Annotated in this window: 99 protein-coding genes, 4 tRNA genes and 8 pseudogenes (2 of these 111 only partly in view); 53 read left to right on the top strand and 58 right to left on the bottom strand. The window is 59.6% G+C overall.

All coding sequences use genetic code 11. The features are described from left to right. A protein-coding gene (locus tag AB4O11_RS27270) for an FAD-dependent oxidoreductase (RefSeq protein ID WP_460129425.1) crosses the window boundary here: on the bottom strand, positions 1–330 show its beginning. It extends 1,206 nt beyond the left edge of the window; 330 of the gene's 1,536 nt are visible here — the first part of the coding sequence; the start codon lies at positions 328–330; its stop codon lies off the left edge, out of view. A 396-nt stretch (positions 331–726) separates the two neighbouring features. Next, entirely contained in the window at positions 727–2,931 is a 2,205-nt protein-coding gene (locus AB4O11_RS27265) for a TonB-dependent receptor (RefSeq protein WP_460129424.1), read from the bottom strand. A 221-nt stretch (positions 2,932–3,152) separates the two neighbouring features. Here AB4O11_RS27265 and AB4O11_RS27260 point away from each other — a divergent pair, with 221 nt between their 5' ends. Continuing rightward, the gene (locus AB4O11_RS27260) at positions 3,153–4,244 is read left to right on the top strand and encodes a DUF1615 domain-containing protein (RefSeq protein ID WP_427120309.1); all 1,092 of its coding nucleotides are present in this window, start codon (positions 3,153–3,155) and stop codon (positions 4,242–4,244) included. Positions 4,245–4,314: 70 nt separating this feature from the next. Here the strand turns inward: AB4O11_RS27260 and AB4O11_RS27255 are convergent, their stop codons facing one another. The 12 genes and pseudogenes from AB4O11_RS27255 to AB4O11_RS27200 form a co-directional block, all read right to left on the bottom strand. Continuing rightward, on the bottom strand, positions 4,315–4,755 hold the full coding sequence (locus AB4O11_RS27255; protein ID WP_116256008.1) for a phage infection protein: 441 nt from the start codon (positions 4,753–4,755) through the stop codon (positions 4,315–4,317). A gap of 132 nt (positions 4,756–4,887) precedes the next feature. Beyond that, entirely contained in the window at positions 4,888–5,580 is a 693-nt protein-coding gene (locus tag AB4O11_RS27250; RefSeq protein ID WP_460129422.1) for an anti-sigma factor, read from the bottom strand. Further along, complete coding sequence (locus AB4O11_RS27245; RefSeq protein WP_093433913.1) at positions 5,577–6,110, bottom strand: sigma-70 family RNA polymerase sigma factor; 534 nt, start codon at positions 6,108–6,110, stop codon at positions 5,577–5,579. Before AB4O11_RS27245 ends, AB4O11_RS27250 begins: the two co-directional genes overlap by 4 nt. Positions 6,111–6,272: 162 nt before the next feature. After that, complete coding sequence (locus tag AB4O11_RS27240; protein WP_093433916.1) at positions 6,273–6,794, bottom strand: DUF3455 domain-containing protein; 522 nt, start codon at positions 6,792–6,794, stop codon at positions 6,273–6,275. A 168-nt stretch (positions 6,795–6,962) separates the two neighbouring features. Then, entirely contained in the window at positions 6,963–8,597 is a 1,635-nt protein-coding gene (locus AB4O11_RS27235) for an ABC transporter ATP-binding protein (protein WP_460129421.1), read from the bottom strand. Position 8,598: 1 nt separating this feature from the next. Then, positions 8,599–9,621, bottom strand: coding sequence for an ABC transporter permease (locus AB4O11_RS27230; RefSeq protein WP_460129420.1), 1,023 nt, complete (start codon positions 9,619–9,621; stop codon positions 8,599–8,601). Further along, positions 9,621–10,685, bottom strand: coding sequence for a microcin C ABC transporter permease YejB (locus AB4O11_RS27225; protein ID WP_460129419.1), 1,065 nt, complete (start codon positions 10,683–10,685; stop codon positions 9,621–9,623). Before AB4O11_RS27225 ends, AB4O11_RS27230 begins: the two co-directional genes overlap by 1 nt. A gap of 1 nt (position 10,686) precedes the next feature. Further along, positions 10,687–12,552 (bottom strand): extracellular solute-binding protein, encoded by a 1,866-nt coding sequence (locus AB4O11_RS27220; RefSeq protein WP_460129418.1) that lies wholly within the window; start codon positions 12,550–12,552, stop codon positions 10,687–10,689. Between the two features lie 152 nt (positions 12,553–12,704). Further along, positions 12,705–15,416 (bottom strand): TonB-dependent receptor, encoded by a 2,712-nt coding sequence (locus AB4O11_RS27215; RefSeq protein ID WP_460129416.1) that lies wholly within the window; start codon positions 15,414–15,416, stop codon positions 12,705–12,707. Between the two features lie 207 nt (positions 15,417–15,623). Continuing rightward, positions 15,624–16,024: pseudogene (locus tag AB4O11_RS27210) on the bottom strand (ExbD/TolR family protein). Beyond that, positions 16,024–16,710: a MotA/TolQ/ExbB proton channel family protein gene (locus AB4O11_RS27205; protein ID WP_371748312.1), complete on the bottom strand. Its 687-nt coding sequence runs from the start codon at positions 16,708–16,710 to the stop codon at positions 16,024–16,026. Before AB4O11_RS27205 ends, AB4O11_RS27210 begins: the two are co-directional and overlap by 1 nt. 67 nt (positions 16,711–16,777) lie before the next feature. Continuing rightward, a complete protein-coding gene (locus AB4O11_RS27200; protein ID WP_460129414.1) occupies positions 16,778–17,602 on the bottom strand; it encodes an energy transducer TonB in 825 nt (274 codons plus the stop codon). 1,113 nt (positions 17,603–18,715) lie between these two features. On the opposite strand from AB4O11_RS27200, the gene AB4O11_RS27195 reads away from it, so the two are divergent. Beyond that, the gene (locus tag AB4O11_RS27195) at positions 18,716–19,339 is read left to right on the top strand and encodes a glutathione S-transferase (protein WP_093433937.1); all 624 of its coding nucleotides are present in this window, start codon (positions 18,716–18,718) and stop codon (positions 19,337–19,339) included. 127 nt (positions 19,340–19,466) lie between these two features. On the opposite strand, the gene AB4O11_RS27190 is transcribed toward AB4O11_RS27195, so the two are convergent. After that, entirely contained in the window at positions 19,467–19,907 is a 441-nt protein-coding gene (locus tag AB4O11_RS27190; RefSeq protein ID WP_460129412.1) for a CBS domain-containing protein, read from the bottom strand. A gap of 198 nt (positions 19,908–20,105) precedes the next feature. On the opposite strand from AB4O11_RS27190, the gene AB4O11_RS27185 reads away from it, so the two are divergent. Beyond that, a complete protein-coding gene (locus AB4O11_RS27185) occupies positions 20,106–22,466 on the top strand; it encodes a DNA polymerase II (protein ID WP_460129410.1) in 2,361 nt (786 codons plus the stop codon). Here AB4O11_RS27185 and AB4O11_RS27180 read toward each other — a convergent pair. The 3 genes from AB4O11_RS27180 to AB4O11_RS27170 all read right to left on the bottom strand — a co-directional run bounded on the left by AB4O11_RS27180 (position 22,431) and on the right by AB4O11_RS27170 (position 25,081). Continuing rightward, the gene (locus tag AB4O11_RS27180; protein WP_460091517.1) at positions 22,431–22,901 is read right to left on the bottom strand and encodes a DUF1810 domain-containing protein; all 471 of its coding nucleotides are present in this window, start codon (positions 22,899–22,901) and stop codon (positions 22,431–22,433) included. The genes AB4O11_RS27185 and AB4O11_RS27180 overlap by 36 nt on opposite strands. Before the next feature lie 25 nt (positions 22,902–22,926). Further along, on the bottom strand, positions 22,927–23,748 hold the full coding sequence (locus AB4O11_RS27175; protein ID WP_460091515.1) for an aldo/keto reductase: 822 nt from the start codon (positions 23,746–23,748) through the stop codon (positions 22,927–22,929). A 184-nt stretch (positions 23,749–23,932) separates the two neighbouring features. Further along, a complete protein-coding gene (locus AB4O11_RS27170; RefSeq protein ID WP_460129407.1) occupies positions 23,933–25,081 on the bottom strand; it encodes an aldose epimerase family protein in 1,149 nt (382 codons plus the stop codon). A gap of 278 nt (positions 25,082–25,359) precedes the next feature. Here AB4O11_RS27170 and AB4O11_RS27165 point away from each other — a divergent pair, with 278 nt between their 5' ends. The 3 genes from AB4O11_RS27165 to AB4O11_RS27155 all read left to right on the top strand — a co-directional run bounded on the left by AB4O11_RS27165 (position 25,360) and on the right by AB4O11_RS27155 (position 28,537). Next, positions 25,360–26,109 (top strand): hypothetical protein, encoded by a 750-nt coding sequence (locus AB4O11_RS27165; RefSeq protein WP_099756712.1) that lies wholly within the window; start codon positions 25,360–25,362, stop codon positions 26,107–26,109. Positions 26,110–26,305: 196 nt separating this feature from the next. Then, positions 26,306–27,520, top strand: coding sequence for an MFS transporter (locus AB4O11_RS27160; RefSeq protein WP_460129404.1), 1,215 nt, complete (start codon positions 26,306–26,308; stop codon positions 27,518–27,520). Between the two features lie 231 nt (positions 27,521–27,751). Continuing rightward, positions 27,752–28,537: a sulfite exporter TauE/SafE family protein gene (locus tag AB4O11_RS27155; RefSeq protein ID WP_034154648.1), complete on the top strand. Its 786-nt coding sequence runs from the start codon at positions 27,752–27,754 to the stop codon at positions 28,535–28,537. A 111-nt stretch (positions 28,538–28,648) separates the two neighbouring features. On the opposite strand, the gene AB4O11_RS27150 is transcribed toward AB4O11_RS27155, so the two are convergent. After that, positions 28,649–29,113, bottom strand: a complete 465-nt coding sequence (locus AB4O11_RS27150; RefSeq protein WP_460129402.1) for a GNAT family N-acetyltransferase — start codon at positions 29,111–29,113, stop codon at positions 28,649–28,651. Positions 29,114–29,321: 208 nt separating this feature from the next. Between AB4O11_RS27150 and AB4O11_RS27145 the strand changes: the two genes are divergently transcribed. After that, positions 29,322–29,885 carry a DUF4174 domain-containing protein gene (locus AB4O11_RS27145; protein WP_460129400.1) on the top strand — a complete coding sequence of 188 codons (564 nt, stop codon included), beginning with the start codon at positions 29,322–29,324 and terminating at the stop codon, positions 29,883–29,885. Between the two features lie 155 nt (positions 29,886–30,040). Here AB4O11_RS27145 and AB4O11_RS27140 read toward each other — a convergent pair whose 3' ends face one another. Continuing rightward, entirely contained in the window at positions 30,041–31,174 is a 1,134-nt protein-coding gene (locus tag AB4O11_RS27140; RefSeq protein WP_460129398.1) for an AAA family ATPase, read from the bottom strand. A 507-nt stretch (positions 31,175–31,681) separates the two neighbouring features. On the opposite strand from AB4O11_RS27140, the gene AB4O11_RS27135 reads away from it, so the two are divergent. After that, positions 31,682–31,972, top strand: a complete 291-nt coding sequence (locus AB4O11_RS27135) for a DUF6124 family protein (RefSeq protein ID WP_460129396.1) — start codon at positions 31,682–31,684, stop codon at positions 31,970–31,972. A 16-nt stretch (positions 31,973–31,988) separates the two neighbouring features. Beyond that, complete coding sequence (locus AB4O11_RS27130; RefSeq protein WP_194935582.1) at positions 31,989–32,255, top strand: hypothetical protein; 267 nt, start codon at positions 31,989–31,991, stop codon at positions 32,253–32,255. A gap of 63 nt (positions 32,256–32,318) precedes the next feature. On the opposite strand, the gene ampC is transcribed toward AB4O11_RS27130, so the two are convergent. Next, positions 32,319–33,485 (bottom strand): class C beta-lactamase, encoded by a 1,167-nt coding sequence (gene ampC / locus AB4O11_RS27125; protein ID WP_460129394.1) that lies wholly within the window; start codon positions 33,483–33,485, stop codon positions 32,319–32,321. A gap of 160 nt (positions 33,486–33,645) precedes the next feature. On the opposite strand from ampC, the gene AB4O11_RS27120 reads away from it, so the two are divergent. Next, the gene (locus AB4O11_RS27120) at positions 33,646–34,518 is read left to right on the top strand and encodes a LysR family transcriptional regulator (protein ID WP_093433987.1); all 873 of its coding nucleotides are present in this window, start codon (positions 33,646–33,648) and stop codon (positions 34,516–34,518) included. Positions 34,519–34,642: 124 nt separating this feature from the next. On the opposite strand, the gene gudD is transcribed toward AB4O11_RS27120, so the two are convergent. Continuing rightward, entirely contained in the window at positions 34,643–35,986 is a 1,344-nt protein-coding gene (gudD, locus tag AB4O11_RS27115) for a glucarate dehydratase (RefSeq protein ID WP_122597342.1), read from the bottom strand. 39 nt (positions 35,987–36,025) lie between these two features. Then, positions 36,026–37,372, bottom strand: a complete 1,347-nt coding sequence (locus AB4O11_RS27110) for an MFS transporter (RefSeq protein ID WP_186624143.1) — start codon at positions 37,370–37,372, stop codon at positions 36,026–36,028. Between the two features lie 346 nt (positions 37,373–37,718). Here AB4O11_RS27110 and AB4O11_RS27105 point away from each other — a divergent pair, with 346 nt between their 5' ends. Both AB4O11_RS27105 and AB4O11_RS27100 read left to right on the top strand, forming a co-directional pair. Beyond that, the gene (locus AB4O11_RS27105; protein WP_093433993.1) at positions 37,719–38,432 is read left to right on the top strand and encodes a FadR/GntR family transcriptional regulator; all 714 of its coding nucleotides are present in this window, start codon (positions 37,719–37,721) and stop codon (positions 38,430–38,432) included. A 92-nt stretch (positions 38,433–38,524) separates the two neighbouring features. Beyond that, positions 38,525–38,758: a hypothetical protein gene (locus AB4O11_RS27100; RefSeq protein WP_099756701.1), complete on the top strand. Its 234-nt coding sequence runs from the start codon at positions 38,525–38,527 to the stop codon at positions 38,756–38,758. 334 nt (positions 38,759–39,092) lie between these two features. Here AB4O11_RS27100 and trhP read toward each other — a convergent pair whose 3' ends face one another. Then, positions 39,093–40,424: a prephenate-dependent tRNA uridine(34) hydroxylase TrhP gene (gene trhP, locus AB4O11_RS27095; protein WP_093433999.1), complete on the bottom strand. Its 1,332-nt coding sequence runs from the start codon at positions 40,422–40,424 to the stop codon at positions 39,093–39,095. Between the two features lie 155 nt (positions 40,425–40,579). Between trhP and AB4O11_RS27090 the strand changes: the two genes are divergently transcribed. Then, positions 40,580–41,641, top strand: a complete 1,062-nt coding sequence (locus AB4O11_RS27090) for an AI-2E family transporter (protein ID WP_093434002.1) — start codon at positions 40,580–40,582, stop codon at positions 41,639–41,641. On the opposite strand, the gene AB4O11_RS27085 is transcribed toward AB4O11_RS27090, so the two are convergent. From AB4O11_RS27085 to AB4O11_RS27075, 3 genes are all read right to left on the bottom strand, one after another. Next, positions 41,638–41,820, bottom strand: coding sequence for a hypothetical protein (locus tag AB4O11_RS27085; protein WP_093434005.1), 183 nt, complete (start codon positions 41,818–41,820; stop codon positions 41,638–41,640). The two genes, AB4O11_RS27090 and AB4O11_RS27085, sit on opposite strands and share 4 nt — an antisense overlap. Positions 41,821–41,918: 98 nt before the next feature. Further along, entirely contained in the window at positions 41,919–42,113 is a 195-nt protein-coding gene (locus tag AB4O11_RS27080; protein WP_016984641.1) for a hypothetical protein, read from the bottom strand. Positions 42,114–42,343: 230 nt separating this feature from the next. Next, positions 42,344–42,694, bottom strand: a complete 351-nt coding sequence (locus AB4O11_RS27075; protein WP_093434008.1) for a hypothetical protein — start codon at positions 42,692–42,694, stop codon at positions 42,344–42,346. Positions 42,695–42,950: 256 nt separating this feature from the next. Between AB4O11_RS27075 and AB4O11_RS27070 the strand changes: the two genes are divergently transcribed. After that, positions 42,951–43,769, top strand: a complete 819-nt coding sequence (locus tag AB4O11_RS27070) for a shikimate 5-dehydrogenase (protein ID WP_460091501.1) — start codon at positions 42,951–42,953, stop codon at positions 43,767–43,769. A gap of 218 nt (positions 43,770–43,987) precedes the next feature. Further along, on the top strand, positions 43,988–44,506 hold the full coding sequence (locus tag AB4O11_RS27065) for a cupin domain-containing protein (protein WP_186625642.1): 519 nt from the start codon (positions 43,988–43,990) through the stop codon (positions 44,504–44,506). Between the two features lie 135 nt (positions 44,507–44,641). On the opposite strand, the gene AB4O11_RS27060 is transcribed toward AB4O11_RS27065, so the two are convergent. Next, positions 44,642–45,289, bottom strand: coding sequence for a YceH family protein (locus AB4O11_RS27060; protein ID WP_093434017.1), 648 nt, complete (start codon positions 45,287–45,289; stop codon positions 44,642–44,644). Positions 45,290–45,413: 124 nt separating this feature from the next. Between AB4O11_RS27060 and AB4O11_RS27055 the strand changes: the two genes are divergently transcribed. Further along, the gene (locus AB4O11_RS27055) at positions 45,414–45,923 is read left to right on the top strand and encodes a DUF1993 domain-containing protein (protein ID WP_034154670.1); all 510 of its coding nucleotides are present in this window, start codon (positions 45,414–45,416) and stop codon (positions 45,921–45,923) included. Between the two features lie 254 nt (positions 45,924–46,177). Here AB4O11_RS27055 and sstT read toward each other — a convergent pair whose 3' ends face one another. Beyond that, a complete protein-coding gene (gene sstT / locus AB4O11_RS27050) occupies positions 46,178–47,410 on the bottom strand; it encodes a serine/threonine transporter SstT (protein ID WP_460091499.1) in 1,233 nt (410 codons plus the stop codon). A gap of 336 nt (positions 47,411–47,746) precedes the next feature. Between sstT and AB4O11_RS27045 the strand changes: the two genes are divergently transcribed. Continuing rightward, a complete protein-coding gene (locus AB4O11_RS27045; protein ID WP_460091498.1) occupies positions 47,747–48,910 on the top strand; it encodes an MFS transporter in 1,164 nt (387 codons plus the stop codon). On the opposite strand, the gene nhaR is transcribed toward AB4O11_RS27045, so the two are convergent. Further along, the gene (nhaR, locus tag AB4O11_RS27040) at positions 48,905–49,804 is read right to left on the bottom strand and encodes a transcriptional activator NhaR (protein WP_460129389.1); all 900 of its coding nucleotides are present in this window, start codon (positions 49,802–49,804) and stop codon (positions 48,905–48,907) included. The genes AB4O11_RS27045 and nhaR overlap by 6 nt on opposite strands. Positions 49,805–49,937: 133 nt before the next feature. On the opposite strand from nhaR, the gene AB4O11_RS27035 reads away from it, so the two are divergent. Next, positions 49,938–50,180, top strand: coding sequence for a hypothetical protein (locus tag AB4O11_RS27035; RefSeq protein WP_007965379.1), 243 nt, complete (start codon positions 49,938–49,940; stop codon positions 50,178–50,180). A gap of 29 nt (positions 50,181–50,209) precedes the next feature. Beyond that, positions 50,210–50,959 carry a TerC family protein gene (locus AB4O11_RS27030; protein ID WP_016986876.1) on the top strand — a complete coding sequence of 250 codons (750 nt, stop codon included), beginning with the start codon at positions 50,210–50,212 and terminating at the stop codon, positions 50,957–50,959. A 271-nt stretch (positions 50,960–51,230) separates the two neighbouring features. Here the strand turns inward: AB4O11_RS27030 and AB4O11_RS27025 are convergent, their stop codons facing one another. Further along, on the bottom strand, positions 51,231–51,401 hold the full coding sequence (locus AB4O11_RS27025) for a hypothetical protein (RefSeq protein ID WP_186625636.1): 171 nt from the start codon (positions 51,399–51,401) through the stop codon (positions 51,231–51,233). 233 nt (positions 51,402–51,634) lie between these two features. On the opposite strand from AB4O11_RS27025, the gene AB4O11_RS27020 reads away from it, so the two are divergent. From AB4O11_RS27020 to AB4O11_RS27010, 3 genes are all read left to right on the top strand, one after another. Then, complete coding sequence (locus AB4O11_RS27020; protein ID WP_093434034.1) at positions 51,635–52,306, top strand: peptidase C39 family protein; 672 nt, start codon at positions 51,635–51,637, stop codon at positions 52,304–52,306. 89 nt (positions 52,307–52,395) lie between these two features. Continuing rightward, on the top strand, positions 52,396–52,602 hold the full coding sequence (locus tag AB4O11_RS27015; RefSeq protein WP_093434037.1) for a DUF6021 family protein: 207 nt from the start codon (positions 52,396–52,398) through the stop codon (positions 52,600–52,602). Positions 52,603–52,614: 12 nt separating this feature from the next. After that, positions 52,615–52,821, top strand: coding sequence for a hypothetical protein (locus AB4O11_RS27010; protein WP_093434040.1), 207 nt, complete (start codon positions 52,615–52,617; stop codon positions 52,819–52,821). Between the two features lie 62 nt (positions 52,822–52,883). Here the strand turns inward: AB4O11_RS27010 and pbpG are convergent, their stop codons facing one another. Continuing rightward, positions 52,884–53,822: a D-alanyl-D-alanine endopeptidase gene (gene pbpG, locus AB4O11_RS27005; protein WP_093434043.1), complete on the bottom strand. Its 939-nt coding sequence runs from the start codon at positions 53,820–53,822 to the stop codon at positions 52,884–52,886. Between the two features lie 230 nt (positions 53,823–54,052). After that, positions 54,053–54,907 carry a bifunctional methylenetetrahydrofolate dehydrogenase/methenyltetrahydrofolate cyclohydrolase FolD gene (gene folD, locus AB4O11_RS27000; protein ID WP_038362797.1) on the bottom strand — a complete coding sequence of 285 codons (855 nt, stop codon included), beginning with the start codon at positions 54,905–54,907 and terminating at the stop codon, positions 54,053–54,055. 275 nt (positions 54,908–55,182) lie between these two features. Here folD and AB4O11_RS26995 point away from each other — a divergent pair. The 4 genes from AB4O11_RS26995 (at position 55,183) to AB4O11_RS26980 (ending at position 55,661) form a co-directional block, all read left to right on the top strand. Continuing rightward, positions 55,183–55,259 (top strand) — tRNA-Arg (locus tag AB4O11_RS26995). Between the two features lie 32 nt (positions 55,260–55,291). Next, positions 55,292–55,367, top strand: a tRNA-His gene (locus AB4O11_RS26990). A gap of 56 nt (positions 55,368–55,423) precedes the next feature. Beyond that, a tRNA-Leu gene (locus AB4O11_RS26985) sits at positions 55,424–55,508 on the top strand. A gap of 77 nt (positions 55,509–55,585) precedes the next feature. Further along, positions 55,586–55,661 (top strand) — tRNA-His (locus AB4O11_RS26980). 45 nt (positions 55,662–55,706) lie between these two features. On the opposite strand, the gene AB4O11_RS26975 is transcribed toward AB4O11_RS26980, so the two are convergent. Then, positions 55,707–55,919, bottom strand: a complete 213-nt coding sequence (locus AB4O11_RS26975) for a hypothetical protein (protein ID WP_460129386.1) — start codon at positions 55,917–55,919, stop codon at positions 55,707–55,709. Positions 55,920–56,063: 144 nt separating this feature from the next. On the opposite strand from AB4O11_RS26975, the gene tig reads away from it, so the two are divergent. From tig to AB4O11_RS26935, 8 genes and pseudogenes are all read left to right on the top strand, one after another. Then, a complete protein-coding gene (tig, locus tag AB4O11_RS26970; RefSeq protein WP_460129384.1) occupies positions 56,064–57,374 on the top strand; it encodes a trigger factor in 1,311 nt (436 codons plus the stop codon). Between the two features lie 93 nt (positions 57,375–57,467). After that, positions 57,468–58,103, top strand: coding sequence for an ATP-dependent Clp endopeptidase proteolytic subunit ClpP (clpP, locus tag AB4O11_RS26965; RefSeq protein WP_460129382.1), 636 nt, complete (start codon positions 57,468–57,470; stop codon positions 58,101–58,103). A gap of 112 nt (positions 58,104–58,215) precedes the next feature. Continuing rightward, entirely contained in the window at positions 58,216–59,499 is a 1,284-nt protein-coding gene (clpX, locus tag AB4O11_RS26960) for an ATP-dependent Clp protease ATP-binding subunit ClpX (RefSeq protein ID WP_003223632.1), read from the top strand. 162 nt (positions 59,500–59,661) lie between these two features. Then, positions 59,662–62,058 (top strand): endopeptidase La, encoded by a 2,397-nt coding sequence (lon, locus tag AB4O11_RS26955; RefSeq protein ID WP_016986884.1) that lies wholly within the window; start codon positions 59,662–59,664, stop codon positions 62,056–62,058. A gap of 148 nt (positions 62,059–62,206) precedes the next feature. Beyond that, positions 62,207–62,479: an HU family DNA-binding protein gene (locus AB4O11_RS26950; RefSeq protein ID WP_003183171.1), complete on the top strand. Its 273-nt coding sequence runs from the start codon at positions 62,207–62,209 to the stop codon at positions 62,477–62,479. Between the two features lie 228 nt (positions 62,480–62,707). Then, on the top strand, positions 62,708–64,579 hold the full coding sequence (locus AB4O11_RS26945) for a SurA N-terminal domain-containing protein (protein ID WP_186622648.1): 1,872 nt from the start codon (positions 62,708–62,710) through the stop codon (positions 64,577–64,579). Positions 64,580–65,195: 616 nt separating this feature from the next. Further along, a pseudogene (locus AB4O11_RS26940) lies at positions 65,196–65,381 on the top strand (hypothetical protein); the annotation flags it as partial. Between the two features lie 67 nt (positions 65,382–65,448). After that, the gene (locus tag AB4O11_RS26935) at positions 65,449–66,303 is read left to right on the top strand and encodes a DUF2242 domain-containing protein (RefSeq protein WP_099756694.1); all 855 of its coding nucleotides are present in this window, start codon (positions 65,449–65,451) and stop codon (positions 66,301–66,303) included. A 418-nt stretch (positions 66,304–66,721) separates the two neighbouring features. Here the strand turns inward: AB4O11_RS26935 and AB4O11_RS26930 are convergent, their stop codons facing one another. Together AB4O11_RS26930 and AB4O11_RS26925 are read right to left on the bottom strand one after the other, a co-directional pair. Beyond that, positions 66,722–67,762 (bottom strand): AraC family transcriptional regulator, encoded by a 1,041-nt coding sequence (locus AB4O11_RS26930; protein WP_093434058.1) that lies wholly within the window; start codon positions 67,760–67,762, stop codon positions 66,722–66,724. Between the two features lie 3 nt (positions 67,763–67,765). After that, positions 67,766–68,896 (bottom strand): carbon-nitrogen hydrolase family protein, encoded by a 1,131-nt coding sequence (locus AB4O11_RS26925; RefSeq protein ID WP_460100728.1) that lies wholly within the window; start codon positions 68,894–68,896, stop codon positions 67,766–67,768. 208 nt (positions 68,897–69,104) lie between these two features. Between AB4O11_RS26925 and AB4O11_RS26920 the strand changes: the two genes are divergently transcribed. Together AB4O11_RS26920 and AB4O11_RS26915 are read left to right on the top strand one after the other, a co-directional pair. Continuing rightward, positions 69,105–71,144 (top strand): NADPH-dependent 2,4-dienoyl-CoA reductase, encoded by a 2,040-nt coding sequence (locus AB4O11_RS26920; protein WP_093434064.1) that lies wholly within the window; start codon positions 69,105–69,107, stop codon positions 71,142–71,144. A gap of 200 nt (positions 71,145–71,344) precedes the next feature. After that, positions 71,345–72,270, top strand: a pseudogene (locus AB4O11_RS26915) (1-aminocyclopropane-1-carboxylate deaminase/D-cysteine desulfhydrase). Between the two features lie 3 nt (positions 72,271–72,273). Here the strand turns inward: AB4O11_RS26915 and AB4O11_RS26910 are convergent. From AB4O11_RS26910 to AB4O11_RS26900, 3 genes are all read right to left on the bottom strand, one after another. Next, positions 72,274–72,822, bottom strand: coding sequence for a cytochrome b (locus tag AB4O11_RS26910; RefSeq protein WP_093434069.1), 549 nt, complete (start codon positions 72,820–72,822; stop codon positions 72,274–72,276). A gap of 190 nt (positions 72,823–73,012) precedes the next feature. Further along, positions 73,013–73,840 carry a phosphonoacetaldehyde hydrolase gene (gene phnX, locus AB4O11_RS26905; RefSeq protein ID WP_093434071.1) on the bottom strand — a complete coding sequence of 276 codons (828 nt, stop codon included), beginning with the start codon at positions 73,838–73,840 and terminating at the stop codon, positions 73,013–73,015. A gap of 144 nt (positions 73,841–73,984) precedes the next feature. Further along, positions 73,985–75,094: a 2-aminoethylphosphonate--pyruvate transaminase gene (locus AB4O11_RS26900; RefSeq protein WP_460129379.1), complete on the bottom strand. Its 1,110-nt coding sequence runs from the start codon at positions 75,092–75,094 to the stop codon at positions 73,985–73,987. A 112-nt stretch (positions 75,095–75,206) separates the two neighbouring features. Between AB4O11_RS26900 and AB4O11_RS26895 the strand changes: the two genes are divergently transcribed. After that, on the top strand, positions 75,207–76,067 hold the full coding sequence (locus AB4O11_RS26895; RefSeq protein ID WP_186622642.1) for a LysR substrate-binding domain-containing protein: 861 nt from the start codon (positions 75,207–75,209) through the stop codon (positions 76,065–76,067). Between the two features lie 97 nt (positions 76,068–76,164). On the opposite strand, the gene AB4O11_RS26890 is transcribed toward AB4O11_RS26895, so the two are convergent. Further along, positions 76,165–77,037, bottom strand: a complete 873-nt coding sequence (locus AB4O11_RS26890) for a LysR family transcriptional regulator (protein WP_460129377.1) — start codon at positions 77,035–77,037, stop codon at positions 76,165–76,167. Positions 77,038–77,318: 281 nt separating this feature from the next. Between AB4O11_RS26890 and AB4O11_RS26885 the strand changes: the two genes are divergently transcribed. Continuing rightward, positions 77,319–78,644 carry an MFS transporter gene (locus AB4O11_RS26885; protein WP_460129375.1) on the top strand — a complete coding sequence of 442 codons (1,326 nt, stop codon included), beginning with the start codon at positions 77,319–77,321 and terminating at the stop codon, positions 78,642–78,644. 72 nt (positions 78,645–78,716) lie between these two features. After that, the gene (locus tag AB4O11_RS26880) at positions 78,717–80,108 is read left to right on the top strand and encodes an FAD-dependent oxidoreductase (protein WP_460129373.1); all 1,392 of its coding nucleotides are present in this window, start codon (positions 78,717–78,719) and stop codon (positions 80,106–80,108) included. A gap of 106 nt (positions 80,109–80,214) precedes the next feature. On the opposite strand, the pseudogene AB4O11_RS26875 reads toward AB4O11_RS26880, so the two are convergent. Further along, positions 80,215–81,605 (bottom strand): annotated as a pseudogene (locus AB4O11_RS26875) (type VI secretion system Vgr family protein). 221 nt (positions 81,606–81,826) lie between these two features. Between AB4O11_RS26875 and AB4O11_RS26870 the strand changes: the two are divergent. After that, positions 81,827–82,532: pseudogene (locus tag AB4O11_RS26870) on the top strand (YebC/PmpR family DNA-binding transcriptional regulator). Positions 82,533–82,658: 126 nt separating this feature from the next. Here AB4O11_RS26870 and AB4O11_RS26865 read toward each other — a convergent pair. Continuing rightward, positions 82,659–83,973: pseudogene (locus AB4O11_RS26865) on the bottom strand (leucine-rich repeat-containing protein kinase family protein). Positions 83,974–84,187: 214 nt separating this feature from the next. Then, positions 84,188–85,319, bottom strand: a pseudogene (gene zapE / locus AB4O11_RS26860) (cell division protein ZapE). 305 nt (positions 85,320–85,624) lie between these two features. Here zapE and AB4O11_RS26855 point away from each other — a divergent pair. From AB4O11_RS26855 to AB4O11_RS26825, 7 genes are all read left to right on the top strand, one after another. Beyond that, positions 85,625–86,128: a Csu type fimbrial protein gene (locus AB4O11_RS26855; protein ID WP_460131163.1), complete on the top strand. Its 504-nt coding sequence runs from the start codon at positions 85,625–85,627 to the stop codon at positions 86,126–86,128. A 99-nt stretch (positions 86,129–86,227) separates the two neighbouring features. Then, positions 86,228–86,761, top strand: a complete 534-nt coding sequence (locus AB4O11_RS26850; RefSeq protein ID WP_093434107.1) for a Csu type fimbrial protein — start codon at positions 86,228–86,230, stop codon at positions 86,759–86,761. Between the two features lie 20 nt (positions 86,762–86,781). Next, positions 86,782–87,315 carry a Csu type fimbrial protein gene (locus AB4O11_RS26845; protein WP_460129371.1) on the top strand — a complete coding sequence of 178 codons (534 nt, stop codon included), beginning with the start codon at positions 86,782–86,784 and terminating at the stop codon, positions 87,313–87,315. A gap of 4 nt (positions 87,316–87,319) precedes the next feature. Next, on the top strand, positions 87,320–87,820 hold the full coding sequence (locus AB4O11_RS26840; protein ID WP_460129369.1) for a Csu type fimbrial protein: 501 nt from the start codon (positions 87,320–87,322) through the stop codon (positions 87,818–87,820). 33 nt (positions 87,821–87,853) lie between these two features. After that, positions 87,854–88,642, top strand: a complete 789-nt coding sequence (locus AB4O11_RS26835) for a fimbrial biogenesis chaperone (protein WP_460129367.1) — start codon at positions 87,854–87,856, stop codon at positions 88,640–88,642. A gap of 80 nt (positions 88,643–88,722) precedes the next feature. After that, a complete protein-coding gene (locus AB4O11_RS26830; protein WP_116256045.1) occupies positions 88,723–91,080 on the top strand; it encodes a fimbria/pilus outer membrane usher protein in 2,358 nt (785 codons plus the stop codon). Beyond that, positions 91,077–92,048, top strand: a complete 972-nt coding sequence (locus AB4O11_RS26825) for a Csu type fimbrial protein (protein WP_460129365.1) — start codon at positions 91,077–91,079, stop codon at positions 92,046–92,048. The genes AB4O11_RS26830 and AB4O11_RS26825 overlap by 4 nt, the downstream gene beginning before the upstream one ends. 137 nt (positions 92,049–92,185) lie before the next feature. Here the strand turns inward: AB4O11_RS26825 and AB4O11_RS26820 are convergent, their stop codons facing one another. Together AB4O11_RS26820 and AB4O11_RS26815 are read right to left on the bottom strand one after the other, a co-directional pair. Continuing rightward, positions 92,186–92,941, bottom strand: coding sequence for an anti-sigma factor family protein (locus tag AB4O11_RS26820; protein ID WP_460129363.1), 756 nt, complete (start codon positions 92,939–92,941; stop codon positions 92,186–92,188). Beyond that, positions 92,938–93,444 (bottom strand): sigma-70 family RNA polymerase sigma factor, encoded by a 507-nt coding sequence (locus AB4O11_RS26815; protein WP_007917263.1) that lies wholly within the window; start codon positions 93,442–93,444, stop codon positions 92,938–92,940. Before AB4O11_RS26815 ends, AB4O11_RS26820 begins: the two co-directional genes overlap by 4 nt. A gap of 157 nt (positions 93,445–93,601) precedes the next feature. Here AB4O11_RS26815 and AB4O11_RS26810 point away from each other — a divergent pair, with 157 nt between their 5' ends. Together AB4O11_RS26810 and AB4O11_RS26805 are read left to right on the top strand one after the other, a co-directional pair. Beyond that, complete coding sequence (locus AB4O11_RS26810; RefSeq protein WP_460129361.1) at positions 93,602–94,708, top strand: catalase family peroxidase; 1,107 nt, start codon at positions 93,602–93,604, stop codon at positions 94,706–94,708. Continuing rightward, the gene (locus AB4O11_RS26805) at positions 94,705–95,250 is read left to right on the top strand and encodes a cytochrome b (protein WP_093434126.1); all 546 of its coding nucleotides are present in this window, start codon (positions 94,705–94,707) and stop codon (positions 95,248–95,250) included. Before AB4O11_RS26810 ends, AB4O11_RS26805 begins: the two co-directional genes overlap by 4 nt. On the opposite strand, the gene AB4O11_RS26800 is transcribed toward AB4O11_RS26805, so the two are convergent. Both AB4O11_RS26800 and AB4O11_RS26795 read right to left on the bottom strand, forming a co-directional pair. After that, entirely contained in the window at positions 95,247–96,440 is a 1,194-nt protein-coding gene (locus AB4O11_RS26800; protein WP_099756677.1) for an MFS transporter, read from the bottom strand. The two genes, AB4O11_RS26805 and AB4O11_RS26800, sit on opposite strands and share 4 nt — an antisense overlap. A 148-nt stretch (positions 96,441–96,588) precedes the next feature. Continuing rightward, positions 96,589–97,740: a M14 family metallopeptidase gene (locus AB4O11_RS26795; RefSeq protein ID WP_093434131.1), complete on the bottom strand. Its 1,152-nt coding sequence runs from the start codon at positions 97,738–97,740 to the stop codon at positions 96,589–96,591. Positions 97,741–97,836: 96 nt separating this feature from the next. On the opposite strand from AB4O11_RS26795, the gene AB4O11_RS26790 reads away from it, so the two are divergent. Beyond that, the gene (locus tag AB4O11_RS26790) at positions 97,837–98,001 is read left to right on the top strand and encodes a hypothetical protein (protein WP_156685516.1); all 165 of its coding nucleotides are present in this window, start codon (positions 97,837–97,839) and stop codon (positions 97,999–98,001) included. A gap of 219 nt (positions 98,002–98,220) precedes the next feature. On the opposite strand, the gene AB4O11_RS26785 is transcribed toward AB4O11_RS26790, so the two are convergent. Further along, positions 98,221–98,559 carry a DUF6124 family protein gene (locus tag AB4O11_RS26785; RefSeq protein WP_460129359.1) on the bottom strand — a complete coding sequence of 113 codons (339 nt, stop codon included), beginning with the start codon at positions 98,557–98,559 and terminating at the stop codon, positions 98,221–98,223. A gap of 130 nt (positions 98,560–98,689) precedes the next feature. Here AB4O11_RS26785 and AB4O11_RS26780 point away from each other — a divergent pair, with 130 nt between their 5' ends. Beyond that, entirely contained in the window at positions 98,690–99,349 is a 660-nt protein-coding gene (locus AB4O11_RS26780; RefSeq protein WP_093434139.1) for a LexA family protein, read from the top strand. Between the two features lie 40 nt (positions 99,350–99,389). Here the strand turns inward: AB4O11_RS26780 and AB4O11_RS26775 are convergent, their stop codons facing one another. The 4 genes from AB4O11_RS26775 to AB4O11_RS26760 all read right to left on the bottom strand — a co-directional run bounded on the left by AB4O11_RS26775 (position 99,390) and on the right by AB4O11_RS26760 (position 105,055). Then, a complete protein-coding gene (locus tag AB4O11_RS26775; RefSeq protein ID WP_460129356.1) occupies positions 99,390–101,339 on the bottom strand; it encodes an acetyl/propionyl/methylcrotonyl-CoA carboxylase subunit alpha in 1,950 nt (649 codons plus the stop codon). Further along, positions 101,339–102,154: a gamma-carboxygeranoyl-CoA hydratase gene (locus tag AB4O11_RS26770; RefSeq protein ID WP_186622592.1), complete on the bottom strand. Its 816-nt coding sequence runs from the start codon at positions 102,152–102,154 to the stop codon at positions 101,339–101,341. Before AB4O11_RS26770 ends, AB4O11_RS26775 begins: the two co-directional genes overlap by 1 nt. A gap of 117 nt (positions 102,155–102,271) precedes the next feature. Beyond that, positions 102,272–103,879 carry a carboxyl transferase domain-containing protein gene (locus tag AB4O11_RS26765; protein WP_460129354.1) on the bottom strand — a complete coding sequence of 536 codons (1,608 nt, stop codon included), beginning with the start codon at positions 103,877–103,879 and terminating at the stop codon, positions 102,272–102,274. A 12-nt stretch (positions 103,880–103,891) separates the two neighbouring features. After that, positions 103,892–105,055 (bottom strand): isovaleryl-CoA dehydrogenase, encoded by a 1,164-nt coding sequence (locus AB4O11_RS26760; protein WP_460129352.1) that lies wholly within the window; start codon positions 105,053–105,055, stop codon positions 103,892–103,894. Between the two features lie 297 nt (positions 105,056–105,352). Here AB4O11_RS26760 and AB4O11_RS26755 point away from each other — a divergent pair, with 297 nt between their 5' ends. After that, positions 105,353–107,050, top strand: a complete 1,698-nt coding sequence (locus AB4O11_RS26755; RefSeq protein ID WP_460129350.1) for an AMP-binding protein — start codon at positions 105,353–105,355, stop codon at positions 107,048–107,050. Positions 107,051–107,718: 668 nt separating this feature from the next. Here AB4O11_RS26755 and AB4O11_RS26750 read toward each other — a convergent pair. From AB4O11_RS26750 to AB4O11_RS26735, 4 genes and pseudogenes are all read right to left on the bottom strand, one after another. Continuing rightward, positions 107,719–108,120, bottom strand: a complete 402-nt coding sequence (locus AB4O11_RS26750) for a beta/alpha barrel domain-containing protein (protein ID WP_460129348.1) — start codon at positions 108,118–108,120, stop codon at positions 107,719–107,721. After that, positions 108,071–108,619: pseudogene (locus AB4O11_RS26745) on the bottom strand (hydroxymethylglutaryl-CoA lyase); the annotation flags it as partial. The pseudogene AB4O11_RS26745 and the gene AB4O11_RS26750, both read right to left, overlap by 50 nt. Before the next feature lie 139 nt (positions 108,620–108,758). Next, positions 108,759–109,160 carry a MerR family transcriptional regulator gene (locus tag AB4O11_RS26740; RefSeq protein ID WP_093434160.1) on the bottom strand — a complete coding sequence of 134 codons (402 nt, stop codon included), beginning with the start codon at positions 109,158–109,160 and terminating at the stop codon, positions 108,759–108,761. Between the two features lie 213 nt (positions 109,161–109,373). Next, positions 109,374–110,303 (bottom strand): LysR family transcriptional regulator, encoded by a 930-nt coding sequence (locus AB4O11_RS26735; protein ID WP_016986544.1) that lies wholly within the window; start codon positions 110,301–110,303, stop codon positions 109,374–109,376. 171 nt (positions 110,304–110,474) lie between these two features. Here AB4O11_RS26735 and AB4O11_RS26730 point away from each other — a divergent pair, with 171 nt between their 5' ends. Continuing rightward, positions 110,475–111,704: an acyl-CoA dehydrogenase gene (locus AB4O11_RS26730; protein WP_134178261.1), complete on the top strand. Its 1,230-nt coding sequence runs from the start codon at positions 110,475–110,477 to the stop codon at positions 111,702–111,704. 119 nt (positions 111,705–111,823) lie between these two features. Here the strand turns inward: AB4O11_RS26730 and AB4O11_RS26725 are convergent, their stop codons facing one another. Further along, positions 111,824–113,158 carry a substrate-binding domain-containing protein gene (locus tag AB4O11_RS26725; protein WP_460091464.1) on the bottom strand — a complete coding sequence of 445 codons (1,335 nt, stop codon included), beginning with the start codon at positions 113,156–113,158 and terminating at the stop codon, positions 111,824–111,826. Between the two features lie 188 nt (positions 113,159–113,346). Then, positions 113,347–113,573, bottom strand: partial view of an exodeoxyribonuclease III gene (gene xthA, locus AB4O11_RS26720; RefSeq protein ID WP_064389273.1) — the end only. It continues 586 nt past the right edge of the window; the window shows 227 of its 813 coding nt (coding positions 587–813); its start codon lies beyond the right edge, outside the window; its stop codon occupies positions 113,347–113,349.

Here is a 113,573-nt window from a genome sequence, read left to right as displayed (position 1 = left end):
TTCGTGTTGATCCTGCGGGAAGATTTCGACGAATGCGTAGGGCGTCAGGCCTTCGCCGATGCGATTCAGTGGCAACTGCGCGATCGGTTTGCCGTTGACCCAGAAATTCGCCGCCGCCACTCGATGGCCGTTGCGCACCACGGTGTCGGCGAGGTCCAGTTGCCGGTACAACTCGAGGGTGCGCGCCTGCACCGCCAGCGCTCGCGACGTGGTGCCGGGCGCGGAGGTTTTATCGATGATGCGCACGCGCACGCCCAGTTTGCTCAGCCACAGGGCCAGCACCAGTCCGGTCGGGCCGGCGCCGATGATCAGAACGTCGCTGCGGTTCATGGGCCTGTCCTCCGATTGCTGTGCAGCAAGTATGGATCAGAAGGAGAGGCTGGCCAGTTGATCGGCCAGACGGGGAGGTTTTGATGGTGTTCGGAAGGGGTGCTGTTGTGTGACGTAAATACGGGCCCCTCACCCCAGCCCTCTCCCGAGGGAGAGGGAGCCGATTTGGGGTCCGTTCAAAACCTGAGTTCGACTCGATATTTCAGGTCGGTGTAGCTCGAAAGAACACCACGGTCAGTCCCCTTTCCTCTAAAAGGCGAGGGGAAGGGGAGCCGATTTGCGTGTTTTTTAAGACTTGAGTTCGACTCGATATTTCAGGTCGGTGTAGCTCGAAAGAACAGCACGGTCAGTCCCCTCTCCCTCTGGGAGAGGGCTAGGGTGAGGGGCTTTTCAGCTTTAAAAATCAATAGTGCCGGACAACTTCGCCACCCGCGGCTCACCCTGAGTCAGATACCCACCCTGAGCCGATTCCCAGTACTTCTTGTTCGCCAGATTCTCCACGCCCAGACGCACGGTCACGTCCTTCTCCGACATCTTGAACGCATAACGCGCCCCCGCATCGAAGCGGTTCCAGGTCGGCAGGCTCAGATTGTTCGCCGCATCCGCGTATTGACCGCCAGTGCGCAGCATCCGCGCATTCAGCGCTACACCTTGCAGACCCGGCACGTCCCAATCCGCACCAGCGTTGAACTGGAAGGTCGGCACACCGATCGCACGGTTGCCGTCATTGGCGCCGTTGAGGGTGTTCTTCAGTTCGGTGTCCATCAGGGTCAGACCGCTGATCAGGCGCAGGCCCTGGATCGGCTCGCCGAACACGTTCATTTCCACGCCTTTGTTGATCTGCTCGCCTTCACGTACGTAGGTGCAGGTAGTCGCACTGTCGATTTCGCAGTAACCATCGCTCGGCTGCTCGATGCGATAAACACCGAGGCTGGCGCCGTAAGTGCCCATGTCGACTTTCACCCCGACTTCGGTCTGCTTGGAACGCGCGGGTGCATAGACTTCGTTGCCGTTGGTCACACGGAAACCACCGGAACTGGTCGGCGAGGTCGGGCCCTGGGCCAGGCCTTCGATGTGGTTGGCATAGAACGACACATGGTCCCACGGCTTGAACACCACGCCGTAGACGGGTGTGGTGATCGATTCGTCGTAGCTCGACTTGCGACCGCCGCTGCCCCAACTGGCGTAGTTGTAGCCTTGCACCACCAGTTGCTGACGACGCAGGCCGGCGGTGACCAGCAGGCGATCATCGAAGAAACCGAGGGTGTCGGAGAGTGCGATGCTGCGGTTGAAGGTCTTGCCGACGATGCCCGGATCATTCAAGTCGCCGCCGGCAAAATTGCCCACTGGCGACGGCGTCTGTACCGGGTGGTAGATGTTGTTGGCGTACTTGGTCAGGTCGAAATCATAGGCGCTGCGTTGTTCGGCCCAGATTCCGGTCAGGCCGAAGTTGAGCTTGTGGCTGACCGCGCCGGTATCGAATTTGCCGTTGAGGCCGGCCATGACGCTGGTGTTGTCTTCATCGTGCGGAATGAACGAGCCAGTGGTGAACGAAGCACCGTTGTTGCCGACCAGGGTGGTCGAGTTGTAGCGCCCGACTTCGCGGGTGTGCTTGGCGCCGCCGGCCGCGTAGGCGGTCCAGTTGTCATTCAGGTCGTATTCGGCGCGGAGCATGCCGAAGGTGTCTTCGATGTCGGTGTAACCCCACTTCGGCGCGTAGTTGGTGTCGGCCGACGGCGCATCCGGAATGTGCGTGGCAGTGCCGAGGTTGACCGAGTTGCGGCCACCGTTGACGCGTTCTTTTTGATACGCGAAATCGCCGGAAATGCGCAGGGCATCACCGCGATAATCGAGGCCAATGGCAAACAGTTTCGAGCGCTGGTTTTCGTGATCGATGCCGGTGTCGCCTTCACGCTGCGACAGGTTGATCCGTGCACCGAAGCGGTTGTCTTCACCGAAGCGCTGGCCAATGTCGAAGTGATGACCGATGCGACCTTCGCTGTTGATGTCGGTGGTGTAACGCCGCAGCGGCACGTCGCCGGCGCGTTTCGGTTGCAGGTTGACGCCGCCGCCGATGCCGGAACCGGTCGGCGTTACGCCATTGATAAAGGCGTTCGGGCCTTTGAACACTTCCACGCGCTCCAGCGCGTCGGTGGAAATGATCTGCCGTGGTAACACGCCGTAGAGGCCGTTATAGGAAATGTCGTCGCCGGTCAGCGGCAGGCCGCGGATCATGAAAATCTGCGCCTGGTTAGAGAAACCCGAGGCCTGACGCACCGACGAATCGTTGAGCAATACGTCGGCGACGTCTTCGGCCTGCTGATCCTGAATCAATTGTTCGGTGTAGGACGCGGCGCTGAACGGCACGTCCATCATGTCCTGATTACCCAGCACGCCGAGCTGGCCGCCACGGGCGATCTGACCACCCGTGTAAACCGGGGGCAGGGCGTTGGGCGTCGGGGCTTGGGCGTTGACGTTGACGTCGTCCAGCACCAGCGCTTTGGTATCGCCTTCAGCGGCGTGGGCGGTGACAGTCAGGGAGCACAGCAGGGCGAGAAGCGTCGGGCGAAACGGGACGGCGAGTCGAGCTGGAACGGGCATGTAGGGACCTGGAGGCGCACGGCCAGTGAGAAAAATAAGGGCGGCGCGGGAACTCCTTGCGCAAATGCGACTCCAGGTGCAAATGATAGGTTTTCTCAGTAACGATTTGCAATCAGTTTGTCATCACCCCTTCAATACCCGAATTCCTGTGTAGGAGCCTGCGGCAGCTCCTACACGGATTGTGTATGGTGGTTTGGGCTTAACGGACTGGATAAAGCTTCATGCACAACTTTCAATTACCGATCACCCTCGCCGCACTGCTGGTGCTCGCCGGTTGCGCCGGGCAACGCAGCCAGGAACCGGTGCCCCGTGCGCCTGCTGAAGTGAAGGCCGAGATCGTGCGGCTGATGCCGGCCAAGACTGCCGATCGGCAAGGCTGGGCCACCGATATCTACGCCGCGTTTGCCGCGCAGAACATCAGCCCGACCACGCAGAATCTGTGTTCGGTGCTGGCCGTTGCCGAACAGGAATCTACCTTTCAGGCCGACCCCACGGTGCCCGGCCTAGGCAAGATCGCCCGCGACGAAATCGATCGCCGCGCCGCCAAAGTGCACATCCCCAGCCTGTTGGTCAGCGGCGCGTTGCAAGTGCGCTCAACCAACGGCAAGACCTACAGCGAACGCTTGAACGCCGCACGCAGTGAGAAAGAACTCAGCGGTATTTTCGACGACTTCATCGGCCGGGTGCCGATGGGTCGCACGCTGTTCGGTGGCTTCAACCCGGTGCACACCGGCGGGCCGATGCAGGTCAGCATCGAATTTGCCGAGCAACACGCCAAGGATTATCCGTACCCGGTAGACGGCACGATCCGCCACGAGGTGTTCAGCCGCCGTGGTGGCATGTATTTCGGTATTGCCCACTTGCTCGGTTACCCGGTGAGTTATCGCGAGCCGCTTTATCGCTTCGCCGATTTCAACGCCGGGTGGTACGCCAGTCGTAATGCCGCATTTCAAAACGCGGTGAGCCGCGCCTCGGGCATCCCGCTGGCGCTGGATGGCGACCTGATCCGCTACGACTCGATCATGCCCGGCGGCACGGAACTGGCGGTGCGCACCCTCGGCAAGTCATTGGGCATGCGCAACCCGACGATTCGCGACCAATTGGAGAAGGGCAAAACCCTGGAATTCGAAGAGACCAAACTCTATCAGCGGGTGTTCGAACTGGCGGAGCAAGCGGAGGGGAAAAAGCTGCCGCGCGCGGTGTTGCCGGGGATCGTGCTGCAGAGCCCGAAGATCACCCGCAAACTCACCACAGCGTGGTTCGCCAAGCGCGTGGACGAGCGCTACAAGCGCTGCATGGCCAAGGCCGGATAAATCAGACAGACATAAAAAACCCGGCCAAGGGAGCCGGGTTTCTCTGGGTTGTTGCGCTTACAGCCAATCATCAGGCAACGCGACGTTCGATCAGACGATCCGAGCCACCTTCAGCAACGCGACGTTCGAGCAGACGATCAGCGCCACCTTCGGCAACGCGGCGTTCGATCAGACGATCAGAACCACCTTCGGCAACGCGGCGTTCGAGCAGACGATCAGAACCACCTTCAGCAACACGGCGTTCGATCAGACGATCCGAGCCACCTTCAGCAACGCGACGTTCAAGCAGACGATCAGCGCCACCTTCGGCAACGCGGCGTTCGAGCAGACGATCAGAACCACCTTCAGCAACGCGACGTTCAAGCAGACGATCCGAACCGCCTTCAGCCAAACGACTTTCGATCAGTTTGTCCGAGCCGCCTTCGGCGATCATGGTGTGGGCCGGGGTAGCGGCGAAAGCGTTGATAGCGAAGACCGAGAAAGCGATACCGAGAAGAGTTTGGCGTTTCATGATGGTGTGCTCCGGGGTGTTGTTGGTTGGTATGGAGCAGATGTTACGCCCGGGATTTTTTATGAGAACTTCATTGCCGTGATGGTGAACATCGATGCCGATGATGGTAGCCAGGAGCCGCAGAGCAGAGCCTCACAGCACCTTCACAGCGCGCCCGATCGCCTGAATCGGCCCGGTCGGTTTGCCGATCGGCGAGCCATTGGCGCCCTCAAGTGTCAGCTCGAATAGCTGATTGGGTTGCAGCGGCGGCAACTTGTCCAACGGCACCGACAACGCCTGTCCAGGCTTGACCAACCCCAGCGAAACCGGCCCTTGCCAGCCATCAGCCTTGGTCCAGAATTCCAGCGCCTTGTCCGTCGGCACCTCAACCACACCGAGCGGAATCAACTGAATTTCCCGCGAGTTGCTCGCCTGAATCACCCAGCCCGGGGCCTTGTCCTGCGGCGCAACCAGCACCACCAGATAGCTGGGTTTCGGCGTGGTCTGGGTCAGCAGGATCGAACCCAGAATCAACGTGGCAGCCAAGCCGGCTGCGCTCAACCCACGCCAGAGCGGCAGCAGGTTCCACCATGAAGTTGAAGGTGCTTGCCGCGCCAGTCGCCCGACACTGCGCTCGATGCGTTGCCACAACTGCGCCGAGGGTTGCTGCGGTTCGGCCAGATCCGTCAGCTCCAGCAGACGCCGTTCCCAGGCGTCTACCGCTGCGCGCAATTGCGGATCATTCGGCAAGCGCCGTTGCACCTCGCTGCGCTGTTCGAACGACAGCGTGCCGAGCACATATTCGCCGGCCAGTTCATCTCGTTCCTGCGCTGATTCGCTGGTCATCCCATGCACTCCCGCAAGGCATTGAGGCTGCGCTTGATCCACGCTTTGACGGTGCCCAGCGGCGTGTCGAGGCGCGCGGCAATCTGCGCGTGGCTGTAGCCGTCGACGTAAGCATGCAGGACGCAACTGCGCCGTTGTGGCTCCAGCTGTTCAAGGCAATGGTGGATGCGCGCCGAGTGCGCGTGGGCGTCGAAGCTGGCATCGTCCGCAGCGGTTTCGTGGGCCTCGCTGAACGGCGTTTCCCGGCCGTGATCACGCAGCAGATTCAGCGCCAGATGCCGGGTCACGCTGAACATCCAGCCACGCGCCGAACCGCGCGCCGGATCAAACCCCGCCGCGCCGTTCCAGATTTTGATGAAGGCCTCATGAACGATGTCCTCCGCCAGCGCCGTATCGCGCACCAAGCGCTTGGCCACGCCGAGCAGACGCGGACCTTCCTGCACATACAAATCGCGCAGGGCCGAACGCTCGCCACGGGCACAGGCAGCGAGGCGGGCTTCGTAATCGAAAACGGATTCGGCTAAAGGCATGTCGTGCAATCTAGCTCACATTCCGTAAACATCCAGAACCCATTGACCACTGTGGGAGCGAGCTTGCTCGCGAAGGCGGCCGGTCAGAGAAGACTGTGTTGACTGACACTCCGCCTTCGCGAGCAAGCTCGCTCCCACAGGGTTTATCAGTGGTGCCAGAAGTCAGTTCGCCGCCCAGAAGATGTAATCGGCCTGGTACTTCACCACTTCCTGCTTGCCCTTGTTCGCCGTTGTGCATTCGCTGCCCGGCGCCACGCCGCCCTTGAGCGCGACACGCTGGATGTAACTCACGCCGCTCATCGCGCCTTTACCCTCGGCCGGGTTGGCCTTGACCAGTTGATAGGGCAGGTTGCCGGGAGTCGACGGCGCCACGGCCAGTTGTGTGCCGGTGACTTTCGAACCGTCCTTGGCCTGCCAGGTCGCTGGCGGGCCGAAGTAGGTGCCGACCTGCTTGCCGCTGCGATCATTGAGCACCGCTTTCGGACCGACAAACGTCCACTCGGTCTGCCCGGCCGCGTTAGGCTTGTCGCGGCACTCGTAGGTGATCTCGCCGACGCCGGTGGTTTCCATGGCGATCTTGTGGCCGTCCGGCACTTTGATCGCGTCGGGGTAACTGCTTTGGGCGAAGGTCGTCGAGGACAGGGCGAGCAAACCGGTGAGGCCAATCAGTTGAGTGATGTTCATCAGTGTTATCTCCAAAAAAGGGTAAACCGCTGACAGCCGAAGAGGGCTGTTACAGGGACTACCCGTGACGGAGGCGTTTGGATGCAGTGGCGGAAAATAAATTTCAATGACTCACCACCATCCCTGTAGGAGTGAGCCTGCTCGCGATGGCGGTGGGTCAGGCAGCACTCATGTCACTGGAATACCGCTATCGCGAGCAGGCTCACTCCCACAGGGTTTTGAGTCGGGCTTGAGGCCGGAGGCTTTCAGGAGTTCCCGGGTATAAGGGTGTTTGGGCGCGGCAAAAATCTCCCGCGACGAACCCTGCTCCACCACCTTGCCATCCTTGATCACCATCAAGTCATGCGCCAGCGCATGTACCACCGCCAGATCATGGCTGATGAACAAATAGGTCAGCCCATGCCTGATCTGCAATTGCCGCAACAACTCCACCACCTGTTTCTGCACCGTGCGATCCAGCGCCGATGTCGGCTCATCGAGCAGAATCAGCGCCGGCTCCAGCACCAGTGCGCGGGCGATGGAAATGCGCTGGCGCTGGCCGCCGGAAAACTCGTGGGGATAACGATGGCGGCTCTGCGGGTCGAGACCGACTTCCTCCAGCACCCGGATCACCGCCGCTTCCCGCTCGGACTCGGTGCCGATACCGTGAGTCAGCAAGCCTTCGGCAATAATCTGCTGCACTGACATCCGTGGGCTGAGGCTGCCGAACGGGTCCTGGAACACCACTTGAATCTGCCGCCGCAACGGCCGCATCAAACGTTGATTGAGCAAGCTCAGTTGCTTGTTACCAAAACGGATATTGCCCTCGGACTCGACTAACCGCAGGATCGCCTGACCCAGCGTCGATTTACCCGAACCCGACTCACCGACAATCCCCAAAGTCTTGCCCCGTTGCAGGGTGAAACTCACGCCGTCCACCGCTTTGATGTAATCCTGCTGGCGACTGAACAACGCCTTGGGCAATGGAAACCACACCTTCAAATCATCGACTTCGAGCAGGTTGTGGTCGTACTCACTGGGCACCGGCGCACCGCTCGGTTCGGCCTCGATCAGCAAGCGACTGTAAGGATGCTGCGGCGCGCGAAACAGCGTTTCGCAATCGGCCTGCTCAACGATCACGCCTTTACGCATCACGCACACGCGCTGAGCGATACGCCGGACCAGATTGAGGTCATGGCTGATCAGCAACAGCGACATGCCCAACCGTTGCTGCAACTCGATCAACAGTTCGAGAATCTTCTGCTGCACCGTGACATCCAGCGCCGTGGTCGGCTCATCGGCGATCAACAGTTCCGGCTCGTTGGCCAGCGCCATGGCGATCATCACCCGTTGCCGTTGTCCGCCGGAAAGCTGATGTGGATAGGCTTTCAAACGCTGCAACGGCTGGCGAATGCCGACCAGTTCCAGCAGCTCCAGAGTCCGTTCGCGGGCAGCGCGGCCCTTGAGGCCTTTGTGAATTTCCAGTACTTCGCTGACTTGCTTTTCCACGGTGTGCAGCGGGTTCAGCGAGGTCATCGGCTCCTGGAAAATCATCGCAATGCGGTTGCCGCGCAGGCCGCGCATCTGCTGCTCGCTGGCGTGCAACAAGTCCACGCCGTTGTAGCGGATCGCGCCGCTGCTGCTGACGTTCTTGCCCGGCAACAAACGCAGAATCGAATGCGCCGTCACCGACTTGCCCGAGCCGGATTCACCGACCAGTGCCAGACACTCGCCGCGGCGAATATCGAGGTTCAAACCGTGCACCACTTCCTGCCCGGCGAAGGCCACGCGCAGATCGCGGATCTCGATCAAATTGTCGTTCATCTCAGCTCCTTGGATCAAACGCATCACGGCAAGCCTCACCGATGAAAACCAACAAAGACAAAATCAGCGCCAAGGCGAAAAACGCCGTCAGCCCCAGCCACGGCGCTTGCAGATTGCGCTTGGCCTGACCGATCAATTCGCCCAGCGACGCAGTGCCGGCCGGCATGCCAAAGCCGAGAAAATCCAACGCGGTCAGCGTGGCGATGGCGCCGGTCAGGATGAACGGCAGGTAGGTGAGGGTGGAGGTCATGGCGTTGGGCAGGATGTGCCGGCACATCAGTTCGTTGTCGCTCAGGCCCAGCGCTCGCGCAGCTTTGACGTATTCCAGATTGCGCCCACGGAGGAACTCGGCGCGCACCACATCGACCAGCGCCAGCCAGGAAAACAGCGCCATGATCCCCAGCAACCACCAGAAACTCGGCGAGACGAAACCGGACAAAATGATCAGCAAATACAGCACCGGCAACCCCGACCAGATCTCCAGCAGCCGTTGTCCGAGCAAGTCGACCCAGCCACCGTAATAACCCTGCAACGCCCCGGCAACGATGCCAATCAACGCACTGATGCCAGTGAGGATCAGCGCAAACAGAATCGAAATCCGCGTGCCGAAAATCACCCGCGCCAACACGTCGCGCGCCTGATCATCGGTGCCCAGCCAATTGCTCGATGACGGCGGACTCGGTGCCGGTTCGCTGAGGTCGTAATTGACCGTGTCGTAACTGAACGGGATCGGCGGAAACAGCATCCAGCCGCCCTGATCCTCAATCAGCTTGTGTACGTAACTGCTGGCGTAATCCGGTTGAAACGGCAGCTCGCCGCCGAAATCGGTTTCCAGGTAATCGCTGAGGATCGGGAAGTAGAAAGCGTCGTGGTAACGGATCACCAGCGGCTTGTCATTGGCGATCAGCTCACCGCCCAGACAAATCAGGCACAGACCGATAAACAGCCACAACGACCAGCGTCCGCGCCGATTGGCTTTGAATTGCGCAACGCGACGCTGACCGAGAGGAGAAAGAGTGAACATCAGGCAGTCCTCGCCGAGAAGTCGATGCGCGGGTCGAGCAGGGTGTAGCAGAGGTCGCCGATCAGCTTGATCAACAGGCCGAACAGGGTGAACAGAAACAGCGCGCCGAACACCACCGGGTAGTCGCGCGATACCGCCGCTTCGTAGCTCATGCGCCCGAGGCCGTCGAGGTTGAAGATGGTTTCGATCAGCAGGGAACCGGCGAAAAACACCTCGATCAGTGCCGACGGCACACCGGCCACCACCAACAGCATTGCGTTGCGAAACACATGGCCGTAGAGCACGCGCCTCTCGGTCAAACCCTTGGCCCGTGCGGTGATCACGTACTGACGGCTGATCTCGTTGAGGAAGCTGTTCTTGGTCAGGATCGTCAGGGTGGCGAAGCCGCCGATCACCAACGCCGTCACTGGCAATACCAGGTGCCAGAGGTAGTCGCCGACCTTGCCCAATGTGCTGAGGCTGTCGAAGTTGTCCGAGACCAGCCCTTGCACCGGAAACCAGTTGACGTAGCTGCCACCGGCAAACACCACGATCAACAGAATCGCGAACAGGAACGCCGGCAACGCATAGCCGATGATGATCGCCGTGCTGCTCCAGACATCAAACGCGCTGCCGTTCCTGATCGCTTTGCGAATGCCCAGCGGGATCGAAATCAGGTAGGTGATCAGCGTCGCCCATAAACCCAGCGACAGCGACACCGGTAACTTCTGCACGATCAGATCAGTGACCTTGGCGCCGCGAAAAAAACTGCTGCCCAGATCCAGCTGCGCATAGTTTTTCAGCATCAGCCACAAGCGTTCGTGCATCGGTTTGTCGAAGCCGTAATGGTGTTTGATCTCCTCGATCAGCGCCGGATCGAGGCCACGGCTGCTGCGCCCGGCGCCGCCAATTGCAGTAACCTCGCCACCACCGCCCATGCTGTGCCCGCCGAAGCCTTGCAAGCGGGCAATCGCCTGCTCCACCGGCCCACCCGGCGCGGCCTGCACAATCAGAAAATTCACCACCAGAATGCACAGCAGCGTCGGGATGATCAGCAGCAAACGTCGACTCAGATAACGCAACATGTCACTGGCCCCCCGCAAGCTGGCTGTGCATTTGTTGCGTGGTCAGCGCCTTGGCCGATACCTCCCACCAGGTGTTGAGGCCTTCGTCGTAGGCCGGTTGCACGGCCGGCATGCCGAAGCGGTTCTGATACACCGTCGGCGTGCCTTTGGAGTAATAGTTGGGAATCATGTAGTAACCCCATTGCAGCACCCGGTCGAGGGCGCGGGCGTAATGCACCATGGCTTCGCGGCTGTTGGCCTGGACCAGTCCGTCAATCAGTTGATCGACCGCCGGATTGGCCAGCACCATCGAGTTCGAACTGCCGACTTGCGTGGCGCTTTGCGAGGCGTACAGGCTGTACAACTCGCGGCCGGGAGAGACGATCGGATCGCCGCTGCGCGGGAAACTGGTGACGATCATGTCGTAGTCGCGGGCGTTGAGGCGGTTGACGTATTGCGCTGAATCGATGCGCCGCAAATTGAGGGTGATGCCGATCTGCGCGAGGGTGCGTTTGAACGGCAGCAACATGCGATCGAAGCCGCCCTGACCGTCGAGGAAAGTGAACTCCAGCGGCTCACCCGCAGCGTTGACCAGACGATTGTGTTGCGGCGTCCAGCCGGCCTCGGCGAGCAGCTTCAGCGCTTGCAGTTGTTTGTCGCGGATGTAGCCACTGCCATCGGTTTTCGGTGCCTGGTACACCGTGGTGAAAACCTCGTCGGGAATCTGCCCACGCAGCGGTTCGAGGATCTTCAATTCCTCGGCGTCGGGCAGGGCGGTGGCGGCCATTTCGCTCTTCGGCCAGAAGCTGTTCTGGCGCACGTAGAAGCCGCGCATCATCTGTTTGTTGGTCCACTCGAAATCCCACAGCAGGCTGATCGCCTGACGCACGCGGCGATCCTTGAAGAACGGGTTCTGCAGGTTGAACACGAAGCCTTGCGCCGCCGTCGGTTTCTCCGGCGCCAGGATCGACTGCTGCAAGCGACCGTCGCGCAACGCCGGGCTGTCATAGCCGACCACGTAACCGGACGAGGAGAACTCGCGGTTGTAGTCGAACGCGCCGGCCTGCAGCAGTTGGCGGGCGACGTCGGTGTCACCGTAGAAATTCACCGTGAGCGTGTCGAAGTTGTACATCCCGCGACTGACCGGCAGGTCTTTGCCCCACCAGTCCGGATCGCGCTCGAAACTGATGCTGCGCCCGGCGTCGACCTTGCTGACCCGGTACGGGCCGCTGCCCAGCGGTGGCTCGAAACCGCCGCCATTGGCGAAGTCGCGAGTTTTCCACCAGTGCTCGGGGACCACGCGCATCGTCGCCAGATCCAGCGCCAAGGTGCGGTTGAGGTTGTTCTTGAAGGTGAAGCGCACCTGCCGTGGGCCTTCGATCAGCACGTCCTGCACATCGGCGTATTGCTGGCGATAACTCAGGCTGCCTTTGGTCATCAACAGGTTGAAGGTGTAGCGCACGTCTTCGGCGGTGATCGGTGTACCGTCGGCGAAACGTGCTTTTGGATTGAGGGTGAAGCGCACCCAGAGTCCATCGGGATCGCGCTCGATCTGCTGCGCGACCAGTGCGTAAACGGTGTACGGCTCGTCGAGTGAACGGAACGCCAGCGGCGAATACACCCAGTCGTTGACCTGCACCACGGAAATGCCCTGATCGGCATACGGGCTGATGTAGTTGTACTGACCGATCTCCATCGACGCGCGACTGAGCGAACCGCCCTTCGGCGCGTTGGGATCGACGAAATCAAAGTGCTGGAAGTTCGCCGGATACTTCGGCGCCTCGCCGTACACCGTCAGCGCATAGCTGCCAGCGGCCAGCGCCGAGGTGCCGGTGCACAGCAGCGCACTGCCGAGCAGCAAGCCAGCCATGTTGCGCAAAAAACTCATGCAATCACTCCTCAAAATCCCTGAAGGAACCCGACCCCCCCCTGTGGGAGCGAGCTTGCTCGCGAATGCTGTGTATCAGTGAAGGATGTGTTGACTGATACACCGCATTCGCGAGCAAGCTCGCTCCCACATTGGGTTTGCGGTGCTCTTGGTTAGAAGTGGTAAGTCATGCGTGCAAACAACGTACGGCCCAGCGGGTCGGTGTAGCGCGGGTCATAGCCGCTCTGGAAGTTGTAGGCCTGGTTGGAGAACGGCGGGTTGCGGTCGAACACGTTCTTCATCCCGGCATCGACATCCAGCACCTTGTTGAAGGTGTAACCGGCCGACAGGTCCCAGACCGAATACGACGCCACGCGCGCGTGGGTGTCGCGGTCGTAGTCGTTGTAACCCGTGGTGAAGCGGTTGGTCAGTGCCGCCCGCGCCGCGCCGAAGGTCCAGCTGCCGGTGAGGTTGTGCTTCCAGCGTGCGATCACGCCGTCACCCTGGAAGTCGCCGACCTTGTCGGTGAACGGGCCTTTGATGGTGCTCTGGAAGTCGTACTCGTCAACGTAAGTGCCTTGCAGGCCCAGACCGAACTGACCGTACGGCGTGTTCGGGAAGCGATAATCCAGCGACACATCGACACCGTTGGTTTCGACGATGCCAAGGTTGGCGTTGCCGGTGACGATGTAGTTGAGCGTGCCGTCGGCGTTGCGCACGAAGCGGTCCGGGTAGGAGCCGGCCTGATCAAACACGGTGGATTCCGGGAACGGCTGGATCTGGTTGGAGATGTGAATCCACCAGAAATCCAGACCCACCGAGAGGTTGTTGATCGGCTGATAGACGAAGCCGAGGGTCACGTTACGGGCCTTTTCCGGGGCCAGATCTTCGTTGCCGCCAATCTGATTGAGGAACTGCTGACCGCAATCACGGCCGCCGTTACCGCCCGGTTGCACCACGCCGCCAGTACACAGCACCGGGTCGTTGTAGTAACCCTGAGTGAAAGTGATGCTGCGCGGCGAATACAGCTCGTACAGCGACGGCGCCCGGAAGCCTTCACTGTAGGCGCCACGCACCACCAGCTCTTTCAACGGCTGATAACGGAACGAGTATTTCGGGTTGGTGGTGCTGCCGAAGTCGCTGTATTTGTCGTGACGCACGGCGGCGGACAGTTCGAGGCTGTCGAGCACCGGCACGTTGATTTCGGCGTAGGCGGCTTTCACGCTGCGGTCGCCCTCGACACTGCCGTTGGGGTCGATGCCGAGGCTCTGGATGTCGCCGGCGAACGACTCGAAGTCCTGATGGAATTTCTCTTTGCGGTACTCGCCACCCAGGGCCAGACCGGACGGACCTGCGCCGAACCAGTCGCCGATTTCACGACTGATACGACCATCGAAACCGGCTACACGGCCCACCGCAGTGGAATAGGCGCCGTGATACGCCGCGTTGTCGATGTACTGCTGACCGGCCGCCGATTGCGGGCCGAACGGGTTGAGCAAACCACTGGCCAGACCATTGATCATCGCCTGATCGCTGACAAAACCGCTGGTGACGCTGGAGACGATTTTGTTCTGGTTGTACGAGGCGCCGACGTTGTAATCCCAGCCGCCAACCAGACCATCGAAACTGAGCAGGAAGCGCTGGCTGGTGTTCTGGTCTTTCGATTCACGCGGGCCGGCCGCAGTTTCACGCCAGTTGACGTCGACCGGTTGGGTCGGGTCGAGAGCGAAATCGGTCGGCGCTGGGGTGATGCCGTTGCCGGGGTAGTAGGGCGACGAGCCGTCGAGGCTCAGGCCGGTCAACGGCGCAGGGCCAATCGCCGTGGCGTTGTTGTTGCGCGACCAGAAGTACTCGAGATTGACGTTGTGATCGTCGCCGAGTTTGCCGGTGGTTTTGCCGAAGAACGAGGTCTTCTCGGTCTGTGGCACCAGGTCGATGTATTCGCGGGTGCTGAAGCGGCACAAGCCGTCTCGGGCGACCAGGTTCGGCCCGTTGCAATTGCTGTTGGCCAGCGGGTTGGTGGCGTTGCCGTTCTGGCTGTAGTTGCCGGGAAACGCGGTGCCGGAGGTCTGATCGAGGCCGCGACCGGGGGCGTAGTCGGTGGCGAAGGAGCGGTCGTTGGCGTCGAGGTTCTGCTGCTTGTTGTAGTTGAACACGCCGAGGATGTTGAAGCGGTCTTCTTCCAGATCGCCGTAGCCCCAACTGGCGCTCATGTCTTTGGTTTGGCCGCCGCCGCTGTGGGTCGGGGTTTCGCCGCCGAGGGTCAATTGGCCGTCGGTCAGGGATTTCTTGGTGATGAAGTTGATCACGCCGCCGATGGCGTCGGTGCCGTACAGGGCCGAGGCGCCGTCGCGCAGGACTTCGACGCGCTCGATGGCGGCAAACGGAATCATGTTCAGATCCACCGCGCCGCCGGCCGAGTTGGTCCCCGACAAGGCGTTGTTGGCCAGGCGTCGACCGTTGAGCAGCACCAGCGTCTTGTTCGCGCCGATGCCGCGCATGTCGGCGAATGAGGCGCCGCCAGTGGCTGCGCCCACGGAGCCGGCGCTGTTGTTGATCGACTGGCTGCCGGTGATGCGCTGCACCAGTTCGGCGGTGGTGGTCACGCCCTGTTTGCGCAGCTCATCGGCCTTGAGAATGGTGATCGGCACCGCCGTTTCCGCATCGACCCGGCGAATCGCCGAACCGGTCACTTCCACCCGTTGCAGTTGCGTGGTCGGCGCAACCACCGCCGCAGCTGCCGGGACGTTAGCGTTGTCGTCCTCGGCCGCCTGCACAGTCCCGGCGCCCATCCCCATGGCCACCAGATACAACGGAACAAAACGGTGACGAGAAATCGTTGCCACCAATGGTTTGAGCGTGAAGCGTGGAGTGTTCATCAGCATGGTTATTTCCGACTTTTTAGACGTTATCGAATTGGCCTTGTGAGCCCCTCATTGCTCCGCTATCGGTGATACCGCGTGCGGAAAACCACTTTCTTCAAGCAAGCCGATCCCCTCCGAAGACGCGTGGCGTTTTTTCGGTCGGCTGGTTGCGACGGGAGTCAGCGAGCGGTGGCGGGCGTGTCTCTCAAGGCGCGCCCGCCACCGCCCTCAATGGGTGGTCATCACCGATATTTTGGTGATGCCCGAGCGTTCGATCGACGCCATGGCCTTGGCCACCGGCCGTAATTGACGGCGGAGTCGGCCTGCAACTGCACGCGTACTTCGCTGTCCTTGGCCTTGACCTCTTTGAGGCTGGCTTCCAGCGATTCCGGCGCCAGCTCGGTTTTCGCCAGATAGAACTTGCCGTCCTGATCTACGCTGACCACCACCGGATCCTTCTTCTCGGCGGGGGCGACGGCGTCGGTTTTCGGCAGGTTGACCTTGATCGCGTTGGTCATCAGCGGCGCGGTGACGATGAACACCACCAGCAGCACGAGCATCACGTCGACCAGTGGCGTGACGTTCATTTCGCTGAGCACTTCATCGCTGTCTTGAGTGGAGAAGGACATCAGCTAGCCTCCCGCACGGCGGCCGTGGTTTTGCTGGCGATGGCCTGACGGCTGATGGAAAACGCACTGCGCGAGGCGAGGGCGTCGAAGTCATGGGCGAAGTCATCCATGTCTGCCGAAGCGAGTTTCAGACGACGCAGGAAGAAGTTGTAAATCAGTACCGCCGGTACGGCGACAGCGATACCGACGCCGGTGGCGATCAACGCGTGACCGATGGGACCGGCGACCGCTTCAAGGCTGGCCGAGCCTGTTTCGCCGATGCTTTTCAGCGCTTCCATGATTCCCCACACGGTGCCGAACAAACCAATGAACGGCGCGGTGCTGCCGATACTGGCGAGGATCGCCTGGCCGTTTTCCAGCGAGCGGCGTTCCTTCTGGATCTGCTGGCGCAGGTTGCGTTCCAGGCGATCCGAACGGTTGATGGTGTGCGCCAATTGCTGGGTGGTACGCGGCGAATCTTCCACCAGCAGCGCTTCGAAACCGCTGCTGGCGATACGCGCCAGCGAGCCCGGATACTGGCTGGCGTGTTCGGCGGCGGTGAGCAGATCCGGCGCGCCCCAGAAGGCTTTGCTGAACTGTTTGTTCTGCGCTTTCTGCCGCAGGTACTGCGCCGACTTGACCAGCAGGATCGCCCAGCTGACCACGGAAAACAGCACCAGACCCCAGAGCACGCCGGGGACAATCATCGAAGACAAATCGTTCATGGTGACACCTCGCTTGCGTTATTCGGTTGTGCGTTGATTGAGCGTTCGGTTATTGCGGCAATTTGAAATCGATGGTCTGGGTGGCGAAGCCGTCGATCGGCGTGTCACCGCGTTTGGCCGGAATAAACTTCCAGTTCTTCACAGCGGCGACGGCGGCTTCATCCAGTTGCGGCTTGCCGCTGGATTTGGTCACCGTCACCGTGCCGGCGCGACCGTTGGCGAGTACCTGAATGCGTAGCACCACGCTGCCTTCCCAGTTGCGCCGCAGTGCCAGCGACGGGTATTCCGGCGGCGGATTGCCAAGGCTGGCGAGACCGGAAATCGCTGCCGACTCCTTGACCGGACCCGGCGCGGCGGCAGGAGCCGGTGGCGCGCTCGGGGTGGCCGGGGCAGCAGGAGCCGCCGGTTGTGCCGGCGCCGGTGGCGCTTTCGGTGGCTCGACCTTTTTCACCGGTTTCGGCTTCTCGACCGGTTTCGGTTTTTCGATCGGCTTGGGTTTCTCCACCGGTTTCGGCGGCGGCTTGACCGCGTCCTCGTCTTCCACCGGTTGTCCAGGTTCCGGCGGCGGTGGCGGAGGAGGCGGTGGTGGCGGTTCCGGTGTGGGCGGTGCCGGTGGCGTCGGGCTGGTCAGCTCGACGGTCATTTCCGGAATCTGCGGTGGCGTTGGCAATGGCTCTGTTTTGGATTGCTGGAGAAACCACCAGGCGCCGCCGTGTATCAGCGCCGACACAGCCACCAGCAACAGCATCTGCTGTTTATTCAGACCGCCGGGTTGCGAAGTGTTGGCTTTAAACGCCGGCCTGCCCGGAGGCGGCGGAATTGGCGCTTCCCGCAACGACCCCGGCAGGGTTCTGTGCTTTACCGCATCGTTCATTAAAGCTCCCTCGGGTTGATGAAGGGCAATAAGGTGCCGTCCGAACATCCAGGAGATGTTCGAGTGGGTGGGTGCAACTTTCTTCAAGGTGAGCAGAAGCCGATAGTTGAACTATCCGGTTAACAAGGCTTGTGCAAACTTACTGGCTTGGCGTCATCGACTTTGAGTGTTCATTGGCCATTCCCTGGTTGTTCTTCTATTGCGTAAGACAACGGTCGGTGTCTCATGCTTGTTACACATAGCAACCGCTGTGCCAGATATTGCTGAAATGTAGAGTGCGTATTTCATGAGTGTTACCCATGTCGCATTTATATAAGTTTTACCCTTGTCGTGGTTTTTCCATGGCGCGCAGATTGCCGTTACTCCGGTCGAGGGAGCTTTTTCACAGGCGAGTCAGGCTGTGCGCCATATCACGCTGATCGGCGGGATAGAGCGGCGGCTTGGCTTGCGGCCAGGGCACTTGCTGGTGCGCGGCGGACTGAATTGGTGCGGGTCAATGTTTTAGCGGCTCACGGGGCATGTTCCTTGTTGTTGGTTAAATTAAATCACTGTTTTAAGTATTGAATAGTTCAAACCCGTGGAGCAGTTTTGGTGCACTTGAAGTGGCGCTGAAAGTTATTGTTCGACAATCCTGCTATCGTTCAATGCGCACTGCGTTTGCGTAGTAACTGTCCGAGTCTTATTTAAAAAATAAATAGCACGCTGCCGTCGGCCAATAACTCATTGGCGAACGCAGTGCGCTGTCGAGGTGTCAGGTAATAAAGTAAGTGTGAAGGCAGCCGGGACTGTTCGGATGAACTCGGCGGCGAACGGATAAATGCAAAGAGGCTGTGATGCGGCAGAGCGTTTGAAGATTCACGCGGTGAACTCCTTGTTGCCAGCTCGGATACGCGAACTTTTGGTTCGGTATCGCACCTTACAAGAACGCGGATAGCGTTCGATGAATGCTCTTGGTGCGGGATGGGCACCGCCAGCGCTGTTTTGCGAGGTTTGAATTCGCAAGTCGCGAGTGCATGGGAAAACCGTGCCAAAGCCGATACACAGGCAGATTATTTCTACATCCACGCTACAGCCATCTACCCTGTGGCAATGGCTTTTTCGGGGGGATTGGATATGTACCAGCTCTATGGGCACAGAAATTCAGGCGCGGCGGCCATCGAAGCGGCGCTGGAACTGTGCCAGATCGCTTACCGTTTCATTGATGTCGAGGCCAGCACCGAAGCTGCCGAGGCGTTGGCGCAGCTCAATCCACTCAAGCAGATACCGACCTTGCAACTGCCCGATGGCAGCGCCATCACCGAGAGCGCGGCGATCCTGATTCATCTGGGCCTGACATTTCCCAAGTCCGGCCTGCTGCCAGCCAAGGCGAATGATCGTGATCAGGCGATTCGCGGCCTGGTCTATATCGTCAGCAACTGCTACGCGGCGATCGGCGTCATCGATTATCCGGAGCGCTGGCTGCTGATGCCCGACGAAGCCTCGCGGCAGAATCTGGTCGCCGGCGCGCGCGAGCGTTTGCACTGGAGTTGGGAGGTGTTTGCCGATCAGTTTTCCGCCGAGCTGTATCTCGATGACGAAACGCCGGGGGCGCTGGATGTGCTGGCGGCGGTGGTGACACGCTGGGCGGGCAGTCGCGAGCATTTGCGCCAGACGCGACCGGGGTTTTATGCGTGGTTGCAGCGGATTGACCGGCATCCGGTGCTGGCGCCGGTGTTTGCCCGGCATTGGCCGTCCTGACCGCTAAAGAACCCTGTGGGAGCGAGCTTGCTCGCGAAAGCGGTGGGTCAGAAAAACAAGCGTCGACTGATACTCCGCCTTCGCGAGCAAGCTCGCTCCCACAGGGGTAGGGGATGATCCTGAAGGATTATTCCCCGCGAATGTACTGCTCCAGCTGCTTGATCAGCTCCGCCTGTTCGGCAATGGCTTCCTTGACCAGGTCACCGATCGACAGCAAGCCGATCAACTTGCCGTCCTGCACCACCGGCAAGTGGCGCAGGCGTTTGTCCGACATGATGCCCGGGCAGGTGTCGACGGTTTGGTGGGTGTCGACGGTGATCACGTTCGCCACCATGATGTCGCGCACCGGCGTGCCCACGGATGAGCGGCCATGCAGCACCAGTTTGCGTGCGTAATCGCGTTCGCTGATGATGCCGACCACCTTATCGTCTTCGACCACCAGCAAGGCGCCGACGTTTTTCTCGGCCATCTTCATCAGCGCTTCGAGCACCATGTGATCAGGCTTGATCTGGTGCACTTCCTGATTTTTCTGATCTTTGAGCTTGAGCAGTTGGGCGACGGTCTTCATGGCGGTTACTCAGGTGTTGTCGTTGTTCTCCAAGCATCGTAGACGCAAGCGCGCAGGGCAAGGTGGCAAAGCGGCAGATAACACGCAAAAAACGTCATTCGCCGGTTTTTTCCGTGGTTGGCGCCGATTTATCGCCAGGGTCATCCCACGCAATGCCGCGTAGAATGCCCCTCTGATTCAATTTCTGAGGTTGCAGTGGTGGATTTACCGCAGGGCTTCGTCCTGACCCGGCATTGGCGCGATACCCCGGCCGGCACCGAAGTCGAGTTCTGGCTGGCGACTGACGCCGGGCCGCGCCGTGTGCGTTTGCCGCATCAGCCGTCGGTGGCGTTTATCCCCGCTGAGCAGCGCGAAGCGGCCGAACGCCTGCTGCATGGCGAGAAGAATGTCGAACTGCGCCCGCTGACCCTGCAGGATTTCGAGCATCGCCCGGTGCTCGGTCTGTATTGCCAGCAACACGGCCAATTGATGCGCCTGGAAACCGCGCTCAACCGCAATGGGGTCGACGTCTACGAAGCCGATGTACGCCCGCCGGAACGCTACCTGATGGAGCGCTTCATCACTGCGCCGGTGCAGTTCAGCGGCACGCCCGATGCCGACGGCGTGTTGCTCAACGCCCAGCTCAAACCTGACCCGGATTACCGACCGAAGCTGCGCCTGGTCTCGCTGGACATCGAGACTACCGAAACCGGCGAGCTGTACTCCATCGCGCTCGAAGGCTGTGGCGAGCGTCAGGTGTACATGCTAGGCGCGCCGAATGGCGACGACAGCATCGTCGATTTCGACCTCGAATACTGCGACTCGCGCACCATCATTCTGAAGAAACTCAATGACTGGTTCGCGCGCCACGACCCCGACGCGATCATTGGCTGGAACGTCGTGCAGTTCGATCTACGCATCCTCCACGAACACGCGCGGCGCCTCGGCGTGCCGCTGAAGATCGGCCGTGGCGGCGAAGAAATGCAATGGCGCGAACACGGCAGCCGCAATCACTACTTCGCCTCGGCGGCGGGGCGGCTGATCATCGACGGTATCGAGTCGCTGCGTTCAGCGACCTGGAGCTTCCCGTCGTTCAGTCTGGAAAACGTCGCCCAGACCCTGCTCGGCGAAGGCAAGTCCATCGACAACCCGTACCAACGAATGGACGAAATCAACCGCATGTTCGCCGAGGACAAACCGGCGCTGGCCAAGTACAACCTCAAGGACTGCGAACTGGTCACGCGGATCTTCGCCAAGACTGAATTGCTGACCTTTTTGCTCGAACGTGCCAGCGTCACCGGGCTGCCGGCCGATCGCAGTGGCGGCTCGGTGGCAGCATTCACGCATCTGTACATGCCGTTGATGCACCGCCAGGGTTTTGTTGCGCCGAACCTCGGCACCAATCCGCCGCAGGCCAGCCCCGGCGGGTTTGTCATGGACTCGCAACCGGGACTGTATGAGTCGGTGCTGGTGCTCGATTACAAGAGCCTGTATCCGTCGATCATCCGCACCTTTTTGATCGATCCGGTGGGCCTGATCGAAGGCCTGCAACACCCGGATGACGCCGACTCCGTGGCGGGTTTCCGTGGCGCAAGGTTCTCGCGTACTCGCCATTGCCTGCCGTCGATCGTCTCGCGGGTGGCCGAAGGTCGGGAGACCGCCAAGCGCGAGCACAACGCACCGTTATCGCAAGCGCTGAAAATCATCATGAACGCCTTCTACGGCGTACTCGGTTCCAGTGGTTGCCGCTTCTTCGATACGCGGCTGGCGTCATCGATCACCCTGCGCGGTCACGAAATCATGCTGCGCACGCGCAAGCTGATCGAAGAGCAGGGCCACGCGGTGATCTACGGCGACACCGACTCGACGTTCGTCTGGCTGCGTCGTCCGCACGGGCAGGAAGAAGCGGCCAGCATCGGTCATGCGCTGGTCAAGCACGTCAACGACTGGTGGCGCGCGCATGTGCGTGATGAATATGGCCTGGAAAGCGCCCTCGAACTGCAATTCGAAATTCACTACAAACGTTTCCTGATGCCGACCATTCGCGGCGCCGAGGAGGGCAGCAAGAAACGTTATGCCGGTCTGGTCACCCGTGCCGACGGCAGCGATGAAATGGTCTACAAAGGCCTGGAAACCGTGCGTACCGACTGGTCGCTGCTGGCCCGGCAATTTCAGCAGGAACTCTACGAGCGGATTTTCCAGCGCAAGCCCTATCAGGATTACGTGCGCGACTATGTGCGCAAAACCCTAGCGGGCGAATTCGATGATCGACTGGTTTACCGCAAGCGCCTGCGCCGCACCCTCGACGATTACGAACGCAACGTACCGCCGCATGTGCGTGCGGCGCGGCTGGCCGACGACTACAACGCGCAGCACGGGCGCCCACGGCAATACCAGAACGGCGGCTGGATCAGTTACGTCATCACCCTGGCCGGCCCGGAGCCTTTGGAAGTGCGCCGCGCCGCCATCGACTACGACCACTACATCACCCGGCAACTACAACCGGTGGCGGATGCGATTCTGCCGTTTGTCGACGACGATTTCTCAACCCTGATCGGGGGGCAACTGGGTCTGTTTTGAGTCGAGCAACTGCAGCGTCCATTCATCGAGAATGCCGTGGAAGTAGCGCTCCAGCGCCTGATTGAACACGCTGTCTTCAGCGGCAAATTGAGCGAACAGGGTCATCGAGGAATGAAATTTCAGGTCATCGGGATGGCCGAAAATCTCCGCGATCGAGCGCTGTGGCACATTAAGCACAAGCTGCGTGCAGGTGCGTAGTCGGGCGCCGAGCAGCTCGTGGGACAGATAGGCCCGGGCTTCCTCGGCTGAACCGATGGCGTAGCGCCGGGACATTTCACTGCCGCCCAGGCCGGCGAACTGCGGGAAGACAAACCACATCCAGTGGCTGCGCTTGCGGCCCTCATCGAGCTCGCGTTGCACGCGCTCGAACACCGGGTCCTGAGCCTGGACAAAACGTTGCAGGTTGAACGGGTCGTACTGATCAGTGCTTCTCATCGCGAAGCCCTCGCCAGCCGCTGGCTCAAACCATGGCCAGCCGCTGCTTGCGTTGTGGCGCTTGAAACGCCTGGTCCAGCGCCGCCAGATCCCCGGCCTCCAGTTGCAGTTGCGCGGCTTGTGCATTGAGTTGCACGTGTTCCGGTCGCACAGCCTTGGGAATCGCAATCACACCATCCTGACGCAGAATCCACGCCAGCGAAACCTGTGCGGGGGTTACACCATGACGAGCGGCAATCTCATTCAGCAGCGGTTCAGCCAGCATCGCGCCGCCCTGGCCGATCGGACAGTAGGCCATCAGCGGCAGGCGCTGGTGTTGGCACCACGGCAGCAGATCGAATTCGATACCGCGCTCTTCCAGGTTGTACAGCACCTGATTGGTCGCGCAGGCGGAACTGGAGAGTTCTTCGAGATCGTCGACATCGAAATTCGACACGCCCCAACGGCCGATCTTGCCGTCCTCGCGCAGGCGTTCGAAGGCCTCGACGGTTTCTTCCAGCGGATACTGGCCGCGCCAGTGCAACAGATAGAGGTCGATGTAATCGGTGTCGAGCCGGCGCAGGCTGCGCTCGCAAGCTTGCGGGATGCCCTTGCGGCTGGCGTTGTGCGGGTAGACCTTGCTCACCAGAAACACCTGATCGCGCAGGCCGGCAATGGCTTCGCCAACCACGCTTTCGGCGCCGCCCTCGGCGTACATTTCGGCGCTGTCGATCAGGGTCATGCCCAGCTCGATACCGCTGCGCAGTGCTGCCACTTCACGCTTGTGCGCCGAGCGGTCTTCGCCCATGCGCCAGGTGCCCTGGCCAATGATCGGAACCTGGACGCCGGCCAGTTCGAGGGTACGCATGCAAACCTCCTTGCTGAATGTGTCGATACCTTTTAGTGGGCAGCAGGATAGACCAGATCGTTCCCACGCTCTGCGTGGGAATGCAGCCCGGGACGCTCCGCGTCCCTTCGCGAGCTGGAACGCGGAGCGTCCCTTGAGGCATTCCTTTGCTGCGCGTGGGAACGATCAGGTACGGCGGGGCGAGTTATTTTGCGGAGAACTTCAACACCACGCTGTGGCTGTAAGCCTGCCCCGGATCAAGCCGAGTACTCGGGAAGTCCGGCTGATTCGGTGAATCCGGATAGTGTTGAGTCTCCAGGGTAAACGCGCCCCAGTGCGGATACACCTTGCCACCCTTGCCCTTGACCGTACCGTCGAGGAAGTTGCTGGTATAGAACTGCACACCCGGTTCCGTGGTGAACAACTGCAGAACACGACCGGACTGCGGATCACTCACCTCAGTCGCAACTTTGCCGATATCACCCTTGGTATCCAGCGCCCAGTTGAAGTCAAACCCACCCTGTTTCGGCTCAGCGAATTTCAGCTGCGGATGATCAGCCTTGATGTGCGTGCCAATCGCCGTCGGTTTGCTGAAGTCCATCGGTGTGCCGGCCACGGGCGCCAGTTCGCCGGTCGGGATCAGTTTGGCGGTGACCGGGGTGTAATGGCTGGCGTGCAGGGTGGCGACCTGTTTGAGGATGTCGCCATTGCCAGCGCCGGCGAGGTTGAAATAGCTGTGGTTGGTCAGGTTGAGCACGGTCGGTTTGTCGGTGCTGGCCTTGTAGTCGATGCGCAGTTCGTTGTTGTCGGTGAGGCGATAGGTCACCTCAGTAGTGAGGTTGCCGGGGAAACCCATTTCGCCGTCCGCCGACAGATAGGTCAGGGTCACGCCGACGGAATCCTTGTCCTTGGTTTCCTGGGCTTTCCAGACTTTCTTGTCGAAGCCCTGTGGGCCGCCGTGCAGCGCGTTGGTCTTGTCGTTCTGCGGCACTTGATAGCGCTTGCCGTCGAGTTCGAAGGCACCTTCGGCGAGGCGATTGCCGAAGCGGCCGATGGTTGCGCCGAAGTAGGCGGTGCCTTTCTGGTAACCCCGGACATCATCGAAGCCGAGCACGACGTCGTCGAACTTGCCGTGCTTGTCGGCGACTTTCAGCGATTGCAGGGTCGCGCCGTAGGTGATGACGGTGGCTTGCATGCCGTGGCTGTTGCGCAGGATGTATTGCTCGACGGGCGTGCCGTCATTGGTTTTGCCGAAAGCTTTGTGTTCGGCGCTGAGGCCGGCCGCGTTGGCGGAAAGGGTGGCGATCATCAGGGACAGTCCGAGGCCGGAGAGCAGGTGACGGGATTGAAGCATGGTTGACCTTCCTTTTTGTTGTTGTTTTCGAAAGCGGCGTTCTATCGGTATGTTGATCACCGAAAAAACAAAGTAGTCATACTAAATACTCAGCAAGTGAAAATTTATAGCTGATTAATCGTTTATTTCAACAATAAAGACAGACTAAATTGCAGGTCGTAGTAGGTGCAAGGACGACCGGGCATTCGGTGCACTGCACTTTTTCGCAATCGGCGGCTCTATCCATGGCCAGGATGCGGTGACTCCCGCCGCACAGGAATGTGCCTGTTCGAGATTTCATGCCGAGAGCTTTTGCCCTGATCGCTGCTTTTTTCCGCCGCCCGTGCCTGTTGCTGGCCTGTTTGTCGTCGCTGCTGTTCAGTGGTTGCAGTCACCAGGACGGCAACGGCTTCTTCAATCAGATGCGTGAAGGGCAGCCGCAGGAGTTCCTGCAGACCAGCGTCGACCGCATGGCCACGTTGGCGATGCGCGACAACCTCAGCAGCCTCTATCGCTTGCAAGCCAAGCTGTACCTGCGCAACCCGGACGAGCTGCGCAAGTCAGGGTTTCTCAACATCCATGCCGCTGTGAAGCAGGTGCGGATGGCCGTGGAGCAGCAACAGCCGTTGCCGGTGCTTGGCGGTCGAAAAGATCTGGCGGCGCTCAGCTATGCGATGAGTCCGGAGTTTCTCGGCGACCGTGTCGGCGCGTTCATCTATGCCATCGGCAGCATGCTGGTCACCGCTCATGGCAATCGCACTGAGTTCTACATGACCGATGCGATCAACCCGACGTTCGTTCACAACGCTGCACGCAATATCGAAAAAGCCACGTGGATTTTGTCCCAGCGGCAGAACAAGGAAGGGCAGCCGCTGCTGTTTTCCAATGAGATCTCGGAGGAGGGCAGCAACCTGAGCTTCGCCACCGAGTTCGGCAAAATCGTTGCGCGACTGGATCTGATCACGCAGATGCTTGATGAGCGTTACCGGCGGATCGGCCTCAACTACGCGCAAAGTCTGCTCTTCCTGAATTTCCTGCCGGTGCAGTGAGTTCCACGAGAACCTGGGGAGTGCAGAGATCCAATGTGGAAGCGAGCCTGCTCGCGAACGCGGTGGATCAATCAACACTTCAGTGCCTGAAAGAGCGCATTCGCGAGCAGGCTCGCTCCCACATTGATCGAATAGTGAAGGTTGTTTTTGTATACAATCCGTCACCGCTATTGATCAAAATGGAGCCGCACCCGTCATGACCGACCCCGCCAGCGCCGATTTCAGCCGCGTCGACCGCACCGCCCGTGCGGACAAACTGCCCTATGCCGCGTTGCTGGCGTTCGCCATGACCGGCTTCATCGCCATTCTCACCGAGACCCTGCCTGCCGGACTGCTGCCGCAAATCGGTGCCGGGCTCAACGTCAGCGAAGTGTTGGCCGGGCAACTGGTGACGCTGTATGCACTCGGCTCGATCGTCGCCGCGATTCCGCTGACCGTCGCCACACGCGGCTGGCCTCGGCGCCGGGTTTTATTGATGACGGTCGGCGGGTTTCTGATATTCAACACCGTCACCACGTTTTCCAGCCATTACGGTCTGACCTTGGCTTCGCGGTTTCTCGCCGGGATGGCGGCGGGGCTGTCGTGGGGGATCATGGCCGGGTATGCGCGCGGCATTGTGCCGGTGCATCAACAGGGTCGAGCACTGGCGATTGCCATGCTTGGCACCCCGGTGGCGCTTTCACTGGGCACGCCGGCGGGGACGTGGCTGGGCAATCTGATCGGCTGGCGTGCGTCGTTCGGGATCATGTCGGCGCTGGCTCTGGTGCTGGCCGCGTGGATCGTGATCGCGGTGCCGGATCGTCCGGGGCAGGCCAGTGACGAGCGTCTGCCGCTGCTCGAATCGCTGCGCCTGCCGGGTGTGCGACCGGTGTTGTTCGTGGTGCTGACGTGGATGCTCGGACACAACATTCTCTACACCTACATCGCGCCGTTTCTGATGCAGGCCGGACTAGCTGACAGGGTTGATCTGGTGTTGTTGGTGTTTGGCCTGTGTTCGCTGGGCGGGATCTGGATCATCGGTCTGCTGGTGGATCGCTGGCTGCGCTGGCTGACGTTGATCAGCCTCGCGGTGTTTGCGCTGACCGCGCTGGTGTTGGCAGTGGCAGCGCCGTCACCGCTGATCATTTATGCCTGCATGGCGGTGTGGGGCCTGTCGTTTGGTGGCTCGGCCACGTTGCTGCTGACCTCGGCGGCGGACTCGGCCGGTGATCACGTCGACGTGGTGCAGGCGATGCTCACAACCTCTTGGAACGTGGCGATCGCCGGGGGCGGGTTGTTTGGTGGCTTGTTGCTCGATCGGGCCGGGGCGATGTCGTTTCCGTGGGCGTTGCTGATTTTGTCGCTGATCGCGCTGGCCACGGTGTGGGTCAACAAACACCACAGCTTCAAACCGGGTCGAAGGGTGCATTAACTCTGGAAAGCACCGCTTCACCCTGTGGGAGCGAGCTTGCTCGCGAAAGCGGTGGGTCATTCAATTTACCTGTCGACTGACACAACGCCTTCGCGAGCAAGCTCGCTCCCACAGGGATAATTGTGGTGAGCTCGATATGGCATAACGATAGACCGCATCGATATATGTGGTTATAAGAAAAATCGCTATGCTGCGGGCCAGATTTTTCCTGTCGTTTTTCTGGACGGTTTAATGGAATTGGCAAATTTCGGCCTGGTGATTGCCGGGCTGGTGGTGGGTTTTATTGTCGGCATGACCGGTGTCGGCGGTGGTTCGTTGATGACGCCGATCCTGCTGTGGTTCGGCATCAACCCGGCAACGGCGGTGGGCACTGACCTGCTGTACGCCGCCATTACCAAATCCAGTGGCGTCCTCGTCCATCGCAAAAACAAGAACATCGACTGGGCCATCACCGGTTGGCTGACCCTCGGCAGTGTGCCGGCGGTGGCCATGACCTTGTGGTTCCTCAGCACCCTGCACACCGCGCCGGACGCGATGAACGCCATCATCAAGCAGGCGCTGGGCTTCGTCCTGTTCGCCACGGCGCTGGCGATCTTCTTCAAGAAACGCTTGCTCGACTTCGCCCACAAACGCGCCGGCGGCAACTACAACCCGAGCGGTTCGCGCCTGAACGTGATGACTGTGATCACCGGTCTGATTCTCGGCACCATGGTCGCCCTGACCTCGATCGGCGCGGGCGCCCTGGGCACCGTTGCGCTGTTCATCCTCTATCCGCTACTGCCGACCCGCCGTCTGGTCGGCACAGAAATCGCCCACGCCGTGCCGCTGACCCTGGTTGCAGGCCTCGGCCACGCGAGCATGGGCAATATGGATTGGGGTGTGCTGGGCTTCTTGCTGGTCGGCTCGTTGCCGGGCATCTGGCTCGGCAGCCATCTGACCGGACGCATCTCCGATGAAGTGCTGCGCCCGTGCCTGGCGACGATGCTGGTGCTGATCGGCTACAAACTGGCGTTCTGATCCGGCCCCGCCAAATACGGTCTCATGTAGGAGTTGCCGCAGGCTGCGATCTCTTGATGTTGTTTTTAAAGATCAAAAGATCGCAGCCTGCGGCAGCTCCTACGGGGGTTCTTACCGGCGGATGGCGTATTTCATCACCGTCACCGGCAAACCGTCGTACACCAGCTCTTCAACCACTTCCCAACCCAGCCGCGCATACAGCGACTGCGACGTGTCGGTGTACAGATACAACTCAGGCACACCCAGCGCCGCCGCTTCTGCAACCACTCGATTGACCAGTTGCGAAGCAATCCCGCGACCGCGTTCCTCAGCCTTCACATAAACGCCTGCCAGCCACGGCGTCAGGTTCGGTCGCAGCTTCAGATCGCTTTCGATCAGCAGCGCGCCGCCCAGCAAACGTGAACCCTCAAGCGCCACCACCACGCTGGGCACTGCGCCTTTGCCGCAGGATTCGCGCATGTGTTCGATACGGTCCTCGACGGTTTGCCCGGGACGAAACTCGCCCCACTCCTCGAAGTTGAGCGTGGCCAGTTCTTTGATCAATTCGGGGTGATCGCACAGGTAATCGATGTGCATAGGGGGGAACTCCATTCCATTGGCAGAACCGCCACCCTAATGCGGTCATAAAAGGTAATCAAATCCGCGTTGCGATCACCTCGGATATGTTGCGCAATGTCGCGCCTGTCCTAAGCTTCTGACTAGGCGGAAGATATTTGCCGGGTTGTCCCGGAACAATCGCCACGATGCGCAATCATTAGAGCGTGGATATCAAAAGGAGATGCGCATGCTCATCAGGTCATTGACCCTGACACTCTTGCTGGCGATTGCCGGCCCCTTGTTCGCCGCTGACAACGATTCGCCCATTGCCGGAGATATGGGCCGCGCCCGACCGCTGATCGTGATCGCACAAAGCACGGTCGACCCCGTGTGGGTAGGCCTTAAAAAGTCGCTGGAGGATCCCGCCAACAAAAAGGGCGTCACCGACCGCAACATCAAGGTCTACACCATCCTCAGCATGTCCGGCCAGCTAGACGGCAAGGACATGGGCCAGCAAGACACCATGGCACTGATCCGCGCATTGAAACTTGGCGCCGGCGAGTTACCCAAAGTGATTTTGGTGGGCAAGGATGGCGAGAAGAAACTGGAAAGCTCCGGGGACGAATCGAAGTCGGTGGATTTGAAGAAGATCTTTGACACCATCGATGCCATGCCGATGGCTGAGAAGGAAGCAGCCGCTGCGGCTCAGGCGCCAGTTGCTGCTACGCCGGAACCTGCCAAAGGCGCGAAGAACGCGAAGCCGACCAAGCCTGCGAGACCGAGCAAGCCGCCGGAAATGCCGGATGATTGATCGCGCTGTAACTGAATAAAACGCGTCCCCTGTAGGAGTGAGCCTGCTCGCGATAGCGGTGTATCAGTCACCATCAGCGTTGACTGATACACCGCTATCGCGAGCAGGCTCACTCCTACATATTTGCGGACACCGAAGCCCTCACTGCAACCTGTCTACCCACGGCTATCGCCCTCATCAAGCAGGTAAACCAGCACACCTTTGGTATCACCTACGACCAGTGGAGAATGCGTGGTCAGCACGAACTGGCAATTGGGAAAGGTCGTGCTTAATTGCGTTATCAGACCGAGCTGCCATTGCGGATCCATGCGCAATTCCACATCGTCGATCAGAACAATGCCATCGCCGTGCAGCGGGTTGTCCATCGATGGATTCATCATCGCCAGACGCCTGGCCATGTCACCCACCAACGCAATCATCGACTTTTCGCCAAGGGAGAGCTGAGTGACATTGAATGTCGCGCCATGCTTGTCGATAGCCATATGCAAGTGCGGTTTGCGTTGCACGCGCAGGTTAGTGAAATCCGGCATGAACGCGGTGAGGGCCGAACGAACGGCAGTCAGTTGGCGATCGCGAGTGGAGGCTTTCACATTGGCCAGCGTTTTCCAGGCGTCGCTGTCAGTACCGAATTTTTCCGCGATTTCGGCCAGTGCGGTATCGGAAATCCCGTCTTCGTTTTCGCTGTCTTCGCGTTCGCGGAACCATTCGAAAAAACTGCCAAAATCGGCACCCCCGTGAAAACTGGTGTCGTAGCCGTCGAGTTGATCGAAGGCTTGTTTGCCGCTGATTTTCAGCGGGACTTCTAAAACGCAACGTTCGGCCGGGTAATAAGCGATCAGCGGGAGTGAGGCACTATCGTCGGCGGTGAGTTGAGTGCGGTAGTGGTCTGCAAGCAGTCTGACTTCGTTTAAATATCCACGGCCCGAAACAGCACCTTCTTGGCGACTTCGGGCAGCGCCCCATACGAACAATTCGTTTTCGGAACCCGCACCACTCTCAGCTGCGCGCGGATGTGAAACGTCGGTGATGCCAATCGAGAGGACAGCTCCTGAGGCGCCGTTGCGAATATCTTCATCGACAAGGTATTTGCCATTGCCTTTATTGGAGCGAATTTTTGCGATCAGCCAGCTCAGACAAATATTCAGGGATTTGAGAATGGTGGTTTTTCCGCTGCCGTTGTTTCCCACCAGCACCGTGATGTTCGAACGGTGTGTTGGGGTAGGGGCAAACTGAATATCCATGTCGCCAAAGTGTCCGACATCCGCAAGTTTCAAACTTTTGATTTCCATCACTGCGCCCTTCGAATGACTGTTTTTTGCCCGACGCCATCCTCGTCCAGAGATTGACTCGATGCAGTGTAGATACAACAAATTCATTCGCTAATACAAAGTCGTTGCAGCATGTGCCGGCCGAAATGTCTTACACAAAGCTCCTTCGGGTCTCGTGGATTTTTCCTGCAAGTCGCGGCGGCGGTGGTGAACTGGTGGGGTTGGGAGAGGAGGGATAGTCTTCTTGGGCCGCTGCAAAACACAGTGGTCGGATGTGGAAGTCCGGTGATTCCCGAGAGCGCGTTGCGCCTTTAAACACATGTTGGTGGTTTTTATGCCAACATTGTTTGCTTATGGCAGCGATGCGCAGGAGCACTCTCGAGTGCACCGGGTTCCTCGGGTTTCCCCGGACTTCCACCCCTGCGCAAAGCTGCCACCCTCTCGTGGAAGTGAGTTCGGCAGTTTTTTCTTTGAATGTCCCGAGGATTTACTAATGAAAAAACACACTCCAAGCCCCCCGAATCCCCCATGGATCCTGGGTCCTTCGACGCCAACAACCCCCGCTTACGCAATCCGCATCACCCCGATCCCATCAGCCACCTCTTCACCATCCTCCCCGATATCGATACGCCCACGCTGCTCTGCCACGCTTGCGAAACCCTCGCTTCATTGAACGTCCTGACCACTGATCTGGCCGCTGAACTGCAAGGTTCGCCGCGTAGCCTCGCCTTGTCGATTCAGCAGTTGGCCGTACTCGGCGAGTTGCTGGTCAACCGTGCGCTGGACAATCTCGATCCACCGGCGGCGACGCAACATTGAACAGGGAGGTTCAAACATGGCGCGATACATTCCGATTACCGGGATCGACTGCAAGATTCCCAGTCTGTTGATCGACAGCGAAGCACCGGTGGATGTGCTGCACGGCACAGCGGCTTACCGTTTGCGCTGTGTGACGCAATTGATGGAGACACTGGCGCTCGGTGACGGTAAGGGCCACGACGCCTTGCTGCTGCAGGATTTCGCACGGGTGATGGCGATCCCGTTGCGGGACAGTTGCGACTTGATGGATGTCATCGGCTGGAAGTTGCAGGCGCAGCTTTAAAGGCTGAAACGAAAAAGGGCGACCTCGAAAGGTCGCCCATTTTTATTGCCTGACGCGAAACTTTTAATCGGCGACAGCACTGAGAATCTTATGGGCGATCTTCACCCGCTCAGGAATCGGGAAGTTCTTGTTGGCCATGATCACGATGCCAACATCCTTGCTCGGTACAAACGCCACGTAAGTCCCGAAACCACCGGTAGAGCCGGTCTTATTGATCAGCACGCCATGCGGCTGCGGTTGCGGCGGGTTCAGCCACTGCACCTTGTGCGCCTCCATGGCCATTTCCGTCGAGTTGCCGGCGAGCAAATGCTCGAGACTGATCGGATAACGGTACATCTCCCAACCCAAACCTTGAGTCATATCGCCTACCGTGTAGTACCCGGTGTGGGTGTTGGCGATGGTTTTTTGCAGGGAGGCTTCCAGCGCTTCAGGTTTCAGGTTGGCCTGCACGTAACGCAGCATGTCCACCGCGCTGGTTTTCACCCCGTAGGCCTGCGAATCCAGGGCGCCGGGGGTGACGCGCACCGGTTTGCCGTTCTTGTCATAGCCCTGCGCATACAGGTCCATTTGCGCGGCCGGCACGCTGAGGTAGGTGTGCTGCAAACCGAGTTTAGGCAGCAGGGTTTGGGTCATCGCCTGATCAAACGGCTGGCCGAGGCTTTGAGCGGCCAGATAACCGAACAGGCCCAGGCTTGGATTTGAATACTGGCGATGACTGCCTGCCGGATAAACCGGTTTCCACTGTTGGAAATAGCCGAGCATCTTGTCAGACGAATCCGCACTGTCCGGGAATTGCAGCGGCAAACCGCCGGCACTGTAGGTGCCCAATTGCAGCACGCTGATGTTGTCGAAGGCGCTGCCTTTCAGCTCAGGCCAGAGCTGACTGGCCTTGGTCGACAGGTCGAGTTTGCCCGTCGCCAGGGCGTAACCGGCGAGGGTGGCGGTGAAGGTTTTGCTCACCGAGCCGATTTCGAACAGGGTGTTTTCGCTGACTTTCTGCCCGGTGTCTTTACTGGCGACGCCGTAGTTAAAGTAATGCGCCTTGCCGTTAACGGTCAGCGCTACGGTCAGGCCGGGAACGTTCTGTTGCTGCATCACCGGCGTTACCGCTGCGTTGACCAGCGCTGACAGTTGCGCATCGTCGGGCACGGCGGCGAAGCAGGCACTGGTGCCGAAGAGCAGACCGAAAGCGGCGCAGGAAATGACTTTGCTCGATTGAATGGATGACATGAATGAACCACTCTCCATGAGTGTTGATGACGTTATCCCGCTACACTGCGGGCGATTTCTTCGTTGGGCGACCGATCAGCGCCGCCAATTTAGTCAGCGCGGCGCCAATCGACAAACGACGAAAACTCGCACGAGCCATTAGAAAAACTTGGGACTAGGCATGATTCGACCGCAATTGCCACTCAATGCACTGCGTGCCTTTGAAGCGTCCGCGCGTCATTTGAGTTTCACTCGCGCCGCCGTGGAACTGTGCGTCACGCAAGCGGCGGTCAGCCATCAGGTGAAAAGCCTCGAGGCGCAACTCAACGTCACCCTGTTCAAACGCCTGCCCCGTGGGCTGATGCTGACCAGTGAGGGTGAAACCTTGCTGCCGGTGCTGAGCACCTCGTTCGATCACATCGCGCAGATTCTGGAACGCCTCGCTGGCGGACAGTACCGCGAAATGTTGACCGTTGGCGCGGTGGGTACGTTCGCCGTGGGTTGGTTGTTGCCGAGGCTGGCGGACTTCCGGACGAAACATCCGCTCATAGATTTGCGGCTGTCGACCAACAACAATCGCGTGGATGTCGCCGCTGAGGGTTTGGATTACGCCATTCGCTTCGGTGCCGGGGCGTGGCATGGCATTGAGGCGACGCGTTTGCTCGATGCGCCGCTGTCGGTGTTGTGCGTGCCGGAGATCGCTCGGCAATTGCAATCGCCGGGGGATTTGCTGCAACAAACGCTGCTGCGTTCCTATCGCACCGATGAATGGCCGGAGTGGTTTCAGGCTGCCGGTTTGGCGACCCAGGCTGCTCCGCCGCAGAGCATCGTGTTCGATTCGTCGCTGGCGATGATGGAGGCTGCGTTGCAAGGCAGTGGGGTGGCGTTGGCGCCACCAATGATGTTCGCCCGGCAACTGGCGGCGGAGGCGATTTGTCAGCCGTTTGCGATTGAGATTACGACGGGGAGTTACTGGTTGACGCGGTTGCAGTCGCGTCCCGAAACGGCGGCGATGACAGCGTTCAAGGAGTGGCTGTTACAGGCTTCCGTCTAGCGTAAACCCTGTGGGAGCGAGCTTGCTCGCGAAAGGGGCAGGTCAGTCAACATTACTGTTTATGACACACCGCATTCGCGAGCAAGCTCGCTCCCACAGGGGCAGTGGTGGATTGGAGATCAGGTTAGCGCACCAGACACGGCCGCTTGTTATCGAACTTCCACCCCGGAATCAGAAACTGCATCGCCACGCTGTCATCCCGCGCGCCGAGGCCCATGCCTTTATATAGCTCATGAGCCTTGGCCACCTGGTCCATGTCCAGCTCGACACCCAGCCCCGGTTTTTTCGGCACCTGCACCAGACCATCGACGATTTGCAGCGGCGCCTTGGTCAACCGCTGGCCGTCCTGCCAGATCCAGTGGGTGTCGATCGCGGTGATCTCGCCCGGTGCGGCGGCAGCGACATGGGTGAACATCGCCAGCGAGATATCGAAGTGGTTGTTGGAATGCGAGCCCCAGGTCAGCCCCCATTCATGGCACATCTGCGCCACGCGCACCGAACCTTGCATGGTCCAGAAATGCGGGTCAGCCAGGGGAATGTCCACCGACTGCAACTGAATCGCATGACCCATTTCGCGCCAGTCAGTGGCGATCATGTTGGTGGCGGTTTTCAGCCCCGTGGCACGACGAAACTCGGCCATCACCTCTCGACCGGAATAACCGTTTTCCGCACCGCACGGGTCTTCGGCGTAGGCGAGCACCTGATGCTGATCGCGGCACAAGCGAATGGCTTCTTTCAGTGACCACGCGCCGTTCGGATCGAGGGTGATGCGCGCATCAGGAAAGCGTTCGGCCAGCGCTGTGACCGCTTCGATTTCGGCATCGCCACTGAGCACGCCGCCCTTGAGTTTGAAGTCCTTGAAACCGTATTTCGCGTGGGCCGCTTCGGCGAGGCGCACCACGGCTTCGGCAGTCATGGCCTTCTCGTGACGCACGCGGAACCAGTCGTTGTCGGCGTCCGGTTCGCTGCGGTAGGCGAGGTCGGTTTCGCGCTGATCACCGACGTAAAAAAGATAACCGAGCATCTTCACTTCATCGCGTTGCTGACCTTCGCCGAGCAGCGCCGCCACCGGTACATCGAGATGCTGACCGAGCAGATCGAGCAGGGCGGCTTCAAGACCGGTGACCGCGTGAATGGTGATGCGCAGGTCAAAAGTCTGCAGGCCACGGCCACCGGCATCGCGGTCGGCGAAGGTCTGGCGCACTTGATTGAGGATCTTCTGATACGTGCCGATCGGGCTGCCGACCACCAGGCTGCGCGCGTCTTCCAGGGTCTGGCGAATGCGCTCGCCACCGGGTACTTCACCGACGCCGGTGTGGCCGGCGTTGTCCTTGAGGATGACGATATTGCGGGTGAAAAACGGCCCGTGGGCGCCGCTCAGATTGAGCAGCATGCCGTCGTGGCCAGCCACCGGGATGACTTGCATGTCGGTGATGATCGGGGCTTTGGCGGTGTCGTGTGCGGTCATGTTCTTATCCTTTTAATACGCAATCTTTAACAATGGACGTCAGGCGTGTTTCGGCGCGGTCTCGACCACGGCGATGTCGGCAGCAGGTTTCGGTGTGGTGCGCGCGAAGAAGACGATGATCGCGGCGATGATCGAGGTCGCGGCCAGCCCATAGAGGCCGCCCTGAATCGAGCCGGTGTGTTCTTCGAGCAGGCCGAACGTGGTTGGCGCGACGAAGCCGCCAAGGTTGCCCACCGAGTTGATCAGTGCGATCACCGCTGCGGCGATGCGCGCATCCAGGTACGCCTGCGGAATCGGCCAGAACAGCGATGAGGCGGATTTGAACCCCAGCGCGGCAAAACAGATCGCGACGAAAGCGAAGATCGGCCCGCCGGTGGTGGACATGAACATCCCCGCAGCGGCGATCAACAGGGCGGTGGCGACCCACGCCTGTTGGTGTTTCCACTTGGCCGAGAACGAGGCGAAGGCGTACATGCCGATGATCGACAGCAACCACGGAATCGAGTTGAACAGGCCGACCTGGAAGTCGCTCATCTCGCCCATTTTCTTGATGATGCTCGGCAGCCAGAAGGTTGCCGCGTAAATGGTCAACTGAATGAAGAAGTAGATCAGGCAGAACAGGATGATCTGGCGGTCCTTGAGCAGTTTGCCCATCGATGGCCGGATCGGCGTCGCGGCTTCGCGGGCCTTCTGTTCAGCATCGATGGCGTTGACCAATGCATCCTGTTCGGCGCGGGTCAGCCATTTCGCGTCGTGGGGTTTGGCGTCGAGCCAGAACCAGACGAACACGCACAGGCACACGGAAAACATCCCTTCAATGAAGTACATCCATTGCCAGCCGTGCATGCCCAACCCGTTGATTTGCAGGAGCAGACCGGACAACGGGCCGGAGATCAACGAGGCCACGGCGGAGCCGCTGAGGAAGATCGCAATCGCCTTGCCGCGTTCGGCACCGGGCAGCCAGCGGGTGAAGTAGTAGATCACCCCGGGAAAGAACCCGGCCTCGGCCACGCCGAGCAAAAAGCGCAGTACATAGAAGTGGGTTTCGTTCTGGATGAAGGCCATGCCGGCGGCGACCAGGCCCCAGGTGAACATGATGCGGGTCAGCCAGATGCGTGCACCGACTTTCTGCAGCAGCATGTTGGAGGGGACTTCGAACAGCGCGTAACCGATGAAGAACAGGCCGGCGCCGAAGCCATAAGCGGCGGCACCAATACCGAGGTCATGTTCCATGTGAGTGCGGACGAAACCGATGTTCACTCGGTCAATGTAATTGACGATGAACATGATCACGAAAAGCGGCAGGACGTGGCGTTTCACTTTCGAGATGGCCGACGCGAGTGTCGAATCGACGCCCTCGTTCATCCCGGAGACGGAGGTTTTCACTTGGTTTTCTCCCACTGATTATTTTTATGCGGGGTAGGGCAGGTGCTGCGTTGTTGCTAGACATCATACAACTGAGAAATTTTGTCCGACAAGTAGGGTTGGCCGATTATTTTTCTCTGGGATGCCGGTTTTTTATGCTTTTTTGCGTTAATGATCAATGTTTGCTGGGTTTTTTAAGGCGTAGAGCATCGCGTCACCCCCAGGGGGACACGCTTCTGTTTGTCAGGAGTGTTTGAAGGTATTTCCGTTTATTTGAGTGTTGTCATACAAGTTGAGCCGCTAGACTCAATTTCGTCATCCCCGCAGGATGCTACGATCCACAAGCCCCCGATCACCGGAACCGATCATGCAAGAAGACCTCGACGCTCCCGCCCGTAAACGTGCGCACAACCTCGCCCATGACCTGGTGGAGAAGCTCACGCAAAGCATCCTGCTCGGTCAGCTATCGCCCGGCGACAAGCTGCCGTCAGAGAATTCCATCGTTCAGGAACACGGTGTCAGCCGCACGGTGGTGCGCGAGGCGATTTCCAAGTTGCAGGCTTCCGGGCTGGTGGAGACGCGCCACGGCATCGGCACCTTTGTCATCGAGCGTGTTGCGGAGCAGGGCTTACGCCTGAATGTCGACACGGCGCTCGGTGTGCGCAGCATTCTCGAACTGCGTCTGGGCCTGGAAACCCAAGCGGCGGCGCTGGCGGCGCAGCGGCGCACGGAGGCGCAAGTGCTGCAGATGCGTCAGGCGCTGGATGACTATCAGCGGCTGCTCGACAACAACGACAGTTGCGTCGAAGCGGATCGGCGTTTTCATCTGCTGATCGCCGAGGCCACCGGCAATGTTTGCTTCAGCGAGATCATGCAGCATCTGGGCAGCGCGATGATTCCGCGTCATCGCCTCAATGCTGCTGAACGTGGCGCGGCGGATCTGAGCAAGCTCGGGCAACTGGCCCATCTGGAACATGAGGCGATTCTGAATGCGATCAAGCGTCAGGATGCGGACGCCGCGCGCGCGGCCATGTGGCTGCATCTGACCAACAGCCGCGACCGGTTTTCCGCGCGGGGCTGATGGCCGTTGGTCTGTTCGGTAGCACGCCGTGCACAGGGCTGATTCCAAGTTGTACGGCCCGGGTATTCCGGACCTCCTGAGTGAGGTGCGTCATGGCTAACGATTTGCTGTTTCAGGGTGGCGTGCTGCCCACCGATCCAACCCGGCCGCTGCCCGGTACCGATGAACCGACACTGGCTGATCATGATTCTCCAATGGGGATGCCACCGGGGCGCGACCCGCTGAGCGATGCCGATCGGCCCGAAGACTGGAAGGACCCGGCGGCGGAAGATGAGGATGTGCCGCCGGCGGATGAGCCGACGCCTCTTTCCGATGATCGGCGCTGAATCCTGGTTGTTGTGCTGGATTTACCGTCCCCTTCGCGAGCAGGGAAGCGCGTCCCAATGTGGGAGCGAGCCTGGCGATGTTGCGGGCAGAGTCTGTTTTCGTAAGCGTCCCTCACCCCAGCCCTTTCCCGGAGGGAGAGGGGGCCGACCGAGATGTCTTGCGTTATATATCGACCTGAACAACCGAGTCGATTATGGACTCGGCCAAGTCCAGTTTTCTTGATCAGAAGAGTCGATTGTGGATTCACCGGCGTAATTTCAGGTCGGCGGATTTCTCCAATTTCCTCCAATCGGTCCCCTCTCCCTCTGGGAGAGGGCTAGGGTGAGGGCCTTCTCAGGCATCACGCAGATCCCGCATCAACAACCCAAACCGCAAATCCACCGCATCCGGAATCGGCAGATACACCGTGTGCCCATCCCCCGGTGCCACCTCGATCGCTTCTTCTTTAGCGTTCTGCAACTCATGCAGATCAAAATGGAAATTGCCCTTCGGCGTCATCAACTCCAGATGATCACCCAAGGCAAAGCGGTTCTTCACCTTGACCTCTGCCAACCGCCCACGCCGTTCGCCGGTCAACTCGCCAACGAACTGCTGACGCTCCGACACCGAGCTGCCGTGCTGATAATTCTGGTACTCGTCATGTACATGCCGACGCAGAAATCCTTCGGTGTAGCCACGCTGTGCGAGTGATTCCAGATCGGTCATCAGGCTACGGTCAAATTCACGCCCGGCCACCGCATCATCAATCGCGCGGCGATACACCTGGGTGGTGCGCGCGCAATAGAAGTGCGATTTGGTCCGGCCTTCGATTTTCAGGGAATGCACGCCCATGCGCGTCAGGCGCTCGACATGCTGCACCGCGCGCAGGTCCTTGGCGTTCATGATGTAGGTGCCGTGTTCGTCCTCGAATGCTGGCATCAATTCATCGGGGCGATTGGCTTCCTGCAGCAGGAACACCTGATCGGTGGGCGTGCCCAGCCCCAGCGTTGGCTCTGGCTGGAAGGTCTGGACGATCTCGCCGAGCTGGTTTTCGGTGGCTTCTTGCGCTGAGTATTTCCAGCGACAAGCATTGGTGCAGGTGCCCTGATTGGCATCGCGCTTATTCATGTAACCCGACAACAGACAGCGCCCGGAATAGGCCATGCACAGCGCGCCGTGGACGAACACTTCCAGTTCCATGCCCGGCACCTGCTCACGGATCTCGCCGATTTCCTCCAGCGACAATTCTCGCGACAGGATGATCCGGCTCAAACCCATCTGCTGCCAGAACTCGACGCTCGCCCAGTTCACCGTGTTGGCCTGCACCGACAGGTGAATCGGCATCTGCGGGAAATGTCGCCGCACGAGCATGATCAGTCCCGGGTCGGACATGATCAGCGCGTCGGGGGCCATGTCGATGACTGGTGCCAGATCCTTGAGGAAGGTCTTCAACTTGGCGTTGTGCGGCGCGATGTTGACCACCACGTAAAAGCGTTTGCCTTGCGCCTGCGCTTCACGAATACCCAGTGCCAGATTGGCGTGATCGAACTCGTTGTTGCGCACCCGCAGGCTGTAACGCGGCTGGCCGGCGTAGACCGCATCGGCGCCGTAAGCGAAGGCGTAACGCATGTTTTTCAGGGTGCCAGCGGGGGCGAGCAGTTCGGGGGCGGCGAGGGTAGGGGTCATGGCGGTGTCGGTCGCAAAAGCGCGGCAGGGTAAGTCAGATGCGGCGAGGGTTTGTTGATCTGGATCTATGCTCCATGAATAAAGATGGCACTCGTGCAGGTCGCGGTTGACTAAGCATCGGGGCGTGCATGACGCCTGACTGACATGGATCGGACATGAACGAAAAAAGCCTTCAATTCAAATCCCTCACCGTGCTGCTGTTGCTGGTCACGGTGGCGTTTATCTGGATCCTCTTGCCGTTCTACGGTGCGGTGTTCTGGGCGGTGATTCTCGGCATTGTGTTTGCGCCGATGCAACGCCGGCTGCAGGCGAAATTCGGCTGGCAGCGCAACCTGACGTCCCTGTGTACCTTGTCGGTCTGCCTGGTGATCGCGATTCTGCCGGTGATCATCCTCAGTGTGCTGTTGGTGCAGGAAGGCGCAGCGGTCTACAAGAACATCGAAAGCGGCGAGCTGGACATCGCTGCGTATCTGGCGCAATTCAAGCACAGCCTGCCGCCGTACTTTCAGCACTTGCTCGACCGGTTTGGCATGGGCGAGCTCAACGGCTTGCGCGAGAAAATCGTCAAATCGGCGATGCAGGGCAGCCAGGTGCTGGCCAGTCAGGCGTTCAGTTTTGGCCAGGGCACATTCGAATTCGTGGTGAGTTTTTTCATCATGCTGTATCTGCTGTTTTTCTTTCTGCGTGACGGCGCCGAGCTGGCGCGCAAGGTGCGCACCGCTGTGCCACTGGAGGAAGGCCACAAGCGGCGCTTGCAGTTGAAGTTCAACCGTGTGGTACGGGCGACGGTGAAGGGCAATCTGGTGGTCGCGGTGACGCAGGGCGCATTGGGCGGGGCGATTTTCTGGTTTCTCGACATCCCCAGCGCGCTGCTGTGGGCGGTGTTGATGGGGTTTTTGTCGTTGCTGCCAGCGGTCGGCGCGGGGATTGTCTGGGCGCCGGTGGCGGTGTATTTCCTGCTCAGCGGGATGATCTGGCAAGGCGTGGTGCTGGGCTTGTTCGGGGTATTCGTGATCGGTTTGGTGGACAACGTGCTGCGGCCGATTCTGGTGGGCAAGGACACTAAAATGCCCGATTACATGATTCTGATCTCGACCCTTGGCGGCCTCGCAGTCTTCGGTCTCAACGGCTTTGTGATCGGGCCGCTGATCGCGGCATTGTTCATGTCGAGCTGGGCGCTGTTCGCCGAGACCAAGCCCAAAGTGCAACTGCCTTAAGCGTGAAACGGCTCGCTGACAAGCTTCTGCGACAGTGCCTGCGCAGCGGGCAAGGAAGTCAGCGGGCCACTGATCGCTTCGCCGTCGCGCATCAGATACCAGCAGGCAAGCAGGCCCGTGGCCCTGAGCGAAGCGGGGACGGCGCTGCCGATAACGGACATGATTTGAACCTGAGCCATGACGAGTACCTCCATCTATCAATGGAGCTACCTTAAAGATTCGCCGGTTCTACGGACAATCAACGCTTTCGATAGTGGTCATTGATGCCGTTGAGGCTTCAGTCGACCACTTGATCAAGCATGTGCATGACTTCACGCTCGTTGAGCAAACCTTTGTGCACGAGGTTTTCCGCCAGCAGCGAAAGGAACTTGGCGCAACGATGGCCTTCCAGGTGCTTGAGCTCGGTCAGCGCGCTGTACACCTTGCTGGAGGTGCACAGGCCGACGATGCGGTGCGGGTTTTGTGTTGGCATACAGTCGTCCTTGTTGTTATCAACCTGTTGTTTACGGACGGATTCAGATTGCGGCTCCGTCATGACAAATAAATGACCGTTTTATGGAAAAGTACATAACGGTCAATCAATCATGCCGACTTTAGCCGGTGAAACTGTCCTCACAGCGACCTTGGCGAGATTTTTTCAGACGCTGGCCGACCAACGGTCATAAAAAAGCCCCGCTATAAAAGCAGGGCTTTGTGTTTCGGTTACCAGCGTGGGCCGCCGTAGTAGTGCGGACGACCGTAGTAGCCGCGCGGCGGGCCGTAATACACCGGGGCCGGTTGCACGTAGACCGGTTGTTGAACATACACCGGCGCGGGCTGGTAGTAGACCGGTGGCGGTGGCTGCTGCACATAGACCGGTGGCGGGGCGTACACCGGCGCCTGTTGCACATAAACCGGACGATCCTGGTTGATAAGCGCCGAACCGATGATGGCCGAGCCGACGATTGCGCCAAACACCGCCGGACCCTGCCAGCCACCGCCGTGGGCTTCTGCTTGCCCTGTGACAGCAAAAGCACCGATCAGCAGGGCGACGATAGGGAGTTTACGAATCATGATAATTCCTCGGTTCTTCGACCCGGCATCGGGGCCTGCACCAGGCCCACAGTTGTCGCGGGGATACTTCTAAGACAGCGAATTTTGGAAAATCAGCACAGCCACTGGGTAAATTTTGTGTAAGGTCTGTACCGGTTTATTTACCGGGCGGTGTGATGGCCGCGGAAGACGTTTAAAACAGGCCTCTATGATCGTTCAGAAGCCGATGGGCTGGCTAATCCCGTTTATCCGAAAGTGCGTTTGAAGGAGAAGTTTCATGCAGATGAACCCGAACAAAGACACCCAACTGTGCATGTCCCTGTCCGGGCGCCCTGGGAACTTCGGTCTGCGTTTTCATAACCATTTGTATGAGCAGTTGGGCCTGAACTTCTATTACAAGGCTTTCAGCAGCCAGGACCTGACCGGCGCAGTCGGCGGCATTCGCGCCTTGAGTATCCGTGGTTGCGGCGTGTCGATGCCGTTCAAGGAAGCGTGCATTGCGCTGGTCGATGAACTGGATGCGTCGGCGGCAGCGATCCAGTCGATTAACACCATCGTCAACACCCACGGCCATCTCAAGGCTTACAACACTGATTACATCGCTGTGGCGCAGTTACTGGAAACCCACGCGGTGCCCAAGGAATCGACCTTTGCTTTGCGAGGCAGTGGCGGCATGGCCAAAGCGGTGGCCAGCGCCCTGCGTGACGGTGGTTACAAAAACGGCTTGATCGTCGCCCGCAACGAACGCGCCGGGCGTGCATTGGCGGATTCGCTGGGCTATCGCTGGCAGGCTGAACTGGGCGATGAACGCCCGCAGATGCTGATCAATGTGACGCCAGTGGGCATGGACGGCGGGCCGGAGGCGGGGCAGTTGGCGTTTGAACCGGAGGCGATCAAGGCTGCAGATACGGTGTTTGATGTGGTCGCGATCCCGTCGGAGACGCCGCTGATTGTGCGCGGTCGAGCAGAGGGCAAGCGGGTGATCACCGGACTTGAGGTGATTGCGATTCAGGCGCTGGAGCAGTTTGTGCTGTACACCGGCGTGCGGCCGACTGAAGAGCAGTTTGCGGCGGCGGTGGCGTTCGCCCGGAGCTGATTGAGTATTGTGGTGGCTGGGCGGGCCTCTTCGCGAGCAGGCTCGCTCCCACAGTTGAATTTTTGTCATACACAAGTTGTGTGTTCGCTGTAGATCCCCTGTGGGAGCGAGCTTGCTCGCGAAGGAGGCGACGCGGTTTCACGCCGGCCATCAATGCCTATACTGCCTCCTCAGCAAGCCCAGACTTGCCCACCATAAAAACCGTGACCGAGGCTCCTATGCATCCGCCTATCCTCAACCTGCATCAGGTCGAACTCGAACCCCTGCCCGAAGCCCTGGCCCCGGAAGGCGAAACCGCCGGGCGCTATCAACAGCGCATGGCGCGGATTGGCCAGCAATTGGGGTCGCAAAAACTCGGTTATCGCCTGTATGCCTTGCCACCGGGCATGCGTGGCAGCCCGTTTCACAGCCATCGGGTCAACGAAGAGATGTTTTACGTGGTGGCCGGGGAGGGTGAGGTGCGTCTGGGCGCCGAGCGTTTCCCGATCCGCGAAGGCGACGTGATCGCTTGCCCGCCGGGTGGGCCGGAGAAGGCGCATCAGATCATCAATACCAGCTCGGGCGAATTGCGCTATCTGGCGGTGAGCACCCAGCAGCAGCCCGATATTTGCGAATACCCGGATTCGAACAAGTACGTGGTGATGGATAACTTCAAGTTGGATGCCGAGGGCAATGCCTCAGGCTTTGTCGCGGTGGCACGGCAGGCGGATGGCGTGGATTACTGGGACGGTGAATAACCCCAAGACCTGAAGCCTGAAGAATAACCCCTGTGGGAGCGAGCTTGCTCGCGAATGCGGTGTGTCATTCAAAAATGATGTAGCTGACACTACCTCTTCGCGAGCATGCTCGCTCCCACAATAAAATGGTGGTGGTTATTCGAGGCGGGCCAGGCGTTCTTCCAGCGCGGCGATTCGCGCTTCTAGCTCTTCGATACGCTCAACCGAAACGCCACTGCTTGCACCGCGATCCTGCGGACTCTGCCGCGCTGCCATAATTGCCTCGCTATCCGCCGGATCACCCAGCGCATGGGTATAACGGTCTTCGCGCTGCCCGGCCTGACGCGGAATCAACACCGCCAGCCCCCGCGCAATCAAGCGCTCAAGCTGATGCACAACTTGTTCGGCGTCTTCGAAATCATGCATGCGCCCGCTGCGGGTCAGCAGCTCATTGACGGTTTGCGGGCCGCGCAGAAACATCAGTCCGCTAAGAATCACCTGCGCTGGCACCAGTTCCAGCGCCTTGTCGACTTTGTGCTCCCAGCGGTCGGCGCGGCTGCCCATCACCAGTTTGGCGAAACCGCGACCTTCCAGCGCCCGCAAACTCTGGCCGACCTGACCCTGAGTCAGGTTCATCACCGGTTCGCGGCTGGTTTTCTGATTACACGCCGTGACCAGCGCATTAAGGGTCAGCGGGTAGGTTTCCGGGCTGGTCGCCTGTTTCTCGATCAGCGAACCAAGGATGCGGATTTCCGTGGCATTGAGCCGTGGTTCGTCGAAGCTGGATTCTGTCTCTGTGGTCATCGCGCGTTCCCTCTGCAGTCGAAGGCGCCTAGCCTAATCCTTGCCAAACAAAAGGCAAGCCGTGTGGTCATCAAGCATGGCTATAATCGCCTCCTGTTCCACCCAGCCACCACACGAGACTGCCATGACCATTTCCCTGTACGCCGCATCCGTCCCGGTTTTTCAACAAATGCTCAACGCGCTGAGCGATGTCCTGAAAAAGGCTGAAGCCCACGCCACCGAGAAAAACATCGACCCGAACGCCTTCCTGCAGGCGCGCCTGTACCCGGACATGTTCCCGCTGACCCGCCAGGTGCAGATCGCCGTGGACTTCGCCAAAGGCGTTTCCTCGCGTCTGGCTGAAGTCGAAGTGCCTAAGTACGACGATACCGAAACCACCTTCGCCGAGCTGCAAGCCCTGATCGCCAAGGTTCTGGCCTACATCGGCGAGATCAAGCCGGAGCAGATCGATGGCAAGGAAGGCATCGAAATCGTTACTCGTCCGGGTACGCCGAAAGAGAAGCGCTTCAGCGGTCAGGCTTACCTGCTGACTTACGGTCTGCCGCAGTTCTTCTTCCACGTCACTACCACTTATGCGCTGCTGCGTCATAACGGGGTTGAAGTGGGCAAGCGCGATTACATGGGCGCGTTCTAAACCGCCAGAAGCCCCTCATCGGAACGCCGCCCGCCTAGCCCTCTCCCGGAGGGAGAGGGAACTGACCGAGTTGTTTGTTCGAAATACACCGACGTGAAATATCAAGTCGAACTCAAGTCTTGAAGGCAACAACGATCGGCTCCCTTCCCCCTCGCCCCCTTGGGGGAGAGGGTTGGGGTGAGGGGGAAAAGATCTCAGCCACAAAAAAGCCCGCCAAGGTTCACACCGTGGCGGGCTTTTCATTACAGCGTCTGTTACGCCGTACGTTGGGCTTTTGCTTCCTCACCCAGGCACGCCGCAGCGGTAAACAGCACATCAGTCGACGAGTTCAGCGCCGTCTCTGCCGAATCCTGCAACACGCCAATAATGAAACCGACCGCCACCACCTGCATGGCAATCTCGCTCGGAATCCCGAACAGGCTGCACGCCAACGGAATCAGCAACAGCGATCCACCCGCCACACCCGACGCGCCACACGCGCAAATGGCGGCGACAACGCTGAGCAGAATCGCCGTTGGAATATCCACGGCAATACCCAATGTGTGCACGGCCGCCAGGCTCAGCACCGTAATGGTGATCGCTGCACCGGCCATGTTAATGGTCGCGCCCAGCGGAATCGACACCGAATAGGTGTCTTCATGCAGACCCAGACGCTTGCTCAATTCCAGATTGACCGGAATGTTTGCCGCCGAGCTGCGGGTGAAGAATGCGGTGATGCCACTTTCACGCAGGCATTTGAGAGTCAGCGGATACGGGTTGCGACGCAGTTTCCAGAACACGATCAGCGGGTTCATCACCAGCGCCACGAACAGCATGCAGCCGAGCAGCACGGCCAGCAGGTGCGCATAACCGATCAATGCGCCGAAACCGGAGGTGGCCAGCGTCGAAGCCACCAGACCGAAAATGCCCAGCGGGGCGAAGCGAATCACCACGCGCACGATCACCGTCACGCCATTGGACAGATCACCCAGCACTTCACGGGTGGTGTCGCCGGCATGGCGAATTGCGATGCCCATGCCGATCGCCCACGCCAGAATACCGATGAAGTTGGCGTTCATCAGTGCGCTGACCGGGTTGTCGACCACGCTCAACAGCAGGCTTTGCAGCACTTCGCCGATACCGCCCGGCGCCGTCACCGAAACGTTGTCGGTCGACAGCACAAGGTGCGACGGGAACGCCATGCTCGCGACCACGGCCACGACCGCCGCCGCAAAAGTGCCCAGCAGATAGAGGAACAGAATTGGGCGGATATGAGTTTCCTGGCCGTGCTTGTGGTTGGCAATCGAGGCCATCACCAGCACGAACACCAGAATCGGTGCGACGGCCTTTAACGCCGATACAAACACTTTGCCGATGAACGCCGTGCCTTTCGCCGCTTCCGGGGCGAACATCGCCAGGGCGATACCGGCGATCAGGCCGATGACGATCTGCGTGACCAGGCTGAGGTTTTTCAGGCGTTGCAGTAGAGAAGGGGATGAAGCGGTCATAGCGGCATCTCTGATTTTTTATAGGGTGCAAGGTTGCGTAAAGCGATGGCAAAGCAGGGGCAGACCACCGCCACGAACCGAAAGTGTTGACGCGACATCAACGCCAATAAACCGGTCGTTGAGCAGGTTGTACGTTTTTCAGGGCGCGGACTTTATCACAGCGTAGGCCTTATCCTTCAGGCATGTGACGATCTGCCACCGGATCAGGCAACAAAGTCGGCAGGTTTGTGCAAGTCAGCCCGGACACACTCTGTTAAGATTGCGCATCCTTATTTTCAAATTTCGCCAGCGGGCCTTCGGGTCAACGCTGGTGTCGTCGTTTTGCTGGAGTTGCGCATGCTGTTGCCCATTCTTCTGTTGTCCGCCGCCGGGTTCACGGTGCTGACCACGGAATTCGTCATCGTCGGCCTGTTGCCGGCGATTGCCCGAGACCTCGAAGTCACCATCCCGCAGGCCGGGTTGCTGGTGACTTTATTCGCTTTTACCGTGGCGATGTTCGGGCCTTTCCTGACCGCGTATTTCGCCCGCTTTGAGCGGCGCAAGCTATTTATCAGCATCCTGATCATGTTTGGTCTGGCCAATACCGTGGCGGCGCTGGCGCCGAACATCTGGGTGATGGCGATTGCCCGGTTGATCCCGGCGCTCGGGCTGCCGGTGTTCTGGGCGTTGGCCAGTGAGACCGCAGTGGACATCGTCGGCCCGGATTTCGCCGGTCGCGCGATCGCCAAGATCGGTTTCGGCATTGTCTGCGCCACGGTGTTCGGCATCCCGGTTGGCACGCTGATTTCCGATGCGTTCGGCTGGCGCAGTGCCTTTGGCATTTTGGCGGTGATCGCTTTTGCCAAAGCCTTGTTGCTGTTTGTTTATCTGCCGAAAACCAGCCTGCACCAACATCAGGTCAGCTTCCGCTCGCAGTTCAAGATTCTGCGCAGCCCGTTGATGATCGGCCACATCTTCCTGTCGATCCTGGTGTTCAGCGGCATGTTTACCGCTTACACGTATCTGGCCGACATTCTTGAGCGCCTCGCCGGGTTCAACGGCACCGTGGTCGGTTGGTGCCTGATGGCTTTCGGTGCGGTCGGGCTGATCGGCAACTCCCTGGGCGGTCGTGCGGTGGATCGCCATCCGCTGGGCGCGTCGGTGTTGTTCTGTGCGTTCATGATTGCCGGCATGGTCTCGCTGGTACCGAACATTCATTCGCCGCTGGGGCTGGCGGTGGCGATGGGGATCTGGGGCGTGACTCAGGCTGCGTTGTTCCTGGTCAGCCATGTGCGCCTGATGAAAGCCGCGCCGGAAGCGCCAGCGTTTGCTGCTTCGTTGAATATCGCCGGGGCCAATCTGGGGATCGGCCTGGGTGCCATCGTCGGTGGCCGGGTGATCGACAGCGCGGGTCTGGGCTTCCTCGGGTTTGCCGCCGCCGGGTTCATTTTGCTGTCGGTGTTCCTCGCCATGGTGCTGATGACGCTCAAGCCGCGCGAGATGTGCGCCGAGGCCTCATAACGCGGTAAACAGCTCGCGTCGGGCACCTTCGGTAATCGCAACGATGCCGGGGTGCTTGACCTTGCGCTCTACCGAAATGGCATAGAACGACTCGGTCACTGCGTCGGTCTGGCCAATCAGCTCGACGCCGCACTGGCGCTTCACTTCATCGGCAATCACGCTCGGACCGATAAAAATCCCGCTGCCGGATTGGCCGAAAGCCTGCATCAACGCACTGTCATCAAACTCACCGACGATTTGCGGCTGGATCTGCTGCTCGGCAAACCAGCGCTGCAAGCGGTTGCGCACCACGGTTTCCGGTCCGGGAATCAACAGTGGCGCACCGTGCAGGCTGCGCGGGAAATCCTGACCGTATCTGGCTGCCAGTTCCGGGGTGGCGAAGAAACTGATTCCGCACTCACCGAGCTTCTGGCTGTAGCCCTTGATGTCGAGGTGCGAGGGCATCGGGCTGTCGGAAATCACCAGATCCAGGCGCTGGATCGCCAGATCGGCGAGCAAACGTTCGAGTTTGTCTTCGCGACAGGTAATGCGCAGAGGCTCGTTCAGCTCCATGGTTGGCGCGATCAGGCGATAGACAATGGATTTAGGCACCACGTCAGCCACGCCGACGCGGAACAGGATCTGCTGTTCGTGGGGCTGGGCACGCAGCATTAGTTCCAGCTCGCCGCCGAGCTGGAACATCTGCTCGGCGTAGGGCAGGGCTTGTCGCCCGGCTTCGGTCAATTCGAGTTGCCGGCCGACGCGTCTGAATAACTCGATGCCATACGTCTGTTCGAGCAGTGATATCTGCCCGCTGATGGTCTGTGGCGTCAGGTTCAGTTGCTCGCAGGCGCGCACGATGCTGCCGGTCTTGGCCACAACCCAGAAGTAATGCAGTTGGCGGTAATTGAGCATGACGTTCTACAGTTCGTGAAAACCGAAGTATAGCCGCTAAAAATACGAATTTTCCTGAAGTGTTTGTCTCCCTAGAATGCCCACCCATCGACGGCCGGTCTGTGAGCCTGTCTGTTCATTCGAAGGAAACCTTATGAAATACACGATCCCGGCATTGATGTTTACGTCTTTACTGCTTATGGCCGGTTGCGATCAGGCCGAGAAAAGCGCCCAGCAACTGATGGGCAAAGCGGCCGAAAGCGCCAAGCAAGCGATTGACGACACCCATAAAGCCGCTGAGCAGGCACTCAGTGATGCCACCGGCGGGTTGATCGAGAAGAAAGAAACTCCGGAAAAAGATGCGGAAAAATCCGAATCTTCCTCCAAGACCATCTAATTCGTCTTACACAGAGTCAGGACTGACCCATGGAATATCTGTTACAGCTCGCCGCCAGCCCCACCGCTTGGGTTGCTTTGGCCACACTGGTGGTGATGGAAATCGTGCTCGGCATCGATAACCTGATCTTTATCTCGATCCTGACCAACAAATTGCCCAAGCAGTACCAGCAGAAAGCACGCCGTATCGGTATCGGCATGGCGTTGATCCTGCGTCTGGCACTGTTGAGCACCATCGCCTTCATCGTGCAGCTGACCGCACCTGTGATCGAGATCCTGGGCCAGGCGTTCTCCTGGAAGGACATGATCCTGATCGCCGGTGGTCTGTTCCTGGTCTGGAAGGCTACGACCGAGATCCATCACAGCATGGACCCGGCGCCGGAAGATCCGAAGTCGGCGACCTCGACAGTCACTTTGGGTTTCGCCGCGGCTATCGGCCAGATCCTGATGCTCGACATGGTGTTCTCGATCGACAGCATCATTACTGCGGTCGGCATGACCGAACACTTGCCGATCATGATCATCGCGGTGGTGGTGTCGGTGCTGGTGATGCTGTTTGCTGCTGAACCGCTGGCCAAGTTCATCAACGACAACCCGACGGTGGTGATGCTGGCTCTGGGCTTCCTGATCATGATCGGCATGACCCTGATCGCCGAAGGCTTCGGCGCCCATGTACCGAAAGGTTATGTGTATGCGGCCATGGCGTTCTCGGCTTCGATTGAAGTGCTGAACATGATGTCGCGTCGGGCGAAGCAGAAGAAGCTGGCTGAGCAGGTGTAACCGCTGAAAGTGAAAAGCCGCCTGAACTCTTTGAGGTCAGGCGGCTTTTTTTCGATTCGAGATTTTCAGTGTGGGATAGAGTCAGCCCCTCACCCCAGCCCTCTCCCGAGGGAGAGGGGAGCCGATCTGCGTGGTTTTTAAACCTGAGTTCGGCTCGATATCTCAGGTCGATGTACTTCTGAATAGCGACTCGGTCAGTCCCCTCTCCCTCTGGGAGAGGGCTAGGCGGGCGGCGTTCCGATGAGGGGCTTTTGCCTTTGCCGTTCAACCCTCAGTGCGCAGTCGCGTGACGCACTCGGTGTTCCTCGGCTTTCTCAACCGCAGCAGGCTGAACCGGATGGTGATGATGGCGCCGCGAAACCCGCAGCACCCCCCACAACATGGCAGCGGCCACGGCCAGCCAGCCGGCAATCAACATTACGATGGTCATGGTCAGGCTCATCAGTGCCTCCTCTTCGCCCTGCATCGGGCCCACACTTTTCAATTCGCTCTGTTTCAGTGACAGTCTAGACAATGGGGTGTTGCAGACTATTGACCAAAGGTCGATTGCGACCAATCACTTTGCTCTATGCAATCGATGGGTCTGCCGCTTAAGGCTATACCGCAGCCGGGCGCGGCCCTATGATCGCAGGCGTTGCCGGAACACGATGACCGGCGTCTGAACAGAGAGTGATGATGGTGCAGGTATTTTCTCGAATTCGTGCGGCGCTACTGGTGGCGGGTTGTGCGGCCGTGTTGGCCGGATGTGCAGGTACTGTGGCGCCTGAGGTCAAGCGTCTGCCGGAGCGGGTCGAACTCAGTGGCACGTTCTATCGCGGCGAAGCCAATCAGAGTGGGCCGCAAGTGTTGGCCAGCCTGTTGTCGCAGCAGGGCATCGTGATCACCCCGGGCTTGCTCGAGAAACCTCTGCACTTGCCGGGTGCCGAAGACAAATTGCAGCAGAACCTGCAAAACCTCGCCCGCGAGTACGGCATGGTGGTTTACCCGCTGGACAGCAACCTGCCCGCACTGTTGACCCAGGTGGCGGCAGGCTATCCGGTGATGGTGCGCTTCAGCGAGGGGGCGGCATTCTGGGCCGAGCCGCGTTACGCGATCCTGTCCGGCTACGACCGCAACAAACAGAAGGTCTTGCTGCGTGCCGGCATGAACCGTCGCGAACTGATGAGTTTCAGCTCCTTTGAGTCGGCACTGGAGAAATCCGGTGGCTGGGCCGTGCTGATCCAGAAACCGTCGCAGATCCCGGCAGCCGTTGACCGTCAGCGCTGGCTCAAAGCGGCCGATGAACTGGCCCAGGCCGGTCAGGAAAACGAAGCGGCGCAGGCGCGCAAGGCGCTGGCAGCCCACTGAGTTCCGTTCGTCATTTGCCGGGCACGACTGCGCCCGGCAAGCCTCCTACGAATAGAACCCGTTTTCTGCGGGTGACTCAGGAGGCGAACATGGCAGATTCCCCATCCCCGAAAGGGCCGCATTCGACCGAGCATTCGTCGGGTCATGATCTGGGTTTCGACCCCGATTCGCCGGACCTTGATGATCCGCAAGTCGATCCGGTTGGCCCGGCCAAGGCGCCGAAAGACGTGAAACCCGGTGAAGACGACAAGACGCCGGCCAAACCTTATGACCCGTTAGCCAATCTGAAACCTTGATGTGAGGTGCGTATGAGTACTGACTCAAGCTTCGATGAGCAAAAACCGGACAGCGTGCCCACGACGCCGGAGCCGGAGATTGATCCGGTGCTGAATCCGGACAGCCCGCTGCGCGATCCGATGGCCCGGCCTAATGTCATGACGCCGGAACCTTCGCGGGATCCAAGTGCAGGCGATGGCATTCCTGATGACGACAAGATGCCGCTGCCCAATGACTGAAATGCAGGAATGCAGGCGAAAAAAAGCCCCGAGGATTCGGGGCTTTTTCTTGCGGGCGCGGGTTACTTGGACGCTTCAACCACACCGCTCTGGCGTGACTTAAGGTTTTTCTCGGCCTTGTATTGTTGCGCCACCGCAGGAACGTTGGCGCTCTTGCCGGTTTCCACCCAGCTGCGAATACGGCTGGCATCGGCAAAGTGGGTGTATTTGCCGAAGGCATCGAGAATCACCAGCGCGACCGGGCGGTTAGCCATTTTCGTTACCAGAACCAGGCAATGACCGGCAGGGTTGGTGAAGCCGGTCTTGGTGATCTTGATGTCCCAGTCGGCCTTGTTCACCAGGTGATCGGTATTGCGGAAACCCAGGGTGTAGTTGGGTTTGCGGAAAGACACGGTCTTTTCCTTGGTGGTGGTGAGTTCGCTGAGGAGCGGGTACTTATGCGCGGCCACCAGCAGCTTGCTCAGGTCGCGGGCGGTGGAAACGTTACGTTCCGACAGGCCTGTCGGTTCGACAAAGTGCGTACTGGTCATGCCCAGTGCCTTGGCTTTCGCGTTCATGGCCGCGATAAAGGCCGCATAACCTCCCGGATAGTGGTGAGCGAGGCTGGCGGCCGCGCGGTTCTCCGAAGACATCAAGGCGATCAGCAGCATCTCGCGACGCGGCAGCTCACTCTTGAGTTTGACTCGGGAGAACACACCCCTCATTTCCGGTGTGTTGCTGATATCGACATTGATCCATTCGTCCATGTTCTGCCGGGCTTCAACCACTACCAATCCAGTCATGAGCTTGCTGACAGAGGCGATCGGCACGATCACGTCAGGGTTGCTGGAGTAGATGACTTTGTTGGTCTGCATATCCATGAGCAGTGCGCTGCCGGAGGCGATCTTCAGGCTCGAAGCGTCACGTGGGGCAGCGGTGGTTTCCGCAGCGTTGATCGTTGGCGTGATGAATGTGCCTGTAAAAGCAAAAAACAGGCTCAGAATCGAAAGACGAATTTTCACGCGGGCGAACTCATAAAGGTTGGATATTCCGTTAGTTTGTAACGGGTTATTTCTTCAAAGCGTCGCATTCTAGGAGTATGGCTGAAGATCTGTCGATGGTTGTTTGAATGACCTGAAAAACTCGTGAAAAGGCCTGTAAAAAGAGGGGTTTCCGGCGAACGGTTACAGTTTTTTCTCAGGCATGAAAAAACCCGCACAAGGCGGGTTTTTCTTATTGCTGAAAGTACCGATCAGGCGTGCAGGGTTTCTGCCGCATAAAGGGTGTTTTCCAGCAGGCAGGCGCGGGTCATCGGACCTACGCCACCCGGCACTGGAGTGATCCAGCCAGCGCGGGGCAGGGCGGTTTCGTAGACGACGTCGCCGACCAGTTTGCCGTCGTCCTGACGGTTGATGCCGACGTCGATCACGATCGCGCCTTCCTTGATCCACTCGCCTTTGACCAGGCCCGGCTTGCCGGCGGCCACCACCACCAGATCAGCACGACCAACGTGGCCGGCCAGATCCTTGGTGAAACGGTGAGTCACGGTCACGGTGCAGCCGGCCAACAACAACTCCATCGCCATCGGGCGACCGACGATGTTGGAGGCGCCGACGACCACTGCGTCCATGCCATAAAGGTCGGCGCCAGTGCTTTCCAGCAGCGTCATGATGCCTTTAGGTGTGCAGGGACGTAGCAGCGGAATGCGCTGGGCCAGGCGGCCGACGTTATAAGGATGGAAGCCGTCGACGTCTTTGTCCGGGCGAATGCGCTCCAGCAATTTGGAGGCATCCAGGTGCTCGGGCAGCGGCAGCTGAAGCAGGATGCCGTCGATTGCAGGGTCGTCGTTGAGGCGATCGATCAGATCGGTCAACGCGTCTTGCGTGGTGTCGGAGGGCAGGTCGTAGGCTTGAGAGAGGAAGCCAACCTCTTCACAGTCTTTACGCTTGTGCGAGACATAAACCTGAGAGGCAGGATCGCTGCCGACCAGGATCACCGCGAGGCCGGGAGTGCGCAGGCCTTGCTGGCGACGCTCGGCAACTCGTTGGGCGATCTGCTGGCGCAGGCTGGCGGCGATCGATTTGCCGTCGATTAGTTGTGCAGTCATTGCGCGTGATTAACCATCGAGAGGGGAAAAAATGAGAACGCATTCTCGCATGTCGAGCGGTGAGGGCAAAGGCGCTTGGTCAGCAAATTCCTCTAACTCCTTTAATTAAATGAATTTTTTTCAAAAAGGATTTGACGACCTTCGGAGCGCTCTATACTATTCGTCGCACTTGTCGGGCACAGCCTAGCACTGGTTAAGAAGGTGAAGCGGAATCAAGGTTCTGCGACACTGGAAAGCACTTAGTTTGTAGTCCTTTAAGAGTACAGATTAATAAGGCGCCCGTAGCTCAGCTGGATAGAGCATCCGCCTTCTAAGCGGATGGTCGCAGGTTCGAGTCCTGCCGGGTGCGCCATTAGGCAGCTTTGGCACAAGTAACGCGATATGGTGGGCGTAGCTCAGTTGGTAGAGCACGGGATTGTGACTCCCGTTGTCGTGGGTTCGATCCCCATCGTCCACCCCATATTTCGAAAGGCGCCAGATGTAACAGTCTGGCGCCTTTGCTTTAAAAGCTTCATCGCGGATGTGGTGGAATTGGTAGACACACTGGATTTAGGTTCCAGCGCCGCGAGGCGTAAGAGTTCGAGTCTCTTCATCCGCACCAATTAAAGCTTCATTCATGTCTTCGGGCTGGTGAGGTTCCAACAAAGAAGTTGTTTGGCTTTTTTGTTACGCAATATGGTGGGCGTAGCTCAGTTGGTAGAGCACGGGATTGTGACTCCCGTTGTCGTGGGTTCGATCCCCATCGTCCACCCCATATTTCGAAAGGCGCCAGATTTAACAGTCTGGCGCCTTTTTTGTTTTAGCGGTTCTGAAAAGCGGCAATTGCCGGTTTCGGGGCGCAGGGGCAGGGCGCTTCGTCGTATTTATGTTGCTCGATGATGCTGCGCTGCTCGCCGGGCTTGCTTGCAGGTTCGGCCGTCAGGGACTGATTGGCAGCCTCTTCTATATATAGAAGCGGTTGGCGCAGAGCCCTGGCGAGATTGGTTGTATTCGCCTGTGGGACGCGCTGCATCCGTGCATCGATCCCTATAAATTGCCTGCTGTTTTTTTACCCGTTTTCAGTAGGGTGACTTCTTGAGTTTGACCCACTAGAATGCATGCCCTTGATTCTGGGGTCGGAAACGGCCGGCTAACGTCTGTGCAACGAGGAATATCCATGCAAGTTTCTGTTGAAAATACTACTGCTCTCGAGCGCCGCATGAGCGTCACCGTGCCGGCTGAGCGCATCGAGACTCAGGTCAACAAGCGTCTGCAGCAGACTGCCCAAAAGGCCAAGATTGCTGGCTTCCGTCCAGGCAAAGTGCCAATGAGCGAAATCAAGCGCCGTTTCGGTGCTGATGCTCGTCAGGAAGCTGTAGGCGACGTGATCCAGTCCTCCTTCTACGAAGCTGTGGTTGAGCAGAAGCTGAACCCGGCAGGTTCGCCATCGATCGAGCCTAAGTCGCTCGAAGCTGGCAAGGACCCGGAATACGTTGCTGTATTCGAAGTGTTCCCTGAGTTCACCGTTGCCGGTTTCGACGGCATCACCGTTGAGCGTCTGAGCGCTGACGTGGCTGACGCTGACCTGGACAAGATGCTCGACATCCTGCGCAAGCAGAACACTCGTTTTGAAGTGGCCGATCGCGCTGCCCAGAACGAAGACCAACTGAACATCGATTTCGTTGGCAAGGTTGACGGCGAAGTATTCGCTGGCGGTTCCGCCAAGGGTACTCAGCTGGTACTGGGTTCCGGCCGCATGATCCCGGGCTTCGAAGAAGGCCTGGTTGGCGCTAAAGCGGGCGAAGAGCGCGTTCTGAACCTGACCTTCCCAGAGGACTATCAGAACCTGGACCTGGCTGGCAAAACCGCCGAGTTCACCGTGACCGTCAACACTGTTTCCGAGCCTAAACTGCCAGAGCTGAACGAAGAGTTCTTCGCTCAATTCGGCATCAAGGAAAGCGGCATCGACGGTTTCCGCACCGAAGTTCGCAAGAACATGGAGCGTGAACTGCGTCAGGCGATCAAATCCAAGGTCAAGAATCAGGTAATGGACGGTCTGCTGGCCACCAACCCGATCGAAGTGCCTAAGGCGCTGCTGTCCAACGAAGTTGACCGTCTGCGTGTGCAGGCTGTTCAGCAGTTCGGTGGCAACATCAAGCCTGATCAACTGCCGGCCGAGCTGTTCGAAGAGCAAGCCAAGCGCCGCGTCGTGCTGGGCCTGATCGTTGCTGAAGTGGTCAAGCAATTCGATCTGAAGCCTGACGAAGCTCGCGTTCGCGAAATGATTCAGGAAATGGCTTCCGCTTACCAGGAGCCTGAGCAGGTTGTGTCGTGGTACTACAAAAACGAGCAGCAGCTGAACGAAGTGCGTTCGGTTGTGCTGGAAGAGCAAGTTGTGGATACTGTTCTGCAGAAAGCTAGTGTGACCGACAAAGCGGTCTCTTACGAAGAAGCAGTCAAGCCGGTAGAAGCTCCAAAAGCCGACTGATTGATTCCGCGTTAAGAAGTACACACCATAAGCCAGCTCTCGAGCTGGCTTATGCGTATTCAAGACATAACTATTTGGGAGCGACTGCAGAGCATGTTCCGTAATTCTTATATTCAGCAGAACTCTGATATCCAGGCCGCCGGCGGCCTGGTCCCGATGGTTGTCGAGCAATCTGCTCGTGGCGAACGCGCCTATGACATCTATTCGCGCCTGCTCAAGGAGCGAGTGATCTTTCTGGTTGGTCCGGTAGAGGACTACATGGCCAACCTGATCTGTGCGCAACTGCTGTTCCTTGAAGCGGAAAACCCGGACAAGGACATCCATCTCTACATCAACTCCCCGGGCGGTTCGGTGACTGCAGGCATGTCGATCTACGACACCATGCAGTTCATCAAGCCGAACGTGTCGACCACCTGCATCGGCCAGGCCTGCAGCATGGGCGCATTCCTGCTGACCGCAGGTGCCCCGGGCAAGCGTTTCTGCCTGCCGAACTCGCGCGTGATGATTCACCAGCCACTGGGCGGTTTCCGGGGCCAGGCGTCGGACATCGAAATCCACGCCAAGGAAATCCTCTTCATTCGCGAGCGTCTGAACACGCTGATGGCCAAACACAGCGGGCGTACTCTGGAAGAAATCGAGCGCGATACCAATCGCGACAACTTCATGAGTGCAGAAGCTGCGAAGGAATATGGCCTGATCGACGAAGTGATCAACCAGCGCCCAGCTTAAAATAAGCAGCTCAAAATAGGCTTGGTCGGCTTGTCTGATCAGCGGCGGGCTTGAAAAAGCCCGCAATAGCCTTCATCTTGTGTTGCAAGCCTATCGGATTTGGATCGAACGAATGACTGACACCCGCAACGGCGAGGACAACGGCAAGCTGCTCTATTGCTCCTTCTGTGGCAAAAGCCAGCATGAAGTGCGCAAATTGATTGCCGGCCCCTCGGTCTTTATCTGCGACGAGTGCGTCGACCTGTGCAATGACATCATCCGCGAGGAGGTGCAGGAAGCCCAGGCCGAGAGCAGCGCGCATAAATTGCCTTCGCCTAAAGAAATCAGCGGCATCCTTGACCAGTACGTCATTGGTCAGGAGCGTGCGAAAAAGGTTTTGGCCGTAGCGGTGTACAACCACTACAAGCGCCTGAACCAGCGTGACAAAAAGGCTGACGACGTCGAACTCGGCAAGAGCAACATCCTGCTGATCGGCCCGACAGGCTCCGGTAAAACCCTGCTGGCCGAAACACTGGCCCGCTTGCTGAACGTTCCGTTCACCATTGCCGACGCAACCACCCTCACCGAGGCGGGTTACGTGGGTGAAGATGTCGAGAACATCATTCAGAAGCTGCTGCAGAAGTGCGATTACGACGTAGAGAAGGCCCAGATGGGTATTGTCTACATCGACGAAATCGACAAGATTTCCCGCAAGTCCGACAACCCGTCGATCACCCGGGACGTTTCCGGTGAAGGCGTGCAACAGGCCTTGCTGAAGTTGATCGAAGGCACGGTCGCTTCCGTACCGCCGCAAGGTGGTCGCAAGCACCCGCAGCAGGAATTCCTGCAGGTCGACACCCGTAACATCCTGTTCATCTGCGGTGGTGCGTTCTCCGGTCTGGAAAAGGTTATTCAAAACCGTTCCACCAAGGGCGGCATCGGCTTCAACGCAGAAGTGCGCAGCAAGGAAGAAGGCAAGAAAGTCGGTGAATCCCTGCGTGAAGTCGAGCCTGACGATCTGGTCAAGTTCGGTCTGATCCCGGAATTCGTCGGTCGTCTGCCGGTCCTCGCGACGCTGGACGAGCTTGACGAGGCTGCGCTGATGCAGATCCTCACCGAGCCGAAAAATGCTCTGACCAAACAGTATGCCAAGCTGTTCGAGATGGAAGGCGTGGATCTGGAGTTCCGGACCGACGCGCTGAAATCGGTCGCCAAGCGTGCCCTGGAACGTAAAACCGGTGCTCGTGGTCTGCGCTCGATTCTCGAAGGTGTACTGCTCGACACGATGTATGAAATCCCCTCGCAGTCCGAGGTGAGCAAAGTCGTGATCGATGAAAGCGTGATCGAAGGCAAGTCCAAGCCACTGTATATCTACGAAAACAGTGAGCCGACGGCCAAGGCAGCGCCGGACGCTTAAGCGTCCAGTCTGCTGGAATAAAGAAGGGGCCTTCGGGCCTCTTTTTTTTATGTCATTTTTTACATCCGCTTTGTGCTTGTTTTTTTTCAAGGCAGCCCCCATCTTGGTTTCAAGCTCAATTCCATCTGATTACGGCCATATGGCCGCCGTAGAGGCGAAATCATGAAGACAACCATCGAATTGCCTCTCCTGCCATTGCGTGATGTCGTGGTTTATCCGCACATGGTTATCCCGCTGTTCGTGGGGCGCGAGAAATCCATCGAAGCCCTCGAGGCCGCGATGACGGGCGACAAGCAGATCCTGCTGCTGGCCCAGAGAAACCCGGCTGACGATGATCCCGGTGAAGACGCTCTCTATCGCGTAGGTACCATCGCCACTGTTCTACAGCTGCTCAAGCTGCCTGACGGCACCGTCAAGGTTCTGGTCGAGGGTGAGCAGCGTGGCACCGTCGAGCGCTTCAGCGAAGTTGACGGCCACTGCCGTGCCGAAGTCTCGCTGATCGAAGAAGTCGACGCCGCCGAGCGCGAATCCGAAGTGTTCGTGCGCACACTGCTGTCGCAGTTCGAACAATACGTACAGTTGGGCAAGAAGGTTCCGGCTGAAGTCCTGTCGTCGCTCAACAGCATCGATGAGCCGGGTCGCCTGGTCGATACCATGGCGGCGCATATGGCGCTGAAAATCGAGCAGAAGCAGGAAATCCTCGAAATCATCGATTTGTCGGCTCGGGTCGAGCACGTTCTGGCGTTGCTGGATGCCGAGATCGATCTGCTGCAAGTCGAAAAACGCATTCGTGGCCGCGTCAAAAAGCAAATGGAGCGCAGTCAGCGCGAGTACTACCTGAATGAGCAGATGAAGGCCATTCAGAAAGAGCTCGGTGACAGCGACGAAGGCCACAACGAAATCGAAGACCTGAAGAAGCGTATCGACGCTGCCGGTCTGCCGAAAGACGCGTTGGCCAAAGCTACTGCCGAGCTCAACAAGCTCAAGCAGATGTCGCCGATGTCCGCTGAGGCCACCGTGGTGCGCTCGTACATCGACTGGCTGGTGCAAGTGCCGTGGAAAGCGCAGAGCAAGGTACGTCTGGACCTGGCGCGCGCAGAAGACATTCTCGATGCCGATCACTACGGTCTCGAAGAGGTCAAGGAACGTATCCTTGAATACCTCGCCGTGCAAAAACGCGTGAAGAAAATCCGTGGCCCGGTGTTGTGCCTGGTCGGTCCTCCGGGCGTGGGTAAAACCTCGCTGGCGGAGTCGATCGCTCACGCCACCAACCGCAAATTCGTGCGCATGGCCCTCGGTGGCGTGCGTGATGAAGCGGAAATTCGCGGTCACCGTCGGACTTACATCGGTTCGATGCCAGGAAGATTGATTCAAAAGATGACAAAAGTGGGGGTGCGCAACCCGCTGTTCCTGCTCGATGAAATCGACAAAATGGGCAGCGACATGCGTGGCGACCCGGCGTCGGCGTTGCTGGAAGTGCTCGATCCGGAGCAGAACCACAACTTCAACGACCATTATCTGGAAGTCGATTACGACCTCTCGGATGTGATGTTCCTGTGCACCTCGAACTCGATGAACATCCCGCCGGCGCTGCTCGACCGGATGGAAGTGATCCGTCTGCCGGGCTACACCGAAGACGAAAAGATCAACATCGCCGTCAAATACCTCTCGCCAAAGCAGATCGCCGCTAACGGTCTGAAAAAGGGCGAGCTGGAATTCGACGCTGAAGCGATCCGCGACATCATCCGTTACTACACCCGTGAAGCCGGTGTGCGTGGCCTCGAACGTCAGATCGCCAAGGTCTGCCGCAAGGCCGTTAAAGAGCACGCAATGGAAAAACGCTTCTCGGTGAAAGTGACAGCTGACCTGCTGGAGCACTTCCTCGGGGTGCGCAAATTCCGCTACGGTCTGGCTGAGCAACAGGATCAGATCGGTCAGGTCACGGGGCTTGCCTGGACTCAGGTGGGTGGTGAATTGCTGACCATCGAAGCCGCGGTTGTGCCGGGTAAAGGTCAACTGATCAAGACCGGTTCGCTGGGCGACGTGATGGTCGAATCGATCACTGCCGCGCTCACTGTAGTGCGCAGCCGGGCCAAGAGTCTGGGCATTCCTCTGGACTTCCACGAGAAGCGTGACACGCACATCCACATGCCGGAAGGGGCGACGCCGAAAGACGGCCCTAGCGCTGGCGTAGGCATGTGTACGGCGCTGGTGTCGGCCTTGACCGGCATTCCGGTGCGCGCCGATGTCGCCATGACCGGTGAAATCACGCTGCGTGGTCAAGTGCTGGCGATTGGCGGTCTGAAGGAAAAACTGCTGGCGGCTCACCGCGGCGGAATCAAGATCGTGATTATTCCTGAAGAGAACGTGCGCGATCTGAAGGAGATTCCTGACAATATCAAGCAGGATCTGCAGATTAAACCGGTTAAATGGATTGACGAGGTCCTGCAAATTGCGCTGCAATACGCGCCGGAGCCCTTGCCGGATGTGGCTCCGGAGATAGTTGCCAAGGACGAAAAACGTGAGTCTGACTCTAAGGAAAGAATTAGCACGCATTAATACGCTTTTGCCTGGGGGGCTTCCTTGACAGTTTTTTAGAGCCCTTGTTATAAAGCGGCTCTTAAGTGTCTGTAGGCCATTCAGCACTCGTTTTTGCTTTCACCAAAAAACTTAGAATCATCTCAAAATAGATATAAGGGGACTTAGAGTGAACAAGTCGGAACTGATTGATGCTATCGCTGCATCCGCTGATATCCCGAAAGCTGCTGCTGGCCGTGCGCTGGACGCTGTAATCGAATCCGTCACTGGCGCTCTGAAGGCTGGCGACTCCGTTGTTCTGGTTGGTTTCGGTACTTTCTCCGTGACGGACCGTCCGGCTCGTACCGGTCGTAACCCTCAAACCGGCAAGACTCTGGAAATTCCGGCTGCCAAGAAGCCAGGTTTCAAAGCCGGTAAAGCACTGAAAGAAGCTGTTAACTAAGTTTTCAGGTTTTTACCCATCCGGGTCGGGGTCATGCCTGACTTGGCAGCGGAGCGGTAGAGCAGGTCGCTGAAACAGTGGCCTGTAACGCCGGGATCGAGGGTTCGAGCCCTGTCCGCTCCGCCAGTTACGAGAAGGCGCATCCTCGGATGCGCCTTTCTTCTATCCGGATTCTACCCACGCTCCACGGTTGCCTAATTTTGAAGTTCAACCGTTTCTGGGGGACGCATGCTGCAGAATATCAGGGACAATTCACAAGGCTGGATTGCCAAGACCATTATCGGGGTCATCGTTGCACTGATGGCTCTGACCGGTTTCGACGCCATTTTCAAGGCCACGACTCACAAGAATGAGGCGGCCAAGGTCAACGGTGATGAAATCAGCCAGAACGAGCTGAGCCAGGCCGTTGATATGCAACGCCGTCAGTTGATGCAACAGCTGGGCAAGGACTTCGATGCTTCCTTGCTCGACGAGAAAATGCTGCGCGAATCGGCCCTCAAGGGTCTGATCGATCGCAAGCTGCTGCTGCAAGGTGCAGAACAAGCGAAATTCGCTTTCTCCGAAGGCGCACTGGACCAAGTGATCCTGCAGACACCTGAATTCCAGGTGGACGGCAAGTTCAGCTCCGACCGTTTCGACCAGGTGATCCGTCAACTGGGTTACAGCCGTATGCAATTCCGTCAGATGCTGGCTCAGGAAATGCTGATCGGCCAACTGCGTGCCGGTGTGGCAGGCAGCGGTTTCGTCACTGACGCCGAAGTGCTGGCATTCGCCCGTCTGGAAAAGCAGACCCGCGATTTCGCGACCCTGAACGTCAAGGCTGACCCGGCGGCGGTCAAACTGACCGACGACGAGGTCAAGGCTTACTACGACGAGCACGCCAAGGAGTTCATGACTCCGGATCAAGTGATCATCGATTACGTAGAACTGAAGAAGTCTTCGTTCTTCGATCAGGTTGCCGTCAAGGACGAAGACCTGCAGGCGGCGTATCAGAAAGAGATCGCCAACCTGTCGGAACAGCGACGTGCCGCGCACATCCTGATCGAAGTGAACGACAAGACCACCGAAGCTCAGGCCAAGGCGAAGATTGAAGACGTTCAGGCGCGTCTGGCCAAGGGCGAGAAGTTCGAAGCGCTGGCCAAAGAGTTCTCGCAGGATCCAGGTTCGGCCAATAACGGCGGTGACCTCGGTTATGCAGGCCCTGGCGTTTACGATCCGGCGTTCGAAAAAGCCTTGTACTCCTTGTCGAAAGACCAGGTGTCCGAGCCGATTCGTACCGACTTCGGTTATCACTTGATCAAGCTGTTGGGTGTGGAAGCGCCTGAAGTGCCGACCCTGGCCAGCCTGAAAGACAAGCTCACCCGCGAGCTGAAAGCCGCTCAGGTCGAGCAGCGTTTTGTCGAGGCGACCAAGCAACTGGAAGACTCCGCATTCGAAGCCTCTGACCTGGCCCAGCCAGCGGCGGATCTGAAGCTGACCGTGCATACCTCCAAGCCATTCGGCCGTGAAGGTGGCGAAGGTGTTGCGGCGAACCGCGCCGTGGTTACTGCTGCGTTCAGCACCGAAGTGATCGACGAAGGTGCCAATAGCACCGCCATCGAGCTGGATCCGGAAACCGTGATCGTGCTGCGTTCCAAGGAACACCTCAAGCCTGCGCAACTGCCGCTGGAAAACGTGAGTGCGGCGATCCGCACCCAGTTGACCAAAGAGCACGCCAGCGCGGCTGCCAAGACCAAGGCCGAGAAGCTGATCGCGGATCTGCGCGATGGCAAGGCGCCGTTGGACAAGGCGGTTGAGGGTCAGAACTGGAAAGCCACTGAAGCGGCCACCCGTGGTCAGGAAGGTGTTGATCCGGCGGTGCTGCAAGCGTTGTTCCGTATGCCGAAGCCGGCTGCGAAGGACAAGCCGACGTTCACCAGCGTGACGTTGCCGGATGGCAGTCTGATGATCGTGCGTCTGAATGGTGTTAACGAAGCGGCTGCGCCGACGGATGAAGAGAAGGTTCAGTACCGTCGTTTCCTTGCTTCGCGTGAGGGACAGCAGGACTTTGCTGCTTATCGCAAGCAGTTGGAAGCTCAGGCGGACATCAAGCGGTTTTGATGGTTGACTGAGATGTGATGAGAGCCCCGGCCTGATAGGTCGGGGCTTTTTTTGGGCTTTGGGTAGTGGCGGCCTTTGGGCCGACCATGTTCTTGGGGTTTTGGGTGAATATCCGTTGCTGCGGGTTTTGCCGCTGGCGGTTTCGCCCTTACGGCGAGTCCCTTTGGCAAACGCCCCAAAGGAACCAAAGGTCTTTGCCCTGACGTTCGGCCCACTCGCTAAAGCTCGGGGTTCCTTCGCTGCGGGATTGCTCCGGGCGCAGCGTCTCCGGTTTGCTTCGCTGCACCTACTCCCGCTGTGTTTGGCTTCGCCAAACGGTCGCTGCGCTCCCACGCCCGGATCAAGCCCTCCACTCAGCCTGCCGACGGGCCTTCAGATCAAGATCAAAAGCTGCAGCCGAGCTAACGCTCATCCTGTTGAGTGGTGAGGAGCAGAAGCAGCATGCGTTCTGCTGTTGCTCTTCTGTGTGCGAGCTTGCTCGCGAAGGCGGCCTGACAGCCGAGCTGTTTTTTGCGGATGTACTCATTCCAATTGTAGGAGTGAGCCTGCTCGCGATAGCGGTCTGCCAATCGACCCATTTTCCGTCGTTCATGAGCCGGCATCCATGTGCAGAGTTGACGAGGCTCAAGGCCGTTTGCGTCGCGTGCTTGATACGCATCTGGAACACACCGGACAGTTCTGGGTCCTATGGCCATCCAGTCGCCACGCCACGGCAAAGTTGCGCGTGTTCATCGATCATCTGGCATTGCGACTTTTCCCGCAACTGAAGGTCGATAGAGTTGTAACTGCTTTAAGACACTAATCCATGCGCCGCCGGGGCGTGATCTGTTGCACAATACGCCCCGGACTGTTTTCTCTCAGGATGTTCAATGTTGATTTCCACTCCCATGCGTGTTGTCGGGTTGGCGCTGTTGTTGACCGCTGTTGCCGGCTGTTCGAAAGACAAGCCGATGTATGAGCATGAGAACTTCGATGACTCCGGTACGTTTTCGCGCAATTACCCGGTGACCGACGCGGTCAGTTGCGAAGCGGCGCGCCGTGCATTGCTTAGCCAGGGCTACATCATCACCAGCAGTGACCCGAAACTGGTCAGTGGCCACAAGAGCTTCCAGCAAACCGGCGACACCCACATGGAGATCAGCTTCAACGTGGTCTGCGCCGATGACGGCAGTGTCGGGCACCATGCGACGATGTTCGCCAACGCCTTGCAGGATCGTTATGCGCTGAAGAAGACCAACAACTCGGCCAGCCTCGGCGTGGGTGTGTTGGGCTCGGTGTCGATGCCGATCGGCTCGTCCGACGATTCGATGGTCAAAGTCGCCAGCGAGACGGTGACGGCACAGAAGTTCTACGAGCGTTTCTTTACCCTGGTCGAGCAGTTCCTGCCGACGGATGCGAAGAAAGCTGCGCACATTGAAGAGAAACCGAAGACTGACCTCGGCGTGCCTGAGGCGAAGCCTGCTCCGGCAGCGCTGGTGCCAGCGCCGACTCCAACGCCTGCGCCCGCCGCAACCCCGGCGCCTGCAGCGGAGCCCGCTCCCGCACCTGCCGAAACCGCACCCGTGACGTCTGAACCGGTTGCGCCACCGGCAGAGGCCGCGCCGATCACTCCGGCGCCGAGTGCAGAACCTGCACCGGCGACCGAAACCATCACGCCACCGGCCAACCCGGATATCCCCCCGCCATCCGAGCCGATTCCGGCGATGCCAGCGTCCGGCCAATAATCCAGCCTCACCGCAACCTCTTTGGGAGCGAGCTTGCTCGCGAAAGCGTCGGAACATTCAGCACGCATGTGACTGACTGGCCGCCTTCGCGAGCAAGCTCGCTCCCACAGTAGTTTTTGGGGGGGCTTAAAATCTCGTTACATTCCCCTGACAAAAATCCTGCGATAAATTCCTGACCACCTGCTACGTTTTATTCATGAAGGCCGGGTTTCACTTTTCCTTCATACGAGCACGTTAAGCTCGAGGCACTGGGCATTTGCTCAGGCCCATTCAAGAGAGCAGCAGGGGGATTACACGATGGATGAATATCAAGAAGAGCTGCTCGAATACCAGGCCTTTGAACTGGACCAACCCGAGCCAGCCGAAGACGCCACCGAGCTTTAACCTGCAGCTTGCAGCTTATAGCTCGCAGCTGCTTTCAGGCCGTTTTGCGGTGACTGCGGCGGAATTCGCCGGGCGTCTGACCGCTCCAGCGTTTGAAGGCGCGCTGGAACGCTTCGGCTGAAGCAAAACCCAGCAGGTAGGCGATTTCACCGAATGCCAGTTCGGTATCGCGGATGTAAGTCATCGCCAGGTCCCGGCGAGTATCATTGAGGATTGCGCGAAACTGCGTGCCTTCCTCGGCCAGTTTGCGCCGCAACGTCCAGGTCGGCAGCTTCAGGCGTGCCGCCACTTCTTCCAGGTCGGGTTCCCGGCCACCATTGAGCAATGGCCCCAACAGTTGAGTGATGCGTTCGCGCAGGCTGCGGGTGCGAGTCAATTGCTCCAGCTCGCGTTCACACAGTTGCAGCAGATGCCGCCAGGTACTCGGGCAATGCTCGGGATTGCGCTGTGCGAGGCTGTTCAGGCTCAGGCGCAGTTGATTGCCCTCGGCACCGAACTGGATCGGGCAATCCCCCAGCAAGTCGTACGCCTCGCGGTAATCCGGCTCATCGAATTCGATTTCAATGCGTTCGGCGCGCAGCGGTTCGCGGCTGACACTGGAGAGCTGATGCAGCCATCCGGCAATGATCGAGTCCACGACAAAACGGTTATAGGCGTTGTACGGGCTGATCGAATAGAAACGCAGCCACGCGCCATGGGCATCTTCATGGAAACTGGACTGACCGCGATAATTGGAACCGTACAACGCCTCGAAACGGATCAGACAGCGCGCGGCTTCGCGCACGGTTGGCGCCTGTGCGGCGGTAACGCCGGCCAGCCCCGCCTGACTCAGGCGACTGAGCTGGCCCATGCGCAGGCCCAGCGCCGAATCGCCGGTCAACTGAATCGCCGCGTGGCCCAGGCGCATATAGCGCGGAATCGACAAACGCGCCCCGGCCTCGGCCAGTCGCGCGGCGTCCAGACCATATTGCTCCAGCAACGACTGCGGATCCGCCCCATGACTGCGCACGGCGTCGGCGAGGCTGTGAACAAAGCCTACCGACAGGTCCCCGAGGCGCATCGGCAGGGGCTTCATGGCTTACAACCAGATGTTCAACAAACGCGCGCCCCGGGCATCGCCATCGGCGAACTGCTGACCGTTGCTGCTGAGGAAACTCTGACCGGCACTGGCCTTGTCCCAGAACTGCCCGCGCAGGAACACACTGATGCCGGCAATCGCTCGACTGCTCGGTGGTTGCGCGGTCAGTGTCAGTCGATGCCAGGCTTGTCCTTCGGTGACTTCACCGGGTTTTAGGCTGACCGACCCCGGTGTGCTTGAACCTTTGTAACCGCGCCATGGCTGATTCCACGCACCTTGACCGAATACCTGCGCCGGTACCGCGACCAATTGTGCGTTTTGCTCGTCGAGTTTGCGGTAATTGTCGGGGTACCAACTGTCGCTACCAATCAATACGCCAAGGCGTCCGGCCGGGGTGTCGACCACGTTGAGCGCGTGTTTGTCTGCGCTTTCGAGCACTTCGCGCTGATCGAATACCGGGTGCATCTGCCGTTGCGGCTGGCCCAGCGGCACGCCATCGCGGCCGAACACCACGCTGCTGTTGAACAGGGCACCGCTACCGGGTTTGAGCTGGCCATCGCGAACGCTGGGTTCCGGTAACACGATCGAGCCGGCCACCAGGGTCACGTGAAATTCTTTGGCCAGACCACCGAACAGCGCCTGGTAATCCTTGGCCATCGCCTTGGCTTTCATCCGCAGGTACGCGTCGTTGAGGCGGTCGCTGCCGTTGGCGCTGAGCCAGGCGCGGGCGAACAGCAAGGGATTGCTCGCCGCCAGCCAGTTCATTGCTTCGGCGAGGGTCGGGGCCTGATACAGCTCATCTTTCTCGCCGCTGAGCAGCAGCCAGGTGCCGACGTTCTCCGGCAGCACCACGACGGTTTTATCGTTCAGCAGGCCTTGATCCTGAGCTTGCTGCAGATAGGCTGCGAGCTTGCGGTGCAAGCGCTCGGTGCTTTGATAATCGGTGGGAAACAGCTCAGGCTGGATGCCCAGCAGATTGCCACGATCGGCGGGGATGCCCTGATCGACCGCCACTTTAATGCGTAAGTCCGACAGGTAATGGCCCGCCGGCCGGTCCGCCGCCCACATGGCGTAGGTGGTCAGGGCGGCGACGAGGGCCATGGAGAAAAACAGGTACAAAAGTTTGCGCATGAAAACCAACAGCTACCGGGTACAGGGTATGGCGACTAGGGTAGGGCCCATGGACCTGATTGCCAAGGGGTGCTGCGCATTTGGATCAATAAGTTGTCAGTTACGGTCATTGAGTGACAGCGATGCGACTCTTAGTCTGTCGAACATGACTGACGGGAGCCGCAGAGCGCCCGCAACTTTTCCGTGATTGCTCGTTGTGGAGTTACCGATGACCGCCGCTCACTACCCGCACCTGTTGGCCCCGCTGGACCTGGGATTCACCACGCTGCGCAACCGCACCCTGATGGGTTCGATGCACACCGGTTTGGAAGAAAAACCGGGCGGTTTCGAGCGCATGGCGGCGTACTTCGCCGAACGTGCCCGTGGCGGCGTTGGCCTGATGGTCACCGGTGGTATCGGCCCGAACGACGAGGGCGGCGTGTACTCCGGGGCGGCCAAGCTGACCACCGAGGAAGAAGCGCTCAAGCACCGCATCGTCACCCGCGCGGTGCACGACGCGGGCGGCAAGATTTGCATGCAGATCCTCCACGCCGGGCGTTATGCCTACAGCCCGAAACAAGTCGCGCCGAGCGCGATTCAGGCCCCGATCAACCCGTTCAAGCCCAAAGAACTGGACGAGGAAGGCATCGAGAAACAGATCAGCGATTTCGTCACCTGTTCGGTACTGGCGCAAACCGCCGAGTATGACGGTGTCGAGATCATGGGCTCGGAAGGTTATTTCATTAACCAGTTCCTCGCCGCACACACCAACCACCGCACCGACCGCTGGGGCGGCAGCTACGAAAACCGCATGCGCCTGCCGGTGGAAATCGTTCGTCGTGTGCGCGAGGCGGTAGGGCCGAACTTCATCATTATTTTCCGTCTGTCGATGCTCGACCTGGTCGAGGGCGGCAGCACCTGGGACGAGATCGTTACCCTGGCCAAAGCCATCGAGCAGGCCGGCGCAACCATCATCAACACCGGCATCGGCTGGCACGAAGCGCGGATCCCGACCATCGCCACCAAAGTGCCGCGTGCGGCATTCAGCAAGGTCACCGCCAAGCTGCGCGGTTCGGTGAAGATTCCGCTGATCACCACCAACCGTATCAACACCCCGGAAATCGCCGAGCAGATTCTGGCTGAAGGCGATGCCGATATGGTCTCGATGGCGCGGCCGTTCCTCGCCGACCCGGACTTCGTCAACAAGGCCGCTGAAGGCCGCGCTGACGAAATCAACACCTGCATCGGTTGCAACCAGGCGTGCCTCGATCACACCTTCGGCGGCAAGCTGACCAGTTGCCTGGTCAACCCGCGTGCCTGCCACGAAACCGAACTCAATTATCTGCCGGTGCAGCAGATCAAGAAAATCGCTGTGGTTGGCGCCGGCCCTGCCGGTTTGTCCGCCGCGACCGTGGCTGCCGAGCGTGGCCATCAAGTGACCCTGTTCGATTCGGCCAGCGAAATTGGCGGCCAGTTCAACATCGCCAAACGCGTGCCGGGCAAGGAAGAGTTCTTCGAAACCCTGCGTTACTTCAAACGCAAGTTGCAGACCACGAATGTCGAGGTGTGCCTGAACACCCGCGTCGATGTCGCGAAACTGGTGGAAGGCGGTTACGACGAGATCATCCTCGCCACTGGCATTGCACCGCGCGTGCCGGCAATTCCGGGAGTCGAGAATGCCAAGGTGCTGAGCTACCTGGACGTGATCCTTGAGCGCAAGCCGGTGGGTAAACGCGTGGCGGTGATTGGCGCCGGCGGTATCGGTTTTGACGTCTCGGAATTCCTCGTTCACCAAGGCGTGGCCACCAGCCAGGATCGCGCCGCGTTCTGGAAAGAGTGGGGCATCGATACGCAACTCGAAGCCCGTGGGGGTGTGGCCGGGATCAAAGCCGCACCGCACGCGCCGGCCCGCGAAGTGTTTCTGTTGCAGCGCAAGAAAACCAAGGTCGGTGATGGTCTGGGTAAAACCACTGGCTGGATTCACCGTACCGGTCTGAAGAACAAGCAGGTGCAGATGCTCAACAGCGTCGAATACCTGAGCATCGATGACCAAGGCCTGCATATCCGCATCGGCGAAACCGGCGAGCCGCAAGTGCTGGCGGTGGACAACATCGTGATCTGCGCGGGGCAGGATCCGCTGCGTGAATTGCATGACGGTCTGGTGGAAGCGGGGCAAAACGTGCACCTGATCGGTGGTGCCGATGTCGCGGCTGAGCTGGATGCCAAACGCGCGATCAACCAAGGCTCGCGCCTCGCTGCTGAACTTTAAGCTCCACCGCTGAACCTGTGGGAGCGAGCCTGCTCGCGAAGGCATCGTGTCAGTCGACATATATATTGACTGACACTCCGCTTTCGCGAGCAAGCTCGCTCCCACAGGATTTGTGCACATCGTGAACCTTGTGAGCCTGCTCGCGATGGTGACTTGTGAGCGACTAGAATGCTGGCTCTGTCCAGATCGAATCGCCGCTCATGCTTTTGCCTCCCACCGATTGGCTACCCCAAGCCCCTCTCGAACACCTTCACCTCGACTGGCTCGCAACCGCCGGCATTGAAGTGGCCATCCTGCGCCTCGACAATATCGACCCGCTGATCAGCGGCAACAAATGGTTCAAACTCGTCGAACACCTCAAAGCCGCCGACCGTATGGGTGCCGAGGGCGTCATCAGTCTCGGTGGTGCGCACTCCAATCATCTGCACGCGTTGGCGGCGACGGGGAAACGGCTGGGCTTCCAAACCGTGGGGCTGCTGCGCGGGCATGCGCAGGAAACTCCCACGGTGCTGGATCTGCAGGCGTGCGGCATGCAATTGCATTGGTTGGGTTATGGCGGTTATCGCGCGCGCAACGAGCCGGGATTCTGGCAACCCTGGCACGAGCAATACCCCAATCTGCAAGCGGTTCCTGAGGGGGAGGTGGACTTGCAGGGGCGCTCGGCTGTGCAGCCATCAAGGAACAGGCGCAAGCGCAATTGCCTACGCTGGGCTGGAGCGACTATCACGGTTGGTGGCTGGCCTGCGGCACCGGGACAACACTCGCCGGGCTGGTCCTCGCCGAGGCGGGTGCGCACCGGGTCTATGGCGCGTTGGCAGTCCCTGAGGATCACGGCGTGGCGCCGCAGGTCGAGTCGATTATGCGGTCAGCCGGACTGGCCACTGCCGACTATGAGTTGATCGATGCCAGCCGTGGCGGTTTTGCCAAGGTCGATCCGCTGCTGCTCGCGTTCATTGAGCAGACCGAGCAGGCCAGCGGCGTCCCACTGGAGCCGCTGTACACCGGCAAGGCATTGCTGGCACTCAAGCAACAGGTGGAGGCAGGCAGGTTCGCGTCCGGCACGCGGCTGATCTTCATTCATACCGGAGGCTTGCAGGGCCGGCGTGGGTTTAGCGCCAGCCGCTGATATTCAACCGCGCTTGGGCATCATCCGCAGCAGCGTGTTATCGCCCACCACATAGTGGTGATAAATCCCCGCCAGTGCATGCAGGCCGATCAACCAGTAACCGATCGTGGCGATCAGCACATGCCAGTGTTCGACCTGCTTGGCGAAGGCTTTGTTTTCCGCCACCAATAGCGGTAGGTCAAAACCGTAGAACATCACCTGATGTCCTTCGGCGCTGGTGATCAGCCAGCCCAGGATCGGCATGCTGATCATGAACAGGTACAAGGCCCAGTGCATCAGCCGCGCCAGCACGGTTTGCCATTGCGGTGAGGCGGGGAAGATTTTTGGTGCCGGACCAATGCTGCGCGCGAGCAGGCGAAACCACACCAGCACAAACACGGTCAGGCCGAGCATGTAGTGCACTTCGCGGATCAGCGTGCGCCCGCCACTGCCTTTGGGAAACAGGCCGCGCAACTCCATGCTGGCGTACACCAGCACCAACAGGACCAGCATCAGCCAGTGCAACAGGACCGAGACGGTGCTGTAGCGGGATTCGGAACTTGTCCACGGCATACGGTGTTTCCTCACAGATCAGGGTTCAAACCTGCCGTTCTTGGGCGACGGCATGCTTTAACTGTAATCCGCTTTGGCGGATTTGCCTGAGGCTGATCGGACTTTCAGCGCTCTGAATCGGGGCTTTGCCAATAAAAAACGCCAGTGTCGGCAAGACACTGGCGTTTGTCTTTGCAGCAAGCGGCAGGAATCAGCTCGATTGCGGCATTTCACCGTTGGCCAGACGCTTGTTGATGTCGGCGATGACTTCCGGCAAATCAGTAATGGTGTCGATCATGTAATGCGGGCGCGAGCCTTCGAACAGCGCGTGAATGCGTTTGCGCTCGCTGGCCAGTTCATCGCTGCCCAAGGCGCGGAAACCGGCGTAATCCAGACCCAGTGCGTTGCCTGAGCAGATCAGCGCCACGGTCCACATCCCGGCGCGGCGGCCTTCGAGAATGCCCGGCACGGTGTCATCGATCTTCACGCACGCTGCGACATCGTCGATGCCCAGCGCGATCACGTTGGCCAGCGCCTGAGCCGGCCACGGACGGCCATTTGGCACTTCGTCGGTGGCAACCACATGGTCAGCGACGTAGCCGTTGGTGGCGGCCAGTTCGACGACCTTGTCCATCACCTGCTTCGGGTAGCCGGAACAGGAGCCGATCTTGATGCCTTGCTGACGCAGATTGGCGATGGTTTCCAGTGCGCCGGGAATCAGCGCCGAGTGTTCGGCGATCTTCTCGATCTGCAGCGGCATGAAGCGGTTGTAGATGGCGGTGACGTCATCGTCGGTCGGCGTGCGGCCGAACGCCTTGCGATAACGCTCGGCCACTTGCGGCTGATCGCAGAGGGTGCGGATGTGGTCCCACTTGCCCATGCCCATCGGGCCACGCGCTTCTTCGATGGAGACCTGCACGTCGAATTCGGCGAAGGCCTCGACGAAAATCTGCGTGGGTGCGAACGAGCCGAAATCGACCACGGTGCCGGCCCAGTCGAGGATCGCGGCTTGCAGTTTGTTTGGATTGACGTAGTTCATGTTGATCAAATTCCTGAGTTGGCAATGCAATTCAAATGTAGGAGTGAGCTTGCTCGCGAAGGCGTCGGATCAGTCGATATCCATGTTGAATGTGCGACCGCTTTCGCGAGCAGGCTCGCTCCCACAGGGGATTTAGGATGGGGCTTAGATTTCTAACACTTCCATCTCGCGCAGCACTTCGCCGATCGCTGCAACGGCCTGGCGCATTTCGCCCGGGCTGACGTGACCGATGCAGCCGACACGGAAGGTTTCGACCTGAGTCAATTTGCCCGGATAAAGGATGTAACCCTTGGCCTTCACGCGTTCGTAGAAATCCTTGAACTGGTAGCGCGGATCTTGCGGCGCATGGAACGTAGCAATGATCGGCGCTTGAATCGCCGCCGGCAGGAAGCTGCGCAAACCGAGTTTGCCCATCTCGTCCATCAGCGCCTGGCAGTTGGCGGCATAACGCGCATGGCGTGTCGGCAGGCCACCTTCTTCGTTGTATTGCAGCAGCGCTTCATGCAGCGCCGCGACCACGTGGGTCGGCGGGGTGAAGCGCCATTGACCGGTTTTCATCATGTAAGCGTGCTGGTCATACAGGTCCATCGCCAGCGAGTGCGAATTGCCAGCGGCTGCGGCCAAAGACTCTTTGCGAGCGAAGACAAAACCCATCCCCGGCACGCCTTCCAGGCATTTGCCGGAAGCGGCGATCAGTGCGTCGAACGGCACTTTCTGCGCGTCCACCGGCAGTGCGCCAAAGGAACTCATGGCGTCGATGATCAAGCGTTTGCCGTGTTGCGCGACGACTTGGGCAATCTCCGGCAGCGGATTGAGAATCCCGGTGCTGGTTTCGCAGTGGATCAGGGCGACGTGGGTGATATTGCTGTCGGCGCGCAGCAAGCGGTCGACGTCGGCGGCGGTGGTCGGTTCATCTTCAGCGGTTTCGAAGGTGCTGAACGAGCGACCGAGCACTTCGCAAATCTTCGCCAGACGCTTGCCGTAGGCGCCGTTGATCAGCACCAGGACTTTGCCGTCACGCGGCACCAATGTGCCGATGGCCGCTTCAACAGCGAAGGTGCCGCTGCCCTGTAAGGGGACGCAGTGGTGAGTCGCGGCGCCGTTGAGGATCGCCAGCAGTTGTTCGCAAAGGCTGGCGGTCAGTTGATTGAAGCGGTCATCCCATGACCCCCAGTCGACCATCATCGCTTGGCGGGTGCGGGCCGAAGTGGTCAACGGGCCGGGAGTGAGCAGGATGGGTTCGGCAATACTCATTCGTGTGTCCTCGGATAGCGCTGTGGGATGAAGCTACGGGGCATACGTTGCAATTCGCCGTTGCATCAATCAAATTGTTTGTTGTTATGCCAGCCATCAGTGAGAGTTATTCATGAACCTGTTCCAGCTCCGCGCCTTCGACGCCGTGGCCCGTGAAGGCAGCTTCACCCGTGCCGCCGCGCGCTTGTTCATCAGTCAGCCGGCGGTTACCGGGCACATCAAGGCGCTGGAGGAGCACTACCAGATCACCCTGTTGCGGCGCACCGCGCGACGGGTGGAACTGACCGAGGAGGGCACCAAACTCGCGGCGATTACCCGCGCGATGTTTGGCCTGGCGGAAGAGGCGCAAACGATGCTTGAGGCCAATCGACAGTTGCTGACCGGGCGGCTGGAAGTGGCGGCGGACGGGCCGCATATGGTCATGCCAATGTTGGCGAGCCTGCGCGCGCGGTATCCGGGAATTACGGTGAACCTGCGCTTGGGCAATGCTCAGGAAACCCTCGCTGCATTGTTGTCGGAACACGCGGATGTTGCGGTGTTGACCGAGGTCGAGCCGCGCAAAGGCCTGCATCTGCAAGCGTTGAGCGAATCACGGATCTGCGCGTTGGTGCCGGCAGGGCACCCGTGGGCGATGCGCGCCGGGGAAGTGAAACTCAAGGAACTGGATCAGGTGATCATGGTGCTCCGTGAGCCGAGTTCGATCACCCGGCGTACATTTGATGACGCCTGTGCGCAGGCGTCGATCCATCCGCGCGTGTTGCTGGAACTGGACAGCCGTGAGGCGGTGACCGAAGCGGTGGCGGCCGAGTTGGGCGTTGGCGTGGTGTCATCGGTGGAGGTCAGCCATGACCCGCGCGTGGTGGCGATTCCGATTGTCGGGGCAGGGCTGGTCAATCGGCACATGATCGGCTGCATGGAGCGGCGGCGGGAGTTGCGCCTGATTCAGGCGTTCTTTGGTCTGGCGCCGGCCTGATACACCGAGTCGCTCCCTTCGCGAGCAAGCTCGCTCCCACATTTGGAATGCGTAACCCCTGTGGGAGCGAGCTTGCTCGCGAAGGGGCCATCACGGTTCACACAAGACTCTGGCGCACCATATCGAGAAAGGTCGCCACCACCCGTCGATTGCTTTGCTCGCGCAAGCACACCAGCGTCTCCGTCAACCGTCGGGTGCAGTCGACAATCGGCAACGCGCACACCCGCGAGTCCGCACCAAATTCCGCCGCCGATACCACGCCAACGCCAATCCCGACCACCACCGCCTCACGCGCCGCTTCCCGGCCCTCAACCTGAATCGCCGGACGAATGCGAAACCCCGCGCGGGCCATTTCCTCTTCCAGCGTCTGCCGGGTTACCGAACCGTGCTCACGCAACACCAGCGGCGTGTCATCCAGGTCTGCCAGGCAGATCGATTCACGCGCGGCCCACGGATGATGGCGCGACACGAACGCGACCATCGGATCATTGCGCAGCGGCACGCTCAGCAAGCGTTCATCACTGACATCGCGGCCGAGCAACGCCAGATCGGCCTGATAGTTGAACAGGCGAAATAACGATTCATCGGTGTTGCCGGTCTCGATCTTTACGCTGATCCCCGGATAGCGCTCGCAGAACCGCGCGATTTGCGGCAGCACGTGGACCGGCGCATCCACTGCCAGAATCAGGCTGCCGGTCTGCAAGGCCTGGGATTCCTGCAACAGTTCCTGTGCTTCGGCTTCAATCACAAACAGGCGCTGGGTGATCGCCAGCAAGCGTTCGCCCAGGTCAGTCAGGCGTACGGAACGTTTATTGCGGTGAAACAGCAAAACGCCAAAACGCTCTTCGAGTTTGCGCACTTGGTCGGATATCGCCGGTTGGGTGAGAAAAAGGCGCTCGGCGGCTTTGGTGAAGCTTCCATGCACAGCCACGGCGTGGAAGGCTTTGAGTTGGGCGTGGGACACCGACATGCAGTCACCTGATCGTTTAGTCAGTAACAAGCTGAGCTTATGTGTGAAATACGATAAATCGATTTTATTTATTAAACAGTAATTGCTTTGATCGGCTCACGCCATCGCTGACGACCCGCTCGGGCCGCACGGTAGCCATGAGCCTGTGCGTGCAACAACAGGACTCATCTGACCGATATCCCCACAGGGACGGGCTGATATCGCAGTGCTCAACAATAAAAACACAGGCGTTTTTCTTAACGATTCTGCCGGCACACTCACACCCTGAGGTCAGAACCACCATGAACAAGCACATCGGCACCATTGCGCGTTGGCGCGTGCAGATTTTCGCGATTACCTGGCTTGCGTACGCCGCTTTCTATTTCACCCGCAAAGCGTTTTCGGTGGCCAAACTCGGCATCGCCGAAGACCCGACCTTCATGCTCGACAAGATGGCCATGGCCAACCTCGATGCGATCTATCTGGCGGCTTATGCCCTCGGCCAGTTCACTTGGGGCATGCTCGCTGACCGCTTTGGCCCACGGGTCGTGGTGCTCGGCGGTTTGCTGATTTCCGCCGCAGCGGCGCTGGTGATGGGCAGTTACGCGACGTTGCCAATCTTCGCCACCTGCATGTTGATTCAGGGCTTGGCGCAGTCCACCGGATGGTCGGGATTGTGCAAAAACCTCGGCAGTTTTTTCCCCTCCCAACAACGCGGACGGGTGCTCGGGTTATGGAGTTCCTGCTACGCGTTTGGTGGTCTGGTGGCGTCGCCGTTCGCCGGTTGGTGGGCGTATACCTTGATGGGCACCTGGCACGCGGCGTTCATTTCCAGTGCGGTGGTGGTTGCCGTGGTGGCGGTGTTGTTCTTTATCTTCCAGCGCAACAAACCCGAAGACGTCGGCTTGCCGGCAGTCGAGCCGGAACCTGAGCTGAGCGCAGAAGAAACCGAAGCCAACAGCAAGCTCAGCATGTGGGAGCCTCTGAAAGAAATTCTGCGTAACCGCACGGTGCTGGTGCTGGGCCTGGCGTATTTCATGTTGAAACCGGCGCGTTACGCGATTCTGTTGTGGGGCCCGGTGATTGTCTTTGAACAGATGCCCAGTGTCGGCAAGGTCGGCGCGGCGATCATTCCCACTTCGTTTGAACTGGCCGGGTTGCTCGGGCCGATCCTGATTGGCCTGGCCTCGGACAAACTGTTCAGTGCCCGGCGCATGCCGGCCTGCGTGTTGAGCTTGCTGGCGCTGACCGTGACGCTGGCGCTGTTTATGGCCGCGTTGCATACCGGCAGTGTGTTGCTGGTGGTCGCACTGCTGTTCGTCATGGGCCTGACTTTGTATGGCCCGGACTCGATGATCAGCGGTGCCGCCGCGATCGACTTCGGCAAAGCCAAGGCCGGCGCCACGGCGGCCGGTTTCGTCAACGGCTGCGGCTCGGTTGGCGCGGTGCTGGGCGGTTTGCTGCCGGGTTACTTCGACTCGGTGACGGTGTTCATCGTCTTCGCCGGTTGCGCGCTGTTCTCGGCGCTGGTGCTGATTCCGCACTGGAACAGCCGCCCGGTTGGCGTGATGGAACCGCGCGCCTCTATCCCCAATTGCCCGCTGACGATCAAACCCCTGCGTTCCTGAAACCCTTGCCTCGTGGCCTGCTGCGACGCTCGCGGCAGGCTGGGTCGTGGCCATCTGACTTGGAGAAACCCCATGAGACCGTTTTGGCTGGAGCAGGCCTTGCAGGCCGACACCTCGCAAACCTGCCCGCCGTTGCAAGGCCAAATCCGCGCCGATGTGTGCATCGTCGGCGGCGGGTACACCGGGTTGTGGACAGCGATCATGCTCAAGCAACAAAACCCCGAACTCGATGTCTTGCTGATCGAAGCGGACATCTGCGGCGCCGGCGCCAGCGGGCGCAACGGTGGTTGTGCGCTGTCGTGGTCGGCGAAGTATTTCACCCTTGAACGCTTGTTTGGCGTCGAGGAAGCGGTGCGCCTGGTCAAGGAATCGGAGCGCAGTATCCACGCGATCGGCGAGTTCTGTGAGCAGTACGGCGTCGATGCCGATTATCGGCTCGACGGCACGCTGTACACCGCGACCAACCGCGCGCAAGTCGGCTCGACCGATGCGGTAATCGCTGCACTCGAGCGCAATGGCATCAACTCATTCACCCAGCGTCCAGTAGCCGATGTGCAGCGCATGGCCGGTTCGAGCAAGCATCTGGAAGGCTGGTTCTCGCCGGCGGCGGCCAGTGTGCAACCGGGCAAACTGGTGCGTGGCTTGCGTCGCGTGGCGTTGCAGTTGGGTGTGAAAATTCACGAAAACACGGCAATGACCGGGCTGGAAGAAGGGCGCCCGGCACGCCTGCAAACACCGAACGGCAGCATTGTTGCCGATCGCGTGGTGCTGGCGATGAATGCGTGGATGGCCCGTGCCTTTCCACAGTTCGAACGCAGCGTGGCGATTGTTTCCAGCGACATGCTGATCACCGAGCCGCGCCCGGATCTGTTGCAGCAGATCGGCCTGACCAGCGGGGTCACTGTGCTCGATTCGCGGATTTTCGTGCACTACTACCACAACACCCCGGACGGCCGGATCATGCTCGGCAAGGGTGGCAACACCTTCGCGTTTGGCGGGCGCATGCTGCCGGTGTTCGATCAGCCATCGCCTTATGCCGGCTTGCTGAAAAACAGCCTCGCTGACTTCTTCCCGGCGTTTGCCGATGTCAAAGTCGATGCCACCTGGAACGGCCCGTCGGATCGCTCGGTCACCGGTTTGCCGTTCTTCGGCCAGATGAGCAGCGCCGGCAATGTGTTTTACGGCTTCGGCTATTCCGGCAGCGGCGTCGGCCCGTGCCACATGGGCGGACAGATTCTTGCTTCGTTGGTGCAGGGTCTGGACAACCCGTGGACCCGTTCGCCGCTGGTCAACGGGCCGCTGGGTTATTTCCCGCCGGAGCCAATCCGCTACCTCGGTTCGTTGATGGTGCGCAACGCCATCCGCCGCAAGGAGCGCGCCGAAGATCACGGGCGGCGTCCTCGGCATCTGGATGTGCGTCTGGCGAAATTCGCTGCGGCGGCGGGCAAGACTGACAAAGCCTGAAGCACGGCGTGTTGATGCAGGAGCTGCCGCAGGCTGCGATCTTTCGATCTGGTTTTTAAGATCAAAATCAAAAGATCGCAGCCTGCGGCCACTCTTACAAAGGGGATCAGCGTGCGCCGCTGTCGAGTAGCCAGTCGAGTAATAGGCTGTCACGTGCGGGTGGTTCGCGAGGTGTGGGCTTGCGTGAGTTGCCCAGACACAGAATCGGCCGGTCGGGGTCGCTGTCAAGGAAACTCACCCACACTTCGCTGCCAGCGCAGGGCAGTTCCTCCCGTGCCACTCGGCCATTGGCGCGAGTCATCGCGATGGGCAGCCAGATCGCCTCGTCATCAAGGGTTTGCAGATGTTCCGAGGGCCACAGCCTGACGGCGACCCGACCCTGTTCATCGAGCTGCGCCGGTTGCCCGGCAGGTCCCAGCACCAGCGCCAGGTGATAACCGGCAATGCCGGGACGCGGTTGGTTGAGCGCCGGGCGAAAATCGCTTGACCAGGGCTGGGCGGTAAAATCGTTTTCGTAGCGGTGCAAGGGTGGGGTCGGATCAAGAATCGACGGATGTTGCCCGTGATGACGTATCGAGGTGAGCCGCCATTGTTCGTTGAAGTGGCTGACCGGATGTGCCGACACTTGCAGCAGTTGTCCACTGAGCAAGCCGATCCGGTCGCTGCGGCCGTTGATCGTCCGATGCTGGCAGCGTTGCCGTTCCAGATGTCGACGGCTGCGTTGTTCGTGGTGTCGTTGTTCGAGGAAGATGCCTGCGGCAAGGGATTTGCCGTGATGTGGTTGGCGGCCTCGTCGCTGATCGCCCGCTGTCCTCGGTTACGCACGGCATGCAGCGTGGCGACGGGCGCGGCGTGATGATGCTGGTACAGCGAAGTGATGCAGGGAGAAGGCGTTTGCTCACAGGCCTTGAACGGAACCAGTACCGGCGTTTGCGGCAGACTGAGGCTGTCATCGGCAAACACGACAACGTGTCCGTCCATCCGGTGTTCGAAGTGGTAGTGAATGCCTTCCTCTTCGCAAAGTCTGTGCAGCAGCGCCAGATCACTTTCTTCGTACTGGATGCAAAAAGGCCGGATCGGGTAGCGGCCGACGGTCATTTCAATCCGGTAGCCGTCGGCGGGCAGGGCATTTTCCGTGAGCAGCTGCTGGAGAATCTGCGGCACACTCTGTTGCACGAACACTCGCCGTTTGCTCGGCTGAGCCAGCCTGTGCAAGCGCGGCACGACCGTCACGCGATAGCCGATCCGGTGCGTACCGCGATGTTCGCAACTGGCACTGTCGATCACGCCGTGGATTCCATGATGGTCGTCCAGACGCAGAAAGGCCCGTTGGTGCAGGAATGTGCCCGGCGTCACGGCGGGGGCCAAACCGATCAGTTCGATGTCGAAACGGTAGGGCTGGTTGAGCGCTTCCTCGCCGTGAAAACGCACCACCGGCAGGCACAGACCGCTGTCGGTCAGGGTCAGGGTAAAAGGACTTTCCTTGTCATTGAGCATTCGAACAGGCTCTGTCAGGCAATACGGGCCTGAGAGGGTACGAAACCGCAGCGTTGAATGGTCATGTCAAAGGCGTTTTTCAGAATTCCCCTACAAGCTCTGGTGAAGATGTCGATTCCACATTGCGTTTTTTTGGTCGATTGCCGACTTTAGGCCGTATAAACTTGGCGCCACGCGTCGGCCAATAGATGTCTCGGCGCCACAGATCAAGAGAGTGAGTAATGGGCGCACAGTGGAAGGTTAAACACAAAGAAGCGGCAGCCAACGCCAAAGGCAAGATCTTCGGCAAATTGGTGAAGGAAATCACCATCGCTGCCCGCAACGGTGCCGATACCACCACCAACGCACACCTGCGTCTGGTGGTCGAACAGGCCAAGAAAGCCTCGATGCCAAAAGAAACCCTCGATCGCGCGATCAAGAAAGGCGCCGGTCTGCTGGGTGAAACCGTGCAATACCATCGCGTGACCTACGAAGGGTTCGCCCCGCACCGAGGTGCCGCTGATCGTCGAGTGCGTGACCGACAACATCAACCGTACCGTCGCCGAAATCCGCGTGGCGTTCCGTAAAGGCCAACTGGGGGCTTCCGGCTCCGTGGCCTGGGACTTCAACCACGTCGGCATGATCGAAGCCTCGCCGGACACCCCGGACGCCGATCCGGAAATGGCCGCGATCGAAGCCGGTGCTCAGGATTTCGAGCCGGGCGAAGACGGCGCAACGCTGTTCCTGACCGACCCTACCGACCTGGATTCGGTGCAGAAAGCGTTGCCAGAGCAGGGTTTCACCGTGCTGTCGGCCAAGCTCGGCTACCAGCCGAAGAACCCGGTCAGCGGCTTGAGTGACGAGCAGATGGCTGAAGTTGAAGCGTTCCTCGAAGGCCTCGACAACCATGATGACGTGCAGGACATGTTTGTTGGCCTGGCGGGCTGATCGGCTGCGTCAGTGATGGCCACATCGCGACCAGGCGCAGGCCTACAGGCCAGAGGTGAACACATCATTTGTGATCACCACCGTCCACTGTAGGAGTGAGCCTGCTCGCGATTGACCGCGCAGCGGTCACAGATTCTCAAGCTGCCGCATGACCTCAGCAAACCCCGGCCGCGCCAGCACATCCGCCTGACAGCAACGCCGCTCCAGCTCTTCAAGCACCGCACGCAGTTCATCACTCAACCCCGAGTCGACGCGCGCCAGCAACTCACCCAGCAGAATCCCGAACGCACGTACTTCGATACGTTGCAACGCGCGCGTTTCCAGCGTGTCGTCGACAGCATGGAACGACGCCCCGCCAAAATCCCCGAGCAGGCAATCGCCGCGCTCGTTCAACAGAATGTTGTGCCCGTAGAGATCGCCGTGGGTGATGCCTTGCTGATGCAAGTGTTCGGCTGCCGAAGCGATGCCTTTGGCAATGTTCAGCGCGACCTCGGCACTGAACCGGCAATCATCGGCGTACACATCCCGCGAGCAGGACGCCAGGCTGGGCAGGTCGGCGAGGTTGTGGAACGACGGATCGATCAACTGCATCACCAATCCTTGCTGGCCGTCGGGATGGCCACTGATGCGTCCCTCGACGCGGATCAGATTGGGATGCAGGCCGGCGGTGATACACGCATTCATTTCGTGCAGCGGCGAGCCGTCGCTGGTCATTTCACCTTTGTACAACTTCACCGCAACCGGTATCACCGAACCATCGTCGCGTTGCCAGTTCGCCCGGGAAATCACCCCCGAGGGCGCCTTCACCCAAGCGTTGCTCCAGACTTAGCGCAGACCAGGGGATCTGTGCCGTCGCGTCGAGCGCGGCAGCGTCCGCCTCGGTTTCCAGAGGGTTACCGGCGTAGGCCAGCCAGGTCAGGCTCGGCAGCGCGAGCAGCCACTGCGGCAGCTCGGTCAGGCGGTTGGCGGAGATGCGTAAGAGCTCCAGACGATGGCAGTTGCTCAGCGAGGGTGGCAGCGCTTGCAGACGATTGCCGGACAGCATGAGCTTTTGCAGGGCAGGGCGCTCACCGAGTTCGCTCGGCAGGCTTTCAAGGCAGTTGTCGGTCAGAATCAGCCAGCGCAGCTGCGGTGGCAGGGCTGCAGCGGGTACGTTGACGATGCGATTGGCTCTGAAGCCGATCATCGTCAGCGCCGCGCACTGGCCGAGGCAGGTCGGCAGTTCGGTAAACGGGTTGTCGGAGCAGAACAGCACCCGCAGGCGCGTCAGACGGTGCAAGTCATCCGGCAGGCGGCTCAGGGCGTTGCCGCTGAGATTGAGGATTTCCAGGGTGTCGGCCAGATCGAAAATCTCGCGCGGGAATTCGGTCAGGCCACAAGACAGATCCAGCCGAGTGATGCCCGACAACTCGCCGGCACGCAATTGAGCAAGGGTGTGCATGTTGGGGTTCGCTATTGATCAGGTGCGCGCCGCTGGGGCGCCGGGAATGGGCGACATGATAACGGCAAAGCGGGTTCCGGGCTTGAGCGGAATGCTGCAAGCGCCATGGAACCCTGTGGGAGCGAGCTTGCTCGCGAAGGCGGAGTGTCGGCCGCTGAGATGTGACTGACAGGGCGCTTTCGCGAGCAGGCTCGCTCCCACAGGGCCGGCGTGCTCAGTCGCTGTTGTGTATCTCTTGCAACTGCCCCAACCGACTGCGCGTGCGCGCCAGGTCAATGGCCTGGCCGTCCAGGCTTTCACGCAAGGGCAAACGACCGAGTAGCGTCAGGTACTTGTCCTGGTCGTACAGCACGTCGATCAGGTTGATGAAGCGTTGTTGCGCGGCGATCGAGCACTCCGCCAGTTCCGGCAGATCATCGATGATCCAGCGGTCGAAACGGCGACACAGTTCCAGGTAATCCATCACCGCCGTTGGCTGTTCGCACAGATCGTTGAAGGTAAAACCGACCCGCCGCTTCTCAAAAAACCGCGCCTGAAACTGCCGGGTGCCGACCGTTAGCGCAACGGCCGGTGCCTCTGCAGGTGGCAGATCCAGGGGCCGTGCGTTGTGCTGGCGTGGCCGGCCACACGTAATGTCCCTGGGTGAATATCTGGTGTGCAGAGTGACGCGTCTGGCTGCGGTAATCGTGCGGGCCGCCGACTTCCATCACCTGCATGTGCGTATTGATCAGTTCGATCACCGGTTTGAAGCGGGCGTGATAAAGCGGATTGGGCAGCAAACCTTCAGGCGCATAGTTGGAGGTCACCAGCAGCAGAATCCGTCGTTTGAACAACGCCTTGAACAGCCGGGTGATCAGCATGGCATCGCCGATGTCATGCACATGAAACTCGTCGAAACACAGCACCCGACAATCTTGCAGCAGTTCGTCGAGAGTCACTTCGAGGGCATCGTCCTGCAGGCGATGGCTGAACATGCCCTGATGCAATTGCGCGAAAAACTGATGGAAATGCAAGCGTCGTTTCTGAGTGATCGGCAGCGCCTGGAAGAAGCCGTCGAGCAGCCAGCTCTTGCCACGCCCGACGGCGCCGAACAGATACAGGCTTGGCGCGGTTCGGCTGTTGGCGGCCAACAGCAGACTGGCCTGCTGCGCCATGCACTCGATGACGCGCTGCTGGCTGTGGCTGAGGGTGTAGCCCTGACCGCTGGCCTTGTGTCGGAAGTAATCGCGGATCGACTGGGCGCTGGCGTCATGCCCGGCGCCGGCCGGCAAACCCTTGCCGAACCAGCGGCGCAACGCCGGCCAGCGCTGGATCAGTCGCGATCGTTTCGGCGGGTGGGCAGGCACTGTCGGCGTCTCCGTGTTCGTCAAAACCGGCTCCCGGGAGCGCGGCGATGTAGTGTAACCAGACGCCGAGATGACCAGCCACCGCGACGTGTCGACAGTGGGCGGTTATTGAACAAATTTGTGCGGCACGTACAGCCATTTTTAGCGACATTACTCGCCCCGTTGTCAATCTTTCGAAACATATCCCGGCCGATCCATGGATCCAATCGACTGGCGGAATCGTCGACCGTTGCTAACCTCAATCACAGAAACGACGTCGCAAGCGATCACTGACAAGGAATGGCGCAGTGAATGTATATGGGGTCATGGGGCTGTTGGGTGTGCTCGCTGCGCCTGCCTATTCGGCGGATCTTCAGGTCGAAGTGCGCGTCGATGTGCAACGCGGCTGCCAGTTGATCGGCCAGCAGCGGCAGGCTGGTATCGAGCAATTGGGTGTGCTCGATTTCGGCAGCACCGCGCGCCTCGATGACCCGGCCGGGCCGTTGGCAGCGGCGCTGACCAATCAACGCCTGCCACGGCTGGAGTGCAATCCGGACACGCCGTACCAGATGCGTGTCGACGGCGGTTTGCATGGCGGTGTCGGCGAAGTCCGTTACATGGCCGGTTCGGTCGGCAGTAAACCGATTCCGTACCGCTTGTATCAGGACGCGGCGCGCCGGGTGCCGCTGGTGGTGGATGTTCCGGTCAGTGGGCGGGTGCCGGACAGCGGCACGGTGGAGTTGCCACTTTACGCGCGGATCGAGCGCCTGGCTGAGGTGCCGCAGGTCAGCCGTTATTCGGATCTGGTCAAGGTGACGGTCACCTGGTGAGTGTGGTTTCAAGGCAGCCGCTGGACGCGGGTGCGCAAGGAAGGCGTTCGATGATGAGCGCGGTGATCGAATCAGCGTAAAGGAGCAGGGACGGGCGCAATGACAGGTAAACACTGGATGGTGGTGGCCGCGGGTACGCTGGCATTGCTCGCAGACGAGGCGCAAGCGGCGGTCAGCGGGCAGATCAATGCGCGGCTGATCCTGATTGCCGGCTGCGAAGTCACCAATACCAGCACACCCGACAGTCCGCTCAGCGCCCTCGGCACCCTCGACTTCGGCCTTCAGGGGCCCACCTGGAACGCGCCGATCAAGGCCAGTCTGGACGGCGACAGCAGCGGCAAACTCAACGTCGCCTGCAACCCCTCGGTCACCGGTTTCACCGTCACCATCGACGGCGGCACCCACGGTGACGGCAATACCCGGCGCCTGAGCAACGGTCGCCAGACCCTTCCTTATCAGCTGTTTGTCGATCCCTCCGGCGTCCGGAGTTACAGCATCGGCCAGCAACACAATTTCGCTGTCACCAGCGGTGCGCAGATACCCATTCCGGTATTTGGCACGGTGGTGGCGAATACCCGTGCGGTACCGGCAGGGGTCTATACCGACACCCTGACGGTGACGCTCGACTGGTAACCCCGTAGAGGACGGACACCATGCGTATGTTTGCATCAAGGATAGGTTTGTCGTTGCTTGGCCTGGCGCTGGTTTCCAGTGCCAACGCCGCCACCACGGTCACCGGCCAGATCACCTCCAGCCTGATTCTGATCAGCAGCTGTCAGGTCAACGGTGCTGGCGGTTCCACCGGGCTGAACTTCGGTGCGTTGAACTTCGGCACTGCCAACAGCCTGTTCACCACCGCCACCGGGCAGGTGTTGGGCGGCGGCGGGGCGTTGTCGATTCTCTGCTCCAGCGGCACCACGCCGACGGTCAAGGTACGCGCGGGCTCCCACGACGGAATGTCACCGGGTGGCACGCGGGCGCTGTACGACGGCGTTGCCAATTACGTGCCGTACGACTTGTACACCGATGCCGGGCACTCGCAACTGCTGGCGATTGACGGGACGATCAACCTCGCCGCCAGTACCGGTGTCGCGCAGACAGTGAACATCTACGGTCAGGCAGTGGGCAAGGCCGGTTTGCCGGCGGGGACGTACACCGACACTGTCGCCGTCGAACTGACGTTCTGATGCCATGCGCCGCCATGGCTGTGCCGCGCTGCTCCTGCTCTGCGCAGGCAGTGCGCCGCTGCCGCTGACCGCAGCAACGAGCCAGAGCTTTCAGGTCAGTGCCACGGTCACTGCCGGGTGTCTGGTGGTGGGCGGGGTGTCGAATTATGGCGGGCTGAATTTCGGTTCGCGTTCGGCACTGGCCACCGGCACCGTGCAGGTCGCGCTGACGGGTGGGGTGCAATTGCAATGCACGCCGGGCGTGACGCTGAACATGAGCGTTGATGGCGGCCAGTTCAACAACAGCGGCCGGCACATGCAGATCAACAGCGGCAGTGCGCGGGTGGCGTATGCGCTGTTTAGTGATGCGGCATACAGCCAGAGCCTGGGCATCGGCCAGAGTGTGGCGGTGGCCTACAGCGATGCGAACAACATCAGCCTGCCGATTTACGGTCAGGTGCAATTGCCGGGCAATCAGCCTGGGGGGACGTACAGCGACGTGTTGCAGGTGCAACTGTCGTGGTAAGGCGAAGTTGAATGGCCGACAAGGAGCAGGTTTATGGGGTCAGTTACGTCACTGCATTCGTTCGTGCGCTGTGCGATGTGGACGCTGGTTATGCTTGGGGCAAGTCAGGCACACGCGGCGAGTTCGGTGCTGATCTGGCCGATCGATCCGGTGCTGGAGGCTGATCAGCAGGCCAGTGCGCTGTGGCTGGAGAATCGCGGCAGTGAAACCGCCAATCTGCAGATCCGCGTGTTCGGCTGGAGCCAGAGTGGTTTCGCCGAGCAATACCAGAACCAGCGCGACGTGATCGGCAGCCCGCCGGTGGCGAAAATCGAGCCGGGACAGAAACAATTGGTGCGCCTGACCCGGACAAAGGACGTGCCGCCGGGGCAGGAGCTGGCCTACCGGATCATCATCGACGAAATTCCTTCCGCACAACCCGCGACCGCTGACGGAGGCAAAACCGCCGCAGCGATCCGCTTCCAGATGCGCTACTCGGTGCCGTTGTTTGCCTATGGTGCCGGGCTGTGGAGCAAGGAAGACAGCAGCCGCGCGCGTGATCCCAAGGGTGTCGGCCTGCCGCAATTGAGCTGGCGCACGGTGGCCGTGGACGGCCGGCCCTATGTGGAAGTGCGTAATCAGGGCGCGGTGCATGCGCGACTGACTGACGTGGCAATCAAACAGGCGGGGCAGAGCAGACCGCTTGCCGAAGGGCTGCTGGGGTACGTGCTGCCGGGGGCGGTAATGCGCTGGCCGGCACCGGGGCCGTTGGCCGGTGATTCGGCGTTGCAGGTGCGGGTGAACGGCGCGCCGCAGGTGCAGAGCATTACACCTGCCAAGTGAGTGAGTCATAGCGCAGTTATCTGACGTCGGCTAAAGCGGTATCAGGGAGGATTCAGTCCATTGACGGACGTAAAACGGGTATGAGCCCAGGACGGGTTCGTCGTATTCAGCGTCCGTTGTGGCTCATCACCGGCGCGTGTTGCCTGATGTTCGTTCAACCATCCGGGGCCGGCGATCTGCCGCCGCCACCGAGCGGCATGGAGGCCGTGAGTGATGCACAGTTGTTTCTGGAACTGGTGGTCAACCAGATGAATACCGGACGCGTGGTGGCGGTGCAGCAGCGCGACGGGCGCTTGTTCGTGCCAGTGACCGCGTTGCGCGAGACCGGCATGAAACTGCCCGACAGCCTTGGCGCCGAGGTCGATCTCGACAGCCTGGCGGGGCTGCACAGTGACTACGACAGTGTCGGTCAGCGCCTGCTGCTGGACGTGCCGCCGGACTGGCTGCCGGAACAGTTTATCGGCAATCGCCAGGCTTACCCGCGCACCCCGGCGCTGAGCAGTTTCGGCGCACTGTTCAACTACGATCTGTACCTCAACGATACCGACGATGCCGGCACTTACCTGGCGGCGTGGAACGAAGTGCGGCTGTTCGACAGTTGGGGCACATTGTCCAGCACCGGGCAATACCGGCGTACGTTGTCTGGTGACTCGCTCAACACGCTGGACAACGGTTACCTGCGTTACGACACCACCTGGCGTTACTCCGACGACGAGCGAATGCTCACCTACGAGGCCGGTGACGTGATCAGCGGTGCGTTGCCGTGGAGCAGTTCGGTGCGTTTGGGGGGCGTGCAGTTTTCTCGGGATTTTGCCGTACGCCCGGATCTGGTGACGTATCCGTTGCCACAATTTGCCGGTGAAGCGGCGGTGCCGTCCTCGGTGGATCTGTTCATCAATGGCTACAAGTCCAGCAGTGCAGACTTGCAGCCGGGGCCGTACACACTGACCAATATTCCGTTCATCAACGGTGCGGGCGAAGCGGTGGTGGTGACCACCGATGCATTGGGCCGGCAGGTGTCGACCACGGTGCCGTTCTATGTCACCAGTACGTTGTTGCAAAAAGGCTTGAGCGATTTTTCCGTGGCGGCCGGTACGTTGCGCCGCGACTACGGCTTGAAGGACTTCAGTTACGGCCCGGGTGTCACCTCCGGCAGCCTGCGTTACGGCGTCAGCGACAGTTTTACTCTGGAGAGCCACGCCGAAGCGGCCGATTCGCTGACACTGGGCGGCCTCGGCGGCAACCTGCGGCTGGGTAATTTCGGTGTACTCAATAGTGCCCTGAGTCAAAGCCGCTTCGACGGCGATGACGGTCAGCAATTGAGCCTGGGCTACCAGTACAGCAATCAGCGCTTCAGCTTTTCGTACCAACGCCTGCAACGTCACGATCAATATGCCGACCTGACTGTGGTCGACAGCCCCTACATCAGCCTCAGTCGACGCAGCGAACAGGCGACCCTGAGCCTTAACCTTGAGCGTTGGGGCAGTCTCGGCGCCGGTTATTTCGATGTTCGTGCGGCGGACGACTCGCGCACGCGGCTGCTCAATCTCAGCTGGAGCAAACCGCTGTGGCGCAACAGCAGTTTTTACCTGTCGGCCAACCGCGAAATCGGCGACAGCAACTGGGCGGTGCAGGCGCAACTGGTGATTCCCTTCGATCTGCGCGGCAGTCTGGCGATCAGCAGTGATCGCAGTAAAACCGGGCAGAGCCAGCAGCGGGTCAACTACAGTCGCGCGGTGCCGAGCGAGGGCGGCGTGGGTTTCAACCTCGGCTACGCCAAGGGTGATGGCGCCGATTATCGCCAGGCCGACGTCACCTGGCGCCTGCAGTCGGTGCAGTTGCAGGCCGGTGTCTACGGCACTTCCGAGGCTGAAACCCGTTGGGCCGACGCCAGTGGTTCGCTGGTGTGGATGGATCGTCAGGTGTTCGCCGCCAACCGCATCGACGATGCGTTTGTAGTGGTCAGCACCGATGGTTTCGCCGACATTCCGGTGCGCTACGAAAACCAGCAGGTCGGTCAGACCGACAAGAACGGTCATCTGCTGGTGCCGTGGAGCAGCGCCTATTACCGAGGCAAGTATGAAATCGACCCACTGAATCTGCCGGCCAATGTGCGCAGTCCCAATGTCGAACAACGCATCGCTGTAAGGCGCGGTAGCGGATATCTGCTGGAGTTTCCGCTGGCCCGGGTGATTGCTGCGAGCATCGTGCTGGTCGATGCGCAACAGCGCGAACTGCCGCTGGGCGCGGGTGTGTTGCATGAGCAGAGCGGTACGCGGACGGTGGTCGGTTGGGATGGGCTGGTGTATCTGGAAAACCTGCAGGCGCAGAACTCGCTGCAGGTCACGCTGGCCGACGGCAAGACCTGTCAGGCGCAGTTCAGCGTCGATATGAATCAGGACCAGGTGCCGCTGATTGGCCCGTTGGTGTGTCAATGATCGGCGCACGCTTGCTTCTGTTGCTGGCGCTGATGCTGCCGGGGGCGGCGCAGGCTGCGTGCTCGGTGGTCAGCACCACGCCGGCAGCATTCGGTACGCTCAGTTCGATCGCCGTGCGCACGACGTCGCAGCCCAGCTCCACGCTGAATGCAGGTTTGAGCTGTACCGGTTCGCTGCTGTCCCTGCTGACCAGCAACGACCACTTCTGGGGCACCGTTTCTTCGACTCAAAGTGGTCTGGTCGGGCCGACCGGCGATGTCATCAGTTACACGGTCTACGCCAACAACAGCACCAGCTACCCGCTGACGCGTGGCACGGCCTACGACTTTGCGCGCAACGGCATCATCGATGCCTTGGGCCTGCTCAACGGTACAACGCCGAAAACCGTGCCGCTGTATCTCGGCACAACCATTGGCAGCAACGTCGCCGCCGGGGTGTACACCGAGACCCTGAGCATTTTCTGGAACTGGAATTACTGCTCGGGGATTGGTATTGGTTCTATCTGTCTTGGGCGCGACATCGCCAGTGGCACGACCTCGTTGACGGTGAATATGACGGTGTCCAACGACTGCACGATTACTGCGCCGAACATTGCGTTCGGCAGCGCTCCGGTGATCAGCGCGTTCACCCCGGTGACCGGGCAAACCATCAATCTGGCCTGCACCAAGGGCAGTGCCTATACCGTGGGGCTGAGCGACGGGCAGAACGCGGTGAGTGTCGGCGGCCGGCGACGAATGATTTCCGGGAGCAATTATCTGGCCTACGACATTTTCAAAAGTGCCGGCACCACGCGCTGGGGCAGCGTCGGCGCGGCGCGGCGGGCGAGTAGCGATGCCGAGGTCAATCCGGGTAACGGCTTGGGCACGGGCAGCCAGATCTTCAACTACAACGCGAAGATCTACACCGACCAGAGCACGCCGCCTGCGGGTACTTATCTGGACAATGTCGTGCTCGACGTAGGTTTCTGAGCCTGACGCTGATCCCTTGTGGAAGCGAGCCTGCTCGCGAATGCGGTGTGTCATTCAGCAAAGATGCGACTGATCCAGCGCCTTCGTCGGAACGCCGCCCGGAGCAAGCTCGCTCCCACAGGGGAAAGGTGGTGTTCTCAGAATGGCAGTGATTGCTTGAGCTGTTGCGCCGCCGGTGTATCGACCGGGCTGACCATCGCGTAGTTATAGCCACCACCTGACCAGTACTGGGCCTGCAAATCTCCGTCACTGCGCGTGCCACGCGGCAAAAAGGTGTTCTTCGGCCCCGGCGGGCGCACGTAGAAACTCACCTTGTGGCCACTGCCATCCTCATACATCACCATCGCTGCCGGGCCTTCGTCGGTGCTGAGCAGGCGTCCACTGACCGGTTCAAACCCGGCCGCCTTCAGATCTGGTAAACGACTGGCCCGAGTGAAATAACGATCGAGCCAGCGCTGCATGTCGCCATCACTGTCGACTTTGTAATCTGCTGGCAACATGCCTTGCTGGGCAATCAGGCGATAGGCTTGCATGGCGTCGGTCATTGGCAACATGGCCGGGCGCACAAGGGTCATTTCCCGGGCCTGCCAGCCACTGAAACCGCCGAGGCTGACCGCGATCAGCAACACCGCAGCACTGGCCAGATGACGACGCGACTGGCGCTGACGGCGCTGGCGAATCATCGCTGGGTCAAGCGCTGGGTTGGCCGGTTGCTGCAACGCGCCGCTGAGTGCCGCGCGCAATTGCTGGGCATCCTGTTGCCAGGCGCGAACCTGCGCCGCTTCGTCCGGGTGACTGGCCAGCCAGGTGTCCAGCACACGCCGGTCGGCGTCGCTGAGCTGGTGGTCGACATAGGCGTGCAGATCACGCTCGGTGGGAGGCAGGCTGATCATTTGAGTATCCGCAAAGAAGGGCTGCTGATTTCGCCGTCGCTGAGTTGGCGCAGGGCCTGGCGGGCGCGGGACAGGCGCGACATCACGGTGCCGATCGGGGCGCCGAGAATCTCGGCGACCTCTTTATAGGAAAGGCCTTCCACTGAAACCATGAGCAGCAGCGCGCGCTGTTCGCTGGGCAGTCGGTCGAAGGCTTGCAGGGTTGACTGAGCGATAACGGTGCGCTCCACCGAGGGTTCGGCATCGTCGCGACCGGTGAAGAATTCGAGCATTCGCGCATAACGCCGCGAGCGCCGGTGGGCGTCGAGAAACTGCCGATAGAGGATCGCGAACAGCCAGGCACGCAAGTCGCCGTCGGCGCGTTTGTCGCCCCAACTCGACAGGGCACGCTCCAGACAGGCCTGCACCAGATCGTCAGCACTGCTGCTGTTGCGCGTCAACGACACGGCAAAGCGGCGCAATCTGGGAATGATTTCTCTCAACTGTTCGTCGAATTCGCTCATGAAATTCTGCTAGTCACTACGCTGTGGACTAGGGAGACGCCCGCCGTTGGAGGTTATTCCACGTTCGGAAAAATAAATACCGTTGTGTGGAATAAACCCGGATGAGGCGCGTCTTGCTGATTCTTCCTACTTGTGGCCATTGGCCCTGGAGTCCTTCATGGTTGATCGCACCTCACCCAACGCTTCACCGCCTGGCGGGCCGCAGCGCCCGCCACTGAGTGTCGCGAGCCTGATATTGCGTCTGGGCGGCATTGCCGTGGTAGTCGCTGCGGTGGCCGGGGCGTTTGCCTACGTTCACGGTAACTTCGACCCACAACGCCTGACGCCAAAGGCGCTGGTCGATGTGCTGGAGAAGAACAATGGCGTGCATCCCGGGTTTCGTCGTAATCACGCCAAAGGCGTGTGCGTGATCGGGCATTTCGAAAGCAGTGGTGAGGCACGGGTATTCTCCACTGCGCAGGTGTTCAACGAGCCGCAGACTCCAGTCGTCGGGCGCTTTGCGCTGCCGGCGGGCAATCCCTATGCACCGGACAGCAGCGTGCCGATTCGCAGTCTGGCGTTGCGGTTCACCCAGGCTAACGGGCAGCAATGGCGCACCGGGATGAACAGCATGCCGGTGTTCCCGGTCGGTACGCCTGAGGCGTTTTATCAATTGCAGCAGGCGCAATCGCCAGATCCGGCCACCGGTAAACCTGATCCGGCGAAGGTTCCGGCGTTCTTCGCCGCGCACCCGGAAACCGTGCCGTTTTTGACCTGGGTGAAGACAGCCAAACCGTCGGCCAGTTATGCCACCGAAACCTATAACAGCGTCAACGCGTTTTATCTGGTCGACGCCAGCGGTAAAAAACAAGCCGTGCGCTGGAGCATGACACCGTTGGCGCGCGATGCTGCGGGCGCCAGTGCGCCTGAGGGCGGTGATTTTCTCGAGAAAGATCTGGTGCAACGGTTGTCGTCTGCACCGCTGCGTTTTCAATTGAATATCACTCTGGCCAATCCCGAGGATCCGGTGAACGACGCCAGCAAGACTTGGCCGGCCGGGCGCAAAGTATTGAACGCGGGCACACTGGTGCTGGAAAAGACCCAGCCGCAATTGAGCGGCGAATGCCGGGACATCAACTATGACCCGCTGGTGCTGCCGGCCGGTATTCAAGGTTCCGGCGACCCGTTGCTCGCCGCCCGTTCCGCCGGTTACGCCAATTCCTACTTGCGTCGCACCAGCGAAGTCAGCCAGTTGCCCGCCGCCAAACAGGAGGCTCGTCCATGAGCACTCAACCGACGCATTTCGCCCTGTTGGCGCGGCTGCTGCACTGGCTGATGGCGCTGATGATCATCGCCATGCTGTTTATCGGCGCCGGCATGGTCACCTCGGTGTCCGAGCGGCATGAATGGCTGATCCATCTGCACAAACCGCTGGGCATTGCGATTCTGGCGCTGGTGATCGTGCGTTTGCTGGTGCGGCTCACCACGCGCCAGCCACCGTTGCCCGCCGATCTGCCGGGCTGGCAAGTACTGGCGGCCAAGGCGTCCCATCTGCTGCTTTACGCGTTGATGCTGGTGTTGCCGTTGCTCGGTTGGGCGATGATCAGCGCTTCTGGTGAACCGGTGATGCTCAGCACAACGTTGCAGTTGCCAGCGATCGTTCCGGCCGATGCGCAGTTGTTCGCGTTTCTGCGCAAGGCTCACGGGTATCTGGCCTATCTGCTGTTCCTGACGGTGCTGCTGCACCTGGCGGCGGCGTTGTTTCATGGCTGGGTCCGCCGCGACGAGGTGCTCGACAGCATGTTGCGTGGTCGCGATCGCAGCTAACCCGTTTGCGTGGCGCATCGTAGCGATGCGCCGCGTTTCAGGGTCAGCCACCAGTACGCCAGCGCCACGGCGTTGATGCTGGCGCCGAGCAGGCACACGCCGATCCAGCCGGCCCACGCGTACATCGCGGTCGAGCCGATGGAACCGAGCGCGCTGCCGATCGAGTAGAACAGCATGTAACCGGCGGTGAGACGGCTTTGCGCTTCGGGGCGCACGCTGTAGATCATGCTCTGGCTGGTGACGTGCACGGCTTGCAGACCCAGATCCAGGGTGATTACGCCGAGCAGCAATGCCCACAGCGAGGATTGAGTCAGGGCGATCGGCAACCATGAGGCGAGCATCAGCAACAGCGAAAGACCGCTGACCCATTGCCCCAGACCACGATCAGCCAGATGCCCGGCCCGTGCGGCTGCCAGCGCACCCGCAGCGCCGGCCAGTCCGAACAGCCCGATTTCACTGTGCGACAACGACAACGGTGGCGCGGCCAGCGGCAGCACCATCGGCGTCCACAGCACCATCGCACTGGCAAAAGTCAGCAATGCGAGGATCGCGCGTTGGCGCAGTACCGGTTCTTCTTTGAACAGGCTGAATACTGAGGCGATCAGGGCGGCGTAAGTCGTAATCGGTTGCGGGACCTCATCCTTCGGCAGAACACGCAACAGCAGCAACGCCATCAACAGTGTCAGCCCGGCTGACAGCAAGTAAATCGCTCGCCACCCAGCCAAATCGGCCATACCGCCGGCAACCGTGCGTGCCAGCAAGATGCCGACAACGATGCCGCTGGTGACCACTCCGACCACGCGCCCGCGTTGGGCCGGGATTGCCAGCGTCGCGGCATAAGCTACCAAGACCTGCGTCACTACCGCGAGCAGCCCTGTCAAGGTCATGCCAAGCAGCAGCCACGCACTGTTGGGCGCCAGCGCGATCATCAACAGCGCCGCTGCCGACAGCAGGGTTTGAGTAACGATTAATCGGCGCCGATTGAGCAGATCACCGAGAGGGACCAATAGCACCAGTCCGATGCCGTAGCCGATTTGCGTCAGGGTGATGACAATGCCGATGGTCGCCGGCGACATCGCGAACGCCTCGGCCATCGCGTCCAGCAATGGCTGGGCGTAATACACATTGCCCACGGCCAGACCGCAGGCTACGGAGAAAAGCAAAACGGCACTGCTCTTTAGAGGTTTCATTTCCCGCATCCTTTTAGGTTTCAAAATAAAACCTTTAGTACGGTATTGATTCGGGTTTTATTTTGCAACCGGTTTGCGCGAGATGGTGAATGGCGGAAAGCAAAAGATCGCAGACAAGCTGCGATCTTTTACAGAACGGAGGAGGGGATCAGCGCAGGGTATCAACCATGTCAGCGATGGTGGTCAGCACGTCTTTGCCCAGCTGTTTAGAGCGTTTGCCCGACCAGCCGGTGACGTTGTCGGGATGGTCGTCGTGATCCTTGAACGGCATTTCCAGCGTCAGCGACAGGCAGTCGTATTTCTGGCCGACGCTGTTGCACGCCAGGGTCATGTTGGCCTGACCCGGTTCGTCGCGGGTGTAGCCGTACTTGGTCTGGAAATCTTTGGTGGTGTGTTTCAGGTGATTGCGGAAATGCTCTTCGAGCTTCTCGATACGCGGCGTGTAGCCCGGATTGCCTTCGCAGCCGGCGGTGAATACGTGAGGAATGGTTTCATCGCCATGGGCGTCCAGGAACAGATCGACGCCGTACTTTTCCATTTGCTGCTGGACGAAGAGCACCTCGGGACTGATCTCCTGGTTGGCGTTCTGCCAGGCCCGGTTCAAATCCTGGCCCATGGCGTTGGTGCGCAGATGGCCATGGAACGCGCCGTCCGGATTCATATTCGGCACCAGGTACAGATCGGCACTGGCGAGCAGCTTGTTCAGCACCGGATCATCGTGCCTTTCCAGGCGCTCGATCACGCCTTCCATGAACCATTCGGCCATGTGCTCGCCGGGATGTTGCTGAGCGATGATCCAGATCTTGCGCTGGCCTTCAGCGCCAGTGCCTTTGCGCAGCAATTGAATGTCGCGACCTTCGACACTTTTACCGGTCGCCAGTAATTCGGTGCCGGCCTTGCTTAGCGCCTGCTCGATCAGCCAGTCGTGACGGCCACGGCTATAGGGTTCGAAGTAGGCGAACCAGGCATGGGTCTGCGTGGCCTCGAGGCAAAAGCGCAGGCAGTCGCCCTCGTAAATAGTCGGCACGCGGAACCAGTTGACGTGATCGTAGGACGCTACGGCCTGATAACCGGGCCAGCCCTTGCTGTACGTGGATTGGCTGGCATTGTTCAGGCGGAACCAGTGTTCCTGGCCGACATGCAGGCCGCTGGCCTTGAAGTGAAACCACTGGAAATGCGCGCTGCGAGTATCTGGACGAATGGCCAGAACCGGATTGAGTGGATTGCTGATGTCGATGACTTGGATGTTGCCGCTGTCGAAGTTGGCGCTGATGTCGAACGAAGATTTGGCCACGGTCATAATCGATTCCTGAATATGATTTTTATGGCCGTTACTGTACACGCAGGCAGGGCTGAAACCGAGGGGAATTGCGGTGTGTGGCGGGGGGCGTCCTCCATGACGCGCAAGCAGCTTAGAGACTGTGCGATTGATTCTCAAGTGCTAATTGGCATTAGTTTGCCCCAATGCGGCCGGGCTTCGCTTGCCAACCAATATTCTTTTGATATTATCCGCGCCATCGAATTTGCAGCACCTAAAGACTTCATTAGCCTGAAGCCATAAGCCTGAAAAACGGGCAAAAAAAAGACCCGGCAAAAAGCCGGGTCAAAAACCGTGATTAGCCTGATGAGGAGATAGTCCAGAAGACCGACCTAAGGTCTCTGGTCCATCGACTGATCTCGCGACCAGCTGCTTGCAATAATAATCATTATCATTTGCAAGTCAAATGTTTTTACCTGCTCGATTGGAAAATTCTTTCCCGTCCGCCCGCACTTCCGTTTCTCAGGCTTCATCGCCATCGAGTGAACGGTCGACCATCGCCCGCGCCATATCCACCATATGCACCACTGAAAATGCCAGATCGCGACTCGCGCCTTGCAGGTTTTCGGCTGCCTTGAACGCCGTGGCTGCCGCGCAGCGCAACAGGTCCGAGGCATGCACCAGGGCTTCCTCGCCACTGAGATGGCGCCTGACATCGAAAAAACGCTCGTCGACCTCAGGTTCTGACACAGCTGGTTTCAAGTAATAGTCCAGCGCGCGTTGCGCCGCCGCATTGCCTTGGGGCGAGGTGAAGGTGGTGTCCATTTGCAGATCGGGCAAGTCTTTGCTGCTGATATTCATGATGAGGGGGCACTCCTTGGTCGATTGAAAATCCGTGCCTTCAGAATAGTACTCTGTGTAGTTGTGACGAGAATTTAAATACTACAATATGTGTTTTGCTGGCCGAAGGCGTCCACGTAAGGTGCTGCACATGGATAAATGGATTGAGTTGGTCAAGGCCAAGATGAGTGAACTCAAAATCACTCAAACAGAGCTCGGAGAGCGCGTCGGCATGTCCCAGGGCGGGATCGGCCATTGGCTGAACAAGCGTCGCGAACCCGGTATCACTGAAATGAACCGGGTGCTGCAAGCGCTGGGCATGGATTTCCTCGAAGTGGTGCTGGTGATCCGTGAACCGCAACCCACGTCCGAGGACGAGATGCCGCTGGCACAGAAGTACAACCCGTACTTCCGTTACCCGGTCAGCGATTGGCAGACGACGTGCGAAGTGCGTGAAAGCGATCCGGCGTCCTACGACAAGGCAGCAGGCAAGCAGCGCTTCGAGTTGACGGATTACCACGCGCGAGGCCCGGCGTTCTGGTTGACGGTGACGGGAGATTCAATGACCGCACCCAGTGGCCAGAGCATTGCCGAAGGCATGCTGATTCTGGTCGACCCGGCCGCCGAAGCGCTGCCCGGTAAACTGGTGATCGCCCAGTGGCCCGACAGTACGGAGGCGATTTTTCGCAAACTCGACGAAGAGGGCGGCCAGCGTTACCTGGTGCCGCTCAATCCGACGTGGCCGAAAGCCCTGCTGACCGATGAGTGTCGAATCATCGGTGTTGTGGTGCAGGCAACGGCGCGTTACTAGTCAGATCGATCCTCGCCAGGCGCAGGATCGATCCTCCCGTTCATACTTCTTCCAGCTCAACCAAAGCGCTGCCTTCGCCAACCATTTCACCTTCCTGGCAATACAGCGCTTTGATCACCCCGGCATGCGGCGCGCGGATGCTGTGTTCCATCTTCATCGCTTCCAGCACCACCAGTTGCGCACCGGCCGCAACCGATTGCCCGGCCTCCACCAACACGCGGACGATGCTGCCGTTCATCGGCGCGGTCAGGCCGCCCTGATGACTGTGGCTGGCTTCGATGGCGCTGATCGGATCGTATGTTTCGATACGGCGCAACTCACCTTCCCATTGCAGGTACAGCGCATCGCCCTGGCGAATCGCACGCAACGTACGACGAACGCCTTCGTGCTCGACGATAAGTGCTTCGCCGGACAGTCTGGCGTGGTCGGCAGCATTCAGCGTCAAGGCGCGATCCTGCCCCTCGCAACTCAAATGCAGGGTGATTTCCGGCGGCAGCCCAGCACGCAAACCGCTATTGAGTGACCAAGGCGAAGCAGGGTCATCCTGGCGTGCGAGTTGTGGCAGGCTCTGCGCCACCGCATGAGCTGCCGCCGCCCAGAACGCATCGCTCAGCGTGTCCGGTGCAGGCAGCAATTGCTCCTGGTAACGCGGAATAAACCCGGTATCCAGTTCCGCCGCCGCGAACGCCGGGTGCGCAATGATCCGCCGCAAGAAGTTGATGTTGGTTTTCAAACCGCCAATCGCAAACTCGTCGAGCATGCTCAACAAGCGCAATCGAGCCTGTTCACGATCCTCGCCCCAGGCAATCAGCTTGCCGAGCATCGGGTCGTAGAACGGCGAAATTTCATCGCCTTCTTCAACCCCGCTATCCACCCGACGCCCTGGCCCTTCGGCCGATTCGCGATACAACGCCAGACGTCCGGTCGCCGGCAGGAAGTCATTCGCAGGATCCTCGGCGTACAAGCGCACTTCAATCGCATGGCCATTCAACGGCACTTGTTCCTGAGTGATCGGCAGTGCTTCACCACGAGCGACGCGGATCTGCCAGGCGACCAGATCCAGGCCAGTGATGGCTTCTGTCACCGGGTGCTCGACCTGCAACCGCGTGTTCATCTCCATAAAGAAGAATTCACCGCGCGCATCCAGCAGGAACTCCACCGTACCGGCGCCGACGTAACCGATCGCCTGTGCCGAACGCACCGCTGCTTCACCCATCGCCCGCCGCAGTTGCGTGGACAGGCCGGGTGCCGGCGCTTCTTCGACGACTTTCTGATGGCGCCGTTGAATCGAGCAATCCCGTTCATTGAGGTACAGGCAGTTGCCATGCTGATCGGCGAACACCTGGATTTCCACGTGACGTGGCTTGAGCAGGTATTTCTCCACCAGCATGCGCGAATCGCCGAACGACGACTGCGCTTCACGCTGAGCCGAGGCGAGGGCTTCGGCCAACTGGCTGACGTCCTCGACCACTTTCATACCTTTGCCACCACCGCCGGCCGTGGCTTTGAGCAGCACTGGATAACCGATGCGTTCGCAGGCATCGCGGAAGGTGTCGAGATCCTGCGCTTCGCCGTGATAACCCGGCACCAGTGGCACACCGGCGGTTTCCATCAGTGCTTTGGCGGCGGATTTGCTGCCCATGGCATCGATGGCCGAGGCGGGCGGGCCGAGGAAAATCAGCCCGGCCGCTTCGATGGCACGAGCGAACCCGGCGTTTTCCGAGAGAAACCCGTAACCCGGATGAATCGCCTGTGCGCCACTGGCCTTGGCCGCTGCGATCAGCTTGTCGATCTGCAGATAACTGTCGGCGGCTTTGCTGCCGCCCAGGTCCACGCGAATATCCGCTTCCCGGCTGTGCCGCGCCTCACGGTCGGTGGCGCTGTGCACGGCAACCGTGGTCAGGCCCAAGGCTTTGGCGGTGCGCATCACGCGGCAGGCGATTTCGCCACGGTTGGCCACCAGCAGGGTGGTGAGAACAGGTACGCTCATCAACGCGGCTCCTTGGTGGTGGTTGCGGCTTGCCAGCTCGGCGGACGTTTTTGCAGAAAGGCGCGCAAGCCTTCCTGACCTTCAGGGCTGACGCGGATACGGGCGATGGCATTTTCGGTGTAGCGGCGCAGCGCCGGGGTCAGCGCGCCGTTACCGACTTCACGCAGCAAGTCCTTGCTGGCACGCATGGCGGCGGGGCTGTTGAGCAGTAAATTGTTGATCCACTGTTCGACTTGCTGATCAAGTTCTGCCGCCGGATAGCTCTCGGACAATAAACCGATTTCGCGCGCACGTTGTCCGCCGAAACGCTCGGCGGTCAGCGCATATCGACGCGCAGCGCGTTCGCCGATGGCTTGCACCACGAACGGACTGATCACCGCCGGCGCCAGACCGATGCGCACTTCCGACAAGCAGAACTGCGCGTCATCGGCGCCAATCGCCACGTCACAGCAACTGATCAGCCCCAGCGCGCCACCGAACGCCGCGCCTTGCACCACGGCCACTGTGGGGATCTTCAGCTTGGCGAGGTTGTACATCAGCTCTGCCAGTTCACGTGCGTCGTCGAGGTTGGTGTGGTAATCGAGTTCGGCCGATTGCTGCATCCACGCCAGATCAGCGCCGGCACTGAAGTGCTTGCCACGACCACGCACCAGCAGGAAACGCAGGCTGGCGTCGCTGGCGACTTTGTCCAGCGCGAGGATCAGCTCGCGGATCATCTCGGCGTTGAAGGCGTTGTTCTTTTCCGCGCGGTTGAGCCACAGCGTTGCAAAACCGCGTGGGTCGCTGTGCAGTTCGAGGGTGTTGAAATCACTCATATTCATCCGTCTCCACGGTTCTTGTGGGAGCGAGCCTGCTCGCGAAAGCGTTGTATCAGTCGACCTATCCGCTAGCTGACAAACCGTATTCGCGAGCAGGCTCGCTCCCACAAAAAATCACATCCGGAACACGCCGAAGCGGCTCGGTTCGATTGGCGCGTTCAGCGACGCGGACAAGGCCAGGGCCAGCACATCGCGGGTCTGCGCCGGGTCGATGACGCCGTCGTCCCATAGCCGTGCGCTGGAATAGTAGGGGTGACCTTGCTCTTCATACTGGTCGAGGATTGGTTGCTTGATCTCGGCTTCCTGCTCGGCACTGAAGGCCTGGCCACTGCGTTCAGCCTGTTCGCGTTTGACCTGCACCAACACGCCCGCCGCCTGCTCGGCGCCCATCACGCCGATCCGCGCGTTTGGCCACATCCACAGGAAACGCGGGTCATAAGCGCGGCCGCACATGCCGTAGTTACCGGCGCCGAAGCTGCCGCCGATGATCACGGTGAATTTCGGCACCTTGGCGCAAGCCACCGCTGTTACCAGTTTCGCGCCGTGTTTGGCGATGCCGCCGGCCTCGTATTTCTGACCGACCATGAAGCCGGTGATGTTCTGCAAAAACAGCAACGGAATACCGCGCTGGCAGGCCAGTTCGATAAAGTGCGCACCTTTCTGCGCGGCTTCGGCGAAGAGGATGCCGTTGTTCGCCAGAATCGCGATCGGGTAGCCGTGCAGATGCGCAAAGCCACACACCAGCGTGGTGCCGAACAAAGCCTTGAATTCATCGAACACCGAACCGTCGACCAGTCGCGCAATCACTTCGCGCACGTCGAACGGCTGCTTGGCGTCGGCCGAAACTACGCCGTACAACTCGTCGCTGGCGTACAGCGGCGCAATCGGCGCGCGTTGCTGCACGTCACCGAGCTTGCGCCAGTTGAGGTTGGCAACGCTGCGGCGGGCGAGGGCGAGGGCGTGTTCGTCGCTCTCGGCGTAATGGTCGGCGACCCCGGAAATCTTGCAGTGCACATCGGCACCGCCCAAGTATTCGGCGCTGACCACTTCACCGGTCGCGGCTTTCACCAACGGCGGGCCGGCGAGGAAAATCGTCGCCTGATTGCGCACCATGATCGCTTCGTCCGCCATTGCCGGTACATACGCGCCGCCGGCAGTGCACGAGCCCATGACCACGGCGATCTGCGGAATGCCCATCGCGCTCATGTTGGCCTGGTTGAAGAAGATCCGCCCGAAGTGCTCACGATCCGGAAACACTTCGTCCTGACGCGGCAGGTTGGCGCCGCCCGAATCGACCAGATAGATACACGGCAGACGATTCTGTTGCGCGATGGTTTGTGCGCGTAGATGTTTTTTCACGGTCAGCGGGTAGTACGAACCGCCCTTAACCGTCGCGTCGTTGGCGACGATCATGCATTCGACGCCTTCAACCCGGCCGATCCCGGCAATCACACCAGCGGCCGGAACGTCTTCGCCATACACGGCGTGGGCGGCCAGTTGGCTGATTTCCAGAAATGGCGAACCTGGATCAAGCAAGCGGTTGATGCGTTCACGAGGCAACAGTTTGCCGCGTGAGGTGTGGCGTTCCTGGGCTTTCGCGCCGCCGCCCTGCGCCACTTGGGCGAGCAGGGTGTGCAGGGCGTCGACCTGTTTGAGCATCGCCGCGCTGTTGGCGGCGAACTCCGGCGAGCGGGGGTTGAGCTGAGTGTGCAGGGTAGCCATGGCCAGCTCCGTTTAGCGGGTTTCGTTGAACAGTTCGCGACCGATCAGCATGCGACGGATCTCACTCGTACCGGCGCCGATTTCGTACAGCTTGGCGTCACGCAGCAAGCGGCCCGCCGGGAATTCGTTGATGTAACCGTTACCACCGAGAATCTGGATCGCGTCGAGGGCCATTTGCGTCGCGCGCTCGGCGGTGTAGAGGATTACCCCGGCGGCATCCTTGCGGGTGGTTTCGCCGCGCTCGCAGGCCTGGGCCACGGCGTAGAGGTAGGCGCGACTGGCGTTGAGCTGGGTGTACATGTCGGCCACTTTGCCCTGGATCAGCTGGAACTCGCCGATGCTCTGGCCGAACTGTTTGCGGTCGTGGATGTATGGAACGATCAGGTCCATGCACGACTGCATGATCCCGGTCGGGCCGCCGGAGAGCACGACGCGTTCGTAATCGAGACCGCTCATCAACACTTTGACGCCGCCGTTGAGCACGCCGAGGATGTTTTCTTCCGGCACCTCGACGTCATCGAAAAACAGCTCGCAGGTGTTGGAGCCGCGCATGCCGAGCTTGTCGAATTTGTTGCTGCGGCTGAAGCCTTTCCAGTCGCGTTCGACGATGAACGCGGTGATGCCGTGCGGGCCTTTTTCCAGATCGGTCTTGGCGTAGATCACGTAGGTGTTGGCGTCAGGGCCGTTGGTGATCCAGGTTTTGCTGCCGTTGAGGACGAAATGGTCACCGCGTTTGTCGGCGCGCAGTTTCATCGAGACCACGTCGGAACCGGCGTTCGGCTCGCTCATGGCGAGGGCGCCGACGTGTTCGCCGCTGATCAGCTTCGGCAGGTATTGGGTTTTTTGTTCGTGGGTGCCGTTGCGGTTGATCTGGTTGACGCAAAGGTTGGAGTGCGCGCCGTAAGACAACGCCACCGAGGCCGAACCACGGCTGATTTCTTCCATCGCCACCACATGCGCCAGGTAACCCAGGCCAGCGCCGCCGTACTCTTCCGGCACAGTGATGCCGAGCAGGCCCATGTCACCGAATTTGCGCCACATGTCGGCGGGGAACAGGTTGTCGCTGTCGATCTGCGCGGCGCGCGGAGCGATCTCCTTGGCGACAAAGGACTGAACCTGATCGCGCAACATGTCGATGGTTTCACCGAGGGCGAAGTTCAGGGAGGGATAGCTCATGGGTCACCTTTTGGCTTTTTTGTAGGGTGGGGAGGGCGGTTACTCAGCTCTCACCTTTACGTTAACGTAAGCCTGCGATGGATGGCTGTCAATCACCCTTTACGTTAACGTCAACTTAGGCGAGAGTAGGGGCAGTTCAAGATTGAAACGGAGCGGACCTTGTGGGAGCGAGCTTGCTCGCGAAAGCGTCAGATCAGTCAACACGGATGTTGAATCTGCTGGCCTCTTCGCGAGCAAGCTCGCTCCCACAGGGGTTAAATCCGGCAAAACCCACTAATAAAGACAATAGGGGTCGTCATGGATCAACCCAGTGCAAACCCGCAGCGCAGCTACACCCGTGGCTCACAGGACAAAGCCTTGCTGGCACTGACCATCGGGCAGAAGTTCGATCACACCGCCGCGCAATACCCTGACGGTGAAGCGCTCGTCGTGCGCCATCAGCAACTGCGTTACTCCTGGCGACAACTGGCCGATGCGGTGGACCTGCACGCCAGAGCGCTGCTCGCCCTGGGTTTGCAGGCCGGCGATCGCCTCGGTATCTGGGCGCCGAATTGCGCGCAGTGGTGCATCACCCAAGTTGCAACGGCAAAAATCGGCGTGATCCTGGTCAACATCAACCCGGCCTATCGCAGCTCCGAACTCGAATACGTGCTCAAGCAATCCGGCTGCCAATGGCTTGTCTGCGCAGGGGCGTTCAAGTCCTCCAACTACCACGCCATGTTGCAAGGGTTGGTGCCAGAACTGGCCGAGCAATCCATTGGCCAACTGCGCAGCGAACACCTCCCCGAACTGCGCGGGGTAATCAGCCTTGACGCGCAACCACCGTCAGGTTTTCTGCCGTGGTCGCAACTGGCCGATCTGGCCACCAGCATCTCTCCCGATCAACTGCGCGAACGCAGCGACAGCCTGCACTTCGATCAACCCGTGAACATCCAGTACACCTCCGGCACTACCGGTTTCCCCAAGGGTGCGACCCTCAGCCACTACAACATCCTCAATAACGGCTACATGGTCGGTGAAAGCATCGGCCTGACCCCGCGTGATCGTCTGGTGATCCCGGTGCCGCTCTACCACTGCTTCGGCATGGTCATGGGCAACCTCGGCTGCATCACCCACGGCAGCACGATGATTTACCCCAGCGATGCCTTCGATCCGTTACTGACCTTGCAAACCGTCGCCGAAGAAAAGGCTACCGGCCTGTACGGCGTACCGACCATGTTCATCGCCATGCTCGATCAGCCACAACGCGGCGAATTCGATCTGTCGAGCCTGCGCACCGGAATCATGGCGGGCGCGACGTGCCCGATCGAAGTGATGCGCCGGGTCATCAGCGAGATGCACATGAGCGAAGTGCAGATCGCTTACGGCATGACCGAAACCAGCCCGGTGTCGCTGCAAACCGGCCCGACCGATGAGCTGGAATTGCGCGTGACCACCGTCGGCCGCACCCAGCCACAGCTGGAGAGCAAGATCATCGACGAAGCCGGCAACCTCGTGACGCGCGGCACTATCGGCGAACTGTGCACTCGTGGCTACAGCGTGATGCTCGGTTACTGGAACAACCCGCAGGCCACCGCCGAAGCCATCGATGACGCGGGCTGGATGCACACCGGCGACCTGGCGAGCATGAACGAGGAGGGCTACGTCAACATTGCCGGGCGCAACAAGGACATGATCATTCGTGGCGGCGAGAATATTTACCCGCGTGAGCTGGAGGAGTTTTTCTTCACCCATCCGGCCGTGGCGGACGTGCAGGTGATCGGCATTCCGTGCTCGCGTTACGGTGAGGAGATTGTTGCCTGGATCAAGTTCCACCCCGGCCACAGCGCTTCGGAGCTGGAGCTGCAAACCTGGTGCAAGGAACGTATCGCGCACTTCAAGACGCCTCGGCATTTCAAGTTCGTTGAAGAGTTTCCGATGACGGTGACGGGCAAGATCCAGAAGTTCAGGATGCGTGAGATCAGTATCGAAGAACTGAAAACAATCGAGCGGTAACCGCAACCTCTGTGGGAGCGAGCTTGCTCGCGAAGGCGTCAGGTCAGCCAATATCTTTGTTGATGACACACCGCATTCGCGAGCAAGCTCGCTCCCACAGGAGATAGGTGTTGAGGAAAACACAAATCACAGAAAGCACAAAGGGGAGCCGAAGCTCCCCTTTAATTTTGTCGTCGCGTGCTCTTTTTTATTATTGAGGGTCGGTCTGTTGTTGTTTTTGGCAACCGTGGCCCTTTACCGCTGTTTTTGGCGACCCCCATCCGGGGTCAAGAGCAAACGTATTTTTTTGAGCGCTGATCTACTTTCTCGCTAAGCGATCCAACCGATTCGGGAGCTACCTGAAGGTAGTTTTATTGTTCTCTGCCCGGTTGCGGGTCACTCCTGAGAGCACCCTGAAAAGCACACCTTCTCCAAAAAAATCTGTTAGCTGCGTCTCTGCCGTGTTGTTTTTGTTATGTCAGAGTCGGTACGTCTTATTTTTATTGGTTGCTGCTTTTTATTCTTGTTATGCCATAGAGATAGCAGAAGCCGTGCCAACTTTTAAAAAGCCTTATAAATCAATGTCTTGAGAATTTCAGAAAATTTTCACTCTAGCGAAACCAGACAATTTGTTTCCGTGTTACTCGCTTGAACCCACATTCCGGACACAGCGGTAACACCTTCCCCCCTCACTGTGCGCTACGAGCCTTGGCCACGCGCGAACCGCTCGGGCGACCCAGCACCACACTGATCTGCTGACCCGCAGCAATCAAGGCGTCCAGGTTGATACCGGTCTCGATACCCAGGCCGTTGAGCAGGTACACCACATCTTCAGTAGCAACGTTACCGCTCGCGCCTTTGGCGTACGGGCAGCCGCCGAGGCCCGCGATAGAGCTGTCGAACACCGAGATGCCCTCGAGCAGGCTGGCGTAGATATTGGCCATGGCCTGCCCATAGGTGTCGTGGAAGTGCCCGGCCAGTTTGTCCCGTGGATACCTGCGCCGACACCACTTCGAACAAGCGGCGAGTCGCGCCCGCAGTACCAGTGCCAATGGTGTCGCCCAGCGAAACCTCGTAGCAGCCCATCGCATACAACTCGCGGGCGACCATCGCCACTTGTTCCGGCGCGACCGTGCCTTCATATGGGCAACCGAGCACGCAGGACACGTAACCTCGCACGGTAACGCCGTGCTGTTGCGCCGCTTCCATGATCGGTGCGAAGCGCGCCAGGCTTTCGCTGATCGAGCAGTTGATGTTGCGCTGCGAGAAGGCTTCGGAGGCGGCAGCGAACACGGCGACTTCCTTGACCCCAGCGGCGATGGCATCTTCGAAGCCACGCAGGTTCGGCGCCAGTGCGCCGTAGGTCACGCCGGGTTTGCGCTGGATCTGTGCAAACACTTCGGCCGAACCCGCCATCTGCGGGACCCATTTCGGTGAAACGAAACTGCCGACTTCTATATAGCCAAGACCGGCAGCGCTGAGTGCATCGACCAGTTGCACCTTGTCGGCGACGCTGATCGGTTGGGCTTCATTCTGCAGGCCATCGCGCGGGCCGACTTCGATCAGGCGTACTTGGGAGGGGAGGGACATGGCGGTTGACCTGCTCTTTTGAATTCGTGGAGAACCCTGTGGGAGCGAGCTTGCTCGCGAAAGCGGCGCATCAGTCGACAAACATTTGAATGTCAGACCGTATTCGCGAGCAAGCTCGCTCCCACAGGGAATGGGGTTATTACTGAATGGCCTGCTGGCTCTTGAGCGTCTGCTCCAGTGCCTGCACGCAACGCTCTTCGGCGGTATCGAGTTCCAGTTTCATCTGTTCGATATCCAGCAACTGCTGTTCCAACTGCTCGCGGCGCTCAGTTATTTTCGCCAGCATGCTGTTGAGCTGTTTGGTGTTACCGCTGGAAGGGTCGTAAAGCTCGATCAGTTCACGGCATTCGGCCAGCGAGAAACCGATGCGCTTGCCGCGCAGGATCAGCTTCAGACTGACCTTGTCGCGTGGCGAATAGATACGTTCCTGGCCACGGCGCTCAGGGCTGAGCAGGCCTTGCTCTTCGTAAAAGCGGATCGCCCGGGTGGTGATGTCCAGCTCGCGGGCGAGGTCGGAGATGCTGTAAGTCTGGCTGCTCATGGAAGCGCTCGAAAAAAGGTCTTGGCGCTAAGCTAATGGCAGGTTGACGTTTACGTCAAGCAGGATGATTTTGTGTTGCATTTGATTGCCTCTTCGCGAGCAGGCTCGCTCCCACATTCGACCGCATTACTTCAGTCGGAGAGCAATCCTCTGTGGGAGCGAGCCTGTCTCCGGGCGGCGTTCCGACGAAGAACGATAATGCGGTGTAATTTCTTACACCTTATCCAGCTTCTTCTCCTGCGCCGTCACCTGCTGGCACAACTCGATCATCTGCTCGCGCATCCAGCGATTCGCCGGATCCTGGTCCGTGCTTTCATGCCAGTACAAGTGCGTCTCCACCGGCGGCACATCATTCACCGGCAGGTTAAACGCCTGCAGCTCATGCCGACGGGCGAAGCGCTCCGGCACCGTCATGACCATGTCGGTTTGCTGCATCACTTGCGACGCCATCAGATAATGCTGCGAGCGCAGGGCAATCTTGCGCTGAATGCCCATTTTGCCCAGCGCCAGATCGACATAACCCAGACCACTGCGACGGCTGGAAATATGGATATGGGTCAGCGACAAGTAATCATCCAGCGAGAGCTTTTCCTTGCCTGCCATCGGATGCCCCTTGCGCATCGCACAGACGTAACGGTCTTCCATCAGCTTGACGTGGCGCACCTGCGGGTCGGTGTTGAGCGGCGCATCCACGGCGAAATCCAGACGTCCGGCGGCCAGCTCTTTGGTGGTCTCACGGCGCTTGGACAGAAAGCTTTCGATAATCACGGTCGGCGCCAGACGGCGCAGGCGCTGGAACAGCGGCGGTAGAATCACCGCTTCGGTGAGGTCGGTCATGCTGATGCGGTAGGTCTTGACCGCTTGCGCCGGGTTGAAAATGCGGCTTTCCTGAACCGACACACGCAGCAGCGACAAAGCGTTGCGCACCGGGCCGATGATGTTCTGCGCCATCGGCGTCGGGACCATGCCCTGAGCCGTGCGCACGAACAGCGGATCGTTGAAGGTTTCGCGCAACCGCGCCAAGGCGTTGGACACCGCCGGCTGGGTGATACCGACAATCTGCCCGGCGCGGGTCAGGTTGGCTTCGGTGTAGATCGCGTCGAAGACGATGAAAAGGTTGAGGTCGACCTTACTCAGATTCATAACGCGGCTTCTCTTGTTATTTAGGGCAGTGTTTTAAGGGCTGGCAATCAGCCGATCATATATCGGTGATGAATGTTTATACACGCCGAGAATAGGCTAGGTAAATTATCAACGCTGTTCTAGCATCGATTGCATGACTTAAACAACCTCTGCCCAAGAAGGTAATTGATCATGGATTTCGCTTATTCGCCCAAGGTGCAAGAACTGCGTGAGCGCGTGACCGCGTTCATGGACACTTACGTTTACCCGGCCGAGGCGGTGTTCGAACGCCAGGTTGCCGAAGGCGATCGTTGGCAGCCGACGGCGATCATGGAAGAGCTCAAAGCCAAGGCCAAGGCCGAAGGTCTGTGGAATTTGTTTCTGCCTGAGTCGGAACTCGGTGCCGGTCTGACCAACCTCGAATACGCGCCATTGGCGGAAATCATGGGCCGCTCGCTGCTCGGGCCGGAACCGTTCAATTGCTCGGCGCCGGACACCGGCAACATGGAAGTGCTGGTGCGCTACGCCAACGAAGAACAGAAACAGCGCTGGCTCGAACCGCTGTTGCGCGGTGAAATCCGCTCGGCATTCGCCATGACCGAACCGGACGTTGCCTCTTCGGACGCGACCAACATGGCCGCCCGCGCCGTGCGTGATGGTGACGAGTGGGTGATCAACGGTAAAAAATGGTGGACCTCCGGCGCCTGCGATCCGCGCTGCAAAATCCTCATCTTCATGGGCCTGAGCAATCCTGATGCGCCGCGCCATGCGCAGCACTCGATGATCCTCGTGCCGGTCGACACCCCCGGGGTGAAAATCGTCCGTCCGCTACCGGTGTTTGGCTACGACGACGCTCCGCACGGCCACGCCGAAGTGCTGTTCGACAACGTGCGTGTGCCGTACGAAAACGTTTTGCTCGGTGAAGGCCGTGGCTTCGAAATCGCTCAAGGTCGCCTTGGCCCAGGCCGGATTCACCACTGCATGCGCTCGATCGGCATGGCTGAACGGGCCCTGGAATTGATGTGCAAACGGGCGGTGAGCCGCACTGCATTCGGCAAACCGCTGGCGCGCCTGGGCGGTAACGTCGACAAGATCGCCGACTCGCGGATGGAAATCGACATGGCACGTCTGCTGACGCTGAAAGCGGCGTACATGATGGACACCGTCGGTAACAAAGTGGCGAAAAGCGAGATCGCGCAGATCAAAGTCGTTGCGCCGAACGTCGCACTGCGGGTGATCGATCGAGCGATTCAGATGCATGGTGGGGCCGGGGTGTCGAACGATTTCCCGCTGGCCTACATGTACGCCATGCAACGCACCCTGCGCCTGGCCGACGGCCCGGACGAAGTGCACCGCGCGGCGATCGGCAAATTCGAGATCGGCAAATATGTGCCGAAGGAAATGTTGCGTAGCGAGCGCTGATCCACCTGATCGTTCCCACGCTCTGCGTGGGAATGCATCCTGTGACGCTCTGCGTCACAGTGGACGCGGAGCGTCCATGGCGGCGTTACCACGCAGAGCGTGGGAACGATCGGGTAGGGCTAATACACCCAAACCTCAACCCGCCGATTCTTGATCCTTCCTTCATCCACATTGTTCGCCGCCACCGGCATCAACGCGCCAAACCCGCGAACCTCGCGCAACACCACGCCGTTCTTCACCAACTCCCGTCGTACCGCCATCGCCCGCAGCTTTGACAGCAGATCCGCGCGTGCCGGGTCGTCCTTGGCATCACCAAACCCGACCAATGTCACCGCGCGTTCAGTCTTGTCATGACGCTTTATATAGTCGAACACTCGCGCCAGATCCTGACGCGCCTTGTTATCCAGCTTCGCACTGCCTTCTTCAAAGCGGAAATTCACCGTCAGACGCTGGGCGTGACGGCTGAGGGATTGATAGCCCTCGGGCATCAGTGCATTCGGCGCGACGCTCATCGCATGCACGGTCTGGCTGATAAAACCGTTGGCCGCGACAATCGCCTGGCCCTGACGGCTCTGCGCAAACGTCACCAAGGCTTTCGCCCAAGGATTGTTGCTTTCGGGCGGTAGATAGAAGAACAACCGCCGCGACAGTGGATAGTCTTCGGTAGCGATCAGGCTGTTGAGCGGCAGCATCGACTGCGATGCGCCATCAGCAATGGCCACGGCTTTGGCCTGACGCACGTAGGGCAAACCGATGAAACCGATGCCTTGCGGATCCGAACTCACGGCGTCGGATAATTGCTCGCTGGATTCAAAACGTTTCGCGGCGCTGTTCAGACTTTTCCCACGCCGGCTCAAGACGAGTTCCTTAAACGTGTCGTAAGTGCCGGACTGATCATCGCGCGCATATAAATGAATCGCACCGCCACGCCCGCCGAGGTCTTCCCAGGTTTTCACATCGCCAGCGAAGATCCGCGCCAGTTGCTCGGTGTCCAGTTGCTGCAGCGGATTGTCGGGATGAAGGATGATCGCCAGGCCATCAATGGCGATGACTTGTTCAGCGGCAGGACTTTTCAGGTCGCCCAGTGATTGCAGGGTCTGTAACTCACTGTCCTTGATCTCGCGGGAAGACGCGGCGAGGTCGGCGCTGGCATTTTTCAACGCGGTGAAACCGGTGCTGGAACCGTGGGCGGCGACTTCAACGACCACGCGTTTACCTTCGCTGGTCTGGCCGACGATGCGCAGTTCGTTGGCGGTGTCCGGGGTTTCGCGGTGGATTTTCAGCAGGCCTTGCTCTTGCAGCAGGCCCTCAACGAGTGCCGGGCCGAGTTCGGCGCCGATCGTGTTGGAACCTTGAATGCGCAGCGCCGGGCCGTTTTCAGGGAGGGGCAGGGCGGCGGCAGAAACCGTCAGCCATGCACTCAAGAGAAACACGCACAAAACACGCAGGGTCATGCCGGCACCGAATCAAGCCAAGGGGATTGCCGGGGAGATTAAGTCAGGCGCATGACCGAAAGATGACACCGATTCAATGTAGGAGTGAGCCTGCTCGCGATAGCGGTGTACCGGTCAACATTTATGTCGTCTGATTCACCGCTATCGCGAGCAGGCTCACTCCTACAGGTATTGCGTAAGGCTAGGGATCAGCTGAGTTCCAACCAGATCGGCGCATGATCGGACGGTTTTTCCATCCCGCGCAATTCATAGTCGACACCCGCTGCCTTCACCCGTGGCAACAAACCATGCGACGCCAGAATCACATCGATGCGCAGCCCGCGCTTCGGTTCATCCTCGAAACCACGGCTGCGGTAATCGAACCAGCTGAACATGTCGGTCACATCCGGGTTCAAGTGGCGATAGCTGTCGGTCA

The sequence above is a fragment of the Pseudomonas sp. H1_D05 genome (genome assembly GCF_054682705.1).
Note: the sequence above shows the minus strand (reverse complement) of the source record. Positions and strands in the feature narration are given on the sequence as shown.

Bases quoted from the DNA above. Each gene is read 5' to 3' on its own strand.
- AB4O11_RS27265 (WP_460129424.1), bottom strand. From the start codon at position 2,931: ATGCCCGTTCCAGCTCGACTCGCCGTCCCGTTTCGCCCGACGCTTCTC.
- AB4O11_RS27260 (WP_427120309.1), top strand. From the start codon at position 3,153: ATGCACAACTTTCAATTACCGATCACCCTCGCCGCACTGCTGGTGCTC.
- AB4O11_RS27255 (WP_116256008.1), bottom strand. From the start codon at position 4,755: ATGAAACGCCAAACTCTTCTCGGTATCGCTTTCTCGGTCTTCGCTATC.
- AB4O11_RS27250 (WP_460129422.1), bottom strand. From the start codon at position 5,580: ATGACCAGCGAATCAGCGCAGGAACGAGATGAACTGGCCGGCGAATAT.
- AB4O11_RS27245 (WP_093433913.1), bottom strand. From the start codon at position 6,110: ATGCCTTTAGCCGAATCCGTTTTCGATTACGAAGCCCGCCTCGCTGCC.
- AB4O11_RS27240 (WP_093433916.1), bottom strand. From the start codon at position 6,794: ATGAACATCACTCAACTGATTGGCCTCACCGGTTTGCTCGCCCTGTCC.
- AB4O11_RS27235 (WP_460129421.1), bottom strand. From the start codon at position 8,597: ATGAACGACAATTTGATCGAGATCCGCGATCTGCGCGTGGCCTTCGCC.
- AB4O11_RS27230 (WP_460129420.1), bottom strand. From the start codon at position 9,621: ATGTTCACTCTTTCTCCTCTCGGTCAGCGTCGCGTTGCGCAATTCAAA.
- AB4O11_RS27225 (WP_460129419.1), bottom strand. From the start codon at position 10,685: ATGTTGCGTTATCTGAGTCGACGTTTGCTGCTGATCATCCCGACGCTG.
- AB4O11_RS27220 (WP_460129418.1), bottom strand. From the start codon at position 12,552: ATGAGTTTTTTGCGCAACATGGCTGGCTTGCTGCTCGGCAGTGCGCTG.
- AB4O11_RS27215 (WP_460129416.1), bottom strand. From the start codon at position 15,416: ATGCTGATGAACACTCCACGCTTCACGCTCAAACCATTGGTGGCAACG.
- AB4O11_RS27205 (WP_371748312.1), bottom strand. From the start codon at position 16,710: ATGATTGTCCCCGGCGTGCTCTGGGGTCTGGTGCTGTTTTCCGTGGTC.
- AB4O11_RS27200 (WP_460129414.1), bottom strand. From the start codon at position 17,602: ATGAACGATGCGGTAAAGCACAGAACCCTGCCGGGGTCGTTGCGGGAA.
- AB4O11_RS27195 (WP_093433937.1), top strand. From the start codon at position 18,716: ATGTACCAGCTCTATGGGCACAGAAATTCAGGCGCGGCGGCCATCGAA.
- AB4O11_RS27190 (WP_460129412.1), bottom strand. From the start codon at position 19,907: ATGAAGACCGTCGCCCAACTGCTCAAGCTCAAAGATCAGAAAAATCAG.
- AB4O11_RS27180 (WP_460091517.1), bottom strand. From the start codon at position 22,901: ATGAGAAGCACTGATCAGTACGACCCGTTCAACCTGCAACGTTTTGTC.
- AB4O11_RS27175 (WP_460091515.1), bottom strand. From the start codon at position 23,748: ATGCGTACCCTCGAACTGGCCGGCGTCCAGGTTCCGATCATTGGCCAG.
- AB4O11_RS27170 (WP_460129407.1), bottom strand. From the start codon at position 25,081: ATGCTTCAATCCCGTCACCTGCTCTCCGGCCTCGGACTGTCCCTGATG.
- AB4O11_RS27165 (WP_099756712.1), top strand. From the start codon at position 25,360: ATGCCGAGAGCTTTTGCCCTGATCGCTGCTTTTTTCCGCCGCCCGTGC.
- AB4O11_RS27160 (WP_460129404.1), top strand. From the start codon at position 26,306: ATGACCGACCCCGCCAGCGCCGATTTCAGCCGCGTCGACCGCACCGCC.
- AB4O11_RS27155 (WP_034154648.1), top strand. From the start codon at position 27,752: ATGGAATTGGCAAATTTCGGCCTGGTGATTGCCGGGCTGGTGGTGGGT.
- AB4O11_RS27150 (WP_460129402.1), bottom strand. From the start codon at position 29,113: ATGCACATCGATTACCTGTGCGATCACCCCGAATTGATCAAAGAACTG.
- AB4O11_RS27145 (WP_460129400.1), top strand. From the start codon at position 29,322: ATGCTCATCAGGTCATTGACCCTGACACTCTTGCTGGCGATTGCCGGC.
- AB4O11_RS27140 (WP_460129398.1), bottom strand. From the start codon at position 31,174: ATGGAAATCAAAAGTTTGAAACTTGCGGATGTCGGACACTTTGGCGAC.
- AB4O11_RS27135 (WP_460129396.1), top strand. From the start codon at position 31,682: ATGGATCCTGGGTCCTTCGACGCCAACAACCCCCGCTTACGCAATCCG.
- AB4O11_RS27130 (WP_194935582.1), top strand. From the start codon at position 31,989: ATGGCGCGATACATTCCGATTACCGGGATCGACTGCAAGATTCCCAGT.
- ampC (WP_460129394.1), bottom strand. From the start codon at position 33,485: ATGTCATCCATTCAATCGAGCAAAGTCATTTCCTGCGCCGCTTTCGGT.
- AB4O11_RS27120 (WP_093433987.1), top strand. From the start codon at position 33,646: ATGATTCGACCGCAATTGCCACTCAATGCACTGCGTGCCTTTGAAGCG.
- gudD (WP_122597342.1), bottom strand. From the start codon at position 35,986: ATGACCGCACACGACACCGCCAAAGCCCCGATCATCACCGACATGCAA.
- AB4O11_RS27105 (WP_093433993.1), top strand. From the start codon at position 37,719: ATGCAAGAAGACCTCGACGCTCCCGCCCGTAAACGTGCGCACAACCTC.
- AB4O11_RS27100 (WP_099756701.1), top strand. From the start codon at position 38,525: ATGGCTAACGATTTGCTGTTTCAGGGTGGCGTGCTGCCCACCGATCCA.
- trhP (WP_093433999.1), bottom strand. From the start codon at position 40,424: ATGACCCCTACCCTCGCCGCCCCCGAACTGCTCGCCCCCGCTGGCACC.
- AB4O11_RS27090 (WP_093434002.1), top strand. From the start codon at position 40,580: ATGAACGAAAAAAGCCTTCAATTCAAATCCCTCACCGTGCTGCTGTTG.
- AB4O11_RS27085 (WP_093434005.1), bottom strand. From the start codon at position 41,820: ATGGCTCAGGTTCAAATCATGTCCGTTATCGGCAGCGCCGTCCCCGCT.
- AB4O11_RS27080 (WP_016984641.1), bottom strand. From the start codon at position 42,113: ATGCCAACACAAAACCCGCACCGCATCGTCGGCCTGTGCACCTCCAGC.
- AB4O11_RS27075 (WP_093434008.1), bottom strand. From the start codon at position 42,694: ATGATTCGTAAACTCCCTATCGTCGCCCTGCTGATCGGTGCTTTTGCT.
- AB4O11_RS27070 (WP_460091501.1), top strand. From the start codon at position 42,951: ATGCAGATGAACCCGAACAAAGACACCCAACTGTGCATGTCCCTGTCC.
- AB4O11_RS27065 (WP_186625642.1), top strand. From the start codon at position 43,988: ATGCATCCGCCTATCCTCAACCTGCATCAGGTCGAACTCGAACCCCTG.
- AB4O11_RS27060 (WP_093434017.1), bottom strand. From the start codon at position 45,289: ATGACCACAGAGACAGAATCCAGCTTCGACGAACCACGGCTCAATGCC.
- AB4O11_RS27055 (WP_034154670.1), top strand. From the start codon at position 45,414: ATGACCATTTCCCTGTACGCCGCATCCGTCCCGGTTTTTCAACAAATG.
- sstT (WP_460091499.1), bottom strand. From the start codon at position 47,410: ATGACCGCTTCATCCCCTTCTCTACTGCAACGCCTGAAAAACCTCAGC.
- AB4O11_RS27045 (WP_460091498.1), top strand. From the start codon at position 47,747: ATGCTGTTGCCCATTCTTCTGTTGTCCGCCGCCGGGTTCACGGTGCTG.
- nhaR (WP_460129389.1), bottom strand. From the start codon at position 49,804: ATGCTCAATTACCGCCAACTGCATTACTTCTGGGTTGTGGCCAAGACC.
- AB4O11_RS27035 (WP_007965379.1), top strand. From the start codon at position 49,938: ATGAAATACACGATCCCGGCATTGATGTTTACGTCTTTACTGCTTATG.
- AB4O11_RS27030 (WP_016986876.1), top strand. From the start codon at position 50,210: ATGGAATATCTGTTACAGCTCGCCGCCAGCCCCACCGCTTGGGTTGCT.
- AB4O11_RS27025 (WP_186625636.1), bottom strand. From the start codon at position 51,401: ATGAGCCTGACCATGACCATCGTAATGTTGATTGCCGGCTGGCTGGCC.
- AB4O11_RS27020 (WP_093434034.1), top strand. From the start codon at position 51,635: ATGGTGCAGGTATTTTCTCGAATTCGTGCGGCGCTACTGGTGGCGGGT.
- AB4O11_RS27015 (WP_093434037.1), top strand. From the start codon at position 52,396: ATGGCAGATTCCCCATCCCCGAAAGGGCCGCATTCGACCGAGCATTCG.
- AB4O11_RS27010 (WP_093434040.1), top strand. From the start codon at position 52,615: ATGAGTACTGACTCAAGCTTCGATGAGCAAAAACCGGACAGCGTGCCC.
- folD (WP_038362797.1), bottom strand. From the start codon at position 54,907: ATGACTGCACAACTAATCGACGGCAAATCGATCGCCGCCAGCCTGCGC.
- AB4O11_RS26975 (WP_460129386.1), bottom strand. From the start codon at position 55,919: ATGCAGCGCGTCCCACAGGCGAATACAACCAATCTCGCCAGGGCTCTG.
- tig (WP_460129384.1), top strand. From the start codon at position 56,064: ATGCAAGTTTCTGTTGAAAATACTACTGCTCTCGAGCGCCGCATGAGC.
- clpP (WP_460129382.1), top strand. From the start codon at position 57,468: ATGTTCCGTAATTCTTATATTCAGCAGAACTCTGATATCCAGGCCGCC.
- clpX (WP_003223632.1), top strand. From the start codon at position 58,216: ATGACTGACACCCGCAACGGCGAGGACAACGGCAAGCTGCTCTATTGC.
- lon (WP_016986884.1), top strand. From the start codon at position 59,662: ATGAAGACAACCATCGAATTGCCTCTCCTGCCATTGCGTGATGTCGTG.
- AB4O11_RS26945 (WP_186622648.1), top strand. From the start codon at position 62,708: ATGCTGCAGAATATCAGGGACAATTCACAAGGCTGGATTGCCAAGACC.
- AB4O11_RS26935 (WP_099756694.1), top strand. From the start codon at position 65,449: ATGTTGATTTCCACTCCCATGCGTGTTGTCGGGTTGGCGCTGTTGTTG.
- AB4O11_RS26930 (WP_093434058.1), bottom strand. From the start codon at position 67,762: ATGAAGCCCCTGCCGATGCGCCTCGGGGACCTGTCGGTAGGCTTTGTT.
- AB4O11_RS26925 (WP_460100728.1), bottom strand. From the start codon at position 68,896: ATGCGCAAACTTTTGTACCTGTTTTTCTCCATGGCCCTCGTCGCCGCC.
- AB4O11_RS26920 (WP_093434064.1), top strand. From the start codon at position 69,105: ATGACCGCCGCTCACTACCCGCACCTGTTGGCCCCGCTGGACCTGGGA.
- AB4O11_RS26910 (WP_093434069.1), bottom strand. From the start codon at position 72,822: ATGCCGTGGACAAGTTCCGAATCCCGCTACAGCACCGTCTCGGTCCTG.
- phnX (WP_093434071.1), bottom strand. From the start codon at position 73,840: ATGAACTACGTCAATCCAAACAAACTGCAAGCCGCGATCCTCGACTGG.
- AB4O11_RS26900 (WP_460129379.1), bottom strand. From the start codon at position 75,094: ATGAGTATTGCCGAACCCATCCTGCTCACTCCCGGCCCGTTGACCACT.
- AB4O11_RS26895 (WP_186622642.1), top strand. From the start codon at position 75,207: ATGAACCTGTTCCAGCTCCGCGCCTTCGACGCCGTGGCCCGTGAAGGC.
- AB4O11_RS26890 (WP_460129377.1), bottom strand. From the start codon at position 77,037: ATGTCGGTGTCCCACGCCCAACTCAAAGCCTTCCACGCCGTGGCTGTG.
- AB4O11_RS26885 (WP_460129375.1), top strand. From the start codon at position 77,319: ATGAACAAGCACATCGGCACCATTGCGCGTTGGCGCGTGCAGATTTTC.
- AB4O11_RS26880 (WP_460129373.1), top strand. From the start codon at position 78,717: ATGAGACCGTTTTGGCTGGAGCAGGCCTTGCAGGCCGACACCTCGCAA.
- AB4O11_RS26855 (WP_460131163.1), top strand. From the start codon at position 85,625: ATGGGGCTGTTGGGTGTGCTCGCTGCGCCTGCCTATTCGGCGGATCTT.
- AB4O11_RS26850 (WP_093434107.1), top strand. From the start codon at position 86,228: ATGACAGGTAAACACTGGATGGTGGTGGCCGCGGGTACGCTGGCATTG.
- AB4O11_RS26845 (WP_460129371.1), top strand. From the start codon at position 86,782: ATGCGTATGTTTGCATCAAGGATAGGTTTGTCGTTGCTTGGCCTGGCG.
- AB4O11_RS26840 (WP_460129369.1), top strand. From the start codon at position 87,320: ATGCGCCGCCATGGCTGTGCCGCGCTGCTCCTGCTCTGCGCAGGCAGT.
- AB4O11_RS26835 (WP_460129367.1), top strand. From the start codon at position 87,854: ATGGGGTCAGTTACGTCACTGCATTCGTTCGTGCGCTGTGCGATGTGG.
- AB4O11_RS26830 (WP_116256045.1), top strand. From the start codon at position 88,723: ATGAGCCCAGGACGGGTTCGTCGTATTCAGCGTCCGTTGTGGCTCATC.
- AB4O11_RS26825 (WP_460129365.1), top strand. From the start codon at position 91,077: ATGATCGGCGCACGCTTGCTTCTGTTGCTGGCGCTGATGCTGCCGGGG.
- AB4O11_RS26820 (WP_460129363.1), bottom strand. From the start codon at position 92,941: ATGATCAGCCTGCCTCCCACCGAGCGTGATCTGCACGCCTATGTCGAC.
- AB4O11_RS26815 (WP_007917263.1), bottom strand. From the start codon at position 93,444: ATGAGCGAATTCGACGAACAGTTGAGAGAAATCATTCCCAGATTGCGC.
- AB4O11_RS26810 (WP_460129361.1), top strand. From the start codon at position 93,602: ATGGTTGATCGCACCTCACCCAACGCTTCACCGCCTGGCGGGCCGCAG.
- AB4O11_RS26805 (WP_093434126.1), top strand. From the start codon at position 94,705: ATGAGCACTCAACCGACGCATTTCGCCCTGTTGGCGCGGCTGCTGCAC.
- AB4O11_RS26800 (WP_099756677.1), bottom strand. From the start codon at position 96,440: ATGAAACCTCTAAAGAGCAGTGCCGTTTTGCTTTTCTCCGTAGCCTGC.
- AB4O11_RS26795 (WP_093434131.1), bottom strand. From the start codon at position 97,740: ATGACCGTGGCCAAATCTTCGTTCGACATCAGCGCCAACTTCGACAGC.
- AB4O11_RS26790 (WP_156685516.1), top strand. From the start codon at position 97,837: ATGACGCGCAAGCAGCTTAGAGACTGTGCGATTGATTCTCAAGTGCTA.
- AB4O11_RS26785 (WP_460129359.1), bottom strand. From the start codon at position 98,559: ATGAATATCAGCAGCAAAGACTTGCCCGATCTGCAAATGGACACCACC.
- AB4O11_RS26780 (WP_093434139.1), top strand. From the start codon at position 98,690: ATGGATAAATGGATTGAGTTGGTCAAGGCCAAGATGAGTGAACTCAAA.
- AB4O11_RS26775 (WP_460129356.1), bottom strand. From the start codon at position 101,339: ATGAGCGTACCTGTTCTCACCACCCTGCTGGTGGCCAACCGTGGCGAA.
- AB4O11_RS26770 (WP_186622592.1), bottom strand. From the start codon at position 102,154: ATGAGTGATTTCAACACCCTCGAACTGCACAGCGACCCACGCGGTTTT.
- AB4O11_RS26765 (WP_460129354.1), bottom strand. From the start codon at position 103,879: ATGGCTACCCTGCACACTCAGCTCAACCCCCGCTCGCCGGAGTTCGCC.
- AB4O11_RS26760 (WP_460129352.1), bottom strand. From the start codon at position 105,055: ATGAGCTATCCCTCCCTGAACTTCGCCCTCGGTGAAACCATCGACATG.
- AB4O11_RS26755 (WP_460129350.1), top strand. From the start codon at position 105,353: ATGGATCAACCCAGTGCAAACCCGCAGCGCAGCTACACCCGTGGCTCA.
- AB4O11_RS26750 (WP_460129348.1), bottom strand. From the start codon at position 108,120: ATGCGATGGGCTGCTACGAGGTTTCGCTGGGCGACACCATTGGCACTG.
- AB4O11_RS26740 (WP_093434160.1), bottom strand. From the start codon at position 109,160: ATGAGCAGCCAGACTTACAGCATCTCCGACCTCGCCCGCGAGCTGGAC.
- AB4O11_RS26735 (WP_016986544.1), bottom strand. From the start codon at position 110,303: ATGAATCTGAGTAAGGTCGACCTCAACCTTTTCATCGTCTTCGACGCG.
- AB4O11_RS26730 (WP_134178261.1), top strand. From the start codon at position 110,475: ATGGATTTCGCTTATTCGCCCAAGGTGCAAGAACTGCGTGAGCGCGTG.
- AB4O11_RS26725 (WP_460091464.1), bottom strand. From the start codon at position 113,158: ATGACCCTGCGTGTTTTGTGCGTGTTTCTCTTGAGTGCATGGCTGACG.